Source organism: Paenibacillus terricola (genome assembly GCF_014779765.1).
GTDB lineage: Bacteria > Bacillota > Bacilli > Paenibacillales > Paenibacillaceae > Paenibacillus_T > Paenibacillus_T terricola.
In genome coordinates this window covers 807,401-922,743 of record NZ_JACXZA010000001.1, presented here as the reverse complement: position 1 = coordinate 922,743, position 115,343 = coordinate 807,401, and the positions used below count along the sequence as shown (strand labels likewise).

The window sequence follows — 115,343 nt, the reverse complement described above, 5'->3', positions numbered from 1 at the left end:
GCAGCTCCTCAGGAAGCTTCTCTTCACGAATAATCTGTTCCATCCGAGCTGTCGGCCAATACTTGGCGACGTCATGCAGGATGGCTGCCAGCTCGGCACGGACAGGATCCACGCCGAACCGTTTCGCTAGCTTGACCGACGTTTCCATCACGCCTTGCACATGCAGCCAACGCCGTTCCGGCATCTCTGCCTTCACCGACTCAATCATCGCTTCGCGGTCCATACAGCCCCTCCTTCATGATTTCTGAATAGACTGGCTCCGATACCAAATACCGAATCGATCGGCCGCTCATGCGCCGCCGCCTAATATCGGTTGAAGAAATGCCCATCGGCGGCATTTCAACGACAGATACACGGCGCCGCAGATGCTCGGGGAGCCGTTCCAATTCAATCGGCTCATCCGGGCGCTCGACCCCGATGAAACGAATAAGCTTCGCCAGTTCATCGATCCGATGCCACTTCGGCAAGTCATGAATGCGATCCGATCCGATAATATACGCGAATGTACAGTCTGGTTCTCGTTCCATTAGCACGGTTATCGTATCGTAGGAATAGCTGACACCGCCGCGTTCCAGCTCAATCGTATGCGCATTAAAGCGCGGCTCGCCCGCGATTGCTAACCGAACGAGGCGCAGACGCTTCTCTGCGTCTACGCCTTGTGTGCCTTCTTTGAGCGGTGGTACATTCGTCGGGATAAACCATACCTCGTCCAGCTGGCACGCATCAAGCGCCGTCTCTGCCGCCAGCAGGTGACCGATATGGATCGGATCGAATGTGCCGCCCATGATGCCGATGCTCTTCATCGATTAACGAGGCAGCTCGATCGTCTTGTGATCGCGTGACTCTTTGTAGAGTACAATCGTTTTGCCGATAACTTGAACCAATTCACAACCCGCGCCTGCTGCCAGCTCAGCGCCAACCTCGCGAGGATCCTCCGAGCTGTTATTCAGTACGTTAACCTTGATGAGCTCGCGAACCTCAATCGCCTCTTCGATATGGCGAACGAGCTGATCGTTCATACCGCCCTTGCCGATTTGAAAAATCGGAGTCAAATGATGCGCCATCGAGCGCAAATACCGTTTCTGCTTGCCTGTCAACATGGATGTTATCCCTCTTTCTGCTTGCCATTAATCTCATTTTTGTCTTATCGCTGCAATGCCTCTAGCACCGTCTCGCGCATCGCTAACGCTGGTGCCGACTTCCCTGTCCAATACTCGAATGCATACGCGCCTTGATAAATAAACATGCCCAGACCGCCATGAATGCGGCAGCCTGCACGCTCTGCATCCGCCAGAAACTTCGTCTTCATCGGATTATAAATAATGTCGCTCGCTACCGCTCCAGGCCGCAGCCAAGAAGCATCGACCGGCGTCTCTTCCACATTCGGGAACATACCGGTAGACGTTGTATTAATAATAATATCAGCATCCGCGCATACGCGCTGCAGTTGATCGTTACCGACACCGATGACCGATGTCTCTCCATTCAATGAAGCGGCGAGCTCGATAGCCTTCTGCTCCGTCCGATTGGCAATCGTAATCGACGCTGGCGCTTCCTTCGTAAGGGCATAGACGATACCGCGAGCAGCGCCGCCTGCTCCCAGCACAACAATGCGCTTGCCAGCAAGCTGAGGCTCAGCCTCTTCCTTCAGCGAACGCACATAGCCGATCCCGTCCGTATTGTAGCCCGTCAGGACACCGTTGTCGTTCACAATCGTGTTCACGGCTCCGATAGCTGCGGCCGACTCGTCGATATGATCGAGATACTGCATCACATCCAGCTTGTGCGGAATCGTTACATTGACGCCCCGAATGCCCATTGCCCGTACACCTGCAATGAAGTCGCCGAGCTTGTCCCCTGTAATATGAAACGCCGTATACACGCCATTGACGCCGGTTTCACGAAACGCCCGGTTCATCATAATCGGCGACTTGGAATGCCGTATCGGATCGCCAATGACGCTGAACAGAACCGTATGGCTGTCTACATGCTGAATCGCTTCTGCCTTACTCTCTGCTGCTGCAGTCATTCGAGCCACTCTCCCCTATCGGTTCGAACGCTAGCGCGGATGATCGATTAGATCAACGCGCGGCGCACGTGAACTTTAATCCCCTTCGGCGCGTAGACGTCTACGACCGCTCCTGCCGTACTGTTCGCACGCATCCAGCCAAGGCCCGATACGAATACATCGTATTCGCCGCCGCGCGGAATACGAAGCGAATGACGCGTCCATGCCGGCAGCTCGTCGAGTTCTTCGACAGATGGCGGTGACAGCAGCTTGCCTTTATGGTTAGCATACAGCTCGTCCGCACGCTCCAGCTTCGTTCGATGAACATCCACACCGTTCGATAGATAAAGCGTAAACGACTGATGGTCACCGGATACAAAATCAAACCGAGCCAGCGCGCCAACAAACATCGATTGGCCTTCATCCAGCTGATAAACGAGCGGTTTGATCGGCTTGTCCGGCGTAATCGCCTGCAATACGCTGCGCGGAACAACCTCCGTCATCCGGTGGTTGTAGACGATTCCTGGCGTATCAATGATCGCTTTGCCGTCATCGAGCGGAATGTGAACAGCATCGAGCGTCGTGCCCGGATAACGGGACGTCGTCAATTCGGCATCTAGATCGCTGTAATCATGGATAATTCGATTAATAAGCGTCGACTTGCCGACGTTCGTTGCGCCAACGACATAAACGTCGCGTCCGCGGCGGTAGTACTCGATTGCATCAACGACGCGATCAAAGCCGATGTTGCGTTTCGCACTGCAGAGCACAACCTCAACCGTACGAAGCCCCTGCTCCTTCGCTTGCTGCTGCACCCAGTTGCGTAGGCGGTTGTGATTAACCGCTCGCGGCAGCAGATCGACTTTGTTCACGACGAGCAGCACGGGATTATTACCTACAAACCGCTGCAGACCCGAGATGACGCTGCCTTCGAAATCGAAGATATCGACGATATGCACGACCAAGCTGTCCGTGCTTGCAATGCCGCCAAGCAAGCGCAGGAAATCGTCTTGATCGATTGCGATCGACGAAGCTTCGTTATAATTCTTAATCCGGAAGCAGCGCTGGCAAATCGTCGGCGTCCGTTCCAATGCTGATGCAGGGATATACCCCGCTCGTTCCTTATCTGTCGTCTGCAGCTTCACGCCGCAGCCGGCACAACCTGTGTCCTTACCCGGTTGTTCTGTTACTGTCACTTCGCTTCCTCCTCATACCATAGACCCTTTTTGCGCAGGCTTCTCAGCGCGATCCGCTCGATCATGCGATTGACGCGGGTCATCACGCCTTCATCCTTTGGAGCGATCGGCAGAACGAGAATCGTGTACAGTCCCAATCGGTTGCCGCCGAGTACGTCCGTCATCATCTGGTCGCCAATTACAGCAGTCTGATCTTCTCGCAAACCGAGAATTTCGAATGCTTTGCGGAACGCTTTATTGCTAGGCTTCCGAGCGAGCGGAACGTATGGAATGCCGAGCGGATCGGCAAAACGCGACACACGCACATTATTATTATTGGAAACGATGACAATCTTGAAGCCATGCTTGTGCAGCCTGTCCAGCCATTCGATCAATCTTGGCGTGGCATGCGGTTCCTTGGCTCCGACCAGTGTATTGTCGAGATCGGTAATAATGCCTTTGATTCCGCGGCTTGCAAGCGCTTCGATGTCAAGATCGTATACAGAATTAAGGCGTAAATTCGGCAACAGCCGTTCAAACATAGTTTCGACTCCCCTGAAATGACCTGCTTACTATACAACGAAACTATACCATAATAGCCGAAAATGTTGCAAAAAAATACCGCACGGCGCCGAATCGGCGCCATGCGGTCGATCTCCTTCTGTTACATCCTTTCCCTTATGGAGCGTACCATTGATAAGAAACGATCAACTTCCGCCTGTTCGTAGACGGTCGTTCCGTATTTGGCCCGTTCGAAGCAATCTGCTACTGTCTTCAGGTCGGAACGCAAATACGTTCGTTCCTTCGCCCATCGTTCCGAAGCTTCTCGTACCGTTTCCCACTCTTCCCGATGAAGCCCCTTCCGCCTAGCGAAGCGTACTAGCCGATTCGTCTCAACGACGATCCGCTCGTTAGCGTTAGTTGCTCGATACCGAATACGAGCGAACGAATCGGCCAGTTTCTGCCGACGGAACCAAGCGTATACGAGCATCGCGGCCAGAATCGCAATCGAGAACCACATGACCATACGAGGCGAGAAGAATGAGCTGTTGGATTCTACGACAGGCGCATTCGTCATATCCGACAGGTCAATGTCAGGAACGACAACCTCTTGCTCATCTTCGATCGGATATGGAAACTCGAAGCCCGGTGTCGCCTCGAATGGAATCCAGCCGAAACCGCTGAAGTAAATCTCAACCCATGAGTGTGCATCAGCATTACGAACCGTATACGTGCCTTCACCATTCGGATTACGCGTCGCTTCATCCGGCACAAAGCCTTGATAACGCATCTCGTCTTCATTGTAAGGAAGGACGCCCGGCGCATATCCTTTGACCCAGCGGACGGGAAGCCCTGCCGTACGTCCAAGAACAGCCATTGCCGTCGAGAAGTAATCGCAATACCCTTCCTTCACTTCGAATAAGAAGGAGTCAACAAAGTCCGGGCTATTGCGCAGCGAAGTATCCGGTTCGTTCGTATAAGCGAAATTATCTTTCAGATAGGTCTGGATGCGCAGCGCCTTCTCATAGTCATTCTTTGAACCGGCAGTAATCTCCTGAGCCAGCTTCGCAACGCGGCTTGTGACCGTCTTCGGCAAATTGTAGTATTGCTGATGATCGGCTTTATCCGGATCCGATGCTCCCCACCCGGCCGTTGTCTGGCTCAAAGCAGTGTTATTGAGCGCTGGCAGCTCCGATACAACCGAATACGTCTTCGGATATGTTTTGCTGGTTAAGCTCATACCTGCGCCCAACCAACGAAGCTCCCAGCCTTCCGGATTCCAGCTTAATTCGGGTGGGATTTTGCCGGTCTTATCATCGCCAACCCAGCGAAGCTGCTTGGCAGGTGCAGCTGCGAACAGTACCGGGTAGGTGTCCTCTTCGCGAAGCATTGTGAACGACTGCGTAATTTCGATCGTTTTCGCTTTGCTGCGATCCTCTTCAATCGGCAGCTGCTGATTCTGCTGCAAATTTCGAATCTCATTCCCTGATTTCTTCGACTCTTCCCAACCATTGCCCGTATAGATCGAACGAGTCTCGCCACGCCAGTAGCTGCGATGGGACGTGCTGACAGACATCACAGGAGAGTAATCGAATTGAAATCCACCGCCTAGCTCGGAGTCATTCCGGCTATAGCCTGAGCTTGTGTCCCCAGACGAGAAATCTCCTATGCTTCCGATAACGGGAAGATCATCCGTATACGAGCCGATGACTTTCTTGCCATGCGATTCCGCCCACAGCGTATAAGGGTCCTTCATGATCGGCGCAATGCTTGGCGTTAGAATTCCGAGCACCATAATGCCAGTAATAATCGTCACAACCGGAAGGAAGAAGCTAATCGGGTATTCCAGCAGTTCTGACCAGCTGTTCGGATGCTCGCGCTGAAACCGGTTGAAATGATCGGCTACAAGCCAAGCAAGCGATGCGAATATTGCCCAAGCCGTCTGAGACCACAAATAAATGATCGTATAGGAATCGGCAATCATAAGTGACAACAGGCTCGCTGCCGCGAAAATAATGATTCGTCTTCGCTTAGTTGCCCACATCGAGAAGAATAAGGTCAACCCCCATACTAACGCTGCTAGCTGGATGAATGGACTTAGTTGAGATACATTATCTACGACCCACGACCATAGATTCGATATCGATCGCCAGTTCTCGGGTTCAATGTACTTGTAGCCCGCCGTATGGCCGGAAACAATGACTAATACTGCCGCTTGCAGCACCATCCGGTAAGGCAGGCGCCAAGGGATCAGCCATTCCAGCGCAACGGTCGAAAGAAGGGCGAATTGCACGCAGCTGAATGTCTCTTCCCACCAATAGTCTTCGAACACATGCGTTAACTGCCAGATGATGATCGCCGTCATAAGTGTTGCAATTCGTCTATACCAGCTATCCTGAAGTCCCGCACCCAGCCGCGCTATCAATGTATTTGGACGATTCGTTGATTTGGTTGAATTGACGGTTCTAGCCATCGTCATGAAGCGCCGCCCCCTTCCAGCACAGACGGAAGCTCTTGCAGCTGTCGCACGCTGTGTGCCGTCCACCCTTTGGCACGAAGCGATTGCAGCCATGCTGTCTTGATCTGTCTTCCCAATCTCGTATCTAGTTCATCAACTCCGATATACGTCAGCGCTACCCCTTTGCGAGACAACCAGTTCATTGCGCGAAGCATGTCCTCATTCGCAGCGCCTGATACAATGACGACAAGCGTACCCGGCTCCCAGACAGGTTCAAGGCGCTGAATGGAGACATAAAGAGGATGCACAGCATCCGGCTCCACGATCGTAAGATGGCGGATCATCTGCTCACGCTGCTCAATGCCTGTTCGCGGCGGGAGAACCGTCGAACGTTCGCCAGGCGAGACGAGTCCCATCGCAGTCTCATGCCGCATGCCCAAATCAATAATGGAAGCAGCAACGGAGACGGCAAGCTCGAATCGCTCCTGCCGAATGCCATAAGCCTCGGTATGCCGGTCGAGAATGACGATTGTACGCGGAAGCGACTCGCGCTCAAACGCTTTCGATTTCCATTCGCCCGTCTTTGCCGTTGCATTCCAATGCACACGCGACAGCTTATCGCCATACAAATATTCTCGAACGCCATTAATTTGCGTCGTTTCCTTCGCTGCGCGAGGCGCAGAAGCATGTGAATGCGGTCCGCGTAAGCCGCGGCGGATACGATACCAGTTACGCAGCGGCACCGCTTGCGGCGCAACGCTGAACGTTGCATTCGCTTCGAATGAACCACTGTGCTCGAATAGGCCGAATACATCACGCGTCAAACATTGCGTCGGAGCGAACTGATAGACGCCCCGTTTGAGCGGTGGGGTCGAATAGATGACTTCACCGGAACGCTTCCAATTCGGAACAAACGAAGTTTCGAATGGAATCGATTGACCGTCATGACGGAGCAGCCTGTCCCGCACGAGAACATAAGGCAGCGGATAAAAGCCAGGAACTCGAATATCAAGCGATACCTCGACACTCATGCCGCTGTGCATCGTCCCGTCGGCGCTGCTATTCTGCGCAACTCTCCGCGTTCCCTGCGCCAGCCGAATGCCTGACCATTGACCCAAGATAAGATAAATAATAAGAACGTTCAGGATGACGAACATCATGATCGGCGTTTTGCCGCCCTGGAACATGAAATACATAATATTACAGACATAGATGACCGCGACAAAAGCCCAGCGCCAGCGGTTGGAAGAGCGATTGCTCCCTCGCATAATCATCGCTCCAGACGGACCGGCACCTTCGTCTGTTGGAGGGCGTCCTGCACAATATCTTCGGGTTTCAGGCCGTTCATCCTCGCTTCAGCGTGCAGGATGATCCGGTGTGGAAGCACCGCTTCCGCCATTCGTTTCACATCATCCGGCGTAACGAAGGCACGCTCACGCAGGAAGGCTGAAGCGCGTGCGGCACGCGTAAGGGATACAGCAGCACGCGGGCTCGCTCCGATAAGTGTTGCACGATGGCTGCGGGTAGCCCGTACAATCGATACTGCATATTCGGCAACCGCGCTGTCCACATGCACTTCTGACACAAGCTGCTGCAGGCGAACCAAATCTTCAATTTCGGCTACCTGTTCAATCCGATCCGAAGGATGGCTGCTATCGCTCGCCATAATCATCCGATGCTCATCTGCAGCGGATGGATAACCGAGTGACAGCTTCATCATGAAACGGTCGAGCTGCGCCTCTGGCAGCACATACGTCCCTTCGAACTCAATCGGATTCTGCGTTGCAATAAGAAGGAATGGACGCGGAAGCTCATAGGTCTCGCCATCTACGGTTACATGACCTTCTTCCATCGCCTCAAGCAGCGCCGATTGGGTCTTGGTTGTTGCCCGGTTTATCTCGTCCGCTAACAGCAGGTGGCACATGATCGGGCCTGCCCGGAACAGAAACGTCTCTTGTTTGGGATGATAAATCGATACGCCTGTAATATCTGTCGGAAGCAAGTCAGGGTTACATTGAATACGACGGAATTGACCGCCGATTGATTTAGCAAGCGCTTTCACAAGCTGCGTCTTTCCAGTTCCCGGTACGTCCTCTAACAGAATATGTCCGCCCGAAAGCACAGCTGTAAGCATCCGATCAATTTCATCTTGCTTTCCCAGGATACAGTTCTCTAAATTAGCACGAATTGCAGAGCATAATTGCATATCTGACTGGCGCAGTTCCATCGTTACGTTCCTCCCGGTTACAAGTTATTAGGTTGTAAGATCTATGTAAAGAAGATACAATCTTATCCTATTTTACTAGAAATATCGAGAGCCGTACATCTGCGCACACGCCAAAAAAAATTGGAGGATTCCACAGCGGAACCCTCCAATTGTTTCGTATAAGACATCCATTCTAACGCTTTGTTGTGTTCAGCCTTTCGGCCTAATGACAACTGACGCAAGGAAGGAGAAAATGATGGCAGCGGATATGCCGGCGCTCGTCAGCTTGAAGATACCGGTAATGACACCAACCCATCCATCTTCTCGCAGCGAAGTTAATGCGCCATGCACGAGTGCATTGCCGAAGCTTGTAATCGGTACCGTTGCGCCCGCTCCGGCGAAATCGACCAGCGGGTCATACAAGCCAATGCCATCCAGCAAGGCTCCTGCGACAACTAATGTGGCCATCGTATGCGCTGGCGTCAGCTTGAACACATCAAACATAAGTTGGCCGATCACGCAGATCGCGCCGCCAACAAGAAACGCCCATAGAAACTGCATGCCCTCACACCCCCTTGGCGCTAATTGCAACCGCATGTGCTATGCAGGGGATCGATTCCCCTTGCTGGAAAGACAGCGGTGACAGCAGTGCGCCTGTTGCAGCGACGAGAATACGTTTCAGATCGCCGTTTTGTACCTTTTTGAGCAGATGCCCGTAAGTGACGACAGCCGAGCAGCCGCAGCCGCTCCCCCCAGCCTGAACCTTCTGCTTGCTAATGTCGTACACCATCAATCCACAATCGTTAAAAATGGTATCGTTCATCGGCACACCATCACGGATCAGCAGCTCTTTGGCAATAGGATGCCCAACCGAAGCGAGGTCACCGGTCACGATAAGATCGTAATCGGAAGGCGAACGGCCTGTATCGTTAAAATGTGCCGTTATCGTATCGACCGCTGCTGGCGCCATCGCTGCACCCATGTTGAACGGGTCGGTGATGCCAAGATCCATTACTTTGCCAATAGTGGCACATTCAATAATAGGTCCATTGCCCGTTGCAGCCACAACGGCAGCTCCCGCGCCAGTAACCGTATACTGTGCAGTCGGAGGCTTCTGCGATCCGTATTCAGTCGGATAGCGGAACTGTTTCTCCGCCGTACAGTTATGGCTGACCGTACCAGCCATTGCATGCTGGGCGTTACCCGAATCAATCAGTTGCGCAGCAAGGGCAAGCGTCTCCATCGAAGTGGAGCATGCCCCGAACATGCCGATGTAAGGAGCGCCAAGCGAACGGGCAGCGAAGCTGTTGCTGATGATTTGGTTAAGCAGGTCACCGCCAATGTAGAACTGAATATCGTCCTTCTTCAGGCCCGCATGAAGGACTGCGAAATCGGTTGCCTGTTCCAGCAGCAGCCGCTCGGCTTTCTCCCAGCTTTTCTGCTGCATGTCGAGCTCAGGATGTACGAGATCGAAATCGGATGCAAGCGGGCCTTCGCCTTCATCCGGCCCAACAACGGTCGCAGCCCCGATAATGACAGGCTTGTTCTCGAACCACCAGGTCTGCTTACCCTTCAGCATATTAGTGATTCCCTCCCGTCCCGAATATCAAGTGCCCGATCCCGACGAAAAAGGCAGCTACCGTTCCATACACAATAACGGAGCCAGCCAACTTGAACATGTTAGCGCCAACGCCAAGCACAAGCCCTTCCGTGCGATGCTCAAGCGCAGCCGAGCACATCGAGTTGGCAAAGCCGGTAACGGGCACTGCCGTACCGGCGCCTGCCCATTGCGCGATTTTGTCATAGACGCCAAGCGAAGTAAGGACGACAGAGATAAAGATCAAGGTAGCGACAGTCGGATTGCTTGCTGCTTTCTTATCCATCCCCGCCAAATGAACGTACAGCTGTTGGATGAATTCGCCAAGCACACAAATCAGTCCGCCAATAACAAATGCTTTAACACAGTTAGTCAGGATGGAACGCGAAGGCTCCCGCTGCTTGGCGAAATCCTGGTATTCCTTTGGTGACATGTTCATTTTCTGATAAGGGCCTCCGCCCGCGCTACTCGTGGACAACGTGGTCATCTCCCTTGCGCCATAGTTGGCTTCATTATTTGTTAAAGTTGGCGCACTTATGTGAGCTCCGCGAGTGAATATTACGAGAGGGGCGAACATAAGGGGTGTTTTGTAACTTAAACATTGCTTCGCAGGAAAGATTTCATCCGGCACAAAGGCGAACGCTTAAAGCTTTTCGGAGAAAAGCTGCTTCGGAAGCATGGGCTGCCGCTTCTCCAGAATCATGTGGAGAGTCGAGAAAGCACAAAGAAACCTTTTCTCCCGAACCCTAGGAAGTTCGATGTGAAAAGGCTTGAATACGTTGAGCCGATCGACTCTTATCGGGATAGTTTAATCAAAGATTGAAACGATAATTAAGAATAAGGCCAACAGGACGTATAAAGCGATCGATATAATCATTAACGTTCGTCTGCTCATGGCACATGCTCTCCTTCCGCCGCCTCTGGCGGGCCTCTATACTCACTAATGTATGGCTGAGGAGGCATATGCGGAAATTGTCCACATGCTTAAGCAGTGCGATCGCTTACACGATTGCTGAGTATGTATTGGAATTAATTGAGTACAAAGTTAACAGGCTTTCGCCATAATGTACCAGCCATCCGAATCGTCCGGATATCGACATTCTATAATGACGCGATAACCCAATCGCTCATAAAATTGAATGTTGGCAGGCAGCGACAATCGAACTTCCAGCCGCACTTCAGACAACCCGCGCCCTGCAGCGAGCTTCTCTAAGAAACGGACGAGCTGCTTGCCAATTCCCCGCCCGCGTGCGCTTGCAACGACTGATATTCGTCCGATATAAACATAATCATCTTCCACACGATACTGAGCAGAGCCGATAGCTTCACCTTCGGCTATAGCTAGTACAGCACCTCCGCGTGGACTAAGCTTGCGAATGGTATCCTCAAGCTCCTCGCGCAGGGCGCCTGATGGCGGGTGCAGCACACCCCGATATTCCTCGAATGCCTCGCGCATAATACGATGGACGATTGGCCATTCATCGATTACAGCTTCACGAATTTCAATCGATACGGTTTCACTGGCCATGGCTTATTCCCCCCTGTTCGACTCCTGCTCTTTTATGACCTGCTCAATGCCTAACGAAATAAGCTTTAATGCAATAGTTTAATTTTACGAACCAAGTAATGTTTGCGCAAGAAAAGCAAGAAATAGTCCGTTACGGGGTTATAAATACGACATTGCCATGAGTAGCGAGTGAAGCGCACGCCATGGTTTTCATCTTGAGTGGTGGCGGATGATGAGGGAGGACTTTGTTTGAACGGTAAAAACCCGCACTTGATGTGACTCGGGGGATTCAAGTACAGAGGCTAAAGAACAACCCTCATCGAAATATCCAATGAAGCCAACTTACATACACTTACCTATAAAAAAGCAGCACAGGGGTTAACGCCCTATGCCGCCTTCTGAATCCGCCTTACTATTCCTATTCTCCGTCACAGTATGCAACAACCTGCTCGTACGGCAGTTTGCCTCCGTAGATATCAAGCGCGCTGCCGATCGTAATATCGAGCTTGCCGCCCGACAGCTCTTTGAACAGCGCCAGATCGTCGAGCGAACGTGCGCCGCCTGCATACGTGCATGGAATCGTTACCCACTGCGCAAGCGAGGAAACGAGACTTTGCTGAATGCCGCTTTGCTTGCCTTCAACGTCAACAGCGTGAATGAGGAACTCATCGCAATACTGTTCAAGAAAACGAATATTGTCCTCGTTAACCTCAAAATCACTGAACTGCTTCCATTGATTCGTGACCACATACCATTTGCCATCGCGTTCCTTGCAGCTAAGGTCAATGACCAGCCTGTCAACACCAACCTCTGCCACAATCGCATTCAAATTGTCCATATCAAGCTTGCCATCGCGGAAAATGTAAGAGGTGACAATCACATGCGATGCGCCTTGCTCCAAATAATGCTTCGCATTGCCTGCGTTAATTCCTCCGCCGATCTGCAAGCCGCCGGGATACGCATTAAGCGCGCGAACCGCTTCTTCTTCATTACCGCCGCCGAGCATAATGACATGGCCGCCGACCAGCTTGTCCTTATGGAACAGCTCAGCATAGTGAACCGAGTCGTAGCTGGATACAAAATTTTCGACGACTGCGCCTTGATCCGTGTTCAGCGTTTCGCCGACAATTTGTTTTACTTTGCCCTGATGCATATCAATACAAGGTCTGAATTTCATTGGAATCCCCTCACGAATGTGCTTGATGGCTTGAAACTAGCTCCCTATATCCTAACACGTTCATAGCGGATGGTCGACACAACAAGTCATATACAGAACACGATAAATTCGTTACAATCGGAATCACTTATTGTGCTGCAGAGCGATCGGAGGCTTCGCCATGAACCAAACCAAATATGTCATAATGCTCGTCGGCACAACCTTTCTAATGGGGATCGCATTTCCGATTGGCAAAATCGGTCTCGATTACGCGCCTCCCTTCCTGCTCATGTCTTTCCGTTATTTGATTGCAGGAGTTTTGCTGGCGCTGCTTACGCTTCGCAGGCAGCAACCGCGAGGCATACAATGGCTGCAAGCTGCGGCAATCGGCCTGCTGCAGACGACAGGAGTCATGGGCTGCGCCTATTTCAGCATGCGCTGGATCACGTCCAGCGAATCCGCGATTCTGACCTTCGTCAATCCGCTGCTCGTCATCGTGCTTGGCACGCTGCTGATGGGCGCTGTTTATCGGATAAGACAATGGGCTGGCGTTGCTGTCGGTTTTCTCGGCGTTGCAGTCACCTTCGGACTGCATGTCGACTTGTCGCCAGGGACGTTCATCTGTCTTGCTGGCGCCATTTGTTTCGCTTCCGCAACGCTGCTCATCAAGCGCTGGGGTGCCGGTTTTGACATGAATGTGCTCGCTGCTTATCAGATGCTCACTGGCGGTATCGTACTGCTGGTGCTGAGCTTTATTGCAGAGAAACCGGTATTTAAAGTTACCTCGACCTCTGTGGCTGTCGTATTGCTACTTGCGCTGCTCTGCTCGATCGTACAGTTCACTTCCTGGTATCAGCTGCTGCGGCAAGGCGATGCGGCAAAGACGAGCTCCTTTTTGTTCCTTGCCCCGCTGTTCGGCGTATTGTGCAGCTGGCTGATGCTTGGAGAGAAGCTTCATCTCTACACGGGTATCGGCGGCGCGCTCATCTGTGCAGGCATCTTCCTCGTCAATAGCGCCAATGCTCAGCGCCCTGCCAAACACAACACAGCCGCCATGTAGATTGAACTCTTGGAACATAGAAAGCGCAAGTGCTGTTCATCAGCACTTGCGCTTTCTGCTTACAATTCCGTGCTCTTCGTCTGCGCAGTCCCCGACTTCAGCCGTTCGATCGGCTCCCGCAGCAGGCTGCTGAGCAGAATGCCTTGGACTGTTCCTAGAACGAGCGAACCGATCGTTATGGGCAGACCAAGATACGGCAGCATGAACCCTGTTCCCATATCTTCTATGCCAATCTTCAAAATAATAGGGATCGAAATCAGTACTAGGAATATACCGAGAGAGAAGATGAACATATACCATTTCCCATCGGCGGTTAGTGCTGTCACGATGCAGTTGCTGATTAGCAATGCTAACAACCATATAATAATGGCTGAGCTGCTCGTGCTTGTGCTCAAGGCGCTAAGGAATACAGTAGACAATATGGCATGCAGCAGTGGAGCCGCCAACAGCTCGATCAACCGTTTCAGCATCGATTTGCACCCCTTCGCGTTATATCGCATCGCATTCGCCAATTGCAATCCACTTCAACCTTACAGCAGCTTCACAACCATCCCGATAAAATAAGCAGCCGGAATCATGATGAATTGACCAAGCATCGTTCCCATGAATCGAGAAGTCATTAGAACTACGTACACTTTGCCCAGCTGATTGCGATATTGCTCGTGCTGCAGCGCCTTATCCGTAATAAGCCCCAACTGTGGATCGATGAAGATCGTGAGCAGAATCGTCGCAATGCCATTAATAATGCCGGATGCCTGCGAGGCTGTCGTACTGAATGCAGGAAGCAGATGCGCCGTATACAAGGAAGCCATAACTCCAACGGTGTAAAAGGCTGTGACGAACACATTCATAATAATGAGCCGATACGGGATGCCTAAATATCGAAAGTAATAAAGCGAGAAAGCAGGTTTCCGCAAGTAATACTTCGTATTCTTCAGTTGGCCGATTGTCACGCTCGAAACCAGCTTCGGAATGGAGCCTGCCAGTTCGAGCTTCGCAATAATACGGCCGAATAAGCTGACGAAGGTCGGGAACAATGCAATGGCGATCAGTGTCCCTACGGACGAGGCCAGCAAAATAATGCGCATGTATTGAATGAGCGGAAAATCCACATTCGTCCGCGCGAAGTCGACGAACTTGGCAGTCAGCGGCGCTTGCAGCAAATTGGCAGTACGGGATACGAGTACGATGATGCCCGTCAGGGATAACGCGACTGCTATTTTATTGAGTTTCACACCCGCAAACCGAATGGCGTACGACAGTGTCTCGGACGTATGAATGACCATCGTTAGAATGAAGACGAAGATTAGCTTCTCAATCATAATGCCTGCTTGACCGCTTGGACGAATGCTGCTGGCTCATCAAGCGAGAGATGAATTTGACTGACCCGCTTCTTCATGCCAAGCAGCCCAAACCGATACACAGGCTGTCCCAAAGTAATCACACAGTTGATCGTATCTTCCACGCCGATCATCGATCGAAACCATCGCGGCGTTGCGGCCACTCGCATGACAGATGAAGTAGCTCCCAGATCACCTGCATGGCTGATAAGCCGAATGTCTTCCATTTGATCTAGATGGAACTGAATCGATTGGCGGAGCCCGACGTTCATATTTACTTCCTTGCCAGTTAGTCTTACTCGGCCTCGTCGGACCAGATTATAATCGCCAAACATATATAAAATCGCGTAAAGATGGATGATATGCGTTAGATTAATCGTCGCTTCGGGAAGTTTCTGAATGAGCAAATAATGAAATGCCACCATCTCAAGCACTTGTTCATGAACGATAGCGAGAAATAGAAAGACATACATGCTTCGCCGATGATACGTGAAGGCATGATCAGCAAGCTTCTCCTTCGGCTTGCCCCAACGGAACAACGCATGATAGAGTACGAGCAAATCACCCAGCATCGCCTGACGGCGTCTGGTAAGACTGAACATCAGCATCTACCTCCGATCAACAAAATTACACCGCTATTTATTCTTGCAGAATCTAACCGTATGGTCCAACACGCCAATCACTTCATTCCATTCGAGCAGCTCCAGCGGTTCATGCTTCGCTTCTGCTTGGCGATCGAAATCAATCGTTAGATCGTTAAGTATGCCTTGCAGGAAACGGCTGTCGATCTCTTCGATATCTGCAGGCTCGGGTACTAATGGCAGCAGCCTCAGGCTGTAGTGGTCGATCAGCTTGCCGTTCAACCGCCAGAAATCACGGTAGTACGCAGCTTGCGCTTGCTTCTTCTCCGGCTGCGACAGCCATTTGATCCGCTTGTTATAGATGCTCTCCATCCATATCTGATCGGAGATGAGATGATAATAATAGCCAAGATGAAACGGCGTAGTGCTCGCACTGAAATATTTGGCCCCAAACGCCTCATAATCCGTTACCCAGGCTCCCTCAGCATTCGCTTTAGCAAAATGCGATTTCGCCTTTGGTTCGTTCATATGCTTGTGCACATCAGGAGCAAGTCCGCCAATTAAGAATTGATCGTCCCGAATTCCAGTCGCTTCATTTAACAATGTAGATATCGCATAATGCATCATTCTCGATCCCATGATTGAAATAGCTCCCTCCCTGCGTCGGCCATATTCGATATAGAACAAAAAAGACGAGTCATTCGGACGTCGTCTTCGATGCTGCAATCACTAAGCTGCTACAGAGTTAGTCCAGCCAGATAAGGATTGCCTTTCAATATGCTGCGTGCTTTGCTCTTCGTAGTCGATTGCCGGAGTAGTCCTACCAGACGGTTAAGCAGCAGCCAACGAATGACTGCAATAGCCTCGAACGCCTGCTCCTCTTGCAATGACAGCGGCACAGCAGCCACGTAAGCATTGCGAAATACTTCTGCATGACGTTCACTCGCATAAATTCGAAGCAAGGCACATGCCCATGCATAGTCGTATCGCGGATCGCCCATCTGACCATTCGTCCAATCAATGATCGTGCATTTGCCGTTGTCGAACACCACATTACCCGAATTAAAGTCGCCGTGGATAAGTCGATCATACCGATATCCTACCTGATCCATTAAATGGAGAAGCCGCTCATGCAGATCGCCATGCGCTTCAATATTCGGGAAGAAATAACCAACAAAATCATACGCAGGCAGCAGCTCAGGAGCGATGTTATCAATAGGCATCCGATGCAAATCGACCAGCCGTTCTGCAAGCTCCGACAGCATCCCATTATCCAGTTTCTTAGGCGGCAGCCCATCATGGCTTGTCACAAGAACGGCGTTGCCGTCCGGATCGACGCCCCACCCGATCGGAACCGATACTTGTACGCCGCTATCTATTAACGCATGAAGCAGATGAAACTGCCGATTGATGTCCGGCTTCGAATCTCTGTTCCATACTTTCCATACGTATGCCTCCTGCTCCAGCAGAAGCTTCGTCACCTCTGCTTCAAGCCCGGAAGCCATCGGCTCCAATCGGACCTCGTGCTCGCGTGCGACAAGCTGTTCCAGACAATCCGTTGAACAACTCCACTTCGTCGCGCTTATCTGAATCATCGATTCGCATCCCTTCTTCCCTATCTATACGCCCGAACGCTCAGACAAGTACTCCTCCTGCAAAATCGCCATGCAGACGATATCCGAATACTTGCCGCGTGAAAAATGTTTGTTGCGCAATCGGCCTTCTTCACGGAAGCCGCACTTCGTATAGCAGCGAATCGCCCGCGCATTGAAATCATGTACTTCGAGCTCAAGACGCTTCAAATTCAGCTCTTCGAATACAAACTGCTGCAGCAGCCGAATGGCAGCTGATCCAATTCCTTGATTGTGCAGCTCCGCGTTGCCGATCACCATGCCCATCTCGGCGTATCGATTCTTCCAGTCGATACGGAATAAGTCGATCTGGCCGATGTAGAGCTCGGTCATCCGGTCTGCGATGACGAAACCTTTTTGCTCGGATGAGCCCTCCAACATGGTGTTCAAATACGTTTCAGTCCCGCTCAACGTGTGCGGATATAAGAAAGCGTCTGACAAGTATTGGGTAATCTCGGGGTCATTGCACCACTCCCGCATGCCTACCAAATCTTCTCTGCGATATTCACGAAGAATAATCGTGTCGCCAATTAAATGCGGCAAAGGCTCACCCCTCAAACAGTCTTGATCTATGAATCTAGCAGTCTACTGCTTCATTGTTCATTAAATGTATCATATTCCCAATCGCAAGGAAATATCAGCGAGGTTCCAACAGAGGCGTCCAACATGAGAAGGGGAATAAAAATTGCCGTTTGTACCGCGGGAATAGTATCGTTCTGCTCGGCAGCTCATGATGCCAACTTTCAACAGAACTTATTTCCAGCAGTATAAACGGCAATAGGGGTAGATCGAGGGAGAGGATCGTCGTTATTCAATAAGCAGCTCTTATCCATACTTTCTCCTTAGACGCTCCGTTAAGATGACTTGCCAGGCAAGCTCTTCTGTAAGACCGCATCCGCCTGCCTTACATATTTGAAACGCTCATAAGCTTTAATTGCAATTTCATTATCTGCACCAGTCAATACACTTACTTCCGAGACGCCTCTCGAACGAAGCTCCTCTTCGATATGAGCCATCAGCATTGTCGCTAGGCCGTTGCCTCTTGCCGGCTCTTCGACGAACATTTCCGTAAGATAACCGTGTTTCTCCCGATAACAGAACGATTCGAAATACTGAGCGCATGCATAACCAACCGTATGTCCATTGAGCAGTGCAATGGCTACAAGCTCGTTAGAACGAAGCAGACTGTCGCGCACTTCCTCAGGCGTCAACACGACACCATTAAACACTTCATTGAGCCGAGCTAAATCTTCTGCGTCATGAATATAGGCCCGACGGACCTCTTTCTTCGCTTCTGTCATTCGTACCGCCTCCTGTTCTTCCATTACTTATAGGACGATCAACAATCAAACCGACTATTCCGTGCTCAATTATTGAACAATATACACTTCTCGCGGCGTGACGGCAAGACCTATCACACTATTCGGAAAACTCGCGGTTTTTCGGGGATGTTCGCAGAAGATTGGGCTGACTAAGGCGATGAGCGGTTGAAAATCTACAATAAACACATTAGGCATCCGCTTTTTCTTGTAGTAAGGTTAACGTAGGACCTTGCGCGCAAACCGGCAATTTCCGAGCTGCAATACGTAAGCTAAGAGATGCAATTGCAGCGCCTAAGGTTCCATATTGATGATCGCCTATTTCGTTTATAACAAATTTGAAGTTGAAAGCACAAATTCTAAAGAATAAGGTGAGCTTATTTGGAGAAGTTGATCCAATATTCCACGCCCAGGTCGCTGCTCAACAAAGGGACAGGCTTTCTAGCCGGCTACTCCCATTCCCTTAATCCATATACGGGATGTGCATTCAGCTGCTCTTACTGCTATGTCCGGCAAATGCCCGTGTCCGTCTTCCGTCAAGCGGAATGGGGGACATGGGTCGATGTGAAGCAAGGTGCATCAGAGCTGCTGCGACGCGAGCTTCAGCGCGCGAAGAAACGAGGACCTGTCACGATCTTCATGTCCTCCAGCACGGATCCGTACCAGCCTATCGAATACAAGGAACGCGTTACACGCTCGCTGCTTGAGGTCATGGTTTCCGATCCGCCGGATTTCCTGCTCGTTCAGACGCGAAGCCCGCTCGTCACGCGAGATATCGATCTGCTGAAGCAGCTTGGCAGCAAAGTGCGGGTCAGCATGACCGTCGAAACTGACCGCGACGATATGCGCAAGCTGTTCTCGCCGGAGGCGCCTCCCATCCAAGCGCGGCTGCGGGCGCTTCGCGAGCTTGCTGCTGCGGGGGTTCCGACGCAAGCCGCCGTTGCGCCGATACTGCCAAGCAGCGAGGCGTTCGCATCCGTCCTTCGTGAGCATGTGACACGGGTCGTACTCGACAACTTCGAGCTTGGCGATGGCAGCGGCGGCAAACGGACGCGCAGGCTTGGCATCGAAGCGCTGTATAAGCCGCTCGGACTGGAGCATTGGTACGGAGCGCAGGCGCTGGATGTGTTGACGAAGCGGATGCAGGTTTATTTTCATGAAGATGAGCTGTTCATCAGCCAGAAAGGGTTTGAGCCATGAAGGAAAGGAACGAGATTGAACAAACACGCACCTCCATCTTTACGATATTTCGGGTATCGTTGAAGCTTGGCTTCACGTCGTTCGGAGGTCCGATCGCGCATCTTGGATATTTTCACTCAGAGTACATTAATCGGAGACGTTGGCTCGATGAACGCAGCTATGCGGACCTCGTAGCGCTCTGCCAGCTGCTGCCCGGACCTGCCAGCAGTCAGGTCGGAATCGGCATCGGTACGATGCGCGCCGGTCTATTAGGCGGGATAGCCGCTTGGATCGGATTCACACTCCCTTCGGCTCTCGCGCTTATGCTGTTCGCCCTGCTTCTGCATGGGCTCCCTGTCGACAGTTATGGCTGGATTCACGGGTTAAAAATCGTAGCTGTCGCGATAGTCGCACAAGCTATACATAGTATGGGTGTGAAGCTGATTCCCGATCGCAGCCGTGCAACGATTGCAGCTGCCGCGGCAGCCTTAACCCTCCTCTGGCCGACGTCTGGCAGCCAGTTGCTGACGATCGCAGGTGCTGCACTTATCGGACTATTCCTATATCGACGCAGTGAGGCTGCTGAAGCATCGCCGCTGCCAATGCCGATTAGCCGTCGGACAGGTATGGCATGCCTTCTATTATTTGTGCTTCTATTGGCCCTCTTGCCAATCATTCGAGCGGTAACCTCAAGTCACTGGGCTGCGCTTATGGATAGCTTCTACCGATCAGGCGCTCTTGTATTCGGCGGAGGGCATGTTGTGCTGCCGCTGCTTGAACGGGAAGTCGTGCCGACCGGCTGGATTAGCAGCGGTGATTTCTTAGCTGGTTATGGGGCAGCGCAAGCTGTTCCGGGTCCCTTGTTTACTTTCGCTTCCTACCTCGGAGCAATAGATAGCGGTATATGGGGCGCATTGATCGCAACCGTTGCGATCTTCCTGCCCGCTTACCTGCTCGTCGTCGGAGCGCTGCCGTTCTGGCACACGCTGCTTCATAATTCAAAGTTTCGCGGTGCTGTTGTCAGCATTAATGCAGCAGTTGTCGGTATTCTGATCGCTGCCTTCTATGACCCGATCTGGGTATCCTCCATTACTGGCGCTTATGAATTTGCACTCGCACTCATCTTGTTAACGATGCTGACGTACTGGAAGCTTCCGACTTGGATCATCATCCTGGCAGGCGCACTTGGCGGTATGCTCATCCAGCAGCTATAAGAGAGAAGAGCCTCAGCAAGTCGGCCGGAATACGGCTCGCCTGCTAAGGCTCTTCTTATTTGCGCTTCATGCTGCGGATCAATTGCTTCGTATCCGGATCGATACGAAGCGATTCCGTAATCTTTTGCAGCGACTTATTATAGGTGAACGTATCGAGGGTACATGCCGGACTGCGCAAGTAAGCCATCGTTTGCTCGGGGACATTCGTGAAGCAGGTTGCAATCGCCCAAGCGACAGCCATCTTTACATAGTAATGATCATGTTTGATCACATCGAGCAGAGGCAGCACTTGATCGATATAAGCCTCGTTCGCATAATAATTGAGCAGCATCACAACACCGAATCGGATGTCATAGGGCTGATCCGATGCTAGATAGGGCTGGATAAACGACCAGACGCGCTCTTGATGTTTTTGCGTGATTTTCAGCCCAATGCAGAAACTATCGCATACCGACCAATTGTTGATCTTCGGAACGAAACCTACGATCGCCTCCAGCACCTCCTCAATGTCTGCCTTCGCATAACCGATGACGAGCCCCTGCAGCATGATCTCTTCGAAATATTCGTCGCTCGCCGCCGCGAGATACGCTTTCCAATCACCTCGGGCCAGCTGCTGTGCCATCTTGCGCAAGATCGGAATGCGGACGCCGAGGATGTTGTCTACACCGGGTATCAAGGACGAAGAGAAGATGCGGTACTTCTCCTCGGAAGCCTCTAACAATTGATTTCTTATCGTATCGTTTACGAAATTATTCATTAATCGTCCCCGCTTACATTTGTTTTATCACTAACACTATCAAATGAATGACTCCGTCGCATATAAACGCTCCGTTCCTGGAAGCCTAGCGACTTCCAGAAGCGGTAGCCCTGTTCGTTCCAGTGCATGACTTCGATATCGAGGTCATCGGTGCCAAGGAATTGGGTCAAGGCGCGGAAGGCGGCTTTGCCATTGCCTTGGCCTCGGGATGATCGGCTGATGAAGAACTGGCGCAGATAAAGCGGAGACCGGCTATGATCGACCAACGCATAACCTAGAACCGTGTCCTCTGCTTCGAAAATGTAAGCTGCATAGCTGCCTTCTATAAATGATTGCATTCGCTCCCGCAGCTGCGGGATGTCCATCGGATTATCATGTCGCTCGTCTTCAATTAGCTGCTTATTCATCGCAGCAAGCATATCCAAGTCTTCTTCGCTTCCGATACGAATGTTCACTTGAAAGACAACCCCTTCGCCTCAAGCGCTTGACGAAGCAGCGTAACGGCCTTAGGGCCGACTCCATGCAAGCCTTTAAATTCAACTTCCGTGAGTGTCGTCAACTGCTCTAGGCGCGTAATCCCTGCGTTTCTTAATGCACGTAATGCTGGTTGCGCAAGCCCTTCCGGAAAGCCGGTGCCTTCGATACCGATCCGTTCCATCTGTGTGCGATCCCCTTTCTGAAATAATAATAAAGATTTAATAAATCGTTAATTTCTTGCCGCTAGTATTAACCCAAAGCAAGAATGACAGTCAATAGAATTGAGGTGACGGCAGACCGGAGATCAGCCATCTTGTTAAATGACCAAATCAGTTTACAATTTGAAAGGAGCCTATCGCATATGGACGCAACGAACAACGTGATCGGTTCATCCATCAACAAGATTCCACAGCTCACCCTGCTTTTCTGGATAATGAAGATAGCGGCAACTACATTAGGCGAGACAGGAAGCGACTTATTTACAGTCCCTGGCTCGGAAGATAACTATCTCATTCCATTCTTATTCTTTATCGGCATCTTCGTCGTTTTCTTAGGTATTCAATTGTTTGTCAAAACGTATATCCCACCCGTCTACTGGGTTGTCATTACGTCTACAAGTCTTGCTGGCACGGCCTTCTCTGATTATATGGATCGTTCTTTAGGGCTAGGCTATATGAAGGGCTCTTTGCTACTGGTTGGGCTGCTTGTCCTTATCTTTCTGTTCTGGCACTTCACAGAGCCAACACTCAATGTCAAACATATTGCAACCAAACGTGTCGAGGTGCTGTACTGGATTGCAATACTTGTATCGAACACATTAGGTACCGCAGCCGGCGACTTCTTGTCTCATAAAGAGGAAGGAGTAGGAAAGCTTGCTGGGGGTGGAAGCTTCCTGGAGCAAGGACTAGGACTTACAATCGCACAAGGTGCCATGCTGACCGGAGGGTTGATTGTCCTTGTTCTGCTAGCTTACTGGTTCACGTCAATTAATCGAGTCGTGCTTTTCTGGGTTGCCTTTGTATTAACACGTCCGTTCGGGGCTACCTTTGGCGATTACTTAATCAAACCTCACGATAAGGGCGGACTCGGACTTGAGAATGGTACACAGATCGCTTCCGGCATCCTTCTTGCTGTCCTTGTCGTCTGCATTATCATTCAGTATGCAGCGCCTAAGCGCAGCATTCCTTCGGCGGCCGAACCAGCTTAATAGAGGCCATCTGCACCTATGAGGCGTTATCGTGAGCATTAAAGGAGATGCAGCTTTATGAGCAGCAAACAGAAAGTTTGGATTCCAGCCATCCTAATCATCGCGGTTGCACTGCTTCTATTAGTTTATTATTACAGCCTGGATATCCCCCATGCTCGACCGGATTTTCGAAAGGAGAAAGAGGCTGGCGGACAACTATTCACGACAATGGGCACCATCGCGTTGTATGTGGCCGCTCTTGGGTTCTCTTGGCTTTGGTTTAAGAAAAGTCGGAAGTCCCCCTCTCGTATCGTGAAAGCCGTCGGCACACAAATTCATAGAGCCCATCAATGGCTTGGATGGGCAGCGCTGGCGTTAGGTACTGCACATGGCGTATATTTGCTCCTGACACGATCTGACGATCACAAAATATGGTCAGGCATCGCAAGCTTTGCGATTCTGCTTGCCATCGTCGGGTATGGCGTATTCATTCCACGTATCCGCAACAAATGGATGCGTATGGTTCATCGGATGTTAGGGATAGCATGGGTACCGATCGGCTTCATACACGCAGGAGGCTCGATGCTGCTTGCAGCAGCGCTTACAATCGCGATCGGCATCCTCGTCCGCGTACTTGAGAAATATGCCCAGAGTACCAATGAACCAACTAACAATTGAAGGCATACCCGATTCCGATGATCATTGGTCAGCTTCAGGACACAACGTTGACAGCAGCCATGCAATGAGCAGATTGGTCTGATGAATCGAGTAAGTTGGAACTGGGAACGAAAGCTCTGGAACCCAAGTGACAACGGCAATTACTTGTCGAAGCCGATGGACGAGCTCTACATCCTTGGCTGAACGAATCATAACGACTTTGGGATAATCCGCTTCTTTAAAACCTTCAACGATAATGGCATCCATCGCAAGCATGCGGCGAATGATATCATCCAGCTCGGAGGATTTCTCCTCCATGATTACCGTTCGTTCGCTGGAGGTAATCGCCGTCATGCTTGCACCTGCCTCCCGATGCCTCCATGTATCCGTACCTTCATGGTCAATATCAAACCGATGTCCGTCATGCTTGACGGTGCCGACGGCGTAACCCTCTTCCGTTAGCGCACGCACCATATTTTCAACCAAAGTGGTCTTGCCTGCGTTCTTGTAGCCAACAACCTGAATAATGTTCGTCATTTAGACATCGCTCCATCCAACGGAATAATTTGCACGATATCACCCGCTGGAAAACCTGTCTTCGTCGGGGGAATGACAATAAGACAATTCGCTTCTTTCAACGATAGTATGGCGCTCGACTTATCTCTGCCGACAGGCTTAGCATAGTGTTCTCCGCCGTTGCTGTACCAATAGCCACGGACGTAACGTGGATAAGCATTTACTTTCTTATAATCAACCGCGAGATGGCATGTCACTGTTTGTGCATGATCCACCACAGCGCCTTGCAGCTGCTGGATAACGGGTCGGACGAACAGCTCAAACCCAACAAAGCAGGCAGAAGGATTGCCGGATAACCCAAATAACAGCTTGTTCCGCCAGCTTCCCGCTGTTGTCGGACTGCCGGGCCGCATCGCGATTTTGTTAAACAACGTCGTTCCTTCCCAACGAAGGAAGAAATCCGCCATGATGTCATAATCGCCAACGGAAACCCCGCCTGTCGTCACAATCAGATCCGCATCTGATGACAGCAAATCGTACAGCATCTGCTCTGCTCGAGGGTAGTCGTCCGGGATCTGACCGATTAGCTGCGGTTGCCCGCCAGCCGCAATGATCTGAGCCGAGAGCATGTAGGCGTTGCTATTGCGGATTTTGCCCATTTGCATCGGATCAGACAACTGCAGCAGCTCCGAACCGGTTGACAATATGGCCACCTTCGGCTTGCGGTACACAGGGACCCGGCTATAGCCAAGCGATGCAAGAATAGCAGTATGACCAGCGCCAATCCGCTCCCCTGCTTCAAGCACAAGCGTCCCTTCGCGAGCTTCTTCGCCTATTGGCGTTATATTCGTGCCGGATGCAACTTTCTTCTGAATGCGAACGATGCTTCGGCCTTCGCTCTCCACCAGCTCCGTCATCTCCTGCATGATGACCGCATCAGCGCCTTCCGGCACCATTGCGCCTGTCATAATGCGGGCTGCTTTACCTACTGTAATCATGTATTGCGGTTCAACGCCGCATGGAATATGCTCGATGACTTCGAGTTCTACAGGAGCTGCTGCATTTACATTCGCAAGGTCCGATGTCCGCACAGCATAACCATCCATGCCTGATCGGCGAAAATGCGGGATTGGCTCCTCTGTTTGCACCGATGCCGCCAGCCTGCGGCCAAAAGCATCAACAAGCTCAACCTCTACAGCGTCAGCAGGTTGAGCACAGCGAAGAAGCAGCGCTCTTGCTTGCTCGACGGTCATCGCCCGGCGATGATATTTATTATTCGGACTGCGATCGATGGCTGCTTCCAACTGCACTACCTTCTTCCGTTTCTTTCTCCATACTCAGCAGTTGCTCATATTGCTGCGGCGTATTCATGTTGAAGACGAATCGAGTATCGATACCCCATCGCTCGAATGTCCAAGCATTAACGGTCTCGTAAGCGATCTGATCGAGAAAAGCATTGACCCTCCGTTGTCCCCCGTCCAACATTGCTGCAATCAAATCGGCGCACCGCTTGTCGTAGATGCCATGCAGCGGGTGATGCTTCTCCCCGATGAATGGCACGACCGCATCGCTGCCTCGATCATGTTTGCGGCCAATCATCAGCATTGCGGCCTGTATGGACAGATAGGGCATATCGCAGCCGACAACCCATACATCTTCATGCTGTGCCAGCGACAGTCCGGCATGCATACCTGCCAATGGACCTTGTCCGGCATAATAATCCGTAATAATCCTAACTTCCGAATCGACAATCGGGAGATAGGTCTTGGGCTCGTTCGTAACGAGAATAATTTCTGTGCATAGCTGCTTCAGAATTCGGATCTGTCGCTGTATCAATGTCTCTTGATGTACCGTGAGCAGCGCCTTCGGCGAGCCTCCCATTCGACGGCTTTGCCCGCCTGCGAGAATGACGCCGGACAGCCTAACTTTCTCCACACATGGCAGCGGATTCGCATCATCCAGCATAATCATACCTCCATGTCACTTTGTCTCACATTGTACTTCCATTATGGGGCATTCAGCGGTCGGACTCAATGAGATTGATCACTTTAATGAACAGAACGGATCAAACAATTCTCGAAAAGAAACTGAGCTACTCTGTTGTTCCTCCGTGGTGCAGACATCTGTTGAGGATGAGTTGAATGTAAAAAGAGGTGTCCCGGTCATACGCGATGACAAATAGGACACCTTGCTTCGATTCTTCGGCAGCCGCCTACTCCTCTGCGGCGGGACGATACTTTTCTTTATATTCGCTTGGGCTGAGGCCCGTATGATCTTTGAATACGCGCGAGAAATAATGTTGATCGCTGAAGGAAAGCGCGTCCGACAACTCCTTTATCTTAAGGTCCGGCTTGGCTTGCAGCTGCTTGCACGCTTCTTCGATCTTCAGATCCATGTAATATTGCACGAACGTCGTATTCGTGAATCGCTTAATGATGCGGCTAATATAAGACGGGCTGACATGGAACTTCGCCGCCAGGTCGTTAATGGACAGCTGCGAAGACTTATGGAGCTGGACGTAGCTGTCCATTTGCTCGAAGAGCTCTTCCCCGCTTTTCCGGTTGCGCGCATGGAGCAGCTCGAAGTTTCTCGCACACCAGTCGAGCAGCTTATCGCAGAAAGCGGAGTAGCTATCGCATTGCAGCATTTCCTTCACTGCCGCTGCCGCAGCAAGTCGTTCTTCTGGACCGTTGTCTGGAAGGTTGTGGACGAATGCATCGGCTATGGCCGCAACCAACCGTTCTAGGTCAACATACCTTGCATGCTCGCTGTACGACTGCTGCAGCTGCTCGCCAAGTTTCATGTGGAACGGCTGCGGTTGGCGTTGTTCGATCATGTCCGTAAACGGTTTGATTATAGCCTCGTTCCGTTGTTGCTCGGGAATGCGGTAAGTGGTATCAAGCAGGACGGCCTTATCAAGCAGCACCTCTTCGTCCAGCAGGTATTTCAACCTGTCATAATGCGTTGGAAGCTGGCCCAGATCAGCGCCTTGGAAGTTGCCTGCCATCGCAATTTCAATTCCAAGGGAAAGCAACCGCTGTTCGACGGCTTCCATCCACGCCACGGTCGAATCGACGCGTTCTTTGACGGCCGATTGAACGATCACGATGTACCGATCGGAATCTTTAGCAGGGAACAGCCAGCAGCTTTGCGGCTTGCATACTTCCTGAAGTTCGGTTTGAAGTGTTTCGACCTGCCAATTCCCTGTATCCGGTACGAAAGGCTGTTTGCTCATCAGAAACATCGAAACAGACTGCTCGAGCAGCTCAGGGCTTAGCCGCAAACTAGCCAGGAAGCGCGGAGCAACGATTCCTTTCAATGGTTCCAAGCCGACCTCGCGCCGTTCTGTGAGCGAATCGATGACTCGCGCCATCACGTCCAGCAGTTGGTTCCGTTCAACGGGCTTCAACAAATAATCGAATACCTGCAAATTAATCGCTTTGCGTGTATATTCGAAATCGCTGTAGCTGCTGATTAACACGACCTTCAGCGCTGGATACAGCTGCTTGGCCTGCTCGATGAGTTCAAGACCGTCCAGCTTGGGCATCCGGATATCGGTAAGCAGAATATCTACCGGATGTTGTTTGATATAATCAAGCGCATCTTCGCCGTTATAGGCAGTTGCGGCAATCTGTATCGGAAGCTCCGACGACTCCAGAAGCGACTTGATATTGCGCAATATCGGCTTGCTATCTTCGGCGATCAAGACGGTGAACATATCCTCGCCTCCTTCCAATCCATGTACCTCTTCTAGTAAAAATCTTCGGTGAGCGAGGCGATAATTTGCACCGTAGCGCCTTTGTCCTCTCCCGTATTGTTGTACAAATTGAAAAACAACCGGTTCTTGTACATCAATTTCAACCGGTTAACCGTGTTGACGACGCCCATATTGCCGAAGCTTGAAGGCATGTGAAGCTTATGCTCCCTGTCCTCGGAATTCGATATGTTATCCATGATTTCGTTCATTTTGTCCGGTGCGATGCCTTCGCCGTTATCGCTGATTTCGATCGCCCAGATGCCGTTGTACAACTGCACCCGGATTAGAATGCGCCAAGGCGGATCGGTATTGTCGAAGGCGTGCTCGATGCAATTCTCGACAAACGGTTGAATAACGAGCCTCGGGAGCTGAATGAGGTTTGCGGCATCGTCCGCAATGATTTCCCATTCGAGATCGTTCTCGTAGTTTTGCTGAACGAGCGACAAGTAATTCCGGGTGTGCTCCAGCTCTTCCGCCAAGCTAACATGCTGGTACGGTGAAGAAACGATATAACGCAAGGAATCGGACAGTTGTTTGCACATATCCGACACCGCTTTGTTCTTGCCCTCTTGTGCCGCAATGCTGATCAAATATAACGCGTTATGGATAAAATGAGGCGCGATTTGCGCTTGCAATGCCGAATTTCTCGCCTTCATTTCTTCCTGAAGCGCTAGTTTCTCGCTTTCGATCGACTGCTGGAGGCGATCGAGCAGCTCCTGGAACGAATCGCTTAAGGCCATCAACTCGTTGTTGTGCGACTGGTTGTCCACTTTGACGTTCAGATTGCTATAGTTGATTCGGGAAATCTGGCTGCGCAGCTTTCGAATCGGCAGCAGCAGGTTGCGTGTGGTGAAGTAAATATACACGAAAGAAAACAACATCAGCAGCGTAATGAGCAATATCGACAAGTATTGTACGGAATTGACTGACCCAAGAACGGCGCGCTTAGGTGTAACGACATAAGTAATCCAGCCTGTATTCTCCGACATGTCATAAGCGATGTAATTGGAATCCCCGTCCAAATACATGCCGCTGCTTTCGCCGTCTCGCATCTGCAGGAAAGAAAGTTCCGACTGCTCTTTAGCGTTACGGGAGCTGGAAATGATCTGGCGATTTTGATCCAACACATAGACGTCCCCGACCGCGACATCCTCTGTCGACAGCTGCAGATCGGACTGATCCAGTTGAATGGATAGGTACCCATAGATCTGGCCATTCTGATTGATAATGGCTCTGTCGAATGCCGAAATTCCGTTAGGCTGTCTATATAAAATATATTCGTTTTGGTCCAGCTTTTCTTTGAGGTCGGGTTCAAGAAGCGACGGATTCGTCGAATAGCCGATATAGGAAGCGACTGCTCTGCCGTCGAGATCATAGATGATCATATCACGAATGTCCACGCTAGGACCGATCGCTTCGAACATCATCTCTTTCAGAATACGGTTTTGCCTAAGACCTTCCGCGGAATCCGTAGAACGGTACCCTCCCATTAAAGCTGAGGGAACTTGCTGGTTGGACAATACGCGCTGCGATAACTGGTTCTGGTTTTTGATGTATTGGTCCAGCTGTCTGCTGATCTTGGCTGCCGTGAGCAGCTTTTCGTTCTCGTTGGTTTCCTTTAACGGCCGGATGACTTGCCAATTCACGTAAGCCAAAAAGAAGCACAACACAAACAAAAGCAAAATTAAAAACATAAGGAATACTTTCGTTTGAAGACTCGCCTGCGCAGGAAAAAAGTTGGTTTTCTTCATGAAGCCTTTCAAGGGACGATAGTCCTCCGATCTATGTTAGTTCAGAATTTTACACAACAAAGGTAAAGGTCAAACATGTACCTCCCGGTGATAAAAATCTACAATTGGATTGTAAACGGATTCAGTCGAACATACAACAAAGGGAAACAAGAGGGGAGAACAACATGAAACAAAAAGCACGTAAACTATCCATCGGCGCACTCGCAGCCGTATTTGCTTTAACGTTGGCAGCATGCGGTAACGATAGCTCCAATTCGGAAAGCGGCGATAGCAGCAGCACTAGCGGCGGAGGTAAAAAAGTCACGATCGAGCTGGCATTGTCCAAGAGCTCGCAGGACTCCGCATTCGTACAACAAGACCTGCTGGACGAGTTCGAGAAAAAAACCAACATCAAAGTTAACCTGCAGCTTCTTCCTGCGGAACAAACATCTACGGTTCTTCAAACAAAGCTTGCCGTTAACGAAACGCCTGACATCTTGCAATACAACCTGGCAAGCGCTACGACAGACCTTAACCTTGAGCGTAACTTCGAAATTCTGGACGACCAGCCTTGGGTGAGCCGCCTTCTGAACAAAGACGTGCTGTCCGCATACGGTCATGTTTACAGCTTCCATGTAAGCCAAGATACAGGTATGCAAGGCGTTGTTTACAACAAAGACATCTTCAAAGAGCTTAACCTCGAAGTTCCGAAAACATACGACGAATTCCTGGCAGCTTGCGAGAAGATCAAAGCAGCGGGCTACACGCCGCTCTTTATGCCTTTCAAAGACAACTGGGCAGCTAACGTAATGCCTGGCGCCGCATTCGGCGAATACGTAACGAAGAACGAGCCTACGCTGTTCGACGATCTGAACGCAAACAAGAAAAAATGGACGGATGTTCCTGCATTCCAAACGATCCTCGACCAACAATACGATCTTTACAAAAAAGGCTACACGAATACGGACGTGCTCAGCGACAGCTATGACATGGCAGCCGGCCAATTCCTCGACAAGAAAGTTGCAATGATGTTCATGGGCGACTGGCTGATCGAATCCGTAGAACAACAAGATGCTAACATGAACCTTGGCCTGTTCGCGTATCCAACGGATAACAGCGGCGACGCTTACCTTGGCGCAAGCCCGCTTGGCGGCCAGCTGTTTGTCCCTAAACAAGCCAAACATAAAGCAGAAGCAGAACAGTTCCTGAACTTCATCGCTGAGAAAGAAGTTGCACAAAAAATCGTGAACGCGCAAGGCTACGTTTCGAACTTCAACGACGTAACGACGCCTGAGCTTCCGGATTACAAACAAGAAATTCTCGACAACTACATCACGCCTAAGAAAACAGCTATGACGATGGATGCTTATATGCTGGTTGATCGCAGCGAGCTGTACAGAAGCTTGCAAGATCAGTTCACGGGCAGCAAAACGTCCGAGAAAGTACTCCAAGCTTGGGGCGACAAATTTGCCGAGCTGATGAAAGACAAAGGCGAAGCAGGATTCTAAGCCATCGCAATAACGAATCCGTTTAACTTGTAAGAGAAACACTGTAAGATCGCGGCCGCTGTCCCTAACGGCGGCCGCATCTGTTAAACAAGCATCAGATAGAGAAAAACAAAATACACAGTCTTGGTGGGATGGAAGATGATAAAACGCTCCAAGAGCATGTATGGCTATTACCTCGTTTGGCCAGCGCTACTTATTTATACGATATTTTTTGTTGCACCAGCCATTATCGGCTTGTTCTATTCCTTTACGGACTGGCGCTTGGATCGAATCGGCGTCCATTTTATCGGCTTTGACAATTTCCACAAAATCTTTACGGACGATACCTTGCTCCTTGCAATGAAAAACACGCTTATTTTTGCGATAGCGACCGTTGTCGGAAAAAACGTGATCGGCCTCTTGCTGGCCATCGCTTTAAATATGCGGCTGAAATCCCGCAATTTCTTGCGCGCAATTTTCTATTCGCCTTCTATTCTGAGCGTACTCGTTATTTCCATTATCTTTACGCCGATGCTGCGCACAGAAGGTATGGTCAACAAGTTCTTTGACTCCATTGGTCTTCATTTCCTGAGTCAAGCTTGGCTCACGAACCCGGATCTCGTTATCTGGACGGTTGCTTTGGTTGCCATCTGGCAGTCGGCCGGTTTCCAAATGGCCATCTATTTGGCTGGTTTGCAATCCATCTCCAAAGATTATTATGAAGCGGCAATGATCGACGGCGCCGGCGCTTGGAAAAGCTTTACGAACATTACGGTTCCGCTATTGCTGCCTGCGCTTAACATTAACTTGATGCTTACGCTTATCGGCGGTTTGAAGGTATTCTCCGAAGTATTCGTTCTGACGAGCGGCGGACCAGGCAACTCCTCGCAGGTTGTCGGTACGATCATTCTCCGCGCGTTTGGCGAAGGCAACTGGGGCCTTGGCACGGCGATCAACACATTGTTGTTCATTATCGTCACCCTGATTGCCATTCCGTTGCTGATCTTCATGCGTCGTAAGGAGGTTACCGAATAATGAGCTTTACTCGTAAACTAGCGCTTCGCAACTACATCGTCGAAATTGTACTGCTTATTGCTTGTCTCGGCATCATTATCCCGCTGTTGCTTATGATCTTCGGCTCCTTCATGACAAGCGCCGAGGTGTCCAAATTCCAGATCCGGTTCCCGGATAAATGGATGTTCTCCAACTACGTGACCGTATTTAAGGAAGGCGGCCTTGCCCGCGCGTTCCTGAACGGTATCGTCATTACAGGCGTATCAGCCCTCTTGAACATCTTCACGTCTTCCGCAGCCGCTTTTATTCTGGCTCGCCGCGAAAGCAAGTTCTCGAGTTTCCTGTACCTGTTCTTCTTCATGGGTCTTATCGCTCCGATGTCCACGATCACGACGATCCGCGTCGTGCAATGGTTGGGCTTCTATGGCAGCGTTACGAGCGTCATCCTGATTTACGCGGCTTTGAATACGGCGTTCAGTATCTTCCTATACAGCGGATTTATCAAATCCGTGCCGAAAGCGCTTGACGAGGTTGCTTTCCTCGAAGGCGCAAGCCTGCTCGGCGTGTTCTTCCGCATCATTACGCCGCTAATCGTTCCGGTTAACGCGACAGTAGCGATCATGGTATTCATGTCGGTATGGAACGACATCACGATTCCGCTGTACTTCCTTACGGACAGCAAGACGTGGACGATGCCGCTTTCCATCTACAACTTCTACGGCAAATACAGCCGTGACTGGAACTTGATCTTTGCCGATCTCGTCATGACGTCGATTCCGGTCCTCATTCTTTATTTGCTGGGTCAGAAATATATCGTCAGCGGCCTCACGGCCGGCGCGGTCAAAGGTTAAGCCTGAGGCTAGCTGCACAGCATACCAAAAGAGCCATTCCTACAAGTCATCGAAAGATGCTTAAGGGATGGCTCTTTTTGCTTTTTACGGCTTCCGAGTTATTTTAATTGCCTGTAGAAACCTTTCATAAGACATTCTCGTCTATACATTATATGGTAAATTATGCGTGGAAGGATGATATCATGAGTATCCAATTCATAAAACCTGTTCTATCGTTTACGCTGGTACTAGCACTATTCTCCGCTTTGATTCAACCTATTTTTGCAGAGGCACCGCATTCGTCATACATCGGGAAGAACTGGAACGCTCCTGATACGACCGATACCATCAAACCCAAATGGAGCGTCGTGATCGATGTCCCCAAAGATTCTAATGCAATAAATGGGGGCACGATTGCGACGGGTGGAGGTAAAGTTTATGCTTTCCAGCATGGGCACCTACTCGCGATAAACGCGAAAACTGGCAAAACGTTATGGACATACGGGTCCGGAATGGTTTCGCCTTTAGCTTATCTAGATGGGGTCGTCTACGCGGTCTCTGAAGACGGTATTGTACATGCCATCAATGCAGCAAATGGGAAGAAAAAGTGGGTGACCACTAGCCGAACAACGGGAATTACAAGAATACTCGTTAACGGAGAAAAAGTTTACATCTACAACGGCCATATACGGGCATACGATACAAAATCCGGAGCGTTGCTGTGGACGGATAATTTCCCCAATGAGTTTATGGAATATGACATTGTATTCGTTAAAGGGAAAGTACTGGTGAGTACGGAGTTCTCAGGTGCTTATACCTATGCGTCTCTGTTGGCATTCAATGAGAGTAATGGCCGCCTCGCTTGGGAAGCAACTAACGCTAGCGCTCCATTATATGTTAAGGAAGATCAGATACTTGTACAACAAACCTCAAGCTTTATGAATCAACTTGATAAAACGACTTTGGATACGATCGATCTATTGTCTGGAAAAGTTGTCACATCGGTCGAATACAAGGAAAACGGCCAAGCCTGGATCGATTCCGGGCGTGTGTATATTTTTGCAGCGGGGGTTGTCTATGCCTATCCGCTGGATGCAGCTCCTGATCAAGTCTCGAGGGATTCTTATCGATCAGACATTTCTTACAAGAATTACTGGGCCGGAGGCCCTGACGCGGGAAGAATTCTATTTACGGACGGAGACTATATAACGGGGTCGAAACTTATCAATAAGTCGGTCGTGTACTACGGCTCGGCGGGATTTCAGGGTACTTCTATGGCCCGATTCGACACGTTTGGCAATGGGTTATACATTGCATACACGGACGGGAGGCTGGAAGCGAAAGATTTGATTACGGCTAAGAGGGTTTTTGTGATTCAAACCCCAGGAAGAGTTTTCGGTCCGACTCTGCGTGAAGATGGCATGATCATTGTCCAATCGCAAGGAAGTGTCAGCGCCGTATCTGAACCTACCCTTTTAAAGGCAAAGTAACCTAATCCCTTTGATTCCAACGAATATCTTTCACTAAGGCAGATTTCTTATGGTCAAATATCAGTATTAGAATTTAACATATCATACACAAAGAGCCTCTATCACCTGCCTAGGCAAATTGAGGCTCTTTGTAATTAGCGAATCGGTTCGACCCGATATATCGCCGTCTGCCCATTCGCAGCCGACACTTCCGACACGTTCCAGCCGAACGACAGTACGGATACGAGGCGCTCATACTGCTCTGGCGTAAGAGTCGCTGTTACCGATTCCGAGCCTGCGTCGAACGTCAGCTCTGGTTCAAGACCGTAAGCGACAGCGATCCAGCTGCGAATGCCGCGAAGCGTATTGTATTTAATTCTGTAACCTTCGGTAACTGCATGTTCGAACGTTTCGGGCTCCGCTTCTGCGTACGCACGAAGCTCCTCATATTTGAACTCATATATGCTCGTATCGACCGGAAGCTCGCCTTCACGTACATCCTTCAGGAGACGCTCGTTCGACCAGCCCTGAGAACGCAGCGACTCAAGCAATAGCGCCTCCCATTGCGATAGCAGCACACGGTCTGCAGCATTTGCATGACTCATACTCGATTCCTCCTTATGAAAAACCTCTATCGATGTCTACTCGAAATGAGCGACCACGCTAGAGGTTAGCTTTTTCATCGTAAAAACATTCATTAACCCTCGATAGCCGCCCAATGCCCTGGACTTATTTCTCGCAGTTCAGCGTCCAACTCCGACTCCGTAGGCTTCCATACAAGCCGCTCTACGCGTGCGTGTGGATCCGGAATCGGTATCGACGACAGAAGTGCTTTCGTATAAGGATGCAGCGGATTGTCGTACAGCTCGTCGCTGTCCGCTACTTCTACTAAGCGGCCTCGATACATGACGCCAATTCGATCCGAAATATGTCGCACCATCGATAGATCATGCGCGATGAACAAATAAGTCAGGCCGAACTCCTGCTGCAAGTCTTCCAGCATGTTGACGACCTGCGCCTGTACAGACACATCTAGCGCCGATATTGGCTCATCGCATACAACGAATTCCGGACGTACGGACAACGCGCGCGCAATCGAAATACGCTGACGTTGCCCGCCGCTGAATTCATGCGGATAACGATACAAATGCTCGCGCTTCAGACCGACGCGTTCCAGCAGCGCTGCAACCGCCTCCGTCCGCTCAGCGCCTCTGCCAATGCCATGAATGTCCATCGGCTCGCCGATAAGGTCCAATACGGTCATGCCCGGATTCAACGAAGAATACGGGTCCTGGAAAATCGACTGAATCCGTCTCCGAAACGGCTTCAGCGGCTTCTCTCCAAGCTTGGACAACGGCTGACCGTCGTAGAACACCTCACCCGCCGTATAATCGTACAGCCGCAGCAAGCATCTGCCTACCGTCGACTTGCCGCTGCCAGACTCGCCTACAAGGCCAAACGTCTCGCCTTTGCGGATTTGGAAGCTAACGCCATCAACAGCCTTCAGCACCTCTGTGGGTCGTCCCCACGTATCCTTGCTTTTCACAAAATGTTTCATCAGGTTCTGAACATCCACCAGAAGCTCTTGTTTCGTCAATCTGCTCATTGCGTCTTCGCCTCCTCGTCAGCGAGCCAGCACATGGAGCGATGTCCCGGTCCAAGCGTATAGATCGGCGGCAGCTCCGCGCATTTGCTCATGGCATGCGGGCATCGCGCCATAAACGGGCAGCCTTGCGGCGGGTTGAGCAGATCTGGCGGCGTCCCTTCGATTGGTACAAGCCGCTCTCGCTCGCCTGCGCGCTTCGGAACGGAACGAAGCAGCCCTTGCGTATATGGATGCTGAGGCCGATAGAATATATCGTCCACCGAACCGGACTCCATGATCATGCCGCCGTACATCACAACGACTCGGGTACATACCTGCGCCACAACGCCAAGGTCATGCGTAATGAGGGCAATCGCCGTATCCGACTTTTCCTTCAGCTCTTTCAATAAATCCAATATTTGCGCTTGAATCGTAACATCAAGCGCCGTCGTTGGCTCGTCCGCAATAAGCAGACCTGGCTTGCACGACAGCGCCATCGCAATCATAACGCGCTGCCGCATGCCGCCGCTGAATTCATGCGGATATTGGCTCAAGCGACGCTCGGGCTCCGTAATGCCAACTTGGCGCAGCAGTTCGATCGCTTCCCGCTTCGCTTCTTCCTTGCTAAGGCCGCGGTGACGACGAAGAATCTCGATCATCTGGGAGCCGATCCGTTTCACCGGATTCATCGCTGTCATAGGATCTTGGAATACCATCGTGATTTCATTGCCGCGCAGCTTCCGCCATTCCTTCTCCGACAATTCCGTCAGCCGCTTGCCTTTATATTCGATGGTGCCGCTAATAATCTCGCCTGGCGGCTCGATTAGCGCCATTATCGCTTTCGCCGTAACGCTCTTGCCGCTTCCGGACTCGCCGACAATGCCAAGCGTCTCGCCCGCATCAATATGCAGACTGACGCCGCGCACAGCTTGGTTATCCCCATCGCGGGTATGGAACGATACATGTAATTGTTCAACAGTCAGCAGCCGTTCCGTCATTCCTGCTCCACCCCTTCTTGCCTTAATCGCTTCTTGCCTCGCGCGGTTTTTATCGTTTCGTCAGCCTTGGCTCCAGTCCGACGCGAAGGATATCACCAAGCACGTTGAAGCTGAGCACCGTCAGCAGAATGAGCACCCCTGGGAAAATCGCCAAATACGGCGCCTGAGCAATAAAGCCCTGCGCGTTGTTCAGCATACTGCCCCATGTCGCATTCGGCGGCTGTACGCCGAAACCGAGGAAGCTGAGCGACGACTCCATCATAATGGCCGACGCAACGTTATTCGTTGCCCCAACGATGATGACCGGAACCAAGTTCGGCACAATATGTTTCCAAATAATGCCCCAAGCGCCTTGTCCGGACGCCTTCGCATACAGCACATATTCCCGTTCCTTCAACGTCATTGTCTCTGCACGCACGACCCGTGCGATATTCATCCACATGAGGAAAGCGATAATAACAATGATGTTGCCGACACTCGGCTTCAGATAGACGCTGAGCAGCAGCAGGACAAGGAACGACGGAATCGATAGAAAAATTTCGAGCAAACGCATAAGCAAATTGTCCAGCCGTCCCCCGAAATAACCGCTAAGCACGCCGATGCATGTACCGATTCCAGTGGCCAGAATCATGGATGCGAATCCGACCATCAGCGAGACACGCCCGCCGTACATGGCTCTTGCGAAGTAGTCACGGCCATAGTCGTCTGTTCCGAACCAATGGGAACCATTCGGGCTCTGCAGACGCTCTGCCACATTCATAACGTTAGGATCATTCGGCGCGAGGAAAGCGAATACAGCGCCAAGCGTAAATAGGATCAGAAGAATGACCGCGGCAACGCCCAGCTTGCTGCTCCATAGCTCGCGTTTCAAATTTCGCCATTTGCTGCGATTCATATCGTCACCTCATCGTTTTAATGCGCGGATCAGCGAAGCTGTACGCGATATCCGCCAACAGATTGCCTAGAATAAGCAGAACGGACGAGAACAGCGTAATGCCCATCAGGACCGGATAGTCCATCCCGCGAACCGCCGTCATCCCGAGCGACCCAATACCCGGCCATGTGAATACCGTCTCTGTCACGATGGCGCCTGTCACCAGATCGCCCATTGACATGCCAAGCAGCGTGATGATTGGCAGCAATACATGCTTGAGCACATGGCGGAACAGAATCGTATAACGGCTCGAACCGAATGCTTTTTGAATAAGAACATATTCTTCACGCAGCTGTCCGATCGTGCTGGATCGAATGTAGCGCACGTATACAGCAAGAAATCCAAATGCAAGCACGAAGCAAGGCAAAATGCCGTGCTTCAGCACATCAGCCGCCGAATTCACGCCAATCGTCCGCATCCCCATACTTGGCAGCCAGTGCAGTTTAATCGCGAACAAATAAATAAGAAGGATGGCGAGCCAGAACAGCGGTACCGAAATCCCGATGTATGTAACCAGGTTGATAAGCTTATCTGACCAACGGTTCCGATTCGCGCCAGCGACGAGCCCTAGAGGAATAGCAAGTATAACTGCCAGCCCGATTGCACACGCCATCAAGCCTGCCGTAGCTGGCAGACGGTCAATAATTTGATCAAGCACAGGCTGATGATTAATCAACGAGTAGCCGAGATTGCCGGACAACAGCTGCTTCAGCCATTGCACATACTGGACATAAGCAGGCTGATCCAGACCGAGGCTGTGCCGAATCCGTTCAATATCTTCCGCATGCATATTCGGCGTGACGAATGACATCACAGGGTCTCCCGGCGCAAGCTTGATCATGGCGAAGCAGACGATCGACACAAAGAAAAGCATCGGAATCGTTTGTGCCAGCCGTTTGACGATTAATTGTCTCATTCGCTTCTTCCCCTGCCTCTTTAGCGAAAAAAATAAGCTGGGAAACCAGCTTATCGCCGATCAGCCAGCTTATTTTTCTCGTATAAATTCATGTTCAAAAAGTTCGGTTTTCAGCCTTTTTGAACTTCCTCTTCCATTATTTCAAGTAGATTTTGGACAGATCTTCGAAGATAACGACCGGTTTAAGCACCGCTTCTTCGACACCGCCGTAACGTTTGTCTACGGCTACGATAGTCTTCGTGTATGCGATTGGATAGATCGCTGCATCTTCCGCAACCAATTGCTGTGCTTGCGTGTACAGCTCGCCGCGTTTCGCTGCATCCGCTTCGCCTGCACCTTTCTGGAACAGCTCGTCCACTTGCTTGTTCGAATAATGCGAGTAGTTGGACGAATTATCAGTCGTGAACAGGATCGAGTACGCGTCAGGATCGAAGCCCATAATGTAGCCTGCAACCGTCAGGTCGAAGTCTGTGGACGTACCGCCATACACTTTGCTGTTCAATGCCGATGCGTCGATGCTTTGAATTTCCACTGCGACACCAACTTCTTTCAGCTTCTGCTGAACATACAATGCGATCGATTCCTGCGTCTTGTCGCCGCTCTTCACGACGAAACGGAGTTTCGTAACGCCAGCTTGCTGGAACAGCTCTTTCGCTTTGGCTGCATCGTTATCGAACGTTGCAACGTCATTCGTATGGAACAGCGTATCCGGCGTCAGGAACGAATGAGCAGGGTCCGCATATTCAGGCGACAGGTAGGCTGCCGTAATCAGCTCTTCGCGGTTCAGTGCATAACCAAGCGCTTGACGCACTTCTTTTTTGTTCAATACGCCGAGGTCGCTCTTCTCATTAATAAGGATGTAAGACAGGCGGCCTTCGCTGTAAGGCATCAGATCGAAGTTGCCTGTACCTTGAATCGTTGGCGCATCCTGCGGCGATACATAGTTAATGTTCAGCTCGCCATTCTGCAGAGCAAGATTCGCTGCGTTCGTATCTTTCGCGATGCGATACGTTACCGAATCCAGATGCGGTTTGCCGCCAAAATAGTTGTCGAAACGCTCAAGCGTTACATATTCGCCCGTTTTGTATTCTTTGAACTTGAACGGACCGGAACCAACTGGCGTGTTGTTCTTCGTGCTTTTCTCAATATTCGCTTCGTTCTCGAAGATATGCTTCGGAATCGGCGTCAATTGCACAAGCGTCGCTTCGAATGCAGGTGCAGCTTGGGGCATTTTGAACTCAACTGTCAGATCGTCGATTTTCTTCGCTTCGATCGGCTTGCCGCCAATCATCAGATTGCCGCGGAACATGCTGTTCTGCTTCTCGTCGAGAATGCTGTTGATCGTGAACACAACGTCGTCAGCCGTCAGAGGCTGTCCGTCATGCCAAGTCAGGCCGCTCTTCAGCTTCAGCGTGTACGTCATGCTATCTTCCGATGCCGTTAGGCTGTCAGCCAGGTAGTATGTTTTCTTGCCGTTGTTCACTTGGAACAGAGGTGCATACAGCGATTGGTCAATCGTCAAGCTGACGCGGTCGCCAGCGTAGTTCGGGTTAAGAATAACCGGATCGGCACCGACTCCGATAATCAGATTGCCGCCGTCCTTCGGAGCCGACGTTTCCGTCTGCTGTCCGCTGTTGTCGCTAGGCGTTGTTTTGTTCGAGCTGCTGCCGCATGCTGTAATCAATGCCGTGAGCAGCACAAGAATAATTGCTGTAGACCATTTCTTGCTCATTACCATTCATCCCCTCTGTCTATCTTGCCGCTATTGTTTTTGTATTGTATATCGGTTTAGTCGGATTATCAAAGGTTAAAATATTCCAAATGATGTGAAACCGCTTCCGCTGACTTATACTAGGCACAATGCGTTTCTTCCGGACGAAATCTGTTTAAACCTTATCTCCAATATAAGAAAGCCCCAGACGATTAATCATCGCCTGAGGCTTATCATTCCCTTATTTTAGACCGTTACTCACCCGCAATAATTCGATACAGCGCCTGCGTTCCATCATTGTCGCCGCCATGCTCTACGAGCTGTTCATAGAGCGACTGTGCCAACTTAAGACCAGGAAGTTCTAGTCCCATCTCAGCAGCAGAATCAAGTGCAATTCGAATGTCCTTCACAAAATGCTTCACGTAAAACCCAGGCGCGTAGTCGCCTGCGATCATGCGCGGCGCCAGATTCGACAGCGACCAGCTTCCGGCAGCGCCGGAGCTAATGCTCTTGAGCACCTGCGTCTGATCCAAGCCGGCAGCTTTCGCATAAGCGAGCGCTTCGCTTACGCCAATCATATTAGAAGCAATCGTAATCTGATTGCACATCTTCGTGAATTGACCTGCGCCGGCTGGACCTTGGTGCACAACGTTCGCGCCCATCAGGTCGAGCAGCGGCTTCACCGCTTCGAACGCATCCCCATCGCCGCCAACCATGATCGACAGCTTCGCTTCGCGTGCCCCGACATCACCGCCAGAGACCGGAGCATCGAGCGCATGCAGTCCTTTGCCCGCTGCTGCTTGCGCAATCCGTTTCGCGAGTGTTGGACTTGATGTCGTCATATCAAGGAAGTAAGCGCCAGAACGTGCATGGTCTAGCAGCCCCTCTGTGCCAAAATAAATTTGCTCTACGTCACTCGGATAACCGAGCATCGTAATGACAACGTCCGACTGCTGCGCAACTTCCTTCGGCTGATCATGCCATACAGCGCCTTGCTGCAGCAGACCTTCTGCTCTCGCCTTCGTGCGATTATAGACATGAACCTCATAACCATTCTTCAACAGATGGCCAGCCATGCTGGCACCCATAATGCCTGTCCCTATAAACCCGATGACTGTACTTGCTGCACCTGCCTGCTTATTAACCGCCATCTTCGTTCGCTCCACCTTTCGACCGTATCGAATATAGATTATTTCACGAAAACATGGCCGCCAATCGAGGCCGTCTTCGTACGTGATTGGAACCATTCACTTTCTGCGGGGGCACTGTTGAAGTACAATGCGCCGTGTGACGGGTCGATTCCCTTCGCAGCTTGAATGGCAGCCTTGAATGACTCCGCATTCGGCAGTTTCCAGTATTGGCCGCCAGCCACCGTTGTAAAAGCGCCTGGCGCGAAAATCACTTTCTCGATCGTATCCGGGAAGTCCGGTGAATCGACGCGGTTGAGAACAACAGCCGCAACGGCAATCTGACCGTTGAATGGCTCTCCGCCTGCTTCTGAGTATACCACACGTGCCAGTCTGCCGAGATCTGGACGGCTCACTGTTACTTTATGTAGGGCATGCATCGTCATCGGCCCTGCAATCCCATTCTGAACGATGGCAGCATTACGCTGAAACTTTTTGACCGCCTGCTTCGTTCCTGAGCCGAACTTGCCGTCGGCTGCAGAAGATAAATAACCGAGCATCCGAAGTCGTTCCTGCAAATCTACAACCTGATCGCCGGTGCTTCCAACTGACAGCGCGGCATAGCTTGTAGCAGCATGCGCCTTCTGCTGAAGCTGCGGCGTTAATAATAAAGATCCAATCATAAGTCCGATCAATAGCCATCCAACCTTTGTTTTAAACACGTACAATAATCCCTCCAAGATGTAAATGTGCGATGATGGGCAGGTGTCTAACACAAAATATGCAAACGGTCTAACGCCAACACATTGTAACATCAATTGCGGAATTGCCAATGTTTTCAGAGAAAATTCTAATGCTTCTCATAACGTTGGAGAAGACCGAGAATAGGCCATTACTAAGGGGTATCGGACGTTAATGCCGCGACCCGAGACGATCGAATAGCGTCACAATACCTAACAAAACCGCACACATGGCCCATACAATCGGCTCGAGCTCAAGCAAATACCAAGGCCATGGTCCCAATAGGTCGAGCAGCGAGCCACCTTCTGGTTTTCTCGCCAGAAACATAAAGTTAGTTCCCGCAATAGCATTGATAATAGCGCCCGGAATGGCAAGTAGGTGGAGCGCCAACACAGCCATTGGGAGTGAACGAAGCGTCGGACGCATTCGCTCGACGGCTGTCATATATACGGATGCAGCGATGATGCCGATATGCCCAAGGAAGAAATGAAAATAACGAAATTGCGGAAAGGTCTGAACGAGATCCGGCGTCAACATCGCCTGCAGAGCGCCAAGCGTACCCAAGTAGACGACAATGTTGTACAAGAACCGGCTGCGGGTAAGCAGCATCACGACAGATAGCCATAGTGTCATTGTGCACAGCTCGAATGGCAGCGACCAAACCGACCATTCCCCTTGAATCGTATAAGTGATGTACAACGCAGTTTCTAATCCTGCAAGCACAGCGGCGATAATGACTGCTGCGATGCGGCTTCCGTTTCCGACGCGGAGTTGTTTCCGATACAGAATGATGCCTATGCACACTAGCATACCGACAATAAGCGCAACCCAATGAGCGGCTGAGAATGGAACGAAAGTGTTCATTATATATCCTGCTCCTTATTAGCATTAAGTGTTTGATGAGCTCATTGTAGTCGGGAGGAACTGCATCGAATAGTACTAATCTGACGTAGTACTATCGCAATGAAGATCATTACATTTATAAAGAGAAAACCCCCGCTGCGCTCGAAACGATTCGAGCATGGCGAGGGTCATCTATCGGTGTTGTAACCGAACTTGCTGAACACGAACTTTAACTATCGCTGCTGATTTCCTGTACGCGTGCCGCATCATCGGTCGACGAAGCAGAAGCCAATGCCGCTAATGGCTGGCGCGGAAGCTGAAGTTCAATCGTGTGCGTTCCGCCATCATCAGCCAGATGAATGCAGACGCCTGAAGCATCGCGTCTCGCCTCATGCGAAGGACGATGAACGCTCAAGTTGCCGGCTTCATCAATATCTAGCGGAAGCGAATGAACCGAAGCGTCCTCGATCATCCGGACTTTGACCTGATAGAGCGTCTTGCCATAACGGTACTCGACCTCGTAACCTGGCCAATCATGCGGCACCGCAGGGCGGAAGTACAGCTTGTCTCCTTCTTTGCGAAGACCGATAATCCACTCGATGCCCGCTTGGTACATCCAGCCCGAAGCACCCGTATACCAAGTCCATCCCGCCCTTCCTTTCACAGGATCACGCGTATACACATCCGCCGCCATTACATAAGGCTCGCCAGCGTATTTGCGCACTTCGCCTTCGCTTCGCGCATGCGTGACCGGATTGAGAAGATGGAACAGGTCGATTGCTTTATCGCCATTGCCTAGTCCGCACCAGGCAACAATGCTCCAAATGACGCCATGCGTATACTGCGCACCATTCTCGCGGATGCCCGGCGGATAACCTTGAATATATCCCGGATTCGGATCGGTACGGTCGAATGGCGGCGTCAACAATCTTGCGACGGCGATATCCCGATCAACCAATTCACGATCGAATGACATCATCGCCTGCTGCGCGCGCTCGCGTGGCGCAGCGCCAGAGATGACCGACCACGATTGAGCGATAGCATCAATGCGGCACTCTTCATTGCGCGTTGAGCCGAGCCAGTGCCCTTCGTCTGCTCGTGCGCGGCGGTACCATTCACCATCCCATGCGGACTTGTTAATAGCCGCACTAATCGCTTCCCGACGTTCACGGTAGGCGGACGCTCGCTCCGTGTCGCCTTTCAACTCGCACACATCCGCGAATTTACGAAGCACATCGCATAGGAACCAGCCGAGCCAGACGCTTTCGCCTTTACCCAGATCGCCAACCGAGTTCATGCCGTCGTTCCAGTCGCCGATTCCCATCAGCGGAAGTCCATTCTCTCCGAATCTCGAAGCTCGTTCAATCGCTCGAATGCAATGCTCATATACGGAAGCCACTTGATCCGAAAGCACCGTTGGTTCATATCGTTCATGCTCTTCGTCGGTGAGCTGCTCGCTTCGAATGAACGGGGCCATCTCGTCCAATACCGACTGATCTGCCGTCTGGGTAATATACCGTGCAGTTGCATAAGGAAGCCATAACAAGTCGTCCGAATACTTCGTCCGAATGCCGCGGTGCGTCTCTTCATGCCACCAGTGCTGCACATCGCCTTCTTCATATTGATGCGCGGAGTGCAAAATAATTTGCGCACGTGTTATGTCCGGCCTAGCATGGAGCATGGCGATTGAGTCCTGCAATTGGTCGCGATAACCAAACGCGCCGCCTGCTTGATAGAACGCGGTTCTCGCCCACATTCGGCAGGCAAGCGCCTGATAGAGAAGCCAGCCGTTGATCAAGTAATCCATTTCTTTGTTCGGCGTCGTAATTCGTGTCTGCAGCGTCGTCTCTTCCCAGAAACGAACAGCTTCCTCATACGCTGCCGCGCATGCTTGTCCATTATTATATTTGCGGACCAGCGCCACTGCCGCCTCTCTGGACCACTCCGCGCCAAGCAGGATATAGACCGTTCTAGAAGCGCCCGCTTCCACCGTCAGCTTCAGCTGCACAGCCCCGCATGCATCGTGCTGCGCGCCTACTTTACCGGACAATCGTGTCCGTTTCATCGCGTCGGGTGAAGCTGTCGAACCGCCTCGTCCAATCCATTCCATCCGATCTGCGGTGTACGATAAGCGATCCGACAGCGAAGCTTCAATCTGCTGACCGTCTTTATCATGAATCGCAAGGAACGCCCAATCATCGCGAAATGTTTCCTGATAGCTGTTGCGAACGAGCATGGCCTGCGCATCCGCATCCCATTCGGAGACGATGTGCGAAGCGCTGATCTGCCGCTTCACGCCGAGCACCCAATCGCATTCGTAGAAGACCGAAAGCTCCTTCGCCTCATCGCTCGTATTGTCGAGCTTGAGCTCGACAATCTTAACCGAATCCGACTTCGGCACATACACCGTCATCTGCTGCCGCAGCCCGCGGTCCGCTCGGCGGAACCGCGAATAACCGCGGCCATGCGCAACCGTGCAAGCTGAATCTTCTGATGCAGGCATCGGCGTAGGCGAGCTGAACAATCCGCTTCGGTCGTCCCGGATGAAACACACTTCGCCTGGAGGGTCGAGCACAGGATCATTCGACCACGGCGTCAGCTTACATTCGCGGCTGTTGCGCCACCACGTATAGCCGGTTCCAAGCTCCGTGATAAGGAATCCGAACTTCTCGTTCGCTACCACATTGCTCCACGGCGCATGCAAGAACTTGCCGCCGCGAAGAGCAATCCGATATTCGCGTCCATCAGGGGTAAAGCCTCCCCAGCCGTTGAACAACGCAAGCTGCTCAACGGATTCCGCAGCATACTGCTCTTGCTTGTTGTTAGCATGCTGCATTGATGCCGTTTGCGGCTGAACTTCCAATGACGCTGCCCATTCATGGACCAGCTTCGGCGCTTTCAACTGCGCCTTCAAGCTAGGTCCGTCCGCGCGCAGTACATAACGGGCAACGGCGAACAGCAGCGTCCGTTCTTCCTCGGACATCTGGTTTGCAGCAACCGGATAAACACCGCCGGGACGTACGGCGTGCTTATCAACATTTTGCTCAATAGCGACACGCAGTCCATCCGTCACATCCTGTTGATAACCGCCCGCTGATTCATTCACGATGACGAGATCAAACGGCAGCCCTTTGCGGCATAGATAACCGTGCCCGCTCATAAGCCGGATCGCGAACGGCAGCTGCGCCCTATCCTCCAATGTGACAAGAACGATCGGCAGGTCGCCGGATATGCCCATCGACCACAAGCCCGACTGCCCTTTCACATTCGCTTCGATGCTGGCCGCCCGCTCCTGACGGAGCGGCGACGCGTATAGCACTCGTCCTGCAAGTGTTTGCAGCAGAGAGGCTTCATGCGCAGTAAGACGCTGATGACGCAGGTCGATGCGGCTGTGCGTCCAAGCGAGCTGGAATGTCCGATCAATCTGCTGCTCATCGCACAGCGACTTGGCGATGCTGATCGATTCGTCGCGCGACTCTGCAACGCCTGTTACCCCGAACAGCTTCACCGTCTCGCCTGGACCAACCGACACTCGCCGACGAATGGCGAAGATCGGATCAAGCACGGCTCCGACCGTCCCGGTCAGCTTCATGTGCAGGCTTTGCGGATGCTGCATGGAATGTCCGCGGCCAATGAAGATGGCCCGATCTGTCTCATATTCAATCGGTCCTAGACTCTCGCATCCAATGGATAACGTCTGGAATGCCCACCGATGCTGCTCATGACCGTCTCGCGGTCTGCGTACCGCGAGCAGGCACTCCTCCTCCGCAGCATATTCCGTCTGAACGAACAGCTTGCTGAACGCCGGATGCGCATCGTCTGCGAGCGGCGGCGCAAGCACGACCTCCGTGTACGTCGTCACTTCGAGAATACGCGTCTCCGCGCTTACATTCGTCAGCTTCAGCCGGCGAACTTCAACGTTATGCTCAGGCGATACACAGATATCAAGCTCAGTGCCTACCGGTCCGTCCTTGCGCATGAAGCTCGCCTGATGGAGCGAGAACTGTATCCGCATGTCATCTGAAGGTATACGACATGGTTCATAAGCCGGCGACCATACAGCGTCACCGGTTACGTCGCGGATGTACATGCCGATTCCAGGCGGATCAATGACGGGATCCTCATGCCATCTGGACAATGCGATTGATCCGTGTCTCGTGAAGCCGCCGCCGCTTGCTGTCACAACAGAAGAGAATGAGCCGTTGGAGAGCAAGCATACTTCCGGCAGCGGAGTGATCGGATCGGTAAATTCACGCAGCGGCGCGGTCCGTTCCTGATCCTGCACAATGCTCGTCCGTTCGGTGTACGATTTGGCCGAGTCTGTAATAATGGCCGGCTTGTCCGGCATCCGTTCTTGCAGCAGCAGCTCCGCAGCTTGCACGCGCTTGTCGGCATGGAATCGGTCGACCATCGTCCGAGGCAGCAGCTCATTGGCAAGCGTCAGCAGACTCATTCCTTGGTGGTGGACCATGAAGCTGCGGATGACGATGCTGCTCTGTCCTTCCGGCATCCGCTTCGCGGTGCAGTCGATCGCTTCGTAGTAGCCGTGCTCGCCGCGCGCCCCCATCTCTTCCATTCTGCCAAGCGCCTCTAACGCTTCTCGCTTGGCATAAGGAATTGCCATAATGGTCGCATATGGCGCAAGCACAAGGTCCTCCTCCAGCCCGCGCTGGAATCCAAGCCCCGGCACACCAAATGCGCGATACTGGTAATTCATTTGATAATCGAATGCGTAGTAACCTGACTCCGATATGCCGAACGGCACCGCACGCTGACGGGCGTACTCGATTTGTCGACGAACCATGCCGCGATACGTCTTATCCCATAGCATTCGGCGGTACGTCTTCATCAGCAGCGCAGGCATCAAATATTCAAACATCGTGCCCGACCATGAGAGCAGCGTCGCATGTTTGCCCGACTTCGTCATCGCGCGGCCGAGTTTGAACCAATGAGCAGCGGGCACTTGACCCATGGCGATCGCCAAGAAGCTCGACTGGCGAGCTTCTGAAGCTAGCAGATCGTATAGGATCGTTTCTTTGCGATCTGCAGACGCATGATAGCCAAGCGTGAACAGCTGCGAAGCTTCGTCATAAAGCGGACGGAAGTCCGTCTCGTTAATAAGCTTATCCAGCCGTGCGATCAATCGTGACGTCTGCTGACCGATTCCGGTACCGCCTTTGCGCGCAGCAGCAGCTTCCGCCGCATACTCTGCGATACCTTCTTTCACTGTTACAAGATAACCGACGAAATTGCCCGAGTCGACGGTTGATACATACAGCGGAGGCAGCGGCCTCAACGTCGAAGTTTCGTACCAGTTATACAGATGGCCGTTCCACTTATCCATCCGTTCGATCGTATCCATCGTGCGCTCCATCCGGCGCAGCATATCGGACGTGTCGATAAAACCGAAATCCCTCGCTGCGAGCGTACATGCCAGCTGCAAGCCAATATTGGTTGGCGACGTTCGTCTCGCTGGTCCAACCGGCGGATCCAGCTGGACGTTATCCGGCGTCAGCCAGTTGTCTTCTTCCACCGTATATTGGTCGAAATAAGACCAAATATCAGCTGCCAGCTTCGTCAGCGTCGCACGTTCCGAATCGGAGATCGATTCCGTTCTTACAGCAGGCGGCTTGCTTAGCCAACCCGCAACGGCAGGAGCGATCAGCCACACGACAGCAATCGCTCCGCCAATCCAGCGAATCGATGCATATGCTGATGTCCAGCTTAGAATGCCATATGCAACTGCGAGTACAAGGCCCCAGCCGAAGCCGCGAATAGCGCGCTGCTGCTTGCTTCTCCTCTCGACCTCTGCTGAACTTGTCCATTCCAGCAGCCGGCGCTTCGATCCATACAGCCGATACAGCGTTCGAATAACCGCATCGCTCATCACAACGGCTTGATAAGGAAGCGTGACAAGCATAACTAGCGATTGTCCGAATGCTGACAACAGGGCGGCTGGTTTGCGGGCCAATGCGCTCGGCGAGATGAACGTTCTAATCAGCGGCAGACAAATCGTTAATAAGGCGACTGCCGTCAAGGCGGTCCATGCCCGGGACGGCATCAGCGGAGCAGCGAGCAGCGCAAGCAGAAGCGCTGGCTGCAGCAAACTTCTCCGCATGTTGTCGATGATCTGCCAGCGCGTGAGTGACGTGAGATCTACCTTCTGCAGCTCGCCTGTCCGATTGCATACACGGGGCTTCAGCCAGCAGAGCAGCTGCCAGTCGCCTCTCACCCAGCGGTGCAGCCGTTGTTGATAAGAACTGAATGTGGCCGGATGACCATCGATCAGCTCAATATCCGACAGCAATCCGCCGCGAAGGAACCCGCCTTCGAGCAGATCATGACTCAGCACATGATTGTCCGGAATCCGCTCGCTAAGCACAGCCTTGAAGCTGTCGATGCTCAAGATCCCTTTACCGGTAAAAATGCCTTGTCCGAACGTATCCTGATACGGATCAGACATCGCGAATGCGTAAGGATCAATACCTGGCTCGCCGGACCACAGCCTTGCTAAACGCGACCTCGAGACCGACTCATAGCTGACGCCAATTCGCGGCTGAAGCACCCCGTATCCTTCGACTACGCGTGTGCGCGACGCGTTCAGACGAGGGCGATTATACGGAAGATGCATCGTGCCGACCATACGCTGCGCAGCGCCAATAGGCAGCGAGGTATCGGCATCGAGCGTTATCATATAATGGACATCCTGTAACTCGACTGGCAGTGCGCGCTCTTGGAAGCTCGTCCCCTCATCGCCTCGAAGCAGCCCAATAAACTCAACGAGTTTGCCTCGTTTGCGCTCCCAGCCCATCCATGCTTTCTCCGACTCATTCCACTTCCGCTTCCGCTGGAACAAATGGAAGGTCTGGCCTCCGCTTTCACGCGGATAACGAGCATTGAGCTCATCAATCCGTTCACGCGCTGCCCGGTACACCTTCTCATCCGTTGTCATCCGTTCCGACTGTGCATCGGCATAGTCCGTCAGCAATGCAAAATACAGCTGCGGATCCGGATTGGACAAGTAGTGCAGTTCAAGCCGATTCGTCAGCTCCTCTACATCTTCTTGCTTCGTCCAAATGATCGGCATAACGACGATTGTCTTCGCATCCGATGGAATACCAGACGAGTAATCATACCGAAGCAATGGCTTGGAACGAATCGTGCCGCCAATGAACGTGTGACTTGCTGCAATCGCCCATTCTGCAGCTGGCATGAGCATAAGAATGATCGCAGCTACCCACGCACCTGTCGTTAAGTCATTCCCGCTTCCTGCCCACCAGCCGAACAAGACAGCAAAGACGATGAAGGCGCAGCCGATCATCGACAGATAAGCAGTACCCCGCCGGCGTCTGACGGCAGCGCCGCGATGTGTACGTGGATTCGCATTGCAGCTGCGCAGCGACTCATGAAGCGCTTCTACGCCTTGATGATCCAGCAAGTAATAAGCTGCGAAGCTAGAACGGGGAGGCACACCTTCGACACCGTCTGAATGCTCTGTCGAGCCTCCGTCACGACTCAGGTTCACGTCTGCAAGCTCTACTGCTTTCGATGCAATCAAGCTCTCTGGCACATTGAACCGACGAGCGAGACGCTCGATCCGGCTTCGCAGCGTATGTTTACTCGTATCATCCAACCGTGCGTATGTGCCGGCTGTTTCCTGCGTCAGCGTTCGATCCACCACGCTGATTCGATCAAAATACAGCTTCCATTGTCCCCTCGACAATGTCCGAATGCTGCCGATCAAATGACCCGTTTCCACTTCATGCGAAGCCTGAAGTTGATGCTCATAGGTTACAATTCGGTTCAAATTATCCGTATCCGAATCGAGCTTGCAGATAAGCCATTCCCGCACGGAAGCTGCATCATCTGCCCATTCGTTCAGATGACTGACGAGATGAACGAGAACAGCGCCTGACAGCGGCAGCGTCTGTCCATGCTTCTCCAGTGCAGCCTGCATATCAGCCGCACACAGCTTCGTATCCGGCGGAGCAAGCGACTTCAGCAATTTCTCTACACGCTGGCAAGCTTCGTGCCGTTCCCGGACAAGTCGCATTAGCGCTGCCATGCGACCGATCGCTGCCATACGCAGAAACACAGGCATAAGCCATGTCTCCGCAAGCGTCAAGACTGCAATTTCCTGATACGCGTTAATGAACGAGACGAACGAATCCAGATCAAGTCTGCCATGCGTCGCCTCGAAGTACGTATTGCCGATAGCGACAGCTCGCGGGCGTTCTTCTGCCCTCAGCCATGTTTGACGAGACAACGCCCCGCGCTTCAGCTCCTTCTCTACAATCTGCGCTTCCTTCTCGATAAAATCGGCGTGATCCAGCAGCCATTGTTCCGCAGGCTGCGTGCAGACGCCTCCTTCTACCTTCAGCGCTGCAGCGAATTGCCGCAAGCTCTCCCTATCGCGATGCCACTCGGCAAGCCGCTCCCTGCTATTCCAGCTGCCCATGATCGGATCATGAGTCAGCGCCAGTTCATGCGCTTTTTGCTCCAACTGCTCGGCGTTCAGTACCATGGGTCCCCCTTGCTTACGTTCGTCTTTATACGTAATCGCCTTCCGCAATGAAGGCTGCGGAATAAATACCGATAAGGCATCTGACGCAGGTCTCTCCGCGCACAGATGCCTTAAGTAAATATTCCCAAGACGCCCGACTTTTATGATTAACAGCAAGGAAAAATTAAAAATAGCCGTCTGCCGGCATGTTAATATTTTGCAAATTTCGTTCTGTCCGAGCAGCGAAAGCCGCTTTATGCAAGCGATTTCATCAACAGCCAGGAGCCTCTCTATCTGAACAGTCTACGTGCTGCATTTCCTCCTTCCCGCTCACTTGACATCGGAATCCAGCGCCTCCCGATTTCCATTTATGAGTCTGAGGGTATAGGTGTTTTTTCCTTATGTTGTGTATTCGATAACATCACGGGTGAAATGCATCTGACTAAGATTGATACGATAACCAGCCCTATGCCGGCGCATGGCATCTGCATCCGTTCACCGAATCTTAAATTGGGACAAACATTGCGTTAATAATAGACATCTACATTTTGTACGTGAACATGACACAATGTGCCGCTTAGAATCGAATTGGGGAGGAAGTTTACGAGATGAAGATTCATAATGGATGGAAGGCTGCGATGCTTGGAACGGTTGCTGCAGCACTCGTGATTACAAGCTATGTATCCAACGGGGAAGGTAAACAAGAAGCCGATGCGGCAGCTGTACATGCGAAGAACGTTATTCTGTTCGTCGGTGACGGCATGGGCCTTGCTGCACGCGATGCCATTCGCCTTGCAACAGTCGGAGAGACAGGAAAGCTTGCGATGGACGATATGCCATACGTTGGACTTTTCCACACGAGCTCGACTGTACCCGTCACCGATTCCGCAGCGGCTGCAACAGCATTCGCAAGCGGCGTCAAGACCTACAATGGCGCAATTGGCATGGATGCAAATAAGAAGAGCGTGAAGACGATTCTCGAATATGCCAAGGATCTTGGCAAAGGCACAGGCATCGTCACGACCAGCCAATTAACAGACGCAACCGGTGCGGCATTCGGCGCCCATGTCGAAGACCGTTCGAAGCAAAGTGATATTGCCCTGCAATACCTCACTTCTTCGAAGATTGATGTACTGCTCGGCGGCGGCGAAGACTTCTGGTACCCAGCTGGCACAGCAGGCGCATTCCAGGACGAACCTGCTGAAGATCCAACAGAGAAAAGCAAAGGCACGCAAGGAAATCTCGTGAAGAAAGCGCAAGAACTCGGTTACAAATATGTAACTAACAAGGCAGATTTGCTCAAAGCAAACGGCAGCAAGCTGCTCGGCCTGTTCGCGAACGAAGAGATGTTCCAACAGAAGCCGGAAGGCCAAGGCGATATTTATAATCCGATCGTACCGCTGCCAGACATGACGAAGAAAGCAATCGACACGTTGTCGAAGAACAAGAACGGCTTCTTCCTCGTCGTAGAAGAGGAAGCAACGGACGAGATGGCGCATCAGAACAACGCGAAGCTGACGATCAAATCCGGCCAAGAGCTCGACAAGGCGGTTCGTATTGCGAAAAATTACGCGAAGGCGCATCCGGAAACGCTCGTTCTCGTATTGTCAGACCATGAAACGGGCGGCTTCGCAATCGAGCCTGTGGATGCAGCTGACGAGTCCGGCGACGGCATCTCCGCCGAAGACGGTCCTTTCCAAATCGCCGGCACGAAGAAAAACTTCGTTGTAGACTGGACAACTTCGGGTCACACGGCTGTCGATATTCCAGTAACGGCTACAGGTTCGCGTTCGGAGCTGTTCGCAGGCGTTTACGAGAACACGGACATTTTCTTCAAAATCGCTGAAGCAATGGGCATTAAGGTTAAGAAATAAAAAATAACGAAGAGCCATGGAGATCTTCATTCGAAGATTTCCATGGCTCTCTCTTTAACGGTTGACCGATGGTCGAACCTGTCTTAGCTTCGTATTCGATTTCGAGTTCTGACGCATCGATGCCCGCACTGCGAACAACACAACGACAACGAGCAGCGTGCCGCCATACATAAGCTTGGCAAGCGGGTTGCCGCTGCTAGTGCCGACCATGTAGCCATGCACCGCAGCGCCAACAAAGATCGGGTACGCCAATAAGTGAATCGTCAGCCACACATGCCGATTTATTTTGTTTCGATAGTCCGATGTAATCAGCAATAACAACATGCCATACAACGCAAGGATGCCTATTCCATTGCCAATCGGATATTGCTTAGATGCGAAAGGAATGAGCAGATCCGCCCAACGGTAAGGAACATACGTGCTAATAATGAGAATCGCCGCATGAAGGAGCGCTACAGCAGTACCTCCGTTGGTTAGATACGTATGCCAGCGATATACCTGCGCCTTTCGTTTTCCCTTCACGAATGGAAAGCTGTACAGCATGCCCAGCGTCAATCCCGCAAATATCGTCAAATAGGCCGCGATGCCAAATACTCTCGTTAATTCCCACACGGGCCAAGATGTTATCCAATTGATCATATCGGCTTACCGCTCCCTTCCTCATTCACTTCCTTCAGCCAACCGTCTGAACGACGCTGCAGACTGCCTGAAGGATCTATCATCAATGCATCATAGGCCGGTGTTAGCTGATTCCTCATCCGACTTAACCCTTCTTCTCCTATAATGCAAATCGTCTTCGCCCATACCTCGCAAGCAACAAGATCAGGCCCTGTAACGGTGCATTGAACAATGCTGCTTCGTGACGGACTGCCCGTACGTGTATCGATCAAATGATGCTTAATCCCCTCATCCGTCATCCATCGTCTGCCGAGCGTTCCAGAGGTTGCGACTGCTCCCTGCCCGATCATCCGATAAATCGTACTGCCGTCCTCTGCTATCGGATCTTGCACATCGATTCGCCAGATCGGCTCGCCATTCCCGTCATTCCACGCATGCAAATCGCCGCCTGCGTTGATAAGGCCAGCTCTGATTCCACACCTCATACGCAGCCATTGCGTAAGCTTAGCCGTTGCCCACCCCTTCACGATACCTCCGAGATCTAGTTGAATATCGGAAGATAGCTGAACCGATTGCATGCCCAGATCCAGTACCATCGGCGTTTGCATCAGACCTTTATATGGCTTCTGGTCATTCACAAGCAGGCCCGCATGGTCATCATTGTAATCACTTACAAGTTCTCTGCCTATACCGACACGTGATAGCTGCTCAAAGGAACGATTATAGCCTGCCTTGTCCATGCTTTGTCCTACGAATGGAGAGAAGATGCCGCCTGTCGTCTCTTGATACCACAGCGTCAACTGCAGCACATCCCGCATCATGCTGGAGATCATGACTGGCGCTCCGCTTCCAGCCGTTCGATTGATGCGAGACAGTTCGCTATCGGGGCGGAAGCGGCTGAACACCTGCTCCACTTCCTCGTACCAGTCCACTGCCAACTCAACCGCTTCACTCATCTTGTATCCATCACATACAAGCGACAGCTCGACATCGGTATTCATCGCACGAAACCGATAAAACATCGGCTGCGCGATGTCCGCTTGGCTCATCATGATGTCCGGGTGGAGGAACGGAAGCCGCCTCCGCCGCCTTCATTGACGGATCCGCCATTCCTATCGCCGCTAAAGCCGCCATCCATGCCGCCGCCATTGAAGCCGCCGCCCTGCTGCCCTCGCATGCCATGCCTGCCTCGACGCTCCACCCACTGATCTGCGCCGTCCTGCGATTGGCCGATATCTGTGGACTGCTGCACATTATTGTTGTTTGCATTGTCACCCACCGCTTGCGCTGCTGCGAATTCAGGGCTTGCCTTAACGGTATTCAGCCCGATCGCGACGAGAATTGCGCCTGCCGCACCAAGCGGCCACTTCCATCGTTTCAGCTTCTTGCCTACATTACCCATGGATATCGACATCCTTTATTACAGATTCATATTGGATTTGATATCTCTATTTAATCAGTCGAACCTTAAATGAACCTTAGACGGAAACTGAATATTGGCTGAAAATCCATACTTGTCTCCTGCATGCAGAACAAGCCGATCGACCTCTTCGGAAGAGGCCTGATCGGCTTGTGCTTATACATGTATAAAGACTAGTTAAGGAACCCTTCGAGTGCAACGGTTGGCTTCATATCCGAACCCCATGCGCCCTTGTTATACCCGCCGTTATAACCCGGAGTCGACTCCGGCTCCCAATAGAAAACGCCAAGTCCTTTGCCGCCGGAGATGTTGCGAATCTTCGTCTTAATGTCCGCAATGAAGCTCTTCGTTGTTGATGCCGCGCTGTAATCGAGGCCTATCTCCGTAATCATAACCGGCTTGCCGTAGCTCGATATCATGCTGTTCGCATTGCTTATCGTCTGCGTCACCTTCGTTGACCAATCGGACGTCGACGGATACAGCGACATGCCGACGATATCGAACGTAGCGCCGTTTGCAATCAAACCGCCGATATTCCATGTGAACAGGCTGTTATCATAACCGTTGGACAAGTGCACGATCGTCTTCGTGCTGCTGCTGATCGACTTCACCGCATTGTTGCCCGTATTGATGAGCCATGCGTAATTTTTCATACTAACGGAAGCCTTCCCATCATCCCACAACATCCCGTTGTTCGTCTCGTTGCCGATCTGCACCCAATCCGGCGTTACGCCATTGTTCGCCATCGTCGTCATCACGTCGCGCGTCCAATTCCACACCGCATCCATCAATTGCGTGAACGTATAGCTCTTCCATGCAGCCGGCTTCGTCTGCTTGCCCGGGTCAGCCCAAGAATCACTGTAGTGAAGCGACAGCATAACGCTGAGCCCCGCTGCTTTGGCCCGCTTCGCAAGCGCGGCCGCCCGCTCCTTCGTTAAGTAGCCATTGCCATAATCGTTGGATGGATTGACCCATACGCGAATACGAATGGAGTTGATGCTGTAATCATTCTTAAGAATGTCAAAAATGTCCCGCTGCACGCCATTCTTGTCTTTCCACTTGTACCCCTGCGCCTCCATCCCAGCTACCCAGCTGACGTCTGCGCCTTTGGCGAAGGTCGGTGCCGCCTCCGCCACCTTCGGCCTTGCTGTCTCCACTGACACGAGCGTTAAACAGATCAACGCTGCCAGCAGGATAAGCATACCTCTTTTCAACATACTATTTTCCTCCTATGCGATTGTCGAATGGAGAACATAGGATTAGTATAGATAGAGAAGGATCACTGAAACGATTCATTCGCTTCTTCATTGTAAGCGCTCTATTCGGGCGTATAATAGGATAGGATGCAAACAAAACGGATGCTTTTATAGCCGTTTGGCAGACGTCCCTATATAATAGTCATAGTTCTTTCCGATAACAGTATTAATAGAGATCGTTCATAACCCGAGCACGCATTGATAGCATAGTGACAAAGGAGAGCTCCTTCATGTCCGTTACCATTAAAGATATATCCAAGCAAGTTGGCGTCAGCTACTCGACCGTGGCCAAGGCGCTCAATAATAGTCCGCTTGTCAAAGAAGCTACGAAGCGCAAAGTAATGGAAGCAGCCGAAGCGCTCGGCTATACGCCAAACCTTGCAGCCCGAAGCTTGGTGACCAAGCGCACCGGCCTAGTCGGTATCGTATGGCCTGGCATCGACCGCACCGCGCTTTCATCGCTTGTTACATCCATTCAACGCCGTCTGGCAGAGAAGGGCCTGACCGCGCTGCTGTCGATTCACGAGCCGCAGGAGGCGATCTCTACCTTCGAGAACCTGCGGGCGGACGCCATTCTATTGTTCGAAGAGAGCACAGCCGACATTATCGCTCGGCCGTCTCACAGACGGACGCCGATGATTTCGATTGGTATGCCAATCAAACCTGGCGTGCCCTATGTCGATATGAATCGGCGGGAAGCCATTCGACTCGCGGTTGAAACGCTGGTAAGCAGAGGTTACGAGCGTATTGCTTATATCGGACCGTATGTGGAAGCATCGGTACAACAGCAGGAGAAGTGGATCGGCTTCAAGGAAGGGCTGCACCAGGCCGGCATCGAGTTTCAAGAGGAATGGGTTATTGATTCGCACGGTCTGCTCTGGCAAAATGGTTACCACGCAGCCAAGCAGCTGCTTAAGCTGAGTGATCGGCCTGCAGCAGTCATTAGCGGCAGCTACGATCTGGCTGCGGGTATTATTCGTGCCTTTCAAGGCGAAGGCATCTCGGTGCCGCAAGATATTGCCATCATCAGTTATGATCACATTCCGCATATGGAGCAGCTAGAGATTCCGATCTCCGCCGTCGGCGTGCCTGAGGCAGACCTTGCAGCGGCGGTTGCCGACACGCTGCTGCTCGCCATCGAATCCGTCGATGATGTGCCAGATCGGACCTCCCTTACGCCGGCATACATACATCGGACATCGGATTGACAGGTGAACAAAGAGGCGTCCAAGCACATGATGTGCCTGGACGCCTCTTTGTGTTTACACCTGCACGAGCATATGCGGCGGTTCGCCAAGCAGCTGTAACCTTAGCGCACTCCAAGCTGCTCGCAGCGCTTCTTGCAGCGGCCAAGCCGCTGTCCCTGCCGCCATTACGGCAAGCCCATAGCGGTGCGTCAGTGATGCACCAACCGTTACCCCGTATGCGCTGCGGTCAGGAAGCGAAGCAAGCGCCTCCCGCACGGCTTCGACGTGCTGCTCGCCCATGCGATCGCCGAAGGCAAGCAGCATCCCCATATGGGTTGCCTTCCCCCAGCTGCCCGGCACATGCAGCTGCTGCAGAGCAGGCTCGATCAACTGACGCTGCGAGCCGATCAGCTCCTCCCCATACCGGACAGTCAGTCGGCTGTCGAACCGTTCATACTGGAATGCTTCACCGCGAAGTGTACGCCCGGGACACCAGACATCGGCTTGGACCCACAGCGATCCAGGAGCAAGACGTACATCCGTCTCGCTCCGCAAGGCCGCCGAACGGTACAGCATGATCGGCTCTGGCATATGCTCCACAACAGCTCCTTCCTTCAGCATGAATGACTGCTTGAGCGCAGCCCCGCCCTTCTCACCTGCGGGATGCACTTTCGTATACGACTGATTCGTTACGAACAGCCGGCTGTTGCTGCCGCAATGCCATTCAAGCTCGTATCGATCGCCATCCAGCAGGCCAGGCGATACATCCATGACAATAACGCCCAGCCCTGCCCCGATTGGAAAAGCTTTCGCAATCTTCAGCGGCGCAGTATGGTATTTGCTTGTCATAACGGTTCGATCGCCATGATGCTCGAAAGAAGCTTGCAGCCTCGTCAGTCCGAGCGCTGCATCCTCGAGGATCTTAGTGCGCGTGATCATGATCGTGATGATGACGCTTATGCCCGTGTGAATGCTCATCGCCAGCTGCATGCTCGGCAGCATGGTCATGCGAATGCGCTAATCCTTTGGCATGGGCAATCTCGTGTTCAAGCCAGTTCACAATATCCTGCACTCCGCTCTCGCCAAGCAGATTGGAGAAGATGAACGGACGCTCACCGCGCATCCGCTTCGAATCATCGCCCATGACGCGCAGGCTGGCGCCGACATACGGAGCAAGATCGATTTTGTTAATGACAAGAAGATCGGAACGCATAATGCCGGGACCGCCTTTACGCGGGATTTTCTCACCTTGCGCCACGTCTATAATGTAGATAAAACGATCCGCCAGCTCGGGACTGAACGCCGCCGCCAGATTGTCACCGCCGCTCTCGATAAAAATAATATCAAGCGGCGAGAACCGACGCTCCAGCTCTTCAATCGCTTCGAAATTCATCGAGGCATCCTCACGAACCGCCGTATGCGGACAACCGCCCGTCTCTACCCCAATGATCCGCTCAACAGGCAATACGCCTGTTGCTGCAAGAATGCGCGCATCTTCCTTCGTATAGATATCGTTCGTAATAACAGCTACGCTGTATTTGCCGGACAGCTCTCGAGCGAGCCGCTCGACGAGCGCCGTCTTGCCTGATCCTACCGGACCTCCGATTCCGATGCGAATCGGACGCGATGCGTCGATCTCCGGCGTTACCCACTCGTTATGGCTATGACCTTGTCCTTGGCACATTTATAAAACCTCCCATGTGTACTATCAAATTATTAATGCGTGTTCAAAAAGTCCGGTTTTCAGCTGCCTCTATAAAATCAAGACATAAACAATCGCGAATACAACGTTTCGTGCCGCATCATAGCAAGCTCCGCCATCGGCATGTTGGAATAGGCCTCCTCCGGCTCCAAGCCTTCGGCAATACGCCATGCCTCGCTGGTCAGCGGCGTCAGCCGTGCAATAAGCCGCTGGCCTTCCGTCTGTCCGATGGACATCAGACGTAATGCACTGTTGATGCAGGTGACCATGCATGCATACCAATAGCTCTCCATCGCCTGCTGGAGCGATACGCCAAGCTGCCAGCAAATATAACCGTGCACTAGCGGATGCGTCGACAAGCAATTCCCTGCCCGTGCCGCCTCAGCTATGGGCTGCCAGTTCAAGTCAGGCCACATGTCGACTGCTAGCTTCAGCAGCCTTTTGCCCATTTTCTCCGCACCTGACCTTGTCTCCGCCGCCAACCGCTGCGTATGAACGATCCGTTCTACCGCCCACAGCCGTTCCCATTGTTGGGTGTCCGCATCGCGATACACCGCTTTAATGACCATCGCATCGCTTGTCGCCCAGCTTTGCCGAAGCATCGTCTGCACGTATGCCTCAAGCGCTCGGCTGTCCGTCAGTTTATCCTCCTGCACCATCGTCTCGAGGCCGAACGAATGGGAGAAGCCGCCGATGGGCAGCGCAGAATCAAGCAGCTGCTGCAGAGCCAGCCAATGTCTAGCCATAAGCTAGAATAAGAAGTAGCGCTGCGCCATTGGCAGCACCTCCGCTGGCTCACAGGTGACGAGTTCCCCGTCCACCGTGACGCGATACGTCTCCGGATCGACTTCAATGCGCGGCGTCGCATCGTTATGAATCATGTCTCTCTTCGAGATCGAGCGGCAGCCTCGAATGGGCTCCACTCGTTTCGTCAGGCCAAGCCGATCCTTGATCCCGCGATCATAAGCGGCCTGCGAGACGAAAGTGATCGAGCTGCTGGCGATCAGCTTGCCGAACGATGCGAACATCGGGCGCCCCCATACCGGCTGCGGCGTCGGGATCGAGGCATTCGGATCGCCCATCTGCGCGAAAGCGATGCTGCCGCCTTTCAGGACGAGATCCGGCTTCACGCCGAAGAACATCGGCTGCCATACCACGAGATCGGCGAACTTGCCGATCTCGATGGACCCTACGAGATGCGATACGCCATGCGTAATCGCTGGATTAATCGTATATTTGGCAACATACCGCTTGATGCGATAGTTGTCGCCGTCCGCATCGTCCGGCGCTAGCGGTCCGCGCTGGCGCTTCATTTTATCCGCTGTCTGCCAAGTTCGAATTATGACTTCTCCTACGCGGCCCATAGCTTGCGAATCGGAGCTGATCATGCTGAATACGCCCATATCGTGCAAAATATCTTCCGCCGCAATCGTCTCCGGTCGTATGCGTGAATCCGCGAATGCGACATCCTCCGGAATACGGCTGTCGAGGTGATGACATACCATCAGCATGTCGAGATGCTCCTCGATCGTGTTTACCGTGAACGGACGCGTCGGATTCGTTGAGGAGGGCAGCACGTTCAGTTCGCCTGCCGCCCGGATAATGTCCGGCGCATGTCCGCCTCCAGCACCTTCGGTATGGTACGTATGAATCGTTCTGCCTTTGAATGCTGTCAGCGTATCTTCAAGGAACCCCGCTTCGTTAAGCGTGTCTGTGTGAATGGCCACCTGCACATCGTATTGATCTGCAGCGGTGAGACACGCATCAATGGCAGCAGGCGTTGTTCCCCAATCCTCATGCAGCTTCAACCCTATTGCTCCAGCTTCAATCTGCTCGACGAGCGGTCCGATGAAGGATGCATTGCCTTTGCCCGTTAAACCGATATTCATCGGAAAAGCTTCTATCGCTTCCAGCATGCGGGACAAATGCCAAGCGCCCGGCGTTACCGTCGTAGCATTCGTTCCTGTAGCTGGACCTGTGCCTCCGCCGATCATCGTCGTAACGCCGGAAGACAACGCCGTCTCGATCTGCTGCGGGCAGATGAAATGAATGTGCGAGTCAATGCCGCCCGCCGTTACGATTCGCCCTTCGCCTGCTATAACTTCCGTACTCGCGCCTGCAATCATGCCCGGCGTAACACCATCCATAATGTCCGGATTGCCTGCCTTGCCGATGCCGACGATATGGCCGTCTTTAATCCCGATATCCGCCTTCACAATGCCCCAATGATCGATTATGACTGCATTCGTAATAAGTGTATCGAGCACGCCCTCTTCACGGAGCGCGCCGCTGGATTGTCCCATGCCGTCACGAATGACTTTACCGCCGCCGAATTTGCATTCATCGCCATACACGGTATAATCTCGTTCAATGCGTGCCCACAGCTCTGTATCCGCAAGTCTTATGGCATCGCCGGTCGTTGGGCCGAACATTTGGGCGTAACTGCTTCGATCCATGCTGCTCATTTCGCACCCTCCTCCCACTTCGCAAGTCTTGCGCTCACTTCATCGCTCATCTTGCCATGGGCAGCCTCGCCCTCACTTAGACCATTAAGTCCGAATGACCGTTTCGCTCCACCTAGTTCAACAAGTCGAATCGGCTTCTCCTCGCCTGGCTCGAAACGAACCGCCGTTCCCGCCGGAATATCGAGCCGCATGCCAAATGCCGTTCTGCGGTCGAAGCGCAGCGCGCGATTCACCTCAAAAAAATGAAAATGCGATCCTACCTGTACGGGCCGATCACCTGTATTAACGACCAGTAACTGAGCAGTCCGCCGACCAGCATTCAGTTCGATCTGTCCGCTTACCGTCCGATATTCGCCTGGAATCATCGCTTCACTCTCCTATCGGATGATGAACCGTTACAAGCTTGGTCCCATCAGGGAATGTCGCTTCTACTTGCACCTCATGAATCATCTCGGGTATACCTTCCATCACTTGCGCACGTGTCAGTACCGTGGTGCCGTATGTCATCAACTGTGCAACCGTCATGCCATCGCGTGCACCTTCCATAATCTCCGATGTGAGAAGCGCAATGCTTTCCGGATAATTGAGCTTTACGCCGCGCTGCATACGCCGCCGCGCCAGATCGGCCGCAACCGTAATAAGCAATTTCTCTTTCTCGCGTTCTGTCAGCTGCATCCTACCACGTCTCCAATCGCAATCTCATGGCATATATTTGTTCGACTGAGGAATAACTTACCAACATTATAGGTGCCCAGCTTCAACATGTAAACATTTTTATGTTATGTTTTCTGACATAAAGTTTGTATCGAGCGTCTATTGAGTTTCGATCCGCATATTTCATGTCCGAATTCCTAACATAACTTTCCGTTTTTCCACGCTCATCTCATAGAAAAAAGCCAGTTCCCCTAAGAGAACTGGATCTGGCTTCCATTCTTCTATTCATATCATCGAACACTTCAAGCTCAACGTATGATTACTTAATTATTTTATATAGAACGAACAACGTTAATTGCCCAGTTATCCATACATACGACGGTTTGGAATCACTCTCCTCTAGCATCGGTTCTACAATCCGTATTATGATCAGACCGGCAAAGCAAGACCTTTCCTCGTTTGTTCCTTGAATCGACTCTTCATTAACGATATCTGTCATTTTTATAGATTTTCCTTAACATTTCGACTGCTGCATGAGTCGATTGAACCATACGTTGCTGTGGTCACAAACCTATCGTTGTGGTAAACTATTTGCTATGGACAAACTCATGGGAGGGACTTCAATGTCGGCATCTAAAAACAAAATGCGTTCCGATATGATCAAAAAAGGCTTTGACCGTGCACCGCACCGGAGCTTGCTGCGTGCAGCAGGGGTTAAAGAGGAAGACTTCGGCAAACCATTCATCGCAGTCTGCAACTCGTACATCGACATCGTTCCAGGACATGTGCACTTGCAAGAATTCGGCAAGATCGTTAAAGAAGCGATCCGCGAAGCTGGCGGCGTTCCATTCGAATTCAACACAATCGGCGTAGACGACGGTATCGCAATGGGCCACATCGGCATGCGTTACTCGCTCGCGAGCCGCGAAATTATCGCTGACTCCGTTGAAACGGTCGTTAATGCGCACTGGTTCGACGGCATGGTCTGTATCCCGAACTGCGACAAAATTACGCCAGGCATGATGATGGCAGCACTTCGCATCAACATCCCGACGATCTTCGTCAGCGGCGGCCCAATGAAAGCGGGCAAAACGTCCGACGGCCGTTCGATCTCGCTGTCCAGCGTATTCGAAGGCGTTGGCGCGTTCCAATCCGGCAAAATCGACGAGAAGAGCCTGACAGAGCTCGAGCAATACGGCTGCCCAACTTGCGGTTCGTGCTCCGGTATGTTCACGGCGAACTCGATGAACTGCTTGGCTGAAGCACTTGGCCTTGCGCTGCCAGGCAACGGTACGATCCTCGCCGTTGCACCAGAACGTAAGGAATTCGTTAAACAGTCCGCTCGCCAGCTGATGGAGCTGATCAAGCAGGACATCAAGCCTTGCGATATCGTAACCAAAGATGCGATCGACAACGCATTCGCAGTCGATATGGCTATGGGCGGTTCGACGAATACGGTTCTTCACACGCTTGCTCTGGCTCATGAAGCAGGCATCGACTACCCAATCGAACGCATCAACGAAGTTGCTAACCGCGTGCCGCATCTGGCGAAGATCGCACCAGCATCGGATTGGCACATCGAAGACGTTCATAACGCAGGCGGCGTAAGCGCCGTGCTGAACGAGCTGTTCAAGAAGGAAGACGCACTTCATGGTGATGTTCTTACTGTTACAGGCAAGACGCTTCGCGAGAACGTTGCTGGCTGCGACATTCTGAACACCGAAGTTATTCATACGCTCGATAACCCGCACACTGAGCGCGGCGGCCTGGCTGTCCTGTTCGGTAACATCGCTCCAGGCGGTGCAATCGTAAAAGTCGGCGCTGTCGACAAATCGGTTGGCGGATACCATAAAGGTCCTGCGATCTGCTTCGATTCGCAAGAAGAATGTCTCGAAGGCATTGCGAAAGGCCTGATCAAAGAAGGCCACGTTGTAGTTATCCGTTATGAAGGACCAAAGGGCGGCCCTGGTATGCCAGAGATGCTCGCACCTACGTCCCAAATCATGGGCATGGGCCTCGGCGCGAAGGTTGGTCTGATCACAGACGGCCGTTTCTCCGGTGCATCCCGTGGTATCTCCATCGGTCACATCTCGCCAGAAGCAGCTGAAGGCGGCCCGCTCGCATTCGTACGCGACGGCGAAGAAATCGAGCTCGACCTGAACAACCGTACGATTAACCTGCTCATCGATGAAGAAGAGCTTGAGCGTCGTAAGGCTGAATGGCAGGGCTTTGAGCCTAAGGTAACGAAAGGTTACCTCGCTCGTTACTCCAAGCTCGTTACGAACGCAAGCAACGGTGCGGTTCTGAAAGCATAATTTCATACCGAATAGCGATGGGCTGTCCAACAATTGGACAGCCCATCGTTTTTATTTTGATAATAATAATGACCGTACAACAAACAATACAACATATCCGATCAAGAAACCGAAGACGTTGAGGATAATATCATCAACATCGAACATCCCCCGCTTCGTTACAAGCTGCAGCAGTTCAAGCATTGTGATGCTCGCTGCGAATAACAACGTCCATACAATCGGATTCAGCTTTGCCGACAAGGGTAACAGAAGTCCGAACGGTACGAAGAGGACTATGTTCCCAAGTAAGTTGAGCATTGCCGCTCCTCGAGCTTTATGGGCAATCCCTATAAAATAAGTGATCGTATCAAATGGAATGAAGTTATATCGATAATCTGTAAAATGGGCTCTGTTGAACCCAACAAACATCCAGTATAGCAGTATACAACCATACAATACCGTCAGACCTGCAGCCACTCTTCTGCCGCTCTTCGATGCCACGCTGTACAATCACACTCCCCGCTGCTTATTCCTGCTCTGGCGCCTCTGCGAAATAATGCAGCAATTGATTCTTCAAATCCTTGTTTCGTGACTCATTGACAACCATCACTAGGGGGCCCTTCTTACCCTGCACTTGAAAATGAATGATTGTTTTGGTGCCTTTCGATTGAATGGTATACCCGATTATTCGATCTCTTGGTACATAGTGAACACCAAGCTTTAACCCTTTCTCCCCTAACACCGACGGATTTATAACAAAGTTTATACCGAGTGCTGTGAATACGATAAACAAGGTATGTGTGCCAGTAAATGCTTGAATGGTCCAAACAACTGCAGATAAAATCACGAGTCCAATTAAACTAGCCTGCGTCTTTGCTGTAGGATAACCGGTAGCAATCGGTTTCCCCGCACGATTACGGTTCGCTGCAGCCATAATGGCAATCACCATAAAGATAACAAACAGCCCACAGCTTATACCGAAAATAATTGAATCCCACGTACTCATTGCGTCCTCTCCTCCATTACATACCACGCTTATCCCAAATAAAAACCGGTACATCGAGAACTCTGCATTCTCGATGTACCGGCATGATGATTGATTATGGTTCTGTGAAACGAATCCGAATCGTTAGCTGCCTGCCTTGGAGCCTTCAAGATGATCAAATTCCAGTTCGAGCTCTTGTGCTGCCTGAACGGTGCTAGGCTTAGATAGGTGCTGCTTCTTCTGTGCCTCAACCTTGCTGCTTGCTGCTGCCTCCGGTTCCGTTGAAGCAAGCTCCAGCAGCTTAGGGATTGGATAGATTAAAATATGCGGTTTAAGTTCGACAGCATGGCGGCTGCTGCGCTTATCTGCATCCGAATGTTTAGGCGTTGGCGTCAATACGCGCATTAACACCTTTAAGTAAATCTTGCTCATGGAAGCGAACATTCCTGTTGGCAGCTCATGTACGCTGAAGCCAAGCTTTTCTGCACCTCGATGTATCATCGTGACGCCATAGAGCGTTTTGGCCTTCACCGCTTCAGGATCGCGTGCCAACGCGGATGCCACTGTCGGCAACTGCTTCTCCACCATGCGAACAAGCCGGATTGCAGCGGCAATCGGCGTAGCTGATTTATGCGCGATTTCGAGGAGTGTCCGATTATCAAAATGCAGTTCGGCAATGGTATCTTTATTCTCTAACGTGATGCCGCTGCCAATCTCAATCGATGCCCCATGATACTGGGTTAACCGATAATGGAAAGATGGACTTGGCAAACCAACCGGCTTCGTGCGGAAGACCATGTGAAACAGGCTTTCCCATCGCAGCCACAGCCAGATCATGATTCGCTTTAATCGGCTTGGCACTAGCCCGATCGCTTTATCCGTAAGTGCAATCATCTCATCGATACCGACGAATTGGAATCCGCGACGTTCCCCTTCAGCCAAATAGGCCTCTAGCGCTTGAATCATATTCTCAGGCGCACGCTCATCGGCACCGGGCGTCATCCCGCAGTCGTGCAGCAGCAGAACTTCACCGGGACGCATCTTCTTCATCATTCGTTGACGCAGCCGGGCTGCTCCCAGCTTGTACTTCCAATCACCGAATATGGCGGACCACAAAATAATATGAAGATGATTACCTGGAGAGTAATCAAACGCATTCACGATGCCCCATGGCGGACGGTAATAGATAGCGTCCAGACCCGTCGCGTCCTTAATTACTTCTTGTGTACGCTGGATATGCCACTTCACTTTCTTCGGACGCATCAGCCAGTTCGTTTTGTGCTCGTAATTATGAATGCCGATAACATGACCTTCATCACGCATACGCCTCAACAGCTCCGGATGCTTCTCCGCATGTGCCCCGACTACGAAGAACGTCGCTTTGGCATTGTAACGCTTCAAAAGATCAAGCAAAAGCGGCGTATAACGCGGATCCGGACCATCATCGAAGGTTAGTGCAATCTCACGCTTGACGCGTCCTCGCTTGAATGCGCGGAAACCGAACATTCGGCTTATTAACCCAGGGAGAAAAGCGTAGAAGGTCAGCGCGTAGAACAATAACAGAAATAAATTTTGCATAGCTTATTCCCACCAAATTCAATATGTAGTTAGTGTTTACTTATAGAAAGCCCACTATTAATTGTAACATACGTTCGGCATAAATAGGCATCTAAATGCGAACTGTAGTACAATGGAAGAAGTATGCATTCGACCACGTCCAGTAATATGTAATTTATGAATATTAAGCTGTTCGAAGAACTATTTTGTGAAAGGGAGCTGCGCAGATGATCGTGTTTTACAAAAAATATTGGAGGACCGCCTTCGATATTGCCCTTATCGCTTTAACTGTATACTTAACCATGTTTGCCTTCAGCTATTTGTACAAGCTTGCAACTCCCGTTTTCTTATCCTTCTTTATTTATTTGTTCATCGAACCACCTGCTCGCTGGTTGAACAAGCTCGGACTGAAGAAGTCAATTGCATCCGCCATCAGCGTACTGCTGTTTACATTGGTCATCATAAGTATCTTTCTTGGAGCTGGCTTTATTATTGCCGATCAGGCCAACCGATTAATTGTGAACCTGCCGAAATATCAGCAGCTTCTCCGTGAACAGGTTGAAGCTCATTCCGATTGGATTTCGTCCAAAGTGGATAGTATGCCGCCCGACCTGCTCAGCCAGTTCGATTCGGTTGTTGATTATGTAACGAGGAAAGGACAGTCCATCGCAACTTCGTTCCTAATTACGTTATCTAATTATTTAACAAGCTTCTCTGCTTTTGTTTTTAACTTCTCCATTGGCATCATTCTGGCGTACTTCTTAAGTGTTGAGATTAAAGATTGGAAGCGGACAGCGTCGGAGAAAACACCAAAGACGTTCAAAACAGCGTTCGAGTTTCTTCGCGACAATGTATTCAAAGGAATTGGTATTTATCTGAAATCGCAGCTTAAGCTGATTTCGATTACGTTCGCCGTTATTTTCATCTCCCTGCTTCTGCTAGGTGTCCAGAACGCCTTCACGATTGCAGTAGTCTGCGGGATTTTCGATGTGCTTCCCCTGCTTGGCGTAAGTACGGTATTCGTGCCTTGGATTATCTATATGTTTATCGTTGGCCATACGTCGCTTGCCATCTGGGTAACCGGCCTGTTCCTTGTCGTCGTGTTGGCCCGCCAGATTCTCGAACCCAAGATTACGGGCGATACGCTTGGCGTCTCTGCGTTCACCATGCTGACCTTCATGATCATTTCGTTGTCGCTGTTCGGCGTCGCAGGCGTTATCCTGTCTCCGATCCTGATCATTCTAATCAAAGCCTTGTACGATCAGCGGTATTTCCATCGTTGGATTCGAATGCCGCAGGGCGAGTTCGACAGCAGCAGTTCAGAACTTGCACCCGAGACCCCAGTGGAATAACATAACTTTATCTAGGTGTAAAATATAAACCGCCCTACGTTTAGAGCATTCTATGCTCTTTCCTAGGGCGGTTTCTTTACGTTTATTTACTGCTTCTTCGCAGCTATATCCAATATCGCGCGAAACAGCTTTGTCGCTTCATTAGCGGTGTTAGGTGTACGGTTCTCGGCCAACACTGCAATCGCATATTTCGGAAACTTTAAAGGCCCATAACCAATGAACCATTGATTGACACGATCTACGCCGCTGCGAGTTACTTCAGCCGTGCCTGATTTGCCTGCTGCATCCCAGACGCCATTCTGGATGGAGCGTCCGGTCCCTACTTTAACAACAAGCTGCATCCCATCCATTAGCTCACGCGCTGCTGCTGGCGAGATTCGCCCTATTGGCGATGCTGCTTCATGTGGCGGAAACGATACAAGCCGTTGTCCGTTTGCATATCGGATTTCGCTAACGATGCGCGGCTCTGCGACATGACCCATATTAACAATCGTTGCGATCATATTCGCGGCCTGAAGCGGAGAGATACGCACATCGCGTTGTCCGATGCCCGTCTGCGCCATAACGCCGCCATCAACAGATGCCTGCTTCCGATCAAAAATTCGCCCCGCTTCCTCTTCCTCCAACAGTCGTATTGGGCCTGCGAGCGGCCCCACTGATTGTTCCGAATGCCAGCCTACCTGCCTGCCAATTCCAAGCCGGAAAGCTGTGTCCGCTAACTGTCTGGCCGTCAACCGCTCCGCTATCGTCGCGAAGACGATATTGCATGACTTTGCAAGCCCTTCACGAAGCGTAAGCTCGCCGTGGCCGCCAGCTTTCCAGTCAGACAAGCCATACCGTCCGTATTCACCGCTGCAGTGAAATGTTTCGGAAGGCATCGATACGCCTGCTTCAAGCGCAGCCGCTTCCGTAACCAGCTTGAATATCGATCCTGGTTCAACAGCGCGTATAGCATGATTGGCAGCCGCTGACCCAGCAGCATCTACCTGCTCCGGATTCAATCGTGGTCTTGATACCATCGTTACAATATCGCGAGTGGCCATATCCAATACAACAATTGCCCCTTCCTTCAATCCAGAGCGATCCGCATATTGTTCAACTGCCGCTTGCAGACCTGCATCAAGCGTCGTAATGACCTGCAGCGGATACAAACGGTTAACAGGAGCTGCTACACGGACATCTAGTCCTTGCAGAGGCTGACCGGAAGCATCTGTATAGTACGATGCCGTTGTACCGCCATCACCCCTGAGCAGCCGATCAAGAGAGCGCTCCAGCCCTGCTCCTCCAATTACCGAATTTAGCTTAAGTTCGCCTATCGCGTACTCGTGGCCATAGGCCGTTTTGATCCGTTCTGGATGCTGACTTATATAACCTATTGTTTGTGAAGCAAGGTACGGAGCCATATAGCGCAGTCGATAGGGAACAACACGCACGCCATTGATATGAACCGTCTTTAACGCTTCAAGCTGTCTCTCCGTAAGAGCAAGCGGATGCGTACTGCCCGCTTCAAGCCAGTAGCCTGGTTCCTTCAGCTCAGTTAGACGAGATTGGAGCTGCTGCACGGAAACGTCAAGAATCGAAGCTAACCGGCTAATCTGTTCCGCTCCTCCACGCTGACCGGCCTGCACAGGGAATAGAGCAAGCGCCTCAATCGACTGACCCGTCAACGGAATGCCATTCCGATCGACGAACTCTCCCCTCCCTGCATCAATTATAAGCTCGCTATCCCGCTGCTCTACCGCTTGTCGGGCAACTTGCGTTTTGCTGCCCGACTGCGTCCTAGGCCACAGCTCCATGACGCTTAGCCTCCACTCCCATATGCCGAACAACACTGTCATTGCAACTGCAATTGTTATAAGTCGTCTACGCAAAGCAACCTTTGCCCCCGCTTCATCCTATTGGTGTTAGCATTATTGCCCAATCTACCCGCCTAATTCCTCCCTGCAAGGTAGGACTCCAGGGGCTGTGCCCCTTGGACCCCCTAATTATGTATGTTTAGGGGCTAGCGCCCCTTAACGAACCTCCGAATTATTTAAGGGCTAGCGCCCCCTCTTTTTAAACCAATTGTTCTACCCGCCTAAATCCTCCCTGCAAGGGAGGACCCCATGGGACTGCCGTCCCCTGGACCCCGGAACTGGCGTGGGATCGGCTGATGGTGCAGTTGAGTTACACCCTGCTAGGGGTCGCGTACCCCTGTGGGGTACAACTCTTGTTCGAGCGGGTAAGGGGCTATGCCCCTCTTGACCCCCTTTTAAAACCAGTTTTTCTACCCGCCTAAATCCTCCCTGCAAGGGAGGACCCCATGGAACTGCCGTCCCCTGGACCCCTGAATAACCGTGGGATCGGCTGATGGTTCAGCTGAGTTACTCCCTGCTCGGAGTCGCGAACCCCTGCGGGGTACAACTCTTGTTCGAGCGGATAAGGGGCTGTGCCCCTCATGACCCCCTCTTTTTAAACCAATTGTTCTACCCGCCTAAATCCTCCCTGCAAGGGAGGACCCCATGGGACTGCCGTCCCCTGGACCCCGGAACTGGCGTGGGATCGGCTGATGGTGCTAGCTGAGTTACTCCCTGCTAGGAGTCGCGTACCCCTGCGGGGTAAAACTCTTGTTCGAACGGATAAGGGGCTGTGCCCCTCAAACATCTTAAGGGCTAGTGCCCCTTCCGTATTATTGCAACATTACCTTTTCTGGTTCCGTTACTAAGGTTGTTAGTAATATGGTAATTCCGCATCGGCTGAGAGCGTTTCGGAAGGAGATCGGTATGAACAAGAGATGTACATTTCTAATTAGAATAGGATACATATCGCTTGTTATTATCGTTTTGTTGTCCATAATCGGGTGTAGTGATAACAATAACGACAAGCCTAAAGGAGGGCTTCTGCCCGACGCGGATTTGTGGTTTCTTGAAACGGCATCTTCACTTAGAGTGATAGCTTGGAATCAAATGACCGAGCAAGAGCAGTCAAGAATTGTAGGGGATTGGCGTGAAGCTGAAGTTACCATTGCCCAATGGAGTGATGTTCCGCTCAAGCAAACAAAGGTTGAACCCGAAGTAATCTATAAGGTTACATTCAACACGGCGTTAGACGCTCTGTTAGGGCCAATTGGTATTTATTTCGACGCTGTCACCAAAACCATTGTTGGTTATGATGTAAGAGAGTAGCAGCTAGTATAATAATCGCAAGCAAAAAAGACAGGTCCAAGAATGCTAGGACCTGTCTTCGTTATGAGCTAATAATTAAGCTTCGCTTTTGGTTGTAAAGCGCGACAGCGATTGCTGAAGCTTGTTCGATGATTCTTCAAGACGGTTGGACAGTTTAACGAGCTCTTCGCTTACGCTCAGCTGTTCATTGCTCAGCGAAGCTACCTCTTGCGATGTTGCGGACGATTGTTCCGCTACGGCACTTACGCTGGTCATCGCATCAGACAATACCGTCTGGGACTCATCGAGCTTGCCGATCGCTTCCGTTACTGAACCAAGGCTTTCACTAAATTGCGTCATATGCGACTGTACGGCCATGAAGATCTGGTTCGTTTCTTTAACCGACGATACTTGCTCTTGGAAGATTGGATGCGCTTCGGTCAGCACTTCTACCGTATCATCGATTTCACGCTGGATCGTCTCCGTAATTTGTGCCACGACATCAATGGAGTGGCGAGATTGATCGGCAAGCTTGCGAATTTCGTCTGCGACGACCATGAATCCTTTGCCCGCTACACCTGCGCGTGCTGCTTCAATGGTTGCATTGAGCGACAAAATATTCGTCTGCTTCGTCAGATTGTTCAGCACATCGAGAATTTTGCGAATCGATGAAGTCGAATCTTTCAGACGATCTACCTTCTCAACCATGCTGCGCGTCATCTGTTCCGTCAAGCCTGTCTTCTCGATGAGCACGTTCATGTAGCTTGTTCCTTGCTCACTAGCTTGCTGTACCGTCTGCGCGGACGTTTCCATCGATTGATTCGTGTGGAGCAAGTTCTGCATTTGCGTATTGATCGTAGTGGTCAAATCACTGCCACGCTCTGCCTCAACAGCAAGGCTAGTAGCTCCGCCAGCGATTTCTTCCGTTGCTACAGCAATTTCCTTCGCAGAAACCGCGGTTTTCCGCGATGCCTCAGTCAGAACGCTTGCTGTCGCCAATACCTCGTCAGCTGTTCCGCTTGTCTGATCAACCAATGAAGTAATCTCCGTCATCATTCGGTTGAAGCTGTCTGTCAATTGGCCGATCTCATCCTTGCGATTCAAATGAAGACGTACACTCAGATTGCCGCGTTCTCCTTCGTTCATCAGGTTGCGCAGCTGAACGAGTGGGTTCGCAAACATACGAATCATCACATAGCAGATTACGACTGCTGCAACCGCCGCCGCTGCAGTAACGATGAATGTCAGCACATAGATGGCATTCGCGTCATTCACCAATTGATCGACCGGTGTTTTGCCTACAATCCGCCAGCCTGCGTTGTTAACCTCGGAATAAGCTGCGATTACACTAGAGCCTTCCGTATCTGCCGTTTCCAACGAGCCGCCGTTTTCGCCATCGACCTCAAATGCCGGGATTGCGACATCTGCATCTGTTCCCAACTTCGCAGCGCCACCATCGCCTGGGTACATGGTATAACGATTTTTCGTATCGACGATGGAGACGACGCTGCCTTCACCCAATGAAATTTCACCAAGCGTATCTTGAATTGCGCTCAACTTAATTTCGAATACGAGCACGAAGAGCGGCTCGCTTGTTACGCTGCTCTTCAGCAGGCGCGCTACGCCAAGCGTTGGTTCTGCAGAAGTGCCTGCTAGACCGTCAGCCTTGGACTCGATCCAGAACGTTTGCCCTTGCGATTCTTTAACTTGTTTGAACCAGTCGCTGCTTTCCGCTACCTCTTGACTAAATGCCGAGCTGCCAAGCGAATAAGCGCCCTCCTTCAGAGGAATCAAATAGCCGTTCGCTATTGAATTGTTGCTCAGAATATACTTCTGGAGCAAGCTGTTCACTTTCGTTGTAGCCTGGAAACGATCGAATTGCTCTAATGATTCGTCTCGGATAATGCTCAATTCTTCTTGAATGGCAGAGTCCACCATAACCTGCAGCGTCAGCGTCTCATAGTTATCGAACAACAGCTTCAGTTTGCCTGCCGCCTGCTGAATGGTCTGATAGTTCGACTCTGCCGCATTCTCGCGAATAATGCTTTTCGATTTGCTGTATGCCAGCGTCCCTACAACGAGCACGCACGCTAGGATGCTAACGAAAATAAACAAGAACAGTTTGGCCCCTACTGAGCGTTGAGGGTTTGCCCAGCTCATTTTGGACAGCTTAAAATCCTGCGTATTAGGTTTGAGCTTTGGCATTGCCTTTAGCTTTAATTTAGATTTAATTTTACCTTTCAAATCCTGTTGCTCTCCTTGTGCCTTCTCTAGTTGATCGCTGCCTATTGTGTTTACTGATTGAGGCTGCTTGTTCTTCTTTGACATTGCTGGTACACCGCCTGCTCATGGAATAGACACATAGATTTCGTAATAAATATATCGGTTAATTCTAGGTCTTTTGTAACATTAATTTTAAGAAAAAGCTTCTTTTTTCGAATATCCGACGAAAATCCTTTCGAAATGGTTGCGGATCGTTAGGTTTTTGTAAAAACCGACTATCGATTTCCAACTTCCTCACTTTGAAAAATAATAAATGGCCACCCTCGACTGGATGGCCACTGCTCTGAATCAACAATATCGTTAAACCTGGAACCTTGCCAACGACTGCTTCAACTGGCTGGACACTTCCGCCAGCCGTGCTGATAATTGAACGAGTCCATCGCTGATGTTCAGCTGTTCGCTGCTTAACGAAGCTACCTCTTCAGACGTTGCAGACGATTGCTCCGCTACTGCACTTACGTTACTCATAGCCTCCGCAAGCACGATCTGTGACTGCTCTAGCGTTCCAATCGCATTCGTAACGGCATCCATGCTGCCTGCGAACATTCCCATTTGACCTTGAACGGTCAAGAAAATCTGATTCGATTCTTTGACGGATGAGATCTGCTCTTGGAAAAGCGGATAAGCATTCGACAATACATTAACGGTCTCATCGATTTGCTGCTGAATCGTATCCGTAATTTGCGCTACGACATCGATCGATTGCCGGGACTGGTCGGCCAGCTTACGGATTTCATCTGCGACGACCATGAACCCTTTACCCGCCGAGCCAGCACGCGCGGCTTCAATCGTCGCATTCAACGAAAGAATGTTCGTTTGCTTCGTCAGATTGTTCAACACGTCAAGAATTTTGCGGATGGACGACGTCGAGTCACGGAGCTTATCGACTTTGCCTACCATTTCGCGCGTCATTTCTTCCGTCATGCCTGTCTTCTGGATCAGCTTCATCATATACTCAGAGCCCTGCTGTCCTGCCTTCTCTACTTGTGCGGCTGCTAGCTCCATCTGTTTGTTTGCATCAAGCACTTTGCGCATCTGTTCATGAATGGTGGTGGTCAGATCATTGCCGCGCTCTGCTTCAACGGCAAGGCTCGTTGCGCCTCCTGCGATCTCCTCCGTTGCAACGGCAATCTCTTTCGCCGAACCCGCTGTTTTGTGAGAGGAAGCTGTTAATTCAGCAGCCGTCTGAAGCACTTCTTGCGCCGATCCACTCGTCTGCTGCACCAGTGTTGTAATTTCCGCCATCATGCTATTGAAGCTTAGCGCTACTTGCCCGATTTCGTCTTTACGTTTCAGCTTCATGCGAACCATTAGATTGCCTCGTTCGCCTTCGTTCATCAAGTTGCGCAGACGGCCAAGCGGACGCGCAATCAGTAGTACGACCAGGAAGCCTAGCAACGCTGCCACACCTGCTGCAATTATCGTTACAATGATCGTAAACCGTTTAATTTTATCCGCGCCATTCAGCAGCTCATCTACAGGCAGTGTACCCACCATCCGCCAGTCTGACATCGCGAATTTACTATGTACCGCAAGCACTTGCGCATCTGTCGTGGTTGTTGTCTCGAAGACACCTCGGTATTCCAGCTGTTCCGGCAGCTTCACGCTGGCAGTCTGGCCGTATTGGCTCAGATCCTCCGGAATAATCATTTGATTACTGCTGTTGACGATTACAATATGGCTGTCTTCTCCCAGCGAGATCTGTCCAAGCTTCTCCTTAATTGCGGAAAGCTTCACCTCGATCAACAGAACATATTGCGGAACGGAAGAGACGGTTCCTTTCATTGCAAAAGCTACACCAATCGAAGGATCGATCGGAATATCATAAAATCCGTCTAACGGCGATTCCATCCATACTTCTTTCCCTTTAGCCTCAATTGCTTTCGTATACCAATCAAATTTGCGCGCTTTCGCTACATAACTGGCGCCGAACTTCTCGCCATTCGTAATCATTGAACCCTTATCATCCGTTGGGATCATGAAGATACGGCTAATGGCAGGATTGCTCTTCCAGAATGCGATAACACGTTCATCGATCATTCGACCAGCTTGTGCCTTCTCGCCATCATCCTTCGAGGAACGGAGTGTGCGAATTTCTTGTTGGAAGCTTGGATCTGACATAAACATTTGTGCTGCTGCACTGTACTGTTCGAATACAGAATCCATCTTCCCGGCACCTTGTACTATCGTTTCTTGGCTAGTTGATGCGGCGTAATCACGAACAATGTCTGTCGAAGTGTTATAAGCTACAAGGCCTACAGAGAGTACACAAGCTACAATGCTGATAAATATGAATAAAAACAAGGTCGTGCCTACGGACTTGAAAGGGTTAAGCCAATTCAATCGATGCTTCGGGCTGTTGCTGCTAGCTTTTAGACTTGCTGACTTCTCTTTTGCAACATTAGGCTTTGTTTCGGTTTCAGATGAATGCGCTTTCGTTTTTGTCGGAAACGTTTTCGATTTCGCTTTCAATTTACCCAACATAAGAAACAGCCTCCCGTATGTAATATGCATCGTTTGTCCTAAATGTAAGCCCTTTATCTACTAGTATCGTACAAATTTATCAAATATGTAATAGCAATCACGAACAATTTGTAAAAAAATAAGTCTTTATGACCCAATAGCGCATAATATCGCTAATGATCATAAAGACCTATCATTACTTATTATCTCCAAACAAACATTATGCTTTACCGATCCGTTTGCGCATCATATCCATCCGCTTAACAGGCTGTTCAACTGTCATATGAATTTCTTGCAGCGGGTGACGTGCAGCGTCCAGCTTATTGCCCTCTTTGTCTTTTAATTCGCCAACAGTCTGCTTAAAGAACCTTCCGCCCGGACCGACGAACTCAACTTCTTGACCAGGCTTGAAGTGGTTGCGCTGTTGAATAGTCGCAATTCCCGTTGCAGCATCATAATCGAGCACGATACCTGCGAAATCGTACGGGGATCCTTTATCTTCTGGGCCGTATATATGATCTTCCGCGCCTGGCGTATCGAAGAAGAAGCCCGTATTCAGCGGACGGTTCGCCGCCTTATAGATTTCTTCCATCCACTCTGGCTTCAGCTTGTAGCTCTCTGGATCCTCGAAGTAGGCATCAATCGCTTGACGGTATGCATTCACAACCGTTGCGACGTAGTGGATGCTCTTCATCCGACCCTCGATCTTGAAGCTGTCGATACCGACTTCGATTAGGTCCGGCAAATGTTCAATCATGCATAGGTCTTTGGAGCCCATCGTGAACTGCTCGCCATTGTCCTCGAACTGCTCTGCATCGATGAATAGGTCATACTTCCAACGGCATGACTGGCAGCAGCCGCCTCGGTTCGAATCCCGGTCTGTAAAGTGATTCGACAGCACGCAGCGTCCGGAGAAGGAGGAGCACATTGCGCCATGGATGAATGCTTCAATCTCGATGTCGACATGCTCTTTGATCTCTGCAATTTCTTCCAGGCTTGCTTCACGTGCCAACACGACACGAGGCAGTCCCTCATCCTTCCAGAACTTAACCGCCTGCCAGTTCAACGTCGATTGCTGCGTGCTAAGATGCACTTCCAGCTTCGGCGCAACGCGCAGTGCGGTCTCGATGATAATCGGGTCCGCTGCAATAATGGCCGCGATGCCGGCTTCCTCTAGATTTTTCAAATATTCCTCAAGACCTTCAATATCTTCGTTATGCGCATAGATGTTCGTTGCCACGAACACCTTCGCGCCGTATTTGGCTGCAAACTCAACGCCTTCGCGCATTTCCTCGAAACTAAAGTTATCCGCGTTCGAACGAAGACCGTACTTCTGTCCGCCGATATAAACCGCATCCGCACCGTAATGCACTGCGAATTTCAGCTTCTCGAGGTTGCCCGCTGGCGCGAGCAGCTCCGGTCGATCCAGCCGATAACGCTTGCCGGTCAGGCTGCGTCCTGTCTCTGATGTTGTATTCGTCATGTCAGTCACCTCAATCTTATTTAACTTAATAAACCTGTTCCTTATAGAAGAAGCCGTAGCTCAATTCACGATCCGGGTGCTGCTTCGCTTGAATCGCCTCAAGCCATTCTTCTTGGAAACGATAGTGTTCAGGGTCCTTGCAGTAAGCATCGATTGCTGTCCGATAAGCTCGTACAACCGTTTCATTATAATCAACGGACTTCATTAGTCCTTCAATTTTGAAGCTATCGATATTGGCTTCCATCAGTTCCTGCAAGTTCTCGATCATGCACAGATCGTCTGCACTCATAATATGCGTGCCGTTCGAGTCTTCGAAGATCGGATACCGTTCATCCGGACGATCTGCCTCCATCAAATACATATCCGCTTCATCACCGTTTGCATTAGCGCCTTCAGCAAGCTTCTTGAAATCCATATAGCTTTGAACAAGCGAGCGCTTGGAATGATAAATATTCGTCATCCCATGTACTTGTACTTGTACTTCAAGATCCGTTCTAGCCTTCATGCCAGCAATTTGCTCCATGTTTAGCTCCCGCGCACATACGAAACGCGTCGCTCCGCGGCGTCCCCAGAAGTTTGCAGTATCATGATTCGTCGATGTCATCTCTGCATTCCAATGCAGCTTAAGCTTCGGTGCATTCGCACGTACGGCCATCAGTATAGCTGGATCGCCGAATGCAACAGCATCTACGCCAATGCGCTCCAGCTCTGTTACATAAGCAGGAAGCTCCTCGACCATTTTATTATCTACGATGTTGTTCATCGCCACATATATACGAACGTCGCGATTCGCTTGCTTCGCGATCGATACAGCCTCTGCCATCTGCTCATGCGTGAAATCGCCAGGAACACGTGTCCCGAATCGGGAATCGCCGATTAATACGGCATCCGCCCCCGCTGCGATTAACCGCTGCAGCTCTTCCAAGTTCGATGCCGTTACGAGCAGCTCCGGTTTCTTAACAGTCATACAAGCCCCTCCTTGAGACAAACCTCTCTATCATAGACGAAACTTATAAATTCTTATGCGCTGAAAACGTTAAGAGCATCAACAGCGTATTCGCTGCGATGCCCTGTCCGTCAATCATTATACAATAAGGCGGCTTTAACGCGCTAGCACACAGTATTACCCTGCCGTCTTATTGCTCTCTTCAATGTTGCGCAAATGCTCCTTGTACGTCTTGGCGAACAAGTGCGAATGCGAGCCGTCTTTCTTCGTTACATAGTACAAATAATCCGTTGTATCCGGGCTCAGTGCCGCTTGAATCGATTTCAAGCTTGGGCTTGCAATCGGTCCAGGCGGAAGCCCTTTATTCAAATACGTATTGTATGGGCTTACGACTTCCAGATCTTTCTCCATGAGACGTTCTTTCTGCTTGTCCAGCAAATATTGAATCGTCGCATCGATCTGAAGAGGCATCCCTGCCTTGATGCGGTTATAAATAACGCTTGCGACAATCGGCCGTTCCTCGTCCACGACAACCTCGCGTTCGATCAACGACGCAATCGTTAGCATTTGATGTACGGTCAGGCCAAGCGATTCAAGCTTCTCGTCCAACTCTGCCACCGAATTAAGCTTCCGGTCGGTCTCAGACAGCATCCGCTTAATGATTTCTTCTGCGGTTACGCCCTTCTTAAGCTCATACGTCTCGGGGAACAGGTATCCCTCCAAATGATGGAGTTCTTTGCTATCGGTAGGAATTTGCAGTACCGAATCGACATCTTCCCAATTTCGATTCTCATCGATAAGCTTCATCATCTCGTCCTGATTCACAATGCCTTCATCGGCAAGCTTCGCTGCAATCTGAACTGCTGTGAAGCCTTCGGGAATCGTGAACTTAACCGTCTCTGCCTTCACGGTGTCTCCAGCATTCAGCTTCGCAATAACCGCGTCCAGCTCCATGCCCGGCGTCATCTCGTAGGCTCCTGCTTGGAAGCGATTGCCCTCGTCCTTCAGCTTCAAATAGTATTTAAAAATGAATGCGCTGCGAATAATACCCTCGTCCTCAAGTTGTTCCGCCAAATTGAATGGTGACGTACCGCTCTTCACCTCAATCCGGATCGGATCGCCTGCCTGTGTGGGTCGAAGGCCATTCCAGACGTAGAGTGCAACGCTTCCAGCGCCGAGCAGCATAATGCCGAGCAGCGTTAGAATGACCCACATCGTAATTCTGCTCCTGCGGGGGCCAGTCGGGAGTGGTTCGTATTCGTCTTCCTCATGATACGATTGCGGATATTGCGACAACGTGTGCTCCTCCATTTCCGCGAAAAAGGGCGGTGTCGGCCGCCCTTGCTAGATATATGACGTTATTTGTTTGGGTAGGAAATCAGTCGTTAGAATCATCGAAACAAAGCATATCGTATGCTTCTGCAGCTGTTTCCCATTCTTCGTCGCTTTCGATGTTCTCGAGCTCCAGCTCATCGCCGTTCTCGATTAATCGCAGCATCTCAACTTCGCCTTCTTCGCGCATCGCTTCTGATTGGAGCGCTGCGTAGTAATGGCTGCCTAACTGAAACTCGGACATAATCCGATAAGCTTCTTCAGAACCGCCCTCGCTTGTTAGTTCAACGAATTTGCCGAATTTCTCCTTCAGCTTCGTCCCGCGTTGCGGTACCATCTCAACCTCTTGCATATCGGACAATTCCCCTTTCTAGTTCCAGACGATTCGACTTATGTTAGTCCTCGTCGCTCTCGTCCAGTTCGCCGAGCAGCGTATTGAATGTCTCTTCGACGATATTCCATTCTTCTTCATCTTCAATCGTGTACAGCTTGAGGTCGTCGCCTTCCTCTTCATAACGGAATGCGTATACCTCGTCTTCTTCCTCATTGTCCGACTCCAGCGGTACCACCATCATGTACTTGTGCTCAGAGCCGTCCACTTCAAACTTCATAATGACTTCGAACTCTTCCTCGTTGCCTTCTTCGTCCGGAATATAGATAATTTCCGGCTCTTCAAATTGGTTTTCGTTCTTCGTCATTGTCATCCTCACCTTTTCGTCCTAGAATCGAGATAATTTTGCAAAATGAGCGTCGCAGCCAACTTGTCCACGACTTGCTTTCGTTTTTTCCGGCTGACGTCAGCCTCGAGCAGCGTTCGCTCCGCAGAAACTGTTGTCAACCGCTCATCCCATAGGTGAACAGGTAAGTTTAGCTTTTGCTTCAATTCATCAGCAAATGCCATGCAAATTTCACCACGTGGTCCGATCGAACCATTCATATTCTTGGGAAGACCGACCACAACTTCCGATACTTCATGCTGCTTCACGAGATCGGCAATTTCATCGAATTCGCCGCCATCGCGTTTGCGGTGCACGACGCCAGTGCCCTGCGCAGTCCAGCCGAAGGCGTCGCTGACGGCGACGCCGATGTTGCGGTCGCCATAGTCCAAACCCATAATCCGCATACGTTAAGCCAGGCTCCCGTCTATTTATGTTCCTTCAAGGTGAAACGGATGACGCCGTCCTTCAAACGGCGCAGTGAGTTTCATACCGGAGAAATCCAAGATTAAGTATGAAGTCAAAAGTTATACTTTCTTGGATTTCAAGTAGAAGCGTACAAGCTCTTCGATTAACTCGTCCCGTTCCTTCTTGCGAATCAAACTTCTAGCATTGTTGTGCCGCGGAATGTATGCGGGATCCCCGGACAACAGGTAGCCGACAATCTGGTTGATCGGATTGTAGTCCTTATCCAACAGCGCATCATGCACTTGAAGCAAAATCTCTTGCGCGGATGCTTCCAATCCTTCCGCCTTCACGTCGAATTTCATCGTTTTGTCCATCGAGCTCATCCCAGCACCTCACTTTGGAAACCGCTTTATATGCTGCAGTGTCAATTATTACTATATCACATTTGCTTGCGCAAGAACTAGTTCTTCCGCAAGTTTCAATGCGTCAGCCAGCTTGGATGCGTCCTTGCCGCCAGCTTGTGCCATATCTGGACGACCGCCGCCACCGCCGCCGCACAGCGTTGCTGCTTCTTTCACGAGCTTGCCTGCGTTTAACCCCTTCTTCACGAGGTCAGGCGATACGGATGCAACCAGATTCACCTTGTCTTCTTGTACAGCGCCAAGCACGATAACAGCCGATGGCAGCTTCGACTTAAGCTCGTCTACGATGCCGCGAAGCGCGTCCATGCTAGGTGCGCTTACTTCTGCTGTCAACACTGTAACGTCGCCAACCGTCTTCGCTTTGTCCGTCAGCGAGCCCGCTTCGATGCGGCTGAGCTTCGCTTGCAGCGACTCATTGTCGCGGCCCAGCTCTTTCACTTGGCCGAACAACGCTTCAATACGCTTCGGCACATCTGCTGTATTCGACTTAAGCAGACCAGCAGCTTGCTTGAGCAGATCGAATTGGCTTTCCATATACGAATAAGCATGGCGGCCTGTTACTGCTTCGATGCGGCGTACGCCTGAACCGATGCCGCTCTCACCGATCAGCTTGAACGTGCCGATCTGCGACGTATTGCCAACGTGAATGCCGCCGCACAGCTCGATGCTGTATTTGCCGACTTGTACAACGCGAACCACATCGCCATATTTCTCGCCGAACAATGCCATTGCGCCCATTGCTTTCGCTTCTGCGATTGGCTTGCTCTCAATGACGACTGGCGTACCGAGCCAGATTTGCTCATTAACGCGACGCTCGATATCAGAGAGCTCTTCCTCTGTAATCGAACCAAAGTGCGAGAAGTCGAAGCGCAAGCTATCGGCCTTAACGAGCGAACCCGCTTGGTTAACATGCTCGCCGAGCACTTCTTTGAGCGCTTTGTGCAGCAAGTGCGTAGCCGTATGGTTCTTGATAATGTCATTGCGAAGATCTTGCGCTACAGCAGCTTGTACAGTCTCGCCGACACGTACCGTTCCGCTTGCAACTACAGCATGGTGAACCGGTTGTCCGTGCGGCGCTTTCGTCACGTCTTCGACGTTCAGGACGAAGCCGTTGCCTTCGATTACACCGCGGTCGCCGACTTGGCCGCCGCTTTCAGCATAGAAAGGCGTCCGGTCGAGCAGCACGAGCACGCGGCTGCCTGCACCTGCAAGATCAACGAGCGAATCTTCGTGTACGATCGCCGTAATTTTGGCCGAAGACGTCAGCTCTGTATAGCCAACAAACTCCGTTTTCTCCGTCAGCTCGGACAGTGGCCCGCCTTGAACGTTCATGCCGCCCGTATCTTGACGCGCTGCACGCGCACGTTCACGCTGTGCTTCCATCGCTGTATCGAAGCCTGCGCGATCAACCGTCAAACCATTCTCGGAAGCGTAGTCTTCCGTTAGGTCAAACGGGAAGCCATAAGTGTCATATAGACGGAATGCATCGTCGCCGTTAATTTCACTGCGGCCTGCTTCACGCGCTTGCGTTACAAGTGCAGCCAGCAGCGTCAAGCCGTCGGACAACGTCTCGTGGAAACGCTCTTCCTCCGTGCGGATAACACGCTCAATGAATTCACGCTTCTCAACAACCTCAGGGTAGTACACGCCCATTACGTCACCAACAACATTCACCAGTTCGAACAGGAATGGACGATCTACACCCAGTGCCTTGCCGTATCGAACCGCACGGCGAAGCAAACGGCGGATAACATAACCGCGGCCTTCGTTCGAAGGAAGAACGCCATCGCCTACTGCAAATGCAACCGTACGAATGTGGTCCGCGATTACTTTGAGCGCAACGTCATGCTCTTCATTCACATGATATTGAACGTTTGCAATTTCGCAAGTGCGGTCGATAATCGGACGGAACAGGTCCGTGTCGAAGTTCGAGTCAACATCTTGCAGAATCGATGCAAAGCGTTCGAGGCCTGCGCCCGTATCAATGTTCTTGTTCGGAAGCGGCGTGTAGCTGCCGTCCTTATTATGGTTGAATTGCGAGAACACAAGGTTCCATACTTCGAGGAAACGCTCATTCTCGCCGCCAGGCCAGCATTCCGGATCGTTCAAATCGCCGTACTTCTCGCCGCGATCGTAGAAAATTTCTGTACAAGGGCCGCATGGACCTTCTCCGATATCCCAGAAGTTCTCATCCAGCTTGTAGATACGCTCTTCTGGCAGACCGATTTTCTCATTCCAATATTTGAACGCTTCTTCGTCCTCTGGGTATACCGTTACCGACAGACGCTCTGGATCGAAGCCGATCCACTTCTTATCCGTCAAGAACTCCCACGCCCACGTAATCACTTCTTCTTTGAAGTAATCGCCGATGGAGAAGTTGCCGAGCATTTCGAAGAACGTATGGTGACGGCGCGTTTTGCCGACATTCTCGATGTCATTCGTACGGATACATTTCTGCGAGTTCGTAATGCGCGGGTTCTCCGGTTTCACGCGTCCGTCAAAATAAGGCTTGAGCGGCGCCATGCCTGCATTGATCCAGAGCAGCGATGGATCGTTATGCGGCACGAGCGATGCGCTTGGCTCGATATGATGTCCTTTGCTTTCAAAGAAAGCAAGCCATTTGGAACGAATTTCACTAGCTTTCATAAGTAACGGCCTCCCAAATCAACAATAGTGTTCTAAAAACAAAAAACGCCCCTGTCAAGAACAGGGACGAGAAGCTCGCGGTACCACCCTGGTTATCGTCTATAGATGCGCTGCACCTTGATCAGACGATCGCCTTATGCGGAAGATAACGGTTCCTGCCGGTGAAGTTCGTTCACACTCCGAAGCCAGCTTCTACCATTCTTCGTCATGGGAACCTCACAGCCATCGCGTTTGAATACGCGAAGGGAACCTTCTCTGAATGACGGGCTATGGCATACTTCGACTTCATCTTAGATTTCGCCAAATATAAGCAAACATACTTGTCTAGAGTATACTGCCGAGGTCAAACTCTGTCAAATAGTCTTCCGGCGCACGTAGTAGGCGAAAATATGCTGTACTATAACCTTTAATACGGCAAAAATCGGGACCGCCAAAATCATGCCTGCGATGCCTGCCAACTCCCCGCCGACGAGCAGCGCGAAAATAATCGACAGCGGATGCATATGCAGCGTTCGTCCAACGACCTGCGGCGACACAACGTTGCCCTCGAGTATTTGGCACGCTGTATTGACAACGACGACGAAGATCATCATTTTGACCGATACGGTTGCCGCCATTAACAACGCCGGAGCTGCTCCGAAGAACGGCCCTAAATACGGGATGACATTCGTAATCGCAACAACTGACGCAAGCAGCAGCGGATAAGGCATGCCGATAATCCAATAGCCAATATAAGCAAGGACACCGATTATTAAACAGACGAGAAACTGACCGCGGATGTAACTGCCCAGCGCAGCATCAATATCCTTCAGCAACCGAACAGCATGCTGGCGATGGCTCTTCGGCACATAAGTAATGACTGTTCGCTCGAATACTTCAAAATCCTTTAGTATATAGAAAGCAAGGAACGGAATGATGAACATCACGAACACGACGCTCACCATCGCGCCAATATTGTTCACGAAGCTGAAGAGCGACTCTGCCAGCTTCTTTTCCATTTTGTACAACGTGTTGTTAATGCCTGACCTTATGCTCTCCGGAAGCATCGAATTGTTGTTCAAATCATCGACAAGGCTCTTTGCCCGTATCGTAAGCTCCGGTGCGTGCTCATTAAGTTCCTGCACCTGCTTGATAAACATCGGAATCATATTCATCAGAATAACGGTCAGCGCACCGCAGAACACCACGTAAATAAGCAGCACTGCAATCGTACGCGGCATCTTGCGATCGGTTAACATCGACACAATCGGATTAAGCACATAAGAAATAATCATCGCGATGAAGAACGGAGCCAGAACAGCTTTGAGAAACGTGTAGATATGCATAATAATCGGCTTAAGCTGAAGCAGCATATAGATCGCGATAAGTGCTAGTATGAGATAAATTAATATCCGAAAAGCGCGATTATTCGTAAACCGTTCCATTGCGTACGCCTCCTTCCCTCGCGGTCATCCGTCCCAGAGACGTGATGATCGCATGCATGCAGACAATGGCATACGCAATCATTATATGTACAAGCGCCCCAGATCATACGAAAAAAGGGGCTTTCGCCCCTTTTGATCCCTTGTTTATGAAATGAATTTTACCCAAATAAACCAAAATTTCTACCCACCTAAATCAAGTTTTCTACCCATCTAAATCCTCCCTGCAAGGGAGGACCCCCCGGGGTTGGAGAGCCCCGGGACCCCGGAAGGTTGTCGGTAGTGAAACAGAGACATGATTGAGTTTCTACGTGCTTGGAGTCGTGTGCCCCTAGGCACAACTTTTGTTCGCATCTAACCTGTAGCGGTCTCAGATCCCATAGGGATCAATCCGCAGGAGTGCCTTCAGTAGAGCGTGTCCCGGAGGGACGAAAGCGAGCACCAGCACATACCAACACAGGCGCAGCGAATCGTATGCTGACGTTCGAAGGTACCTAGACAAAACCAACACCACCGCATCTACCCATTGTACCTAGACCAGTCCTGCAGCGGGTGTCCAGAGGGCAGCAGCCCTTTGGAGCCATCCCCTTTGAAGGGGAGGGTTTGGGTGGGGTTGAAAGTTCCCCCTTGAAGGGGCAGGCGGTGAAACGCAAACGGACGTCCTCTTCTGGACGTCCGTTACGTTACACGCATCATAAGCCGTTTGCATGCATTTGTGAAATTTCTGAAATTTCTTCCTCAAAGAACAAGTCATCGAGCGAGCTCAGCGTGCCATCCTCTTCTACCTGATAGACCGACATCTTCTCACCGTTGACCGTCAGTTCGATGAAGCAGCCCCAGCAATAAAACTGATGGGATCCGATTTTACCGATGTCTTTGGAATTACAGTTAGGACATCTCATCATCTTTCATTTCTCCCTATATCCGAATCGGAAGGCGCGACCGGCAGGAGCTGCGCTTCACAGCACGCCGGAACGATAATCGCATCTTCCCCGAGCAATACGGTTTCCGATTCCTTCGGCGCTCGCAGCCACTTGCGGCCTTCAAGCAAGTCCGATATAAATCCATCCGTTAGTTCATACCCTACTATTTGTGTACCCTGAATTGGCTCAAAATAAACATCTGATAATCGACCTAGTTGCGTGCCACCTACTGTTACAACTGGTAAATCTTTCAGCCTGGGATGTCCGGTCTGAAAGCAGCGGCCTGCAGCCTTCTTGTCCTTCACGACGATATCTTCCGTACTATCGATCAGCACCGCGTCTTCGCCGCATGACGCAACGCGATTCCAATGAACAATTCGATCCTTCGAGGAAAGCCATCTGCCTGCTTCCAGTAAGACGCCTTGCATGGACCATTGGTCATCGAACCAGGCATCTTTCACTTTGCCAGCTTGTCTGCCTGTACGAAGATCGACAACCGGAAGGCCGATCAACTGCTGCAGTTTGATCACAACAGGTACGCCCCTTTAGAGTTATTTACGCACACGGCGGACAATCGTTTCAATTAATTGCGCCGCTTGGCTCAATTCCTCCAAAGTATTCCCCAATCCGAAGCTGAATCGTACAGCCGACATCAGACGTTCATCCACTACTCCCATCGCCATCAGGACATGCGACCGTTCCAGCGAACCTGAAGTACAGGCAGAGCCGCCGGAAGCAGCTATTCCTGCCATATCGAGGTTCATCAGCATCGTCTCGGTATCAATGCCGATAAAGCTCAAATTCACGATATGAGAAAGCCTCGAAGTCAAATGACCATTCAATGCGATGCGACCATCCGTCGCTGCATTCATAAGCGAGATCCAATGTTCGCGAAGCTGTTCCATGCGGTCGGCATGTGCAGCCATGTCCTTCGCAGCCGCTTCAACCGCAGCAGCAAAGCCAACAGCTCCTGCCACATTCTCCGTACCTGCCCGACGCTTGCGCTCTTGCGAGCCGCCATGTGCAATCGGGTTGATTGAAGTGTTCGATGCGATATATAATGCGCCGACACCTTGCGGGCCATTGATTTTGTGTGCGGAGAAACTCATGAGATCGACTGGAAGCGACTGAACCTGGATTGGAATGGATCCAAGCGCTTGTACCGCATCGACGTGAAAAAGAGCTCCATGCCCTCGCACAAGCTCACCAATCGCTGCAATCGGCTGGATCGTGCCTACTTCATTATTCGCATACATCACGCTCACAAGTGCTGTGCGGTCTGTAATTGCGTCTCGGACGTCATCAACGGACAATTGTCCGCTTGAATCGACAGGCAGGACCGTCAGCTCGAACCCTTCGGATTGCAAGGACTGACAAGCATGAAGCACCGCATGATGCTCTGCTGCACTTGTGATGATATGGTTTCTGCCCTTTGCCTTCATCGCTCTTGCTCCGCCAATGATGGCTAGATTATCGCTTTCCGTTCCACCGGATGTAAAGGTAAGCTCAGCAGGCTTCGCGCCGATGAAGGAAGCGACGGTATCGCGTGCACGATTCATATGTCCGCGCGCGTTTCTTCCATAACGATGCATGCTTGACGGATTGCCGGGGCCCTCCGTCATCACAGCGAGCATCGCTGCCGCGACTTCTTGCCTCATCGGCGTCGTAGCGGCGTGATCAAAGTAATATTGGGTCATACTCATTCCTCAATTCCTAGCTGACCGCATTGCGGTGCTGCCTCAAACCATCTAACTAAACTAGATGTAGAACATGTAGTTGTCGATTTGTCCCTCTTCCTTGAAGGCAATCAAGTCTGCCAGCGTGGTCGAGTCAAGTACGCTAGCAATGCTGTCGCGAATGCGAAGCCAGAGGTCACGCTTAGCAGGATCGTCTTCTTCCGTAAAATCAACCGGCGAGATCGGCCCTTCAAGCACGCGAATGACGTCGCCTGCAGTAATCTGATCGGATGCTTTGGCTAGGATATAACCGCCATATGCACCACGCACACTTTTTACAAGACCTGCGTTGCGAAGCGGTGCAATAAGCTGCTCCAAGTAGTGCTCCGAAAGCTGATTTTTCTCAGCGATGCTCTTGAGCGAAATCGGTCCTTCACCAAACTTCGCCGCAAGCTCCATCATAATCGTTAGCCCATAACGGCCCTTCGTCGAAATTTTCAAAAAACGGCACCTCATTCCATGCATCTATTGGGTCGATAAAAGACCATTTGATTCGTCTATTTAAATCATGGTATTCCCATATCATATATATGTTAGCACAATGTTACCGCTTCGTGTAGCAATATCGTGTCTTTCTCTTGAAAAAAGTAAGCGGAAAAACACCGATCCATCAGATAAGATGAAAAAGAACGAACGCCATGTTACAATACATTCATTAATTAGCATTAAAGGTGGTTAGCCTCATGAATAAATCGAAAGCAGAAACACGCGTTATCGTCGGCATGTCCGGCGGCGTCGATTCTTCGGTTACAGCCTATCTGCTCAAGCAAGAGGGCTACGATGTCATCGGCATTTTCATGAAAAACTGGGATGATACCGATGAGTTTGGTCATTGCACAGCTGAAGAAGACGCAGAAGACGTCCGCCGCGTGTGCGATCAGATCGGCATTCCTTACTATACGGTCAATTTCGAACGCCAATACTTCGATAAAGTGTTTACGTATTTCCTTGACGAGTACAAGCGTGGACGGACACCGAATCCTGACGTCATGTGCAACCGTGAAATCAAATTCGGCGAGTTTCTCCAGAAGGCGATCGACCTCGGCGCAGATTATCTCGCTACTGGTCATTATGCCCGAGTTGAGCGTACGGAAAACAGTGAGACGAAGCTGCTGCGCGGCGTAGATGGCAATAAGGATCAGACATACTTCCTGCATCAATTGAACCAACAGCAATTGTCGAAGGCGATGTTCCCGATTGGCCATCTGCCGAAGCCGGAAGTTCGCCGCATTGCGGAAGAAGCTGGACTTGCAACGGCGAAGAAGAAAGACAGCACCGGCGTCTGCTTTATCGGCGAGCGCAATTTCAAACAATTCCTGAGCGGTTATTTGCCGGCTCAGCCAGGTCCGATGATCGATCTTCGCTCTGGTGAAGAGAAAGGTCGTCATGACGGCTTGATGTACTACACGCTTGGTCAACGGCAAGGTCTTGGCATCGGAGGCTCCGGCAGCGGCGAGCCTTGGTTCGTAGCGGATAAGGATCTGGAGAGCAATACCCTCTTCGTCGTGCAAGGCGATGCCCATGCACGTCTCTATTCGCAAAGCTTGGAAGCGGAAGGTATCAACTGGATTGCGCCTGAGCTTCCGCAAGGTCCAATTCACTGCACCGCCAAATTCCGTTATCGCCAAGCCGATCAAGGCGTGACGCTCACGTTTGGCGAAGATGGCACTGCGACGGTTGTGTTCGACCAGCCGCAGAAGGCGATTACGCCTGGACAAGCCGTTGTCTTCTATGATGGGGATGTTTGCCTGGGCGGCGGCACTATTAATAAGGTACAACTTGTTGACGAGGCAAGTTTTCAACTCATCTAAACTTATCTAAACTAATCTAAAACCTTAATACCAATTTTTCTACCCACCCAAACCCTCCCTGCAAGGGAGGCCCCAAAGGTCGTGTGACCTCTGGACTCCTCACAAGGACGCATCCTTGATAATTGGGTTCGTGTGCCCGCTCTTGCCGCCTTGCGGCAAAGCTGTTGGTATATTCGGTCTAGATACGTTATTTCGTCTGCATGCTTTGTTCGATCGTACACAGCTGTCACCGCCCGTTGATGGGACTACGATAAACTGCACCATATACGAGCGTGATCGTGTTACAAACAAAACAACAAGCCGTCAGCAGCAGGATATCCTGCCGTTGACGGCTTGTTGTTTGTTATCGTATGAGTGCTCTATCCGTTCTCGACTTCAAGCTTTGTTTCCTCCTGCTCTCCTTGCTGTTGCTTGCGTACAGTTATGCGGGAGATGCGCAGATGGTCGGTTTCTTCTACTACGAATTCAAAATCATGATCGGCTTGTACACGCTGGTTAGGTTTGGGAGGAATCTCAATCTGTGAGTACAGCCAGCCGCCGATTGTATCATAATCATCGGTTTCAATATCGAGACCGAAGTAGCTGTTTACTTCCTCGATCAACATCATTCCGCTGATGGAATGCGTATGGTCGTCCCTCTTCTCGACCTCGGGTCGCTCCTCGTCGAATTCGTCCTGAATTTCGCCAACGATTTCTTCCATAATATCCTCAAGAGTAACGAGACCCGATGTGCCGCCATACTCATCAATAAGAATCGCGATCTGCGTCCGCCGCTTCTGCATAAGCTTAAGCAGCGTACTAATCTGCATCGACTCAGGGACCGTTGTCATCGGGCGGGTGATCAAACGGATGTCTTTCAAATTTTGCGAGGAAACCTTCAATATATCTTTAATATGGACGAAGCCGATAATATTGTCCTTGTCGCCGTCACATACTGGGTAACGTGTATGCATCTCATCAAGCGCAATCGCCTTATTGTCTTCGAACGATTGATTAGCATAGAGACAGATCATTTCCGTACGCGGAATCATAATCTCGCGAGCATTCGTTTCCGCGAATTCGAATATATTGTCCATTAGCGTCAATTCCGTATTATCAATGAGACCATTCTTATGGCTTTCTTTGACGAGAATGCGTATTTCCTCTTCCGTATGGGCTGATTCCTGTTCGGAAGCAGGCTCGATGCCGACCAGCTTCAGCAGACGATTCGCCATTCCATTAAGCACCCAAATGAAGGGATACATGATTCGGTGGAAGAGTACGAGCGGCGCGGCGGTTAACAGTGTAATACGCTCGGAATTGCGTATCGCTATCGTCTTCGGGGCCAGCTCTCCGAGCACAATATGAAGAACTGTAATGAAGGTGAAGGCGATAACAAAAGCGATCGTATGCGTCAGCACCTCGCTTCTTAATCCGAACTGTGTAAACCACCTCTCTAACAGGCTTGCAATAGCAGGCTCGCCGATCCAGCCAAGGCCAAGTGATGAAAGTGTAATGCCAAGCTGACAGGCCGACAGGAAACCATCGAGATTGTTCGTTAAGCGGGAGGCAAACCTCGCCCGCTTATGTCCACCCGATACAAGCGAATCGATGCGGCTGCTTCTCACCTTCACCATTGCAAATTCTGCCGAGACGAAAAAACCGTTCATACAGACCAACAACAAAATCAGTACCAGCTTCAGTGTTAACGGTAACGGGTCGCTGCTCAACCAATCCCTGCCTACCGCACGCCGTTCGCCTCATAGGAAACGGACGATGCAATGGCAGGTGCACCTCCTTTATTTAGACGGATAAACGAAAAAAATTTCCAATTATTCACTATTAGCTTATTCGATAGATAACAGCAGCGTCAAATGATCTCCGTACCGTTATCGGCTTTAATCGCTCCGTATTCCACTTTATTCAAGCAGGATCCTGTCTTATGCCAATCATTCGCAATCATTCTGCCGCTCATTGCAGAATAGAACATTTGACAGCACCTCTACAAAAACTTCAAAGCCGTATGCATCGCCCAAATCAGGCAAGCATACGGCTCATTGTCTTTAGCTGAACCAATCCGCGAACGTCTGGTACAGCAAGTAAATATTCAATCCGGCGATGATGGCTGCTACCGTCCATGCCGTTATATTCATCCATAACCGATTGGCGAACTCGCCCATCTTCGTTTTGTCGCTGGTGAACTTCACGAGCGGGATGACTGCAAATGACAGCTGCAAAGACAAAATGACTTGGCTCAGAATGAGCAGATCAGCTGTTCCGGAGTCGCCTACAATGGCAAGCACGATGATAGCTGGCACTACGGCGATGAGACGTGTGATCAATCTGCGCAGCCATGCGGGAAGACGGATGTTCAGGAAGCCTTCCATGACGATCTGGCCTGCAAGCGTTCCAGTCAATGTAGCATTCTGGCCAGCTGCGAGCAGCGCTATACCAAACAATACGCTTGCTGCTCCTGTGCCGAGCAGCGGCGCAAGCATATGATACGCATCGCCGATTTCAGCAATGGCCGTGTTGCCTGTCGTATGGAACGTTGCAGCAGCGATGATCAGAATCGCCGCGTTAATGAATAATGCGAGCGTCAGCGCAATAGTCGAATCCGCTGTAGCGAAGCGAATCGCTTGTCGTTTGCCCTTTGGTGTCTGTTCGATCTGACGCGTTTGTACGATTGACGAGTGCAGATACAGATTGTGCGGCATCACGGTTGCACCTAGAATGCCGATGCCAATATAGAGCATCTCAGGATTGCGGAACAGCTCCATACTCGGCGCGAATCCGGCAAGCACGCCGCCGGCGTCCGGCTTCGCCCATATAATTTCGATCAGGAAGCAGACACCGATCGTTCCAATTAACGTGATGACAAGCGCTTCGATGTATCGGAAGCCTTTATTTTGCAACAGCAGCACGATGAATACATCAAGCACTGTAATAATAACGCCATATATAATCGGAATGCCGAACAATAGATTGAGCGCGATCGCAGTGCCAAGCACCTCAGCCAAATCGCAGGCTGCGATTGCTAGCTCACATAGCACCCACAACGCCATGGACACGGGCTTGCTGTAATGGTCGCGGCACGCCTGTGCTAAATCCCGCCCCGTTACGATGCCAAGCTTACCCGCTAGACTCTGCAGAAGCATTGCCATAATGTTCGACAGCAGAATGACGAATAGCAATGAATAGCCAAACATCGATCCGCCGGCGATATCGGTCGCCCAGTTGCCGGGATCCATATAGCCGACCGCGACCAGATAGCCAGGACCGGCAAACGCAAGAAACTTTCGGAACCAAGAACCTGTCTTCGGTATTTTTAACGATTGGTGGACCTCGGGCAGACTAACATTCGCCCTCTCTTGTTTCCACCCTTGATTATGCATAGCCAATCCGGTTTCTTCTCCCATGTCGACTCACCTCTTTAATAAAATTGTACTAGGTAAACGGTTTTGCACTCGGTCAACTTTTCCGCTAAAAAAAGGGATGTATGTCATCACGATATGTTGCTTCCTTAGGAAGTGTGCCTACCCTCATTGTATCCGACCAAAAAAGTTTGTCAAGTGCAACTTTTATGTAAAATGTTTACAAATGCTTGTCCATAGATCGTGTTAAGCTTGAAATATTCAGACAAGTAGAAATCAAGTGAATCCGTACATAATTGTGAACGCCAACTGGTTGTATTTAAAATTTTTATATAAAAGTGGATATAATTACTATAAATGAATTCCTGAAGTTCGACTTCCTTGGTAAAATCATAGTTGACCCACTGCTATTAATTCGTATCAATAGTAACTATGATACATCTTGAAAGGATCAAGTAATGAGATCTTATCGCTACAATCCGAAAAGAAAAATCGCATTTTTTATTTTGATCACCGTGCTTATTCTAGGCTTACTTACTTATTTGAAAATCATGCTCTCTCATTACACGACGGAAAAGGCATCTCAAATAACACTCGCTGAGCAGTACATCATTATGGCTGAAACAATGGCTGACGGTTTGGACAAGCTCACTTACGAGCAAGTGCTCACAGATCGGCAGTACGACTACAACCACGACATGATTAAACAATACCTGGCGGAATTCCGCACCAGAATCAATGCACTATATGTCTACACCTTGGCATTCGATGAAACTGATGTTGCCAAGGTTTTGGTAGCCTCCATGCCCCCTGGAGTGAACGATCGCATCATGGGAATCCCTTGCACGGTCCCGCCCAAGCAAGTAGATAAGGCGAAACATGGGCAATCGTATTATACCAACGTTATTAACGACCCGAACCATGGGCTGTATATTTCGATCGGCGTACCCTTTTATAATGATGCAGGTAAGCAATTGGGCGTCGTTGCAATCGATGTCGATATGAACCATCTGCAAGTCATCGGGCATGAGGTCGTGAACAGCAACCGGCTCATTCTTCTGGTTGATATTTTGTTTGTTGCACTGCTGCTCAGTGTAATTTATACATTCCATCGCTGGTACCGTTCGAGCCTCAAACATGACCTCGTTGAATCGGAAACTATGTACATCTCAGAGATGAGCAAGATATTGCAGTCCATCAAAGCGGGGCGGCATGACCTGATGAACCATCTGCATGTGCTGCGGGGACTCATGGATATGAAAATGTACGACCGAACGAATGAATATTTAAAACAGATTTCCATCGACACTCGGACGCTTGATCTATCAACTCGAATTAAGAACCCTGTCCTGATGGTGCTGTTTCAGACCAAATGGCAGCAAGCGCAGACGTTAAATATGGAGATGACGTTCGATATTGACGAAAGTAATTTCAGCCGTGTGTCGTCGATGGATCTTGTGAAGATTTTTTCCAATCTGCTCGATAATGCCATTGAAGCCGTGGGGACGTATGAAGGTGACCTGCCGAAGAGTATCCATGTTATGTGTAAAACAGTTGGTTCTGATTATTTATTCGCAGTGCAGAACCCTACTCTGCTTACAGCGAAGGATCAGAGAAATTGGTTCCAACACAATTACACAACCAAGTCGAAGGAGACAGTGCTAAGAGGGAACGGACTTATGATCATTAAGCGCACCGTGGACAAGTATGAAGGCCATATTCGATCCCAATATGAAGATGAGAGCGTATTGATTCGGATTACGCTGTGATAGGTGTTGGACAAGAAAAGCCAATAGGAGCCGCAACGCGCGGACTTCTATTGGCTTTTTCCTTGTGTACACTCGCGTGTTTCGTTATCCCTTCGATCGGCTTCGTCTGCGCAGCTGGTTCTGGCGGATCTTGTCCTCCATCCCCTGCTCGGTCGCCTCGTAGAAGGCGCGTTCGCGCATTCCGTCCGGCAAGTATTGTTGAATTACATAATGGCCGGGAAAATCATGCGGATATTGATAGCCGACATGGCCCAGCTTCACAGCGCCCTTGTAATGCGCATCACGCAGATGGAGCGGCACCTCCATCGTGCCGGTCTGCTCTATTGTATCCATTACCTTACCGATCGCCACAGCTGTTGCGTTTGACTTCGGACTCTCGACTGCAAACAAAATTGCCTGGGCAATATTATACTTCGCCTCCGGCCAGCCGATCTTGCGATAAGCCTCCAGCGCAGTCGTCGCTTGTACCATCGCCTGCGGATTGGCAAGACCGATGTCCTCGCTGCAGGCAACGATGAGACGTCGGATGAACACCATTGGCTCCATCCCCAGCTTCTCGACCGCATACAAGAACCAGAACAAGGCAGCATCGCTGGAGCCGCGTACACTCTTATGAAAAGCCGACAGCACATCATACTGCGTTGACTCATCTGCCTTCGCAAGCGGCTTTCGCACCGATTCTTGGGCCACATCAAGCGTCACATGCACGGAGCCGTCAGGTTCGGACGGTGTTGTAACGGCTGCAATCTCCAATGCATTAAGCGCCCGCCGAATGTCTCCACCCGCTGTCTGAGCGATATGCTCGAGCGCTTCCTCATCGATTGCCAGCTTCATAAACCCAAGACCACGCTGCTCATCGGCAACCGCTCGCTGCATCGCTTCCCGCGCATGCTCCTTCGTGAGCGGTTCCAGCTGGAACAAGGTCGAACGTGACAGCAACGCCCCATTCACATAGTGGTAAGGATTCTCCGTCGTTGCGCCAATAAAAATAATAATGCCCTGCTCCACAGCCGGCAGCAGCGCGTCCTGTCTGGACGAGTTGAAGCGGTGCACCTCGTCAAGGAATAGAATCGTCTTCCGACCATACATCATCTTAGCTGTCTTCGCTTTATCAATAACGTCGCGTACATCTTTAACCGATGCATCAACGGCGTTCAGCTTTACGAAATCGGCTTCTGTCCGTTTCGAAATAATGTGCGCCAACGTCGTCTTCCCGCAGCCCGGCGGTCCATATAACAAAATCGATGAGATCCGGTCTCCTTCTATCGCCCGCCGAAGCAGCTTGCCTGGGCCAATGATATGCTCTTGTCCGATATAATCGTCGAGCGTTTCCGGCCGCATCCGATCCGCGAGCAGTCTCGCGCGCGGCGTCTGCTCGTCCGCGTAGCTGAACAAATCCATTTCCCCGTCGCTCCTTTAACTTGCTCTCTATAACGATTATTGTAGCATACGAAGCCGCATATCCGCACATCTGTTCGGAAATGGATGCAAGAAGAAACCAGCCTGATGCAAGCTCAGGCTGGTTCCAAGGATAACTACAGTATGTCCACAAGCAGATCCTTCACGATCACGCTCACCATGATCAGACCCGCTACTGGCGGAACGAAAGCGTTGCTCGCCGGAGGCTGCTGCGCTTTGCGGATTTCCGGTGCATTGTCCGGCACGATGCGCTGGGTAACGTCCTCGCGCGGCTTCATCGGCTCTTCAGATGAGAAGACAACCTTCACACCTTTCTTAATGCCCTCTTTGCGCAGCTTCGTGCGTACGACACGCGCGATTGGATCCGTATGTGTCTTGCTAATATCGACGACCTGGAATTTCGTAGGATCCATTTTGTTAGCGGCGCCCATGCTGCTGATGATCGGAATTTTCCGCTCCAGGCACTGCTTGATCAGATGGATTTTGTACGAAATCGTGTCGGATGCGTCGAGCACATAGTCCAGCGGGTATTCGAACAGCTGCTCGTACGTCTCTTCCGTGTAAAACATCCGCAGCGAAATGACATCGCATTCCGGATTGATCAGTTTGATGCGTTCAGCCATCAGATCTGCCTTCGGCTGTCCGACTGTCGTCGTCAGGGCATGAATCTGGCGGTTGATGTTCGTAATGTCGACAACGTCTTTGTCAATAAGAATGAGCCGGCCAACGCCTGTACGCGCCAGCGCTTCAGCTGCGATCGACCCTACGCCGCCGATGCCGAGCACCGCAACGGTACTGCCGCGCAGCTTGTCCAGTCCTTCAGGACCAACCGCGAGCTCAGTCCGTGAGAATTGATGAAGCATGAGAAGATCCACCTCTCTTCAATTAATATCCTGTATCCCCGAATACAGAAAATGTCCGGCAGTGGCAGCTTAACGTGCCAGAAGCCGGACGATTCTCCTGTTGTATAACTAGCGGCTATGTCAGCCGCTTAGCTTAAGAGCAATTACGCTTGCGGCGCACCTGCTGCAGCACCTGCAGCAGCGGCAGGCTTCGCGCTTGGCTTCGCTACCGTGCGGATATGCAGCTGTTCAAGCTGCGACAGCTCGACTTGCGAAGGCGCGTCGACCATAACGTCCGTTGCGCTTGCCGTTTTAGGGAACGCAATCGTCTCACGCAGGTTCGTGCGGCCCGTCAGCAGCATAACGAGTCGGTCGAGACCGAATGCGATACCACCGTGTGGAGGTGTGCCATATTCGAATGCGTCAAGCAGGAAGCCGAACTGCTCATGCGCTTGCTCCATCGAGAAACCAAGCGTTTTGAACATAAGTTCTTGTACATCACGCTTGTAGATACGCATCGAACCGCCGCCGATTTCGTAGCCGTTGAGCACGATATCATAAGCTTGTGCGCGCACTTTGCCTGGATCCGTCGCGAGCAGCTCGAGATCTTCTTCGTTCGGACGCGTGAACGGATGGTGCATGGCAACATAACGCTTCGCATCTTCGTCCCACTCGAGCAGCGGGAAGTCAACGACCCACAGGAATTTGAACTTCGACTCGTCGATGAGACCCAGATCCTTGCCAAGCTTCAGACGCAGGTTGCCCAGTACGTCGGCAACAACCTTCGGCTTGTCAGCGGAGAATGTGAGAAGGTCGCCTTCTTCAACGCCGAGACGTTCCGTCAGCGCTTGAATTTCTTCTGGCTTCAGGAATTTCACGATTGGACCTCTCCACTCGCCGTCCTTCACCGTAATCCAAGCAAGGCCTTTACCGCCATAACGCGCTGCGAACGGCTGCAGGTCGTCGAGCTCTTTGCGGCTCCAGCTTGCGCAGCCTTTCGCGTTGATTGCTTTCACTTCACCGCCGGATGCTGCTACCGATGCGAATACTTTCACTTCGCTGTTTGCAACGATGTCCGTAATGTTCTTGATCTCAAGATCGAAGCGCAGGTCCGGTTTGTCGGAGCCGTATTTGTCCATTGCTTCAGCATATGTGATGCGTTGGAACGGAAGCGGAATTTCCACACCGATCGTCTCGCGGAAAATACGTGCCATCAGCGTCTCCATCATGCCGAGGAGTTGATCCTGCGACAAGAACGAAGTCTCGATGTCGACTTGCGTGAATTCTGGTTGACGGTCTGCACGAAGGTCCTCGTCACGGAAACAGCGTGCTACTTGATAGTAGCGCTCGAGGCCGCCGACCATAAGCAGCTGTTTGAAAATTTGCGGCGACTGCGGCAGTGCGTAGAATTCCTCTGGATGAACACGGCTTGGCACGAGGTAGTCGCGCGCGCCTTCCGGCGTGCTCTTCGTCAGAATTGGCGTTTCTACATCCAGGAAGCCTTCACCGTCGAGGAAGTCACGGAACACTTTCGTCGTCTTCGAACGGAGCATCATCGTACGCTGCATCTCTGGACGGCGAAGGTCAAGGTAACGGTGCTTCAAGCGAATTGGCTCATCCACATCAACACCATCTTCGATAGGGAACGGAGGCGTCTTCGCTGTATTCAAGATTTCGATTTCCGTTACGCGGATTTCGATCTCGCCCGTAGCGAGGTTCGCGTTGAACGTTTCAGCGTCGCGTTCAACGACTTTGCCGCTTACCGCGAGTACAAATTCGTTACGCGCTTTGTCTGCGATTTCGAGCGCAGCGCCGGAGAAGTCAGGGTTAAATACCGTTTGTACGATACCTGTACGGTCGCGCAGGTCGATGAACAATACGCCGCCAAGGTCGCGACGGCGCTGTACCCAGCCGTTCAACGTTACGGTTTGGCCAACATCTGCTTTCGTCAGCGTACCGCAGGAATGAGTTTTCAACATCATGATCGATCAAGCTCCTTCGGATAATAGAAATAGGTTCATGCTATTTGCTGTTCGCAATTTCATTGGCTAGCTGTTCGAGTTTCACGAAACGCTGCTCGCCCGTTGCCATCTCTTTCAATGCGATTTCGCCGCGCTGCAGCTCGTCATCGCCGAGAATGGCTGTGAAGCGTGCCTTGAGACGGTCAGCAGACTTCATCTGCGCTTTCATCTTGCGGCCTTGGTAGTCCCGCTCAACCGACAGCCCGCGCATGCGCATGCCGTAGATAAGCTTCGACACTTCGCGTTCAGCCGCTTCGCCAAGGGCGACGACGTACGCATCGATCGCATTCAAGTCCGGCAGTTCTGTCTGCTGGTGCTCCAACAGCAGTACTGTCCGTTCAAGGCCAAGTCCAAGCCCGACGCCCGGCTGATCCGGACCGCCGATTTCGGATACGAGTCCGTTGTAACGGCCGCCGCCGCCGATCGTATCGATCGCGCCGATGCCTTCCGCTTTGTACTCGAACGCCGTGTGCGTGTAGTAATCAAGACCGCGCACGAGACGTGGATTGACGGAGAACGGAATGTTCATGTCGCTGAGGTACATTTGGACTTTGTCAAAATGCGTGCGGCACTCGTCGTCAAGGCTGTCGACGATCGAAGGCGCACCCTCGAAATGCGCTTGGTCGACTTTGCAGTCGAGCACCCGCAGCGGGTTGCGGTCCATCCGCGACTGGCAGTCTTTGCACAGCAGGCTGCGCTTCGGCTCCAGGAAGCTGAGCAGACGCTCGCGGAATGCGGCGCGCACAGCTGGTGTGCCAACAGAGTTAATTTCAACGCGAACGCCTTTCAGGCCTACTTCCGTGTAGAACGTATAGCCTAGCGCAATCACTTCCGCATCAAGCGCCGGATCAACAGCACCAAGCGCCTCGATGCCGAATTGATGGAATTGGCGGTAACGACCAGCTTGCGCACGCTCGTAGCGGAACATCGGTCCGATGTAATACAGCTTCGTCAGGTCCGGTTCGCCGTACAGCTTGTTCTCGACATAGGCGCGAACAGCGCCTGCCGTTCCTTCCGGGCGAAGCGTCAAGCTGCGATCGCCGCGGTCGGTGAACGTGTACATTTCTTTCTCGACAATGTCCGTCGTCTCGCCTACACCGCGCTGGAATAGCTCGGTCGATTCGAAGATCGGCGTCCGGATTTCACGGAAGTTGAATCGGCGGCAAATCTCGCGCGCCTTGCTCTCAACGAACTGCCAGCGCTCAACTGCGCCCGGCAGGAAGTCCTGCGTTCCCGGCGGTTTCTGGAATGCCATGTGAATCCTCCTAAAAGCAAATTGCTTACTTCATAGTCGGTGCTGCTTGCGGCAATTTGCTTGCTTCGTAAGCATACGCTTTAGCAAATTGCTTACTTCATAGTCGGTGCTGCTTGCAGCAATTTGCTTGCTTCGTAAGCATACGCTTTAGCAAATTGCATCATATCCATTTCATAACTTCAAGCTCGGTCAGTCGGCAAGCTACTGCACAAATAAAAAAACTCCCGCCCCCGACTGCCGAATCATTCGGTCAATCAGGGACGAGAGATTGTCGTTGTTCTCCCGTGGTGCCACCCACATTCCGAGTCTCGTCACAATAGACCGTTCGTTAAGACTGGCCTATGATCGAAGAATCGCTCATAACGGTTAACGCCCGTAACACGCGAAGCGGCTAATGACAGCTGCACCAACTCGTCTGCTAACAGAAGTGCGCCATGCTTGTGTTCACCGTTCGTCCTCAGGGAAGTCATTCGCCTCGCCACCATAAAGACGCTTGCAGCCTTGGCGTCTCTCTCTGTGTACGTGTACGCGGGTACTTGGTCCCATCATCGAATCATAACTTATTCCTTTAAATTTTACTCGCCAACTAATCTGAAGTCAAGCCGCTGACTAGAAATCAAACGTTTCTTCGAACAAATCAGGCGCAGAATCGGCATGATTCACCGAATTTCTTGCAACATCAGCAGCGGTTTTAGCCGAATCGTCGTTGGATGACAGTGTACTTAAGGCTGCAGCCGGCGCTTCAACTGCTCCTTCAAGCACCCGCTCCATGCATGCGACTAGTCCCAGAATGGAAGCTGCGCGGAATATGGCGCTTCGATACTCGAAGATCAGCTCATATGCACCAGCCCGTTCTTCCACTTGAACCGCAAGATCCAGCTTCGCGGAGCGAGTATAATTCGCAATAGGCTGCCAGCTTAGGTCTCCCGCTTCAGTCGGACTGTCTACAGTATCCTGCATAACGAACAACGTATCAAACAACGGATGACGTGCAGCCTCCCACTTAACAAACCCTAGTTCATCGAGTTCTTCCACAAGCACTTCAGCCGGATAACGGGAATGATGCAGCACAGCCACAAGCCGCCGCTTCACGTCCGCAAGCAATTCCTCGAATGTCCTGGATGATATAGGCCTGCCTCTTAAAGGCACAACGTTAAGCAATAAACCTGTCGTGCGCTGCAGATCCGCATGGCTTCGGCCTGCCACTGGAATACCAATCATCGTATCTTCACACGAGGTCCACCAGCTGTATGCCGCCTCATAGGCAGCGAGCAAAACCATGAAAGGCGTACAGCCAAATTGCTGAGCCAATGCTCGAATCCGATCCGAATGATTGGCGGACAACGTCAGCCCTACTGCGTCAGCTTGTTCTGCCTGCCTCGGAGTGATTGTGGACCTCGGAATATCTGCAGGTACAACTCGTACAGGAATGCCATCTTCAAATTGGCTTAACCACCAAGTCTTCGACTCTGATAAACTTCCATCCTTAAGCGAGGCGTGCAACCACTCCGTATAATCCTTCTGCTGCAGATTGGGGGCAGATGGCTGACGCCCCTCATAGAAGTCAGCTAAGTCTTGCAGCAGAATGACAGCGGACAGACCATCGGATACAGCATGATGGATATCGAATAACAGCAGGAAAGAATCATCCGATAGCTGCAAAGCGTCCAATCGGAACAGCGGTGCCTCCCTTATCGAAAACGGCTTGCGCCAACGCTCAAGCAGAGAGTCGATAGAATCGTCGTCGATGAACGGCGGCAGCTCGTAAGCCTGTAGGAATTCATCAAGCTCCCATATCGTCAGCGGCAGCTGTTCGACCTTCGGATGTATGATCTGGACCGTCTGGCCGCCCCGCTGCTCGAATGACGTACGCAGAGATTCGTGCATATCGACCAGCTCGTACACTGCACGCAGAAGCCTGTCGCGGTTCAACTCACCCTTGCATCGAAGCACCGTTGTCATATGATAGGACAAGCTGCTCGGCTGCAATTGCTGATGGAGCAGCATACGCTGCTGCGCTGCCGATACCGGATAATAGGGTCGCTCCTGCGCACGCGGGAAAGAATGATTAGACGGAAGTTCAGATTGCGACACGAGCGCTTCATCAATCAAGGCTGCCAATCTACGAATGGTAGTCACTCGGAACAGCGTCAGCAATTCAAGCCTTATGTGGAACCTCTCTTCCATACGAGCATTTAAAGCTACCGCCCGCAGCGAGTTGCCCCCAAGCTCAAAGAATTCATCGTCGATACCGATCTCCTCGCGCTGAAGCAGCGACTGCCATAGCTCGGCAAGCACTTGTTCCGTCTCGGTCGTCGGACCTTCATACTTCGTTCCAGTGTCTAAGGTCAGACCTATTCGAAGCTTCGGCAGCGCTTTGCGATCTGCCTTGCCGCTTGCAGTCAGCGGCATCTTGTCCAGCTGTACGAAAGCTTCCGGCAGCATGTAACTCGGAAGCGCTCCGGCACAATGCTTGCGCAGCTCACCCGCTGTACAACTTCGATCCGCGACAAAGTAGGCGCATATCGAGCGATTGCCCGATTCGTCCTCTACTGCAACAGCTACGGCTTCAGATACGGGTTCGCAAGAAAGCAGCGCTCGCTCGATTTCGCCAAGCTCGATGCGATAACCACGGATTTTGACCTGATCATCGATCCGCCCCATATACTCAAGCATGCCTTCATACGTCCAGCGAACCAAATCGCCCGTGCGATACATCATTGCGCCCTGCTTCATTGCGTAAGGGTCCGGAATGAACCGCTCAGCCGTCAGCTCTGGACGGTTCACATAGCCAGCAGCGACCTGCACGCCGCCAATGCAAAGCTCGCCAGGCACTCCGATCGGCTGCAGCTGTCCATTCCCATTGGCAACATACAGCTTCGTATTGTCGATCGGCTGACCAATGGGCACCGAACGCAGCGATACGCCTGGTTCACATTCATAGACGGTTACGTCAACCGTAGCTTCGGTCGGGCCATATAGATTAATCAGCCGAACGATCTCATTGTCGGCACCAGCACGAGAACGCATCACTTCGTAGAACCGCTCCACATGACTTGGCTGCAGCGCTTCGCCACTGGCGAATACATGCCTTAAAGTGCTTAGTGAGTTACGCAGCTTGTCAGCCGACATGGACTGCAACGATTCATTGAATACGGCGAGCATGGAGGGTACGAAATGCATCGTCGTTATGCGATGCCGCTCGATCAGATCCAGCAGCCCGGCAGGATCCTTCTCTGCACCTGGAGGAGCTAACGCAACCGAGGCGCCGGCAAACATCCACCAGAACAGTTCCCAGACAGACACATCAAAGCTGTAAGGTGTTTTGTGCAAAATCACCGCTGATTCATCAAGCGGATAAGCTCTTTGCATCCATCCGATCCGGTTCATAACAGCCCCATGACGAATCATAACGCCTTTGGGCCTGCCTGTTGAACCAGAGGTGAAAAGGATGTAGGCCAGGTCATCTTCGGTGACAGGCTCAAGCCTCATGCTGCCCGCAGCAGTGACATCCCGGTCGATGACTTCGCCAGTCGTAGCTAATACGAGCCGATTACGGTCTCCCAGTGAAGACTCTACGGCATCGATCCAAGATTGCTGAACGCAAATCACTTGCAGGCCGCTGTCCTCCGCCATGAATTGAAGCCGTTCAACCGGAAACTCTGGCGGCAGCGGCACATAAGCCCCGCCAGCCTTCAGGATGCCCATCACACCGGCGAGCAGTGCCGGCGACCGATCTGCCATTAAGCCAACAGCGTCGCCTCGTCGCACGCCGACTGCAAGAAGATGCTGTGCGATCGCATCGGAACGTTCATCGAGCTCGCGATAGGTGAGCTGACCCGCATCATACGAAGCGGCTATACGTTCTGGCGTCAGCTGTACTTGTCTGCGGAACATCTCGGTTAGCGTGCTCGCCCCCAGCTGCAAATCGATTGATGTATCATTAAACCGATGGAGCAGCATTTGCCGTTCAATCGGATCAACAATATCATGTGCGCCTACTGCTGCGCGGGGCGATTCCAGCAGCTGACGAAGCAGTTGTCCGAACATCGAGGTCCAACGATGCATAGTGGTCTCATTAAACAGCTGCTTCGCATATTGGAACGTCAGCTGCAGCTTCCCTTCCCGCTCAATAGCGGATAAGCCAACGTCGAATTGGGCCGTTCCGAAATCAATGTCCAGCTGGCGTATGGATAATCCATCTACAGCTGACAGTTCCGCGTGCGGCATATTCAGCATCGAGAACATCGCATCGAAAAGCGGGTTGCGTCCCATATCCCTTTCGGATGACGGCAATAGACGATCGACCAACCGCTCAAACGGCACTTCCTGCCCATCGATCGCTTTTGCAACAAGCGGCTTCGTCTCCAGAAGCAGCTGTTCGAACGATCGATCAACAAGCGGCGCAAGACGAATCGGCACCGTATTGACGAACAGGCCGACGAGCCGCTCTGTATCAGGTTGCGTACGACCTGCCATCGGCGCGCCGATCATCACGTCCTGCTGCCCCGATAACCGCATAAGCCATACTGCGTAGGCTGTGAGCAGCACTATGAATGGCGTCGTTTCGGTTCGGCGCGCTAGCGCATGTATGCCAGCTGTCCCTTCACGCTCGATCGTCAGATCGTAACGGATACCTACGCGATCCAAGACAGCTGGCCGCTCATAATCAAGCGGCAGCTCCAATTTCGGCAGACCATCGCCTAAACGATTGACTTGCCGCCGAACCAGCTCCTCGCTGCTCTTCTCCTCCCGATGAAGCCACGCCGCATAATCTTTAAACTGCAGTTCAAGGGGCTTGCTCTGTTCTTCGTTATAAAGCCGGATCACATCTTCAACCAACACATTGACGGAAACCCCGTCAGCAATGATGTGATGAATATCAAACAGTAAATAATGAAGTTCAGCTTCAGCCGTTTCAAGCAAAGCGATTCGCATCAGCGGCCACTCCGATAAATCAAACGGATGAACGAATTGTGAGGCTGCCTCAGCAACTGTCTGATTGTGCTGCAGTGGCTGCCGCCTATATACCTTCTGTCCATCAATCGAGGCCGGCGCTTCAATACGCTGCACAGGCTCGCCATCATACAAGACGATACGTGTGCGGAGCGCCTCATGACGCTCAATCAAACCGTTAACCGCAGCCGCAAGTCGCTGTTCATCCAGCAATCCGCGAAGCTCCAGCACAGTCGGAATATTGTACGCCGTACCCATCGGATCAAATTGCTGCAGCACGTACATTCTACGCTGAGCCGGTGTCAGCGGGTAGTGCGACGCTTCTGGCGCTGCAGTCAATCGAGGTATCGCTGCTTCTGCTCCTCCCATCTGCCGTTTCCGGTCGATAAGAATTGCCATGTCGCATAGGGCAGCGTGAACGAACAACTCCGTTAACGACAATCGAACGCCGAATTGGCGTACGATAGCAGACACAAGAGAAGCCGCGCGGAGCGAATCCCCGCCAACATCGAAGAACGAGTCCGATCTGCCAAGACTTATTCCGTCGCCGAACACTTCCAGCCATAGCTTCGCTAATGCCAATTCCGTCTCGCTCTGCAATGGATCTGCATGGGTCCGTTCAATATGAGCTGTCGTATGGCGCATGGACCATTCGGCAGCGAAATCAACAAGCTGTTCACCCGTAACGTAACGAAGCGCGGCAGCATAGGCGTAGTGAGCTAATGCCTCTGCTTGCTGAGCATCATCCGGCAGAAAGCCCCAGCTCCAAACCATACCTTCATCTGAAGGATGAGCGGCTTCGAACGTATTCGTCATCGATGCATCTTCAATGCTATTCCGATGATCATCGGTCCGAGCTGCTACTGCATCATTGCGAGCAGATTCGTGCTCATCGAATGCAATATGAGCAGGAGCAGAAGATATTTCATTGCGCGGCAGCGTGAATGCACCCTCTTCGCGCCACGCATCTCCGCCAGGCAGGGAGCGCAGATAAGCTGCGAACGGAGCATTTTTCGCCGACGGAATGAAATCGATTTGTACTAGCGTGCAGCCCCGATCATCCGCAATTGCAGCAAGTCGATCCAACACCGCATGCTCGATTCCCCTTCCAAGCACGCGACAGCTCATCATCAACGATTCAACACGCAGCACAATTCCTTCGACACGCGTAATCGCTAGTCCGACAAGACCATAGTCGCCGTATCGATCCGATGCTTCCAGTACGAATACTTGCCCAAGCGATGCCTGCTGAAGCATCTGCTCCTCGCTGCGTCTAACGCTTGTCGAATTGAACTGGTTCGTCCGGTAGGTGAGCTGCGATGCACGGGGTACGTCCTCCAACTGCAGCGTTCTAAACGCAACTCGAATCGACAGGCTGGCAAGATACTGCTCCATCGAAGACATGGACGCCTCGGCCAACCTGCGTTTCCGCTCCTCGCCGTATCGGTCAGCTCGCCGTCGATCCTCCTCCGTCACCTGCACACGATCCAATGCCCATAGATGATCCGCGAATGCTGTTAGCTGACCTTCCGTATCTTCTGGCACTTTGATCGTCAGCACCTGCGGGCACGCAGCCATCATCGCCAGACATTCCGCCGCATTATCGTCCAGGAAGACAAAGCTGTCCACCCCAACATTCAGCTCCTGCGCAATCGCCTGCACATGATCGGATTTCGAACTCCAGTCAATACGCCACGCGGCAAAATGATCCCGGGTCAGCAGCATGCCCGGATTGCGATCGAACACATCCCAGACATCGGACTCGTTGTTTTTGCTGCACAAAGCGAGAAGAAATCCTTCCGATCGCGCTTGAAGCAGCCTGCGCTGCACAGCAGCAAAACCAGGTGTTACCGTTACGCCTTCAGCGCCGTCTTCCCCGCAAACGCCTCGCCATAACGTGTTGTCCGCATCGACGGCAATGACTTTAAACGGCGAGGATTGGGTGTCGGCAACGAGCCCGCGAACGAGATGCGCTGCCATCGCAGCGTAGTAGGGCTCTGTATATGGAATATGACCCTCGGATTCCGTTACGGCATCTGCAATGACCTCAACGAAGTAGCGGTCTGCAGCACTCGAGAAGTCCACGACTGAGATGCCGTGCACGGCATCCGTTTCGCGCCAATGCCGATGCCATCTCGATAGTAATGCTGCACGCTGTGCATCCTCGATTCGCTGCAGCGATCCGGCAGGCGTTAGTCCTATAAATAAAGGAGCGTGATCCGGCCTTTCGCTTAGGAGCGTCGTCAATCTTGCCAAGTCCGACTCAAGCACAGCCAGCTGCTGCTCATTAACTTCCTCGCCAATCCAATCCTCTGGTCGGATAAGAAGCAGTCTTGCTGATCGAGCGCTATCGGTTACCGCTCCGCCCGGGAGGTCTGGCAGCAGACGAAGCACATCCTGCATCACTTGATTGAACGGTGCGAATGTGATGACCGGCTTCCAGCCAAACATTTGCAGCCAAGCCTGCAAATGTTTCTCCAACGGTTCAGCCGTAAAAGTCGCAGCGACATGAAGGTGAAAGATCGGTCTATCCGGCGATGAGATCGGCTTAGCCATGCTTTCCGGCTCCTGCACATCATTACGCATGCGCCGCAGCTCATATTCAGCCTCTTGCGCGGAACTTAACGGCTCCAGCTCTGCAAGCTCTGCCTTAGGGGCATCCGCCAGTGCAGTACATAGCAATCGGAATTGCGCAGCCATGTCAGCAATAGTCGATTCATCAAACAACGCCGCATCATATTCCCAGATGCCATGCAGTTCGCCTGTTGCCGCAATAAATAAATCGAGCTTCACATCAAGGGATGAGGTCGTGCGCGGCAGCGGATACTGCTCGAAGCTTATGCCGCCCGCTTCGAATGTTTCACTGCCCGCAGCATGATTATGAAAGACAAGCATGGCATCATAGATTGGCGAGCGGGAACGGTCCTGCGTCTCGCCGAGCTCAGCAACTAACTCGTCGAACGGATAACGCCCATTCACGTGCGCTTCGGTCGATGCCGCGTGCACCAAGCGGATAAAAGCTTCCGCAGACTGGTCTTCGTCAATGTGCAGCCGGATCGGAATGAAATTAATGAACACGCCTGCCGCTCCGAGCAATGCCGTGTCGTCCCTGCCATTCGCAAGCGAACCAACTATGACCTCCGATTGGCCTGCGCAGCGGCTAAGCAGCAAGCTATAAGCAGCGAGGAGTACGGCGTGCGCGGATACCCGACAAGCAGCCGCGATCCGGTGGATCGCACGAACGGTATCGGCAGATACGATAAATCGATGGCACCCGCCTTCCTGCGACTTGCGTGCCGGACGATTCCGATCAAGCGGCAGCGTCAGCTTCGGCAGTGGACCTGCCAACGTTCGGTCCAGCCAATAAGCTCGTTGAATCGCATTCTCCTCGCTGTCCAGCCAGGCTAGCTGGCGCATGACATAATCGCCATATTGCGCCGTAACCTGCGGCAGCGACTTCTGCTCGTAGAGTGCGACAAGCTCGCCCAGCAGCATCGCCAGCGAGGCGCCGTCAAGAATGAGATGGTGCGCATCGAATAGGAGCAAATGACGATTAGAAGGAGCGGACGCCAGACCAACACGCATGAGCGGGAGCTGCTCCGGTATGAATGGCTGAGCGAAGGAGTCCGCATAACTGCCCCAATCCGCTTCCGATTGAACCGTACTGCGCTCTAATCGAAATCGCGCAGTGGGATGTACCCGCTGTACAGGTTCACCGTCTTCCGTCCATTCAAAGGTAGTGCGTAACGCCTCATGTCGGCTTACAAGCGCTGCGAACGCCTGCTCCAATCGATCCAAGTCAACAGAACCGCTAAGCGTATAAGCGAGCGTCATATGATGATACCGCTCTGCACCCGGCTGATAGCTACTCAGCAGAATACGCCGCTGAGAACGGGATAACGGCAGCAGCTTGTCCAGCTCTTCAGCTTGGCCCTCTACATCTGTACTCATAACGTCTCGGTCCGCCGCTATCGACATTTCGACTTCAACCGACTCATCCAACGAAGGCGGCAGTTGCTCCTCCAGCAGCTCCGCTAATTCAGCTACTGTAGGCTGGAGAATAACATCGACGGCGCTGAAGCTGGCTCCTGTCGATGCTTCCAATGCACTCGCAACCCGAAGCGCGAGAATCGAGTCCCCTCCTGCTTCGAAGAAGTCCTCTTCAACGCCAATCGATGATAAACCAAGCGCCGTTGACCATGCTTCCGCTACCAGTTGTTCCGCACGTGAATATCGGCTGTCTGCTCGCCCAGTTAGTTGAACAACTGGCGCGGCATCACTGCCATTCGTAAGTTCCGATGAGCCCTCAACGGTATTCGCCGCATCTAAGTCAGCTATGCGGTCCGCAGGCTTACGATACCCTGCTTGAAGTTCAGCAGTTCCCTCCTCAATCCAACACCGAATACGATCAAATGGATAAACGGGCAAATGAACGGTATGCGCTGATGCGCCGGACCACAACCGCGTCCAATCAAGTGGTGCGCCTTCAGCATACACCCGGCCAAGTGCCGTCAAATTACGCAGCTCCGCGGACGAAAGAACTTCCCGTTCTTCGTCCCCTTTACGCGGTACGCCCAGCCAGCCGCCGCCGCTGTTCATGATCAAACCGGGCGTCAATGAATCTGGCAGCCGGTCCAGCGTCTCCGCAAGCTGCTGAAGACCAGCAGCGAGCTGCTCATGGCCGTGCGCACCTATTGCGATGCGCCAGCCATAATGGCCGCGTCCTACCGCTGCGGTATAACATATATCCGCGAGCGGCACTTGTGCGCCTTCCTCTCGAAGCCAATCCACATACCGGCCGATCAAAGCGCGCAGCGCGGTACGCGACTTGGCAGACAACGGCAGCAAGCGGGCTTCAGCAGGCCCCGTCTCGATGTCATCGCGGACAGATAGCTGCGGCGCTTCCTCCAGCACGACATGGGCATTCGTCCCGCTCATGCCGAATGAGCTGACTCCCGCCCGATAAGGCATTCCTTCTGCAACGCGAGGCCAAGCTTGCAGCGAGGCCGGGATATAGAGCGGTGAACGTTCGAATGGGATTTCGGGATTCGGACTGCGATAGTGAACAAGCGGAGGCAGCTCGCCGCTGCGCAGGGTGAGCACCGTTTTGACCAGACCAACAATGCCAGCAGCTGTATCGAGATGCCCGATATTCGTCTTGACCGATCCGACCGCACAGAACTGCTTGCGATCGGTATACCGCGCAAAGGCATTCGTAATGCCCGAAACCTCGATCGGGTCGCCCAGCTTCGTGCCGGTGCCATGCGCTTCGATATAACCGACGGTCTCCGGATCGATGCCCGCATCCTCCCACGCCGCGGCGATTACCTCTTCCTGCGCGCGTGCGTTAGGTGCGGTCAAGCCAATGGAAGCACCGTCTTGGTTAATCGCTGAACCGCGAATGACCGCATGAATGGCATCGCCGTCGCGCAGCGCTTGATCAAGCGGCTTAATGAGAATCGCAGCGCATCCTTCGCCTCCGCCCGTACCGTCTGATGCGGCATCGAATGTTCGCGCCTTTGCATCATGCGATTCGATGCCGATTCGGATGCCAAGATCGACAGGGAGCAGGTATGTCTTCACTCCGCCGACAACGGCCTGGTCGCACTCTCCTGAGCGAATGGATTGAATTGCCAGATGAAGCGCAACGAGCGAAGACGAGCAAGCGGTATCGACCGCCATGCTGGGCCCTTTGAAATCCAGCAGATAAGACAGCCTTCCCGCTGTAACGGCGGACAGATTGCCTGGTATTGCAAGCGAGAGCGAGGAAGGATCGCGCTCTGCGATTAACCTTTTGTAATCATGAAACGAGTCTCCGTTGTAGCCCATATAGACACCTGTTCGCGTTCCTCGCAGCCGATCGCCGCCATAACCCGCATCCTCCAGTGCTTCCCATGCCGTCTCCAGCCAGATCCGTTGATTCGGACTGATAAGGGAAGCTTCCTTCGGCGACAAACGAAAAAAGCGATGGTCGAACGCGTCGATGCGCTCCAAGTAAGCTCCGTCATAGTAGCCAGCTTGCCCGTCCGGGAGTCTTGTATCCGATAACAGCGACTCGACGTCTATCCTCCTGGCCTGAGGGAATTGGCCGACGGCATCCTGCCCTTGTCTTAGACTGCTCCACCACTCCGCGAGGGAGTCCGCCTGCGGCAGTCGGACGGACATCCCGATAATCGCGACAGCGCGAGAGGCGGACGGCTGAGCCACTTGCTCCACAGCCAGCGGCGCTTGTTCTTCATCGGTCAGCGACTCGTTCCACCATTCCAGCTCCTGCATCGTCATAACCGTCTACCCCTCTCTTCTAGTCGTTTCTAGCGAAACTGCCGATCCAACCTTATGCATCCAGCTGAACATCATGCGTGGATCGAACAACCGTCTTCTCCGCCTGCGGCCGAACGCGATATAGCGCATATAGAAGAATTAGGATGCCCACCGAGCTTGCAACGAGAAGCACGTACAATCCGGCGCCTTCCGGCAATCCGATCTGATTGCGAATGAGATAGTAGGTCGAGAACAGCACATATTCGTTGACGATCGTAATCCAGATGGAACGGTGCCAAATATACAGCATGCCGAAAATGACAGCGCCCGCCGTACCATACAGCGTCAGCGGCAAATCGCCCGAGAAGAATAGGATGCCGTACAAAATACCGGTAATGATCATCGCCGCCGTGACCGGCAGCTTGCTGCGCAGTTCGTTGAACAAAAGGGCACGGAACAACACTTCTTTGTACACCGAGTTAATAACGAAGAAGCTGAAGAAGACCCACGCGTTCTGATAGAGGAAAAAGCCGACGATGCTCTCAAAGCCAGGAGCCGCATCCTTCACCTGCGGAATGCTGAACAAGCTCATAACCCAGATCGCCATGCAGATCGCAAGGGCGACGTTAAGCAGCTGCGGCTTCCAGCCAACCGCTTCGAAGCGAGCGAGCTTCCACATATTTTGCTTATACAACAACTTATAGACGAAGTAGAACATCGGGAACGACAGCAGCGCGTTCGTGTATAGTCCGATAATGCCATGCTCGGCAAGCCCCGGATAACGCGGCAGAACGGCGTTATCCCAGATGACGACGAGAATTTGCAGCAAAATATAGTACAGCGCAACGATCAAGCCAATCCTGCCCGTTAGTACAGCATATGGCCGAACCGGCTGCCAGCCCTTCCATAAGATGAAGAGCGCGAAGACGATGAACAACAGCGACAAAACCGCGGAGAGCAGCAGCACAAACCCTGGAAGCTTCGCCATCGCGTCATGAACGCCCCACACTTTGGTCAGCATGATCAGACAGTTAACGACGGAGCCGATGATGATCGACGACCACAGAGAACGCAGCTTCGCATAAACGAGGCAATAGAGTACGCTGAGGAAAACAGACGTTACGCTCACCCAGAAGCTTGGCTGGAAATAGCCGTACACGAGCGAGGTAATGAGAACCGTAGCCCAGAGCGGGAGCGTCCGTCCAAGCGCATTGTACAAAATGCCGCGGAACAACAGTTCCTCGAAGCAGACGGCAAGGAAGCCGACGCCTATTAGCACATAGATGAATGAGTCCGCCCTGCTGAACGTGTCCACATACGATTGAAAGTCTTGCGTATTGTCTTTGACGAAGGGCAAATTCATTACGCTCAAGAACAGCAGCGTGCCTGCAACTCCGATGTACACAAGCAGCCGAATATCGGCTGCTTGCAGCTTATGGAACCTTGCCGTCTCCAGAATGCCTGCGATCCGCCCTTTGGACAGCTTCTGCTGCGCATAGGAGACGAGCAGGAATAAGAGGAAAACAGCTCCGAATACGGTACATAGAAACACCGGAATGTTGTCGTTCATGAAGTTTCGGTATCCTTCGAACTTATCGATGACCAGCTTGCCATGAAGCTCCGAAATAACCCAGAACACAAACAAATACAACACCGCATGCAGCACGGAGCCAGCTAGCACTTTCACATTGAATCTCACAATCGATCCCTTTCCTTTCGTCGTTAAGGTACGATGCTTCTACTCTGTCATGCCATAGCTATTGCTCCGCGCGGGATGCAGCGGCCGGTGCAAGCTTGCGGCAGGCAGCAGCGAAAGCTTGCAGCAACTGTGCCGCTTTCTGCTTGCTGACCACTGATGCATCGATGCGCAGCTGCAGACTGGACGCCGCAAGCTCAACTCCGAACACGACAGCCGCTCGGCTTGTCCAATCGGTCGTCAGCTCCGCAGAAGGCGCCGCGCGGAATACAACCAACGCTTCGCCATCCTGAATTGCCCTGCGTTTGGGTGCTGCAGCACGCACAGGCGAATATTCTGTCTGCCAGCTGCCGACGAAGGCCATTATGTCTGCGAAACCTCTGGTTTGGCGGAGATCGACTCGCAGCAGTCTCATCTCCTCGCCGAACCCGCAAACAGCCAGTTCATAGGCTGGTCGTCCCAATTGCTGAGCGAATACGAGCAAGAATATCCCAAGCGCTGCCT

The 115,343-nt window shown here is 51.6% G+C and carries 94 protein-coding genes (2 of these 94 running past the window's edge); 16 read left to right on the top strand and 78 right to left on the bottom strand.

Annotated elements, in window-relative coordinates:
- The 14 genes from yqeK to hisA all read right to left on the bottom strand — a co-directional run.
- Positions 1–223, bottom strand: partial view of a bis(5'-nucleosyl)-tetraphosphatase (symmetrical) YqeK gene (yqeK, locus tag H8B09_RS03975; protein ID WP_191202152.1) — the 5' end (the start) only. It extends 347 nt beyond the left edge of the window; only the first 223 of its 570 coding nucleotides appear in the window; the start codon lies at positions 221–223; its stop codon lies beyond the left edge, outside the window.
- A complete protein-coding gene (locus H8B09_RS03970; RefSeq protein ID WP_191202151.1) occupies positions 201–803 on the bottom strand; it encodes a nicotinate-nucleotide adenylyltransferase in 603 nt (200 codons plus the stop codon). Before H8B09_RS03970 ends, yqeK begins: the two co-directional genes overlap by 23 nt.
- 3 nt (positions 804–806) lie before the next feature.
- On the bottom strand, positions 807–1,100 hold the full coding sequence (yhbY, locus tag H8B09_RS03965) for a ribosome assembly RNA-binding protein YhbY (protein ID WP_110045632.1): 294 nt from the start codon (positions 1,098–1,100) through the stop codon (positions 807–809).
- A gap of 44 nt (positions 1,101–1,144) precedes the next feature.
- Positions 1,145–2,029 (bottom strand): shikimate dehydrogenase, encoded by an 885-nt coding sequence (aroE, locus tag H8B09_RS03960; RefSeq protein WP_191202150.1) that lies wholly within the window; start codon positions 2,027–2,029, stop codon positions 1,145–1,147.
- Between the two features lie 47 nt (positions 2,030–2,076).
- On the bottom strand, positions 2,077–3,204 hold the full coding sequence (yqeH, locus tag H8B09_RS03955; RefSeq protein ID WP_191202149.1) for a ribosome biogenesis GTPase YqeH: 1,128 nt from the start codon (positions 3,202–3,204) through the stop codon (positions 2,077–2,079).
- A complete protein-coding gene (locus H8B09_RS03950) occupies positions 3,201–3,725 on the bottom strand; it encodes a YqeG family HAD IIIA-type phosphatase (RefSeq protein ID WP_191202148.1) in 525 nt (174 codons plus the stop codon). The genes yqeH and H8B09_RS03950 overlap by 4 nt, the downstream gene beginning before the upstream one ends.
- A gap of 122 nt (positions 3,726–3,847) precedes the next feature.
- Positions 3,848–6,163 (bottom strand): transglutaminase TgpA family protein, encoded by a 2,316-nt coding sequence (locus tag H8B09_RS03945; RefSeq protein WP_191202147.1) that lies wholly within the window; start codon positions 6,161–6,163, stop codon positions 3,848–3,850.
- Complete coding sequence (locus H8B09_RS03940; RefSeq protein WP_191202146.1) at positions 6,160–7,410, bottom strand: DUF58 domain-containing protein; 1,251 nt, start codon at positions 7,408–7,410, stop codon at positions 6,160–6,162. Before H8B09_RS03940 ends, H8B09_RS03945 begins: the two co-directional genes overlap by 4 nt.
- 2 nt (positions 7,411–7,412) lie before the next feature.
- On the bottom strand, positions 7,413–8,369 hold the full coding sequence (locus H8B09_RS03935) for an AAA family ATPase (RefSeq protein WP_191202145.1): 957 nt from the start codon (positions 8,367–8,369) through the stop codon (positions 7,413–7,415).
- A gap of 189 nt (positions 8,370–8,558) precedes the next feature.
- Positions 8,559–8,909 carry a stage V sporulation protein AE gene (gene spoVAE, locus H8B09_RS03930; RefSeq protein WP_191202144.1) on the bottom strand — a complete coding sequence of 117 codons (351 nt, stop codon included), beginning with the start codon at positions 8,907–8,909 and terminating at the stop codon, positions 8,559–8,561.
- A 4-nt stretch (positions 8,910–8,913) separates the two neighbouring features.
- Complete coding sequence (gene spoVAD / locus H8B09_RS03925; RefSeq protein ID WP_191202143.1) at positions 8,914–9,927, bottom strand: stage V sporulation protein AD; 1,014 nt, start codon at positions 9,925–9,927, stop codon at positions 8,914–8,916.
- A gap of 1 nt (position 9,928) precedes the next feature.
- The gene (spoVAC, locus tag H8B09_RS03920) at positions 9,929–10,432 is read right to left on the bottom strand and encodes a stage V sporulation protein AC (protein ID WP_191202142.1); all 504 of its coding nucleotides are present in this window, start codon (positions 10,430–10,432) and stop codon (positions 9,929–9,931) included.
- A 558-nt stretch (positions 10,433–10,990) separates the two neighbouring features.
- Complete coding sequence (locus H8B09_RS03915; protein ID WP_224753239.1) at positions 10,991–11,473, bottom strand: GNAT family N-acetyltransferase; 483 nt, start codon at positions 11,471–11,473, stop codon at positions 10,991–10,993.
- A 397-nt stretch (positions 11,474–11,870) separates the two neighbouring features.
- Entirely contained in the window at positions 11,871–12,629 is a 759-nt protein-coding gene (gene hisA, locus H8B09_RS03910; RefSeq protein ID WP_191202141.1) for a phosphoribosylformimino-5-aminoimidazole carboxamide ribotide isomerase, read from the bottom strand.
- A 160-nt stretch (positions 12,630–12,789) separates the two neighbouring features.
- Here hisA and H8B09_RS03905 point away from each other — a divergent pair, with 160 nt between their 5' ends.
- A complete protein-coding gene (locus tag H8B09_RS03905) occupies positions 12,790–13,668 on the top strand; it encodes a DMT family transporter (protein ID WP_191202140.1) in 879 nt (292 codons plus the stop codon).
- 59 nt (positions 13,669–13,727) lie between these two features.
- Here the strand turns inward: H8B09_RS03905 and H8B09_RS03900 are convergent, their stop codons facing one another.
- From H8B09_RS03900 to H8B09_RS03870, 7 genes are all read right to left on the bottom strand, one after another.
- Entirely contained in the window at positions 13,728–14,138 is a 411-nt protein-coding gene (locus H8B09_RS03900; RefSeq protein ID WP_191202139.1) for a hypothetical protein, read from the bottom strand.
- A gap of 60 nt (positions 14,139–14,198) precedes the next feature.
- Positions 14,199–14,990, bottom strand: a complete 792-nt coding sequence (locus tag H8B09_RS03895; RefSeq protein ID WP_191202138.1) for a lipid II flippase Amj family protein — start codon at positions 14,988–14,990, stop codon at positions 14,199–14,201.
- A complete protein-coding gene (locus H8B09_RS03890) occupies positions 14,987–15,610 on the bottom strand; it encodes a hypothetical protein (protein WP_191202137.1) in 624 nt (207 codons plus the stop codon). Before H8B09_RS03890 ends, H8B09_RS03895 begins: the two co-directional genes overlap by 4 nt.
- Before the next feature lie 33 nt (positions 15,611–15,643).
- A complete protein-coding gene (locus H8B09_RS03885; protein WP_191202136.1) occupies positions 15,644–16,228 on the bottom strand; it encodes a hypothetical protein in 585 nt (194 codons plus the stop codon).
- A gap of 98 nt (positions 16,229–16,326) precedes the next feature.
- Positions 16,327–17,184 carry an aminoglycoside phosphotransferase family protein gene (locus H8B09_RS03880; RefSeq protein WP_191202135.1) on the bottom strand — a complete coding sequence of 286 codons (858 nt, stop codon included), beginning with the start codon at positions 17,182–17,184 and terminating at the stop codon, positions 16,327–16,329.
- Positions 17,185–17,208: 24 nt separating this feature from the next.
- Positions 17,209–17,763, bottom strand: a complete 555-nt coding sequence (locus tag H8B09_RS03875; protein WP_191202134.1) for a GNAT family N-acetyltransferase — start codon at positions 17,761–17,763, stop codon at positions 17,209–17,211.
- A gap of 311 nt (positions 17,764–18,074) precedes the next feature.
- Positions 18,075–18,521: a GNAT family N-acetyltransferase gene (locus tag H8B09_RS03870; RefSeq protein ID WP_191202133.1), complete on the bottom strand. Its 447-nt coding sequence runs from the start codon at positions 18,519–18,521 to the stop codon at positions 18,075–18,077.
- A gap of 399 nt (positions 18,522–18,920) precedes the next feature.
- Between H8B09_RS03870 and H8B09_RS03865 the strand changes: the two genes are divergently transcribed.
- Positions 18,921–19,739 (top strand): SPL family radical SAM protein, encoded by an 819-nt coding sequence (locus tag H8B09_RS03865; RefSeq protein ID WP_191202132.1) that lies wholly within the window; start codon positions 18,921–18,923, stop codon positions 19,737–19,739.
- Positions 19,736–20,932, top strand: a complete 1,197-nt coding sequence (locus H8B09_RS03860; protein ID WP_191202131.1) for a chromate transporter — start codon at positions 19,736–19,738, stop codon at positions 20,930–20,932. Before H8B09_RS03865 ends, H8B09_RS03860 begins: the two co-directional genes overlap by 4 nt.
- Before the next feature lie 55 nt (positions 20,933–20,987).
- On the opposite strand, the gene H8B09_RS03855 is transcribed toward H8B09_RS03860, so the two are convergent.
- Genes H8B09_RS03855 through H8B09_RS03845 form a run of 3 tightly spaced genes read right to left on the bottom strand, consistent with a single transcriptional unit; the run spans position 20,988 to position 22,347 of the window.
- Positions 20,988–21,689, bottom strand: a complete 702-nt coding sequence (locus H8B09_RS03855) for a DNA alkylation repair protein (RefSeq protein WP_191202130.1) — start codon at positions 21,687–21,689, stop codon at positions 20,988–20,990.
- Positions 21,689–22,144: a GNAT family N-acetyltransferase gene (locus tag H8B09_RS03850; protein WP_191202129.1), complete on the bottom strand. Its 456-nt coding sequence runs from the start codon at positions 22,142–22,144 to the stop codon at positions 21,689–21,691. The genes H8B09_RS03855 and H8B09_RS03850 overlap by 1 nt, the downstream gene beginning before the upstream one ends.
- The gene (locus H8B09_RS03845; protein WP_191202128.1) at positions 22,141–22,347 is read right to left on the bottom strand and encodes a helix-hairpin-helix domain-containing protein; all 207 of its coding nucleotides are present in this window, start codon (positions 22,345–22,347) and stop codon (positions 22,141–22,143) included. Before H8B09_RS03845 ends, H8B09_RS03850 begins: the two co-directional genes overlap by 4 nt.
- A 180-nt stretch (positions 22,348–22,527) precedes the next feature.
- On the opposite strand from H8B09_RS03845, the gene H8B09_RS03840 reads away from it, so the two are divergent.
- Both H8B09_RS03840 and H8B09_RS03835 read left to right on the top strand, forming a co-directional pair.
- Positions 22,528–23,373 carry a COG4705 family protein gene (locus tag H8B09_RS03840; RefSeq protein ID WP_191202127.1) on the top strand — a complete coding sequence of 282 codons (846 nt, stop codon included), beginning with the start codon at positions 22,528–22,530 and terminating at the stop codon, positions 23,371–23,373.
- Positions 23,374–23,430: 57 nt separating this feature from the next.
- The gene (locus H8B09_RS03835) at positions 23,431–24,030 is read left to right on the top strand and encodes a ferric reductase-like transmembrane domain-containing protein (RefSeq protein ID WP_191202126.1); all 600 of its coding nucleotides are present in this window, start codon (positions 23,431–23,433) and stop codon (positions 24,028–24,030) included.
- Between the two features lie 21 nt (positions 24,031–24,051).
- On the opposite strand, the gene mobB is transcribed toward H8B09_RS03835, so the two are convergent.
- The 5 genes from mobB to H8B09_RS03810 all read right to left on the bottom strand — a co-directional run bounded on the left by mobB (position 24,052) and on the right by H8B09_RS03810 (position 29,928).
- Positions 24,052–24,546, bottom strand: coding sequence for a molybdopterin-guanine dinucleotide biosynthesis protein B (gene mobB, locus H8B09_RS03830; RefSeq protein ID WP_191202125.1), 495 nt, complete (start codon positions 24,544–24,546; stop codon positions 24,052–24,054).
- A complete protein-coding gene (locus H8B09_RS03825) occupies positions 24,543–25,829 on the bottom strand; it encodes a molybdopterin molybdotransferase MoeA (protein ID WP_224753238.1) in 1,287 nt (428 codons plus the stop codon). Before H8B09_RS03825 ends, mobB begins: the two co-directional genes overlap by 4 nt.
- Entirely contained in the window at positions 25,798–26,490 is a 693-nt protein-coding gene (gene mobA / locus H8B09_RS03820; protein WP_191202124.1) for a molybdenum cofactor guanylyltransferase, read from the bottom strand. Before mobA ends, H8B09_RS03825 begins: the two co-directional genes overlap by 32 nt.
- A gap of 247 nt (positions 26,491–26,737) precedes the next feature.
- On the bottom strand, positions 26,738–28,243 hold the full coding sequence (locus tag H8B09_RS03815; protein ID WP_191202123.1) for a response regulator: 1,506 nt from the start codon (positions 28,241–28,243) through the stop codon (positions 26,738–26,740).
- Positions 28,244–28,275: 32 nt separating this feature from the next.
- Positions 28,276–29,928 carry a sensor histidine kinase gene (locus tag H8B09_RS03810; RefSeq protein ID WP_318152553.1) on the bottom strand — a complete coding sequence of 551 codons (1,653 nt, stop codon included), beginning with the start codon at positions 29,926–29,928 and terminating at the stop codon, positions 28,276–28,278.
- 269 nt (positions 29,929–30,197) lie between these two features.
- Between H8B09_RS03810 and H8B09_RS03805 the strand changes: the two genes are divergently transcribed.
- The 4 genes from H8B09_RS03805 (at position 30,198) to H8B09_RS03790 (ending at position 34,833) form a co-directional block, all read left to right on the top strand.
- Positions 30,198–31,520: an ABC transporter substrate-binding protein gene (locus H8B09_RS03805; protein ID WP_191202121.1), complete on the top strand. Its 1,323-nt coding sequence runs from the start codon at positions 30,198–30,200 to the stop codon at positions 31,518–31,520.
- 138 nt (positions 31,521–31,658) lie between these two features.
- Positions 31,659–32,534 carry a carbohydrate ABC transporter permease gene (locus tag H8B09_RS03800; protein ID WP_191202120.1) on the top strand — a complete coding sequence of 292 codons (876 nt, stop codon included), beginning with the start codon at positions 31,659–31,661 and terminating at the stop codon, positions 32,532–32,534.
- Positions 32,534–33,364: a carbohydrate ABC transporter permease gene (locus tag H8B09_RS03795; RefSeq protein ID WP_191202119.1), complete on the top strand. Its 831-nt coding sequence runs from the start codon at positions 32,534–32,536 to the stop codon at positions 33,362–33,364. The genes H8B09_RS03800 and H8B09_RS03795 overlap by 1 nt, the downstream gene beginning before the upstream one ends.
- Before the next feature lie 182 nt (positions 33,365–33,546).
- The gene (locus tag H8B09_RS03790; protein WP_191202118.1) at positions 33,547–34,833 is read left to right on the top strand and encodes an outer membrane protein assembly factor BamB family protein; all 1,287 of its coding nucleotides are present in this window, start codon (positions 33,547–33,549) and stop codon (positions 34,831–34,833) included.
- Positions 34,834–34,967: 134 nt separating this feature from the next.
- On the opposite strand, the gene H8B09_RS03785 is transcribed toward H8B09_RS03790, so the two are convergent.
- The 10 genes from H8B09_RS03785 to H8B09_RS03740 form a co-directional block, all read right to left on the bottom strand.
- The gene (locus tag H8B09_RS03785; RefSeq protein ID WP_191202117.1) at positions 34,968–35,417 is read right to left on the bottom strand and encodes a hypothetical protein; all 450 of its coding nucleotides are present in this window, start codon (positions 35,415–35,417) and stop codon (positions 34,968–34,970) included.
- Positions 35,418–35,509: 92 nt separating this feature from the next.
- Positions 35,510–36,418 carry an ABC transporter ATP-binding protein gene (locus H8B09_RS03780; RefSeq protein WP_191202116.1) on the bottom strand — a complete coding sequence of 303 codons (909 nt, stop codon included), beginning with the start codon at positions 36,416–36,418 and terminating at the stop codon, positions 35,510–35,512.
- Entirely contained in the window at positions 36,415–37,395 is a 981-nt protein-coding gene (locus H8B09_RS03775) for an ABC transporter ATP-binding protein (RefSeq protein WP_191202115.1), read from the bottom strand. Before H8B09_RS03775 ends, H8B09_RS03780 begins: the two co-directional genes overlap by 4 nt.
- A gap of 49 nt (positions 37,396–37,444) precedes the next feature.
- Positions 37,445–38,290 carry an ABC transporter permease gene (locus H8B09_RS03770; protein ID WP_191202114.1) on the bottom strand — a complete coding sequence of 282 codons (846 nt, stop codon included), beginning with the start codon at positions 38,288–38,290 and terminating at the stop codon, positions 37,445–37,447.
- Between the two features lie 4 nt (positions 38,291–38,294).
- Positions 38,295–39,245, bottom strand: coding sequence for an ABC transporter permease (locus H8B09_RS03765; protein WP_191202113.1), 951 nt, complete (start codon positions 39,243–39,245; stop codon positions 38,295–38,297).
- A 136-nt stretch (positions 39,246–39,381) separates the two neighbouring features.
- Entirely contained in the window at positions 39,382–40,977 is a 1,596-nt protein-coding gene (locus H8B09_RS03760; protein ID WP_191202112.1) for an ABC transporter substrate-binding protein, read from the bottom strand.
- Positions 40,978–41,210: 233 nt separating this feature from the next.
- On the bottom strand, positions 41,211–42,107 hold the full coding sequence (locus tag H8B09_RS03755; protein WP_191202111.1) for an NAD(P)-dependent oxidoreductase: 897 nt from the start codon (positions 42,105–42,107) through the stop codon (positions 41,211–41,213).
- Positions 42,108–42,145: 38 nt separating this feature from the next.
- Positions 42,146–42,805: a cell wall hydrolase gene (locus tag H8B09_RS03750; protein ID WP_318152530.1), complete on the bottom strand. Its 660-nt coding sequence runs from the start codon at positions 42,803–42,805 to the stop codon at positions 42,146–42,148.
- 190 nt (positions 42,806–42,995) lie between these two features.
- The gene (locus tag H8B09_RS03745; protein ID WP_191202110.1) at positions 42,996–43,688 is read right to left on the bottom strand and encodes a YwaF family protein; all 693 of its coding nucleotides are present in this window, start codon (positions 43,686–43,688) and stop codon (positions 42,996–42,998) included.
- Positions 43,689–43,896: 208 nt separating this feature from the next.
- Positions 43,897–52,191 (bottom strand): glycoside hydrolase family 94 protein, encoded by an 8,295-nt coding sequence (locus H8B09_RS03740; protein WP_191202109.1) that lies wholly within the window; start codon positions 52,189–52,191, stop codon positions 43,897–43,899.
- Between the two features lie 587 nt (positions 52,192–52,778).
- On the opposite strand from H8B09_RS03740, the gene H8B09_RS03735 reads away from it, so the two are divergent.
- Complete coding sequence (locus H8B09_RS03735; RefSeq protein ID WP_191202108.1) at positions 52,779–54,044, top strand: alkaline phosphatase; 1,266 nt, start codon at positions 52,779–52,781, stop codon at positions 54,042–54,044.
- Positions 54,045–54,098: 54 nt separating this feature from the next.
- Here H8B09_RS03735 and H8B09_RS03730 read toward each other — a convergent pair whose 3' ends face one another.
- The 4 genes from H8B09_RS03730 to H8B09_RS03715 form a co-directional block, all read right to left on the bottom strand.
- Positions 54,099–54,683, bottom strand: coding sequence for a ferric reductase-like transmembrane domain-containing protein (locus tag H8B09_RS03730; RefSeq protein WP_191202107.1), 585 nt, complete (start codon positions 54,681–54,683; stop codon positions 54,099–54,101).
- Positions 54,680–55,714, bottom strand: coding sequence for an FAD:protein FMN transferase (locus H8B09_RS03725; protein WP_191202106.1), 1,035 nt, complete (start codon positions 55,712–55,714; stop codon positions 54,680–54,682). The genes H8B09_RS03730 and H8B09_RS03725 overlap by 4 nt, the downstream gene beginning before the upstream one ends.
- Positions 55,711–56,064, bottom strand: coding sequence for a DUF4179 domain-containing protein (locus tag H8B09_RS03720; RefSeq protein ID WP_191202105.1), 354 nt, complete (start codon positions 56,062–56,064; stop codon positions 55,711–55,713). Before H8B09_RS03720 ends, H8B09_RS03725 begins: the two co-directional genes overlap by 4 nt.
- A 191-nt stretch (positions 56,065–56,255) precedes the next feature.
- The gene (locus H8B09_RS03715; protein WP_191202104.1) at positions 56,256–57,299 is read right to left on the bottom strand and encodes a glycoside hydrolase family 53 protein; all 1,044 of its coding nucleotides are present in this window, start codon (positions 57,297–57,299) and stop codon (positions 56,256–56,258) included.
- A gap of 269 nt (positions 57,300–57,568) precedes the next feature.
- On the opposite strand from H8B09_RS03715, the gene H8B09_RS03710 reads away from it, so the two are divergent.
- Positions 57,569–58,546 carry a LacI family DNA-binding transcriptional regulator gene (locus H8B09_RS03710; RefSeq protein ID WP_191202103.1) on the top strand — a complete coding sequence of 326 codons (978 nt, stop codon included), beginning with the start codon at positions 57,569–57,571 and terminating at the stop codon, positions 58,544–58,546.
- A 54-nt stretch (positions 58,547–58,600) separates the two neighbouring features.
- Here the strand turns inward: H8B09_RS03710 and H8B09_RS03705 are convergent, their stop codons facing one another.
- The 6 genes from H8B09_RS03705 to H8B09_RS03680 all read right to left on the bottom strand — a co-directional run bounded on the left by H8B09_RS03705 (position 58,601) and on the right by H8B09_RS03680 (position 63,367).
- Positions 58,601–59,533, bottom strand: coding sequence for an urease accessory protein UreD (locus tag H8B09_RS03705; protein ID WP_224753237.1), 933 nt, complete (start codon positions 59,531–59,533; stop codon positions 58,601–58,603).
- The gene (ureG, locus tag H8B09_RS03700; RefSeq protein ID WP_191202101.1) at positions 59,448–60,209 is read right to left on the bottom strand and encodes an urease accessory protein UreG; all 762 of its coding nucleotides are present in this window, start codon (positions 60,207–60,209) and stop codon (positions 59,448–59,450) included. The genes H8B09_RS03705 and ureG overlap by 86 nt, the downstream gene beginning before the upstream one ends.
- Positions 60,210–60,286: 77 nt before the next feature.
- Positions 60,287–60,973 (bottom strand): urease accessory protein UreF, encoded by a 687-nt coding sequence (locus H8B09_RS03695; protein WP_191202100.1) that lies wholly within the window; start codon positions 60,971–60,973, stop codon positions 60,287–60,289.
- 3 nt (positions 60,974–60,976) lie between these two features.
- Positions 60,977–62,692, bottom strand: a complete 1,716-nt coding sequence (gene ureC / locus H8B09_RS03690; RefSeq protein ID WP_191202099.1) for an urease subunit alpha — start codon at positions 62,690–62,692, stop codon at positions 60,977–60,979.
- On the bottom strand, positions 62,689–63,057 hold the full coding sequence (locus tag H8B09_RS03685) for an urease subunit beta (protein ID WP_191202098.1): 369 nt from the start codon (positions 63,055–63,057) through the stop codon (positions 62,689–62,691). Before H8B09_RS03685 ends, ureC begins: the two co-directional genes overlap by 4 nt.
- Before the next feature lie 4 nt (positions 63,058–63,061).
- On the bottom strand, positions 63,062–63,367 hold the full coding sequence (locus tag H8B09_RS03680) for an urease subunit gamma (protein ID WP_191202097.1): 306 nt from the start codon (positions 63,365–63,367) through the stop codon (positions 63,062–63,064).
- Between the two features lie 623 nt (positions 63,368–63,990).
- On the opposite strand from H8B09_RS03680, the gene ilvD reads away from it, so the two are divergent.
- A complete protein-coding gene (gene ilvD, locus H8B09_RS03675) occupies positions 63,991–65,661 on the top strand; it encodes a dihydroxy-acid dehydratase (RefSeq protein WP_191202790.1) in 1,671 nt (556 codons plus the stop codon).
- 51 nt (positions 65,662–65,712) lie between these two features.
- Here ilvD and H8B09_RS03670 read toward each other — a convergent pair whose 3' ends face one another.
- The 3 genes from H8B09_RS03670 to H8B09_RS03660 form a co-directional block, all read right to left on the bottom strand.
- Entirely contained in the window at positions 65,713–66,141 is a 429-nt protein-coding gene (locus tag H8B09_RS03670) for a VanZ family protein (protein ID WP_318152552.1), read from the bottom strand.
- Between the two features lie 25 nt (positions 66,142–66,166).
- Positions 66,167–66,646 (bottom strand): hypothetical protein, encoded by a 480-nt coding sequence (locus tag H8B09_RS03665; RefSeq protein WP_191202095.1) that lies wholly within the window; start codon positions 66,644–66,646, stop codon positions 66,167–66,169.
- Between the two features lie 123 nt (positions 66,647–66,769).
- Positions 66,770–68,203: a polysaccharide deacetylase family protein gene (locus H8B09_RS03660; protein WP_191202094.1), complete on the bottom strand. Its 1,434-nt coding sequence runs from the start codon at positions 68,201–68,203 to the stop codon at positions 66,770–66,772.
- Positions 68,204–68,409: 206 nt separating this feature from the next.
- Here H8B09_RS03660 and H8B09_RS03655 point away from each other — a divergent pair, with 206 nt between their 5' ends.
- On the top strand, positions 68,410–69,534 hold the full coding sequence (locus H8B09_RS03655; RefSeq protein WP_191202093.1) for an AI-2E family transporter: 1,125 nt from the start codon (positions 68,410–68,412) through the stop codon (positions 69,532–69,534).
- 86 nt (positions 69,535–69,620) lie between these two features.
- On the opposite strand, the gene H8B09_RS03650 is transcribed toward H8B09_RS03655, so the two are convergent.
- Entirely contained in the window at positions 69,621–71,330 is a 1,710-nt protein-coding gene (locus tag H8B09_RS03650) for a peptidoglycan D,D-transpeptidase FtsI family protein (protein ID WP_224753236.1), read from the bottom strand.
- 966 nt (positions 71,331–72,296) lie between these two features.
- Between H8B09_RS03650 and H8B09_RS30330 the strand changes: the two genes are divergently transcribed.
- Positions 72,297–72,698, top strand: coding sequence for a hypothetical protein (locus tag H8B09_RS30330; protein ID WP_224753235.1), 402 nt, complete (start codon positions 72,297–72,299; stop codon positions 72,696–72,698).
- Between the two features lie 75 nt (positions 72,699–72,773).
- On the opposite strand, the gene H8B09_RS03640 is transcribed toward H8B09_RS30330, so the two are convergent.
- From H8B09_RS03640 to cymR, 15 genes are all read right to left on the bottom strand, one after another.
- Positions 72,774–74,882 (bottom strand): methyl-accepting chemotaxis protein, encoded by a 2,109-nt coding sequence (locus H8B09_RS03640; protein ID WP_191202788.1) that lies wholly within the window; start codon positions 74,880–74,882, stop codon positions 72,774–72,776.
- A 378-nt stretch (positions 74,883–75,260) separates the two neighbouring features.
- On the bottom strand, positions 75,261–77,126 hold the full coding sequence (locus H8B09_RS03635) for a methyl-accepting chemotaxis protein (protein WP_397376039.1): 1,866 nt from the start codon (positions 77,124–77,126) through the stop codon (positions 75,261–75,263).
- A 517-nt stretch (positions 77,127–77,643) separates the two neighbouring features.
- On the bottom strand, positions 77,644–78,906 hold the full coding sequence (locus H8B09_RS03630) for a peptidase U32 family protein (RefSeq protein WP_191202090.1): 1,263 nt from the start codon (positions 78,904–78,906) through the stop codon (positions 77,644–77,646).
- A gap of 25 nt (positions 78,907–78,931) precedes the next feature.
- Positions 78,932–79,873 (bottom strand): peptidase U32 family protein, encoded by a 942-nt coding sequence (locus tag H8B09_RS03625; protein ID WP_191202089.1) that lies wholly within the window; start codon positions 79,871–79,873, stop codon positions 78,932–78,934.
- Between the two features lie 156 nt (positions 79,874–80,029).
- The gene (gene mltG, locus H8B09_RS03620; protein ID WP_224753233.1) at positions 80,030–81,148 is read right to left on the bottom strand and encodes an endolytic transglycosylase MltG; all 1,119 of its coding nucleotides are present in this window, start codon (positions 81,146–81,148) and stop codon (positions 80,030–80,032) included.
- 82 nt (positions 81,149–81,230) lie between these two features.
- Positions 81,231–81,536, bottom strand: coding sequence for a DUF1292 domain-containing protein (locus H8B09_RS03615; RefSeq protein WP_224753232.1), 306 nt, complete (start codon positions 81,534–81,536; stop codon positions 81,231–81,233).
- Positions 81,537–81,579: 43 nt separating this feature from the next.
- Positions 81,580–81,882, bottom strand: a complete 303-nt coding sequence (locus H8B09_RS03610) for a DUF1292 domain-containing protein (protein WP_191202087.1) — start codon at positions 81,880–81,882, stop codon at positions 81,580–81,582.
- A gap of 8 nt (positions 81,883–81,890) precedes the next feature.
- Entirely contained in the window at positions 81,891–82,307 is a 417-nt protein-coding gene (gene ruvX / locus H8B09_RS03605; protein ID WP_191202086.1) for a Holliday junction resolvase RuvX, read from the bottom strand.
- A 120-nt stretch (positions 82,308–82,427) separates the two neighbouring features.
- Positions 82,428–82,691: an IreB family regulatory phosphoprotein gene (locus H8B09_RS03600; protein WP_191202085.1), complete on the bottom strand. Its 264-nt coding sequence runs from the start codon at positions 82,689–82,691 to the stop codon at positions 82,428–82,430.
- A gap of 51 nt (positions 82,692–82,742) precedes the next feature.
- Positions 82,743–85,376: an alanine--tRNA ligase gene (alaS, locus tag H8B09_RS03595; protein WP_191202084.1), complete on the bottom strand. Its 2,634-nt coding sequence runs from the start codon at positions 85,374–85,376 to the stop codon at positions 82,743–82,745.
- A 353-nt stretch (positions 85,377–85,729) separates the two neighbouring features.
- Positions 85,730–86,800 carry an AI-2E family transporter gene (locus H8B09_RS03590; protein WP_191202083.1) on the bottom strand — a complete coding sequence of 357 codons (1,071 nt, stop codon included), beginning with the start codon at positions 86,798–86,800 and terminating at the stop codon, positions 85,730–85,732.
- A gap of 689 nt (positions 86,801–87,489) precedes the next feature.
- On the bottom strand, positions 87,490–87,702 hold the full coding sequence (locus H8B09_RS03585) for a YrzR-like zinc ribbon domain (RefSeq protein ID WP_191202082.1): 213 nt from the start codon (positions 87,700–87,702) through the stop codon (positions 87,490–87,492).
- On the bottom strand, positions 87,699–88,250 hold the full coding sequence (locus tag H8B09_RS03580) for a PRC-barrel domain-containing protein (protein WP_191202081.1): 552 nt from the start codon (positions 88,248–88,250) through the stop codon (positions 87,699–87,701). The genes H8B09_RS03585 and H8B09_RS03580 overlap by 4 nt, the downstream gene beginning before the upstream one ends.
- 21 nt (positions 88,251–88,271) lie before the next feature.
- Positions 88,272–89,417, bottom strand: coding sequence for a cysteine desulfurase family protein (locus H8B09_RS03575; RefSeq protein ID WP_191202786.1), 1,146 nt, complete (start codon positions 89,415–89,417; stop codon positions 88,272–88,274).
- 60 nt (positions 89,418–89,477) lie between these two features.
- On the bottom strand, positions 89,478–89,897 hold the full coding sequence (gene cymR / locus H8B09_RS03570) for a cysteine metabolism transcriptional regulator CymR (protein WP_191202080.1): 420 nt from the start codon (positions 89,895–89,897) through the stop codon (positions 89,478–89,480).
- A gap of 242 nt (positions 89,898–90,139) precedes the next feature.
- On the opposite strand from cymR, the gene mnmA reads away from it, so the two are divergent.
- Positions 90,140–91,267 (top strand): tRNA 2-thiouridine(34) synthase MnmA, encoded by a 1,128-nt coding sequence (mnmA, locus tag H8B09_RS03565; RefSeq protein ID WP_191202079.1) that lies wholly within the window; start codon positions 90,140–90,142, stop codon positions 91,265–91,267.
- Between the two features lie 359 nt (positions 91,268–91,626).
- Here mnmA and H8B09_RS03560 read toward each other — a convergent pair whose 3' ends face one another.
- Both H8B09_RS03560 and H8B09_RS03555 read right to left on the bottom strand, forming a co-directional pair.
- The gene (locus H8B09_RS03560) at positions 91,627–92,976 is read right to left on the bottom strand and encodes a hemolysin family protein (protein WP_191202078.1); all 1,350 of its coding nucleotides are present in this window, start codon (positions 92,974–92,976) and stop codon (positions 91,627–91,629) included.
- Positions 92,977–93,309: 333 nt separating this feature from the next.
- Positions 93,310–94,665, bottom strand: a complete 1,356-nt coding sequence (locus H8B09_RS03555; protein ID WP_191202077.1) for an Nramp family divalent metal transporter — start codon at positions 94,663–94,665, stop codon at positions 93,310–93,312.
- A 413-nt stretch (positions 94,666–95,078) separates the two neighbouring features.
- Here H8B09_RS03555 and H8B09_RS03550 point away from each other — a divergent pair, with 413 nt between their 5' ends.
- Positions 95,079–96,389 (top strand): GHKL domain-containing protein, encoded by a 1,311-nt coding sequence (locus H8B09_RS03550; RefSeq protein ID WP_191202076.1) that lies wholly within the window; start codon positions 95,079–95,081, stop codon positions 96,387–96,389.
- An 84-nt stretch (positions 96,390–96,473) separates the two neighbouring features.
- Here H8B09_RS03550 and H8B09_RS03545 read toward each other — a convergent pair whose 3' ends face one another.
- From H8B09_RS03545 to H8B09_RS03510, 8 genes are all read right to left on the bottom strand, one after another.
- Positions 96,474–97,790, bottom strand: a complete 1,317-nt coding sequence (locus H8B09_RS03545) for a replication-associated recombination protein A (RefSeq protein WP_191202075.1) — start codon at positions 97,788–97,790, stop codon at positions 96,474–96,476.
- 134 nt (positions 97,791–97,924) lie between these two features.
- Positions 97,925–98,671 (bottom strand): tRNA threonylcarbamoyladenosine dehydratase, encoded by a 747-nt coding sequence (locus H8B09_RS03540; protein ID WP_191202074.1) that lies wholly within the window; start codon positions 98,669–98,671, stop codon positions 97,925–97,927.
- Between the two features lie 143 nt (positions 98,672–98,814).
- Positions 98,815–100,632 carry an aspartate--tRNA ligase gene (aspS, locus tag H8B09_RS03535; protein ID WP_191202073.1) on the bottom strand — a complete coding sequence of 606 codons (1,818 nt, stop codon included), beginning with the start codon at positions 100,630–100,632 and terminating at the stop codon, positions 98,815–98,817.
- A gap of 40 nt (positions 100,633–100,672) precedes the next feature.
- The gene (gene hisS / locus H8B09_RS03530) at positions 100,673–101,926 is read right to left on the bottom strand and encodes a histidine--tRNA ligase (protein ID WP_191202072.1); all 1,254 of its coding nucleotides are present in this window, start codon (positions 101,924–101,926) and stop codon (positions 100,673–100,675) included.
- A 311-nt stretch (positions 101,927–102,237) separates the two neighbouring features.
- Entirely contained in the window at positions 102,238–102,396 is a 159-nt protein-coding gene (locus H8B09_RS03525) for a hypothetical protein (RefSeq protein ID WP_191202071.1), read from the bottom strand.
- A 139-nt stretch (positions 102,397–102,535) separates the two neighbouring features.
- Positions 102,536–113,164: a non-ribosomal peptide synthetase gene (locus H8B09_RS03520; protein ID WP_191202070.1), complete on the bottom strand. Its 10,629-nt coding sequence runs from the start codon at positions 113,162–113,164 to the stop codon at positions 102,536–102,538.
- Positions 113,165–113,216: 52 nt separating this feature from the next.
- Positions 113,217–114,842, bottom strand: coding sequence for a type II CAAX endopeptidase family protein (locus H8B09_RS03515; RefSeq protein WP_318152527.1), 1,626 nt, complete (start codon positions 114,840–114,842; stop codon positions 113,217–113,219).
- 58 nt (positions 114,843–114,900) lie between these two features.
- Positions 114,901–115,343, bottom strand: the 3' end of a protein-coding gene (locus H8B09_RS03510; protein ID WP_191202068.1) for a non-ribosomal peptide synthetase. Its footprint extends 8,707 nt past the window's final position; only the last 443 of its 9,150 coding nucleotides appear in the window; its start codon lies off the right edge, out of view; its stop codon occupies positions 114,901–114,903.

Bases quoted from the DNA above. Each gene is read 5' to 3' on its own strand.
- H8B09_RS03855 (WP_191202130.1), bottom strand. From the start codon at position 21,689: ATGAATAATTTCGTAAACGATACGATAAGAAATCAATTGTTAGAGGCT.
- H8B09_RS03885 (WP_191202136.1), bottom strand. From the start codon at position 16,228: ATGGGATCGAGAATGATGCATTATGCGATATCTACATTGTTAAATGAA.
- mnmA (WP_191202079.1), top strand. From the start codon at position 90,140: ATGAATAAATCGAAAGCAGAAACACGCGTTATCGTCGGCATGTCCGGC.
- H8B09_RS03630 (WP_191202090.1), bottom strand. From the start codon at position 78,906: ATGACGAATACAACATCAGAGACAGGACGCAGCCTGACCGGCAAGCGT.
- H8B09_RS03705 (WP_224753237.1), bottom strand. From the start codon at position 59,533: ATGACCATGCTGCCGAGCATGCAGCTGGCGATGAGCATTCACACGGGC.
- H8B09_RS03710 (WP_191202103.1), top strand. From the start codon at position 57,569: ATGTCCGTTACCATTAAAGATATATCCAAGCAAGTTGGCGTCAGCTAC.
- H8B09_RS03665 (WP_191202095.1), bottom strand. From the start codon at position 66,646: ATGAGTACGTGGGATTCAATTATTTTCGGTATAAGCTGTGGGCTGTTT.
- ruvX (WP_191202086.1), bottom strand. From the start codon at position 82,307: ATGCGGATTATGGGTTTGGACTATGGCGACCGCAACATCGGCGTCGCC.
- H8B09_RS03600 (WP_191202085.1), bottom strand. From the start codon at position 82,691: ATGAGCTCGATGGACAAAACGATGAAATTCGACGTGAAGGCGGAAGGA.
- H8B09_RS30330 (WP_224753235.1), top strand. From the start codon at position 72,297: ATGAACAAGAGATGTACATTTCTAATTAGAATAGGATACATATCGCTT.
- H8B09_RS03590 (WP_191202083.1), bottom strand. From the start codon at position 86,800: ATGGAACGGTTTACGAATAATCGCGCTTTTCGGATATTAATTTATCTC.
- H8B09_RS03555 (WP_191202077.1), bottom strand. From the start codon at position 94,665: ATGGGAGAAGAAACCGGATTGGCTATGCATAATCAAGGGTGGAAACAA.
- ureG (WP_191202101.1), bottom strand. From the start codon at position 60,209: ATGTGCCAAGGACAAGGTCATAGCCATAACGAGTGGGTAACGCCGGAG.
- H8B09_RS03835 (WP_191202126.1), top strand. From the start codon at position 23,431: ATGAGCAGCAAACAGAAAGTTTGGATTCCAGCCATCCTAATCATCGCG.
- H8B09_RS03950 (WP_191202148.1), bottom strand. From the start codon at position 3,725: ATGTTTGAACGGCTGTTGCCGAATTTACGCCTTAATTCTGTATACGAT.
- H8B09_RS03745 (WP_191202110.1), bottom strand. From the start codon at position 43,688: ATGAACACTTTCGTTCCATTCTCAGCCGCTCATTGGGTTGCGCTTATT.
- spoVAE (WP_191202144.1), bottom strand. From the start codon at position 8,909: ATGCAGTTTCTATGGGCGTTTCTTGTTGGCGGCGCGATCTGCGTGATC.
- H8B09_RS03540 (WP_191202074.1), bottom strand. From the start codon at position 98,671: ATGCTTCATCAATTCTCACGGACTGAGCTCGCGGTTGGTCCTGAAGGA.
- H8B09_RS03945 (WP_191202147.1), bottom strand. From the start codon at position 6,163: ATGACGATGGCTAGAACCGTCAATTCAACCAAATCAACGAATCGTCCA.
- H8B09_RS03695 (WP_191202100.1), bottom strand. From the start codon at position 60,973: ATGGCTAGACATTGGCTGGCTCTGCAGCAGCTGCTTGATTCTGCGCTG.
- H8B09_RS03585 (WP_191202082.1), bottom strand. From the start codon at position 87,702: ATGATGAGATGTCCTAACTGTAATTCCAAAGACATCGGTAAAATCGGA.
- mobA (WP_191202124.1), bottom strand. From the start codon at position 26,490: ATGCTGGATGATGCGAATCCGCTGCCATGTGTGGAGAAAGTTAGGCTG.
- H8B09_RS03655 (WP_191202093.1), top strand. From the start codon at position 68,410: ATGATCGTGTTTTACAAAAAATATTGGAGGACCGCCTTCGATATTGCC.
- H8B09_RS03785 (WP_191202117.1), bottom strand. From the start codon at position 35,417: ATGAGTCATGCAAATGCTGCAGACCGTGTGCTGCTATCGCAATGGGAG.
- H8B09_RS03775 (WP_191202115.1), bottom strand. From the start codon at position 37,395: ATGACGGAACGGCTGCTGACTGTTGAACAATTACATGTATCGTTCCAT.
- H8B09_RS03660 (WP_191202094.1), bottom strand. From the start codon at position 68,203: ATGCAAAATTTATTTCTGTTATTGTTCTACGCGCTGACCTTCTACGCT.
- H8B09_RS03685 (WP_191202098.1), bottom strand. From the start codon at position 63,057: ATGATTCCAGGCGAATATCGGACGGTAAGCGGACAGATCGAACTGAAT.
- H8B09_RS03880 (WP_191202135.1), bottom strand. From the start codon at position 17,184: ATGATTCAGATAAGCGCGACGAAGTGGAGTTGTTCAACGGATTGTCTG.
- H8B09_RS03725 (WP_191202106.1), bottom strand. From the start codon at position 55,714: ATGATGAGCCAAGCGGACATCGCGCAGCCGATGTTTTATCGGTTTCGT.
- H8B09_RS03915 (WP_224753239.1), bottom strand. From the start codon at position 11,473: ATGGCCAGTGAAACCGTATCGATTGAAATTCGTGAAGCTGTAATCGAT.
- H8B09_RS03905 (WP_191202140.1), top strand. From the start codon at position 12,790: ATGAACCAAACCAAATATGTCATAATGCTCGTCGGCACAACCTTTCTA.
- H8B09_RS03935 (WP_191202145.1), bottom strand. From the start codon at position 8,369: ATGGAACTGCGCCAGTCAGATATGCAATTATGCTCTGCAATTCGTGCT.
- H8B09_RS03860 (WP_191202131.1), top strand. From the start codon at position 19,736: ATGAAGGAAAGGAACGAGATTGAACAAACACGCACCTCCATCTTTACG.
- alaS (WP_191202084.1), bottom strand. From the start codon at position 85,376: ATGAAAGCTAGTGAAATTCGTTCCAAATGGCTTGCTTTCTTTGAAAGC.
- yhbY (WP_110045632.1), bottom strand. From the start codon at position 1,100: ATGTTGACAGGCAAGCAGAAACGGTATTTGCGCTCGATGGCGCATCAT.
- H8B09_RS03635 (WP_397376039.1), bottom strand. From the start codon at position 77,126: ATGGATTCTGTATTCGAACAGTACAGTGCAGCAGCACAAATGTTTATG.
- H8B09_RS03765 (WP_191202113.1), bottom strand. From the start codon at position 39,245: ATGAGACAATTAATCGTCAAACGGCTGGCACAAACGATTCCGATGCTT.
- H8B09_RS03575 (WP_191202786.1), bottom strand. From the start codon at position 89,417: ATGACCCAATATTACTTTGATCACGCCGCTACGACGCCGATGAGGCAA.
- H8B09_RS03520 (WP_191202070.1), bottom strand. From the start codon at position 113,164: ATGACGATGCAGGAGCTGGAATGGTGGAACGAGTCGCTGACCGATGAA.
- H8B09_RS03545 (WP_191202075.1), bottom strand. From the start codon at position 97,790: ATGGATTTGTTCAGCTACGCGGACGAGCAGACGCCGCGCGCGAGACTG.
- H8B09_RS03900 (WP_191202139.1), bottom strand. From the start codon at position 14,138: ATGCTGAAACGGTTGATCGAGCTGTTGGCGGCTCCACTGCTGCATGCC.
- H8B09_RS03970 (WP_191202151.1), bottom strand. From the start codon at position 803: ATGAAGAGCATCGGCATCATGGGCGGCACATTCGATCCGATCCATATC.
- aroE (WP_191202150.1), bottom strand. From the start codon at position 2,029: ATGACTGCAGCAGCAGAGAGTAAGGCAGAAGCGATTCAGCATGTAGAC.
- H8B09_RS03730 (WP_191202107.1), bottom strand. From the start codon at position 54,683: ATGATCAATTGGATAACATCTTGGCCCGTGTGGGAATTAACGAGAGTA.
- ilvD (WP_191202790.1), top strand. From the start codon at position 63,991: ATGCGTTCCGATATGATCAAAAAAGGCTTTGACCGTGCACCGCACCGG.
- H8B09_RS03790 (WP_191202118.1), top strand. From the start codon at position 33,547: ATGAGTATCCAATTCATAAAACCTGTTCTATCGTTTACGCTGGTACTA.
- hisS (WP_191202072.1), bottom strand. From the start codon at position 101,926: ATGGCATTCCAGAAACCGCCGGGAACGCAGGACTTCCTGCCGGGCGCA.
- H8B09_RS03615 (WP_224753232.1), bottom strand. From the start codon at position 81,536: ATGCAAGAGGTTGAGATGGTACCGCAACGCGGGACGAAGCTGAAGGAG.
- H8B09_RS03550 (WP_191202076.1), top strand. From the start codon at position 95,079: ATGAGATCTTATCGCTACAATCCGAAAAGAAAAATCGCATTTTTTATT.
- H8B09_RS03870 (WP_191202133.1), bottom strand. From the start codon at position 18,521: ATGACAGAAGCGAAGAAAGAGGTCCGTCGGGCCTATATTCATGACGCA.
- H8B09_RS03770 (WP_191202114.1), bottom strand. From the start codon at position 38,290: ATGAATCGCAGCAAATGGCGAAATTTGAAACGCGAGCTATGGAGCAGC.
- aspS (WP_191202073.1), bottom strand. From the start codon at position 100,632: ATGATGTTGAAAACTCATTCCTGCGGTACGCTGACGAAAGCAGATGTT.
- H8B09_RS03755 (WP_191202111.1), bottom strand. From the start codon at position 42,107: ATGGCGGTTAATAAGCAGGCAGGTGCAGCAAGTACAGTCATCGGGTTT.
- H8B09_RS03840 (WP_191202127.1), top strand. From the start codon at position 22,528: ATGGACGCAACGAACAACGTGATCGGTTCATCCATCAACAAGATTCCA.
- H8B09_RS03805 (WP_191202121.1), top strand. From the start codon at position 30,198: ATGAAACAAAAAGCACGTAAACTATCCATCGGCGCACTCGCAGCCGTA.
- H8B09_RS03890 (WP_191202137.1), bottom strand. From the start codon at position 15,610: ATGTTCAGTCTTACCAGACGCCGTCAGGCGATGCTGGGTGATTTGCTC.
- H8B09_RS03525 (WP_191202071.1), bottom strand. From the start codon at position 102,396: ATGACTTCCCTGAGGACGAACGGTGAACACAAGCATGGCGCACTTCTG.
- H8B09_RS03720 (WP_191202105.1), bottom strand. From the start codon at position 56,064: ATGGGTAATGTAGGCAAGAAGCTGAAACGATGGAAGTGGCCGCTTGGT.
- H8B09_RS03800 (WP_191202120.1), top strand. From the start codon at position 31,659: ATGATAAAACGCTCCAAGAGCATGTATGGCTATTACCTCGTTTGGCCA.
- H8B09_RS03780 (WP_191202116.1), bottom strand. From the start codon at position 36,418: ATGAGCAGATTGACGAAACAAGAGCTTCTGGTGGATGTTCAGAACCTG.
- spoVAD (WP_191202143.1), bottom strand. From the start codon at position 9,927: ATGCTGAAGGGTAAGCAGACCTGGTGGTTCGAGAACAAGCCTGTCATT.
- mobB (WP_191202125.1), bottom strand. From the start codon at position 24,546: ATGACGAACATTATTCAGGTTGTTGGCTACAAGAACGCAGGCAAGACC.
- H8B09_RS03610 (WP_191202087.1), bottom strand. From the start codon at position 81,882: ATGACGAAGAACGAAAACCAATTTGAAGAGCCGGAAATTATCTATATT.
- spoVAC (WP_191202142.1), bottom strand. From the start codon at position 10,432: ATGACCACGTTGTCCACGAGTAGCGCGGGCGGAGGCCCTTATCAGAAA.
- H8B09_RS03650 (WP_224753236.1), bottom strand. From the start codon at position 71,330: ATGGAGCTGTGGCCTAGGACGCAGTCGGGCAGCAAAACGCAAGTTGCC.
- H8B09_RS03735 (WP_191202108.1), top strand. From the start codon at position 52,779: ATGAAGATTCATAATGGATGGAAGGCTGCGATGCTTGGAACGGTTGCT.
- H8B09_RS03940 (WP_191202146.1), bottom strand. From the start codon at position 7,410: ATGCGAGGGAGCAATCGCTCTTCCAACCGCTGGCGCTGGGCTTTTGTC.
- H8B09_RS03895 (WP_191202138.1), bottom strand. From the start codon at position 14,990: ATGATTGAGAAGCTAATCTTCGTCTTCATTCTAACGATGGTCATTCAT.
- H8B09_RS03715 (WP_191202104.1), bottom strand. From the start codon at position 57,299: ATGTTGAAAAGAGGTATGCTTATCCTGCTGGCAGCGTTGATCTGTTTA.
- H8B09_RS03680 (WP_191202097.1), bottom strand. From the start codon at position 63,367: ATGCAGCTGACAGAACGCGAGAAAGAGAAATTGCTTATTACGGTTGCG.
- H8B09_RS03740 (WP_191202109.1), bottom strand. From the start codon at position 52,191: ATGGTACTGAACGCCGAGCAGTTGGAGCAAAAAGCGCATGAACTGGCG.
- H8B09_RS03760 (WP_191202112.1), bottom strand. From the start codon at position 40,977: ATGAGCAAGAAATGGTCTACAGCAATTATTCTTGTGCTGCTCACGGCA.
- hisA (WP_191202141.1), bottom strand. From the start codon at position 12,629: ATGAAATTCAGACCTTGTATTGATATGCATCAGGGCAAAGTAAAACAA.
- H8B09_RS03845 (WP_191202128.1), bottom strand. From the start codon at position 22,347: ATGGAACGGATCGGTATCGAAGGCACCGGCTTTCCGGAAGGGCTTGCG.
- H8B09_RS03625 (WP_191202089.1), bottom strand. From the start codon at position 79,873: ATGACTGTTAAGAAACCGGAGCTGCTCGTAACGGCATCGAACTTGGAA.
- ureC (WP_191202099.1), bottom strand. From the start codon at position 62,692: ATGAGCAGCATGGATCGAAGCAGTTACGCCCAAATGTTCGGCCCAACG.
- H8B09_RS03815 (WP_191202123.1), bottom strand. From the start codon at position 28,243: ATGTTCACCGTCTTGATCGCCGAAGATAGCAAGCCGATATTGCGCAAT.
- H8B09_RS03640 (WP_191202788.1), bottom strand. From the start codon at position 74,882: ATGCCAAAGCTCAAACCTAATACGCAGGATTTTAAGCTGTCCAAAATG.
- H8B09_RS03795 (WP_191202119.1), top strand. From the start codon at position 32,534: ATGAGCTTTACTCGTAAACTAGCGCTTCGCAACTACATCGTCGAAATT.